The following is a 109975-nucleotide window of genomic DNA, read 5'->3' on the forward strand; positions in this document are numbered from 1 at the left end:
GTTGTTGAGGCGTATATAGTCGCCGCCCCTTCAAACTGTCAACGACCTTTTTCCGACTTTTGCGAATTTTTTGCGACAAAAACCCAGACCCCTTAAAAACCCTGCGTAAGGCCCACCAAGAAACTGCAAACACACACCCTCGACCCAAAGACAAGCCGCAATCTGGACGGGAAGCTGCCCATAAGGTCACAGCAATTCGGACGAAATCGGTCTCGTTCAGCCGGCGCGAAGCACTCGATCGGGGCAAAGCTTCCAGCTTCTGATGCGGCAAATGCTGCGAAGCCGGCTCCACAACGGTGGACAACGCCCGCCTCGACCGCCCAGCCTCAATCCCGCCCCAATGCAGGCGAAAGTCTCGTTGTGTCCCAGGGCGCGAAGCGCGGCCGGGCCGGCGCTTGAACGCTCTCTATATATAGGAGAGCGATTGCGGCTCCGGCACGGTATCCGCCGCTTCGTTGACTTGGGCGGCCATGACAGGCAAATGTCTTGGCATTCAAAAGCAGATGGGCGCCAAGCGTCGGGGACTTTAGCCGTACTGGATGCAGGATACGGACCAGACCATAGCCGAGCTCGGCAATGAGCCGCCGCTGATCGCGGACGGTCGCGCCGGCCCGCCGGACCGGCGCGAGGTGTCGGCCCGCTGGCTGTCGGGCACCTTCCTGACCGGCGTGACTTCGAGCGTGCTGATGGGCGTCGCCTTGTTCGCCGCACTCGACGGCCGCGAGAAGCTGGCCACCCCGCCCGAGATCGCCGAACTCGCCAGCACGGCCGCCGGCAACGATTCCGGCGAGCGCGCCAAGACCGCCCGGGTGGCGCCGCTGCGCCAGATTGCCAAGGCCAAGGACCGGCGGCGCATGGAAGTGTCGATGATGACCAAGGTCGGCGACCGCGACGTCGTCCGCACCATGCCCTTCGTCCAGATCAAGATGGCGCTCGCCGCCAACCGTCCGTCGACGCGCAACTATCCGCCTTTCGACCCCTTGAGCGTGTTTGCCGAGGAGGGCAGCGCCCAGCCGGCTTCCTCCGCCCCGACCGGACAGATCTACGGCGTCAAGGTCGAGAGCGAGATGAGCCTGAAGACGGTCGACTTCCCGATCGAGACGGCCGCCTTCGACGAGACCAGCGCCATGTCGGCCGCCGAGGTCGAGAAGGTGGTGCGCGATACCGGCGGCAACCTGACCGAAGGCGACATCCAGGTCGCCGCGCTGCACTACGTCGATCCGCAGCGCTTCGGCGACGCCTTCGCCGACCAGACGCTGGCCGGCTCCTACGGCATCAGGATCGTGCCCGAGAACCTGTCGGTCTCGGTGCGCGAGGAGATCGACATCAACACGCTGTCCTATGCCGAGGACATCATCCCCTTCGAGAGCGACCGCAAGATCGTCGACGCGCTCGCGACCGCCGGCTACGAGGGCGACGACGCCAAGGGCATGGCCAACGCCGTCTCGCGGCTGCTCAATGCGACCGCGCTCAAGGCCGGCACCGTGCTGCGCGTCGGGCTGGAGGTGCGCGGCGACGCCGGCAAGATCGTGCGCACCAGCGTCTACGACCGCACCCAGCATGTGCTGACCATCGCGCTCGACGACCGCGGCCAGTTCGTGCCCGGCAACGAGCCCGAACCCAATCCCGAGCTGGCGACTGCCTTCGAGAGCACGCCGACCGTGACCACCTCGCGCGGCGCCCTGCCCAGCATCTATGACGGGATCTACCGGGCCGCCTATTCCTACGGCATGTCGGAGGACATGACCAAGCAGTTGGTGCGGCTGCTCGCCTCCGACGTCGACTTCCAGTCGCGGCTCAATCCGTCGGACCGCATCGAGGTGTTCTTCTCGCAGCCCAACGGCGACGACCAGATGTCGGAGGATTCCGAGCTCCTGTATGTCTCGGCGACCTTCGGCGGCAACACGCGCAACTTCTACCGCTTCCGCATGGAAGACGGCACGGCCGACTATTTCGACCAGGACGGCCGCAGCTCGCGCCAGTTCCTGCTGCGCAACCCCGTCCCCAACGCCCGCTTCACCTCCGGCTTCGGCGCGCGCAAGCACCCGATCCTCGGCTATGTGAAGATGCACACCGGCGTCGACTGGGCCGCCCCGACCGGCACGCCGATCATCGCGCCGGGCAACGGCATCGTGGAGAAGGCGGGCTGGGCCGGCGGCTACGGCAAGCAGACCATCATCCGCCACGCCAACGGCTACGTGACGTCCTACAACCACCAGAGCCGGATCGCCCCCGAGGTCGTTGCCGGCGCGCGGGTGCGCCAGGGACAGGTCATCGGCAATGTCGGCACGACCGGCCTGTCGACCGGTTCGCACCTGCACTACGAGCTGATGGTCAACGGCACCAAGGTCGATCCGATGCGTGTGCGCCTGCCCACCGGCCGTGTTCTCGCCGACGGCGAACTCGAGGCGTTCACGAAGGAACGCGAGCGTATCGACGAGTTGCTCAAGGAAGGCAACGAGGACGCGCTCAAGGTCGCGAGCACCGACAAGGTCAGCGGCTAGCCTTCTCCTTCCTCGCCCATGACGGCTGGGTGAACCAGGCGACAAGGGCCGACAGCCAGCACATCGCCGCCGCGATCCAGGCGATCGCCGAAAAGGCCCGGTTGGTCGCCTCGACGCGCAGCGCCTCCACCGCAGGTTCGAGCGGCGCGGCCGTCAGCGCGCCGAATTCCACCCCGGCCGCGGTCGTACCCAGGACCTCGGCAAAGACGATGCCGGCCACCGCGCCGAGCGCGGCGACCGCCATCAGCCCGGCCGCGCGCGCCAGCGCATTGTTGATCCCGGAGGCGAGGCCGGTGTCCTCGTCGGGGGTCGCCCGCATCACCGCCGCCGAGATCGGCGACACCACGATGGCCATGCCGATGCCCTTGAGCAGCAGGATCGGGAACGTCACCTGCCAAAGCAGCATCAGCGGCATGGTGAGTGCGAGCCCGGCATAGGACAGGCCGACGATCGCGGCCCCCACCGTGAGCGGCAAGCGCGGACCGATCGCATCGGCGAGGTTGCCCGAGCGGCTGGAGAACGCGCCGATGAACAAAGACAGCGGCAGAAACAAGAGGCTTGCCTCCCATTCAGACGCGCCCCAGCCGGAAATCACCGTCATCGGCAGGAAGAACAGCACGGCGTTGAAGGCGAAGAACAGGATCAGCGTGTAGAGGTTGGCACCGGTGAAGGCGCGCGAGCGAAACAGCTCGAGCTTCACCATCGGCGCCCTCGCCCTCTTCTCCCAGACCACGAAGGCGACGAAGATCGCGGCGCCGATGGCGATCCAGGCCCAGGGCGAGACGGCACGCGCTTCCGCCGGCAGGCCGAGCGCGGTCAGCCCCCAGGCCATGAGGCCGAGGCCGACGGTGGCGAGCAGCGCGCCGCCGACATCGAGCCGCCGCCTGGACGACGGCCGGTCCTGCGGCACTTTCGAGAACAGCATGTAGAGCGCGACCAGGCCGATGGGCACGTTGATGGCGAAGATCAGCCGCCACATCCATTCGGCGCCGAACGACAGCACCATGCCGCCGACGAACGGCCCCATCGCCGTGGTCAGCGACGAAAACGCCGCCCACTGGCCGATCGCCTTGCCGCGCGTCTCGTTGGGATAGGACTTGGCGATGATGGCGAGGCTGCCCGGCACCATGAGTGCCGCGCCGACGCCTTGGGCGGCGCGCATGACGATCAGCATGTCGGCGTCGACCGCGAGCGAGCATGCCGCGGAGGTGACCATGAAGGTGAGGATGCCGAGCGCGAAGATGTTGCGCACGCCGAAAACGTCGCCGGCGGCCCCGCCGAGCAGGACGAGCGCCGACAAGAACAGCATGTAGCCGTTGCTGATCCACTGCGCGTCGACCAGCGAGGCGCCGAGATCCTCGCGGATGATCGGCATTGCGAGCGACACCACCGAGCCGTCGATGAAGCCCATGCTGGAGGCGAGGATCGCCGACACCAGCACATAGCGCCGCGCTTCGGGCGGGCAGAAGGCGGGGGCGGACGCGGCGGCGGCTGGCTGATTCATGGCAGGAACCCTATTTCGAGCTTTCCCATACGTGAAGTGACCCAGCGGCACGATTTGTCGGAGCCAGGGCGGCTCGCGGTCTCAGGGTGGCCCCACTCCGATCCTCAAGGGGGGAGAAGCGCCGCGACCGCCTCATTCCTTCCCACCCCCCTCTGTCCTGCCGGACATCTCCCCCACAAGGGGGGAGATTGGCAGCTTCGGCGTCCCGCCCTTTTCTGCCTCTCCTTAAGGTCGGGACCTTGATGAAGGCCCAATCTCCCCCCTTGCGGGGGAGATGGGCGGCAGCCCAGAGGGGGGCGCTGTCCCGCATGCCTATCCATTGCCACGCCCCGTTTCCGGTCTGGCCATTGTGGTGAAAAGTTCGGGAAGCGGGGCGCGCGGCCGAGCCGTCCGATAGTTTTGTACGTGGCGCGAACCTCGCGCCCCGCCCGGTGTCTGTCCCTCGGTCGACCGGTCACAGGTCCGTCCCACGGTCTTTTCGTGGCCTGAACCCGCGGCTTCTCCGCATCCTCCGGCACCCGCCATTTGCGGCGCGCGCCGGACGACGCCGGCCTGTCGACGGGCCCTCGGAGCCACGGCTACCGTAGCCGTGGCGGGAGGTCACCGCCGCCCTTCCTGACACCCGGTGCGCACCAGGTCCCGACAAGGGCGATGGCACAAGAATACCGGAGGTTTTGGAGGGGTGGAAAAACGGCAAGATTTCTCCACGCGGTCTGCTGACAGAGTTCCTGACAAACTGGCGGACGTCTGAAGCCGCTTCGGGAAGCAAACCTTCAGCGCCTCATTCCGTCCCACCCCCCTCTGTCCTGCCGGACATCTCCCCCACAAGGGGGGAGATTGGGCCGTCATCAACGCCCCTCCAAACCACCAGCGTTGCAGGAGAATTGCCCTGAGAGCCGGCAGAAACGGGCGTGACGGCGGAACTGCCAATCTCCCCCCTTGTGGGGGAGATGTCCGGCCCTTCGACAGGCTCAGGACAGAGGGGGGTGAGAAGGATCACGACGGTGGAGGGTAAATTTCGCTCGCCCGTGGACAATATCTCCACATACGAACAAACGTCACGGCATGGATCCCAGGGTCTTCGCGACGGCGCCAATGCGCCTGCTTCGCCCTGGGATGACGAAAGCGCTTATCGCTGCCACCCCCTGTGCGTTTCGCTGCCCTCTCCCCACAAACAGTATCCGGCCACGGAAACTTTTTCTTGCCGGGCTGAAATACCCGCGATAGTTTCCGCATACGGAAACTGTTTGAGACATCCCGCGATGACCCTGACGCTCTACATCCATCCCCTCGCCTCCTTCTGCCACAAGGTGCTGATCGCCTTCTACGAGAACGGCACCGACTTCCGCCCGGTGACGGTCGATCTCGGCGATCCCGGCCAGGCTGCGGCGCTGATGGAAAGGTGGCCGGTCGGCAAGATCCCTGTGCTGCACGACGCGGCGCGCGGTCGCGTGGTGCCGGAAACGAGCATCATCATCGAATATGTCCAGCGGCATTATCCGGGACCGGTGCCGCTCCTGCCCGTGGACGAAGACCAGCGCCTCGACGCCCGGCTGTGGGATCGCTTCTTCGATCTCCATGTCGGCGTGCCGATGCAGAAGATCGTCACCGACCGGCTGAGGCCCGAAGGCGGCAACGATGCGATCGGCGTCGCCGATGCCCGGCGCGCGCTCGACACGGCTTACGCGGTGATCGAAACGCAGCTCGAGGGGCGGACATGGGCAACCGGGGAGGCCTTCACCATCGCCGATTGCGCCGCGGCACCCGTCCTGTTCTTCGCCTCGATCGTGCATCCGTTCGGCAGCGACCAGAATAACCTCGCCGCCTATTTCGAACGCCTTCTGGCGCGGCCGTCGGTGCAGCGCGTGCTCGCCGAAGCCAGACCATATTTCGCGCTGTTTCCGTATCGCGAGGCGATGCCGCAACGCTTCCTGGCAGAGGAGGCGCTGGCATGATCGAAGCCGCCCCGCTCGACCGCATGTTCACCGCACTCGCCGATGCGGGCCGCCGCGGCATGGTCGAAAGGCTGAGCCTCGGTCCCGCCACGGTCAAGGAGCTGGCCGGCCCGATCAACATGGGGTTGCCGTCGGCGCTGAAGCACCTCAAGGTGCTGGAGGACGGCGGCATCGTCGTCTCCCGGAAGGTGGGGCGGACACGCACCTTTTCGATGCAGCCGGACGCCTTCCGCGAGATGGACGAATGGGTGCGGGCGCGCAAGGCCGCCATGAACATGGCCTTCGACCGGCTTGCCGAAGCGATGAAGGCGTTTCCCGAGGAGGACGGCACTTCATGAACCCGGTCCTGCACACCACCTTCGTGATCGAACGCGAACTACCGGCGAGCCCGCGGCATGCCTTCCGCTTCTGGTCGGACCAGGAACTCAAGCGGCGCTGGAACGACTGCCATCTCGACTGGCGCGTGCTGGAAGACGTGTTCGACTTCCGTACGGGCGGCATCGAGAGCAAGCGCTGGCGCATGCCGGACGGGGCCGAGCTGGCCTTCCGCGCCGACTATTTCGACATCCTGCCGGGGCAGCGCATCATCTACGGCTTCGAGATGAGCATGGGCGGCCAAAGGATCTCGGCCTCGCTCGCGACCCTCGAATTCGCCGCCCACGGCGCCGGGACGCAGATGAAATACACCGAGCAGCTGGCCTTCCTCGGCGGGGCCGACGCCATGGCCGCGCGCATCGCCGGCACTGGCGACGGCTTCGACCGGCTGGTGGAACTGGCCTTACGGGGCACCGCCAGCGTGAACTGACAGGGGCCGCGACGAGCGGCGTGGCGGCCACCCAGGAAAAGTGGGCAGCGGTTTTCCATCCGGAATTGCGCAAAAACAAAGAGATAGAGCGTTTCCGCGAACAGAAGAGAAGCGGAAATGCCAGCGGCGGGCATTCCGACGAATGCAGTCACGCCGCCCTGGCCAGCTTCTTTTCTTGGCCGCATTGGTGCGACGCCAGACGATCTCGCCTGGCTGCGAAATGCCCTATCCGCCGTTGACCAGATCGAGGATGAGCCGGTGGACATTGCCGCCGTCGCTCATTTCGGCGCGGTCGAAGTCGCTGCTCTTCCGGCGCTGGGCGAGCGACAATTCCGCGAGCTGCTTGGTGAGCTCGGCGCGGACCTTCTGGCACTTCGGATCGGCCGGCGCCGAAAACCCGATGCTGACGGCCTCGATGGCCTTGACCATCTCCTTGATGTGCTCGCCATGCACCTGCTCGTGCTTGTGGACGCCGGCGGCGAAGACGTCCCAGTTCTTGCCGACCGCGGCCGGCAGGCTGCCGGACGGTTTTGGCAGCCGGTAGGTGACGATGAGCTTGGGCCTCGCCGAGACCAGCGTGCAGGCGCCGTCGGCCTGCGGCTCGTATTTGCGCTGCCAGGTCAGCTTGAAGTCCGTGTAGGCGATGGTGCGGATGCCGTTGCCGGCCTTCGGGCCGTTCTCGCCGATCGAGGCATAGAGCTCGGGGCCGGTCTTGCCCGAAATGGCATAGGGCTCGATCTTCTCGACCGGCTTCCATTCGGCATGGGCGGGCCAGGCCGCCAAACACGCCGCAAACAGGATCGATCGGAAAACGGTCTTCACGCGGTGTCCCCTGCCGGAAAGCTCTTGCCCGTGCCTCATAGCGGCAAGCGGCAGCCGATGGCTAGACCCAGTCGGCGCTGCAGCACCGGCGTCAGATGGTCTTGCCGTTGGAGGCGAGGCGGAAGCTCTCGCGCCCGCCGTTCGGCACCACCACCAATTGCTTGACCTTGCCGGCCTTGAAGGCGGCGAGGAAGCGCGGGTAGTCGGCAAAGGCGACGCAGCCGTGCGATTCCTCGCGACCGCCGCGCAAAAGGTAGCTGTGGGTGAGGAAGCCGTCGCGGCCGTATTTGTTCCTGCCGTCGACGGGCAGCATGCGGATCGCCTCGACGCCGTGGAAACGGGCTTCGCGCATCCTGAGATTATAGGTGTGCGGCGGCGTCGGGCCGTTCATCTTGACGTTCACGTAGCGAGGGTCGTCGGCCATCTTGCCGATGCCCGAATGGGCCTCGAGCACGCTGCCGTCGGGCATGTAGACCTTGGCGGCACTGATGTCGTAGACGGCCACGCCATTGCCTGCCCGCGTCCCGCCGCCGAACAGGCTCCTGAGCGACTGGCCGAGGCTGCCGCCGTTCTTCTTCTGCGCCGGCTCGTCGGGCCGCGCAGAGGCGACGGCCTGCGGCCTGGCCGGTTCGGCCTCGCCGGAGTTGCCGGCCGCGGCCTTCGGCTCGGCCGCAGTTTCCGGCTGGACATTGGACTGGCCGGCGCGCGGGCTCGGCTGCGGCAGGGGGCCGTCGGACGGCGTTTCCTCATAGACCGGCACCGCAGCAGTCGCGTCGGCCTCGGCATCGGGATCCTGGGCGGCGGCGGCACCTTCGCCTTCCGGGCCGACCAGGAGGGTGGAGAGCGCGGTACCGGCATCGGCGCCCGCCGCGGGATCGGCATAGGCGAGCAGGGCCTGGCCTCGAACGCCTTCGGCCGGCGAGGCGAACCGGTCCGCCGCCGGGACTTCGGCGACATCCCCTGGATTGTCGGTTTGCGCGAACAGGGCGGCGAGCCTTTCGGAGGTCAAGGCCGCCCGGCTGACCACGGCGTCGAAGCGCGTGGCGTGGCCGGCCTCGGCATGGAGGGCGGATTTGCCGATGCTACCGGCGACGCTGGCCAGGACGGCGGGATGCGCCTTGGAGATGACCGTCCGCGCCGCCTTGTCGGTGCTGACATAGGCGACCGGCGCCCGCACCTTGGCCTGCTTCAGGCTGTGGTGATGCTGCCTGGGCATGAGCTGGCCCGGACCGAAGGCGGCGGCGCTGCCGACCGCCACCATGCCGGCCACCGACCAGACGGCGGCGCCCGCGAAGGCGGTGCCCAGGGAGGTGATCAGCAACGGACGCAACAGGCGGCGCAGTGACTGCGCAGGAACGATCTTACTCAAACGCGTAGCAAACCGGTGAGCCGGCATGGGCCTTCGGATCGACGGGCGACCGTGGCTGCGAGACTTCCGGATTGTCCCCAACTTTGACCAGTGACTGACAAAGGGTGGACAAATATGGTTAAATTTTGCTTGCCGGCGGCGGCGATCATGCAGGGGCGGACACGACGAGGTGGCAGGCGCACCGGCGCCGGTGCGGACGGTTCAGTTCCCCTGCTCCTCGACAGCCTTTCTCAACCCATCGCGCAGGACCTGGATCCTGTGGTTCAGTTCGAGCAGCTCCGAGGGAGTGAAACCCGAATGACGCAACAGCGCTTCCGTCAGACAGCCCGTGCTGGCATGCAGGCTGCTGCCCTTGTCGCTCAGGTACACCTCCACCTGGCGCTCGTCCGAGACGCTGCGCCGGCGCTCGACAAAATCCGCGGCTTCCAAGCGCTTGACAGCCGGCGTGATGGTACTCGGTTCCAGCCCCAGCCTGTCGGCGATGGCCGTGATCGTGAGGCCATTCCTCTCCCATAGGGCGCTGAGCACGAGATACTGCGTATAGGTGACGCCGAACTCGTCCAGCATCGGCTTGTAGACACGATTGACGGCAATCGAGGCCGAATAGATCGAGAAGCAAAGCTGGCTGTCCAGCGGCTGGGTGCGTGGGTGGGTCATAGCGGTCTCCATGCTCGATTCCACCCGTTACCACAAAAATAGATATCGCGATAAGAAATCACTTTACAAGGGCGTGATCATGGCATAGCGATTAATTATCGCGATAATGATTATCGTGATATAAAAGGAGAAAGCGAAATGTCCAAGATCCTTATTGCCGCTGCGGCAGTCGCCCTTGCCACATCCGCACTCGCCCCGGCCCAGGCAGCGCCGACGGGTGCCAAGAACGTCGTACTCGTTCATGGCGCCTTCGCCGACGGCTCCAGCTGGAAGGGTGTCTATGACATCCTCAAGAAGGACGGGTACAACGTGACCGTCGTCCAGAACCAGACAGCCACGCTTGCTGATGACGTGGCCGTCACCAGGCGAGCCATCGCCGCGCAGAACGGCGAGGTCGTTCTCGTCGGCCATTCCTATGGCGGGGTCGTCATCAGCGAGGCCGGCACGGACAAGAAGGTGACGTCGCTCGTTTATGTCGCTGCCTTCGCCCCGGACAAGGGCGAGTCCGTCTCGACACTGATCGCCAATCCGCCGGCCGGGGCTGCGGTGCCGCCGATCCTGCCTCCGGTCGACGGGTTCCTGTTCCTCGACAAGGCCAAGTTCGCGGCGGCCTTCGCGGCCGACGTCGATGCCGGAGCCGTCGCCTTCATGGCGGATTCGCAGATGCCGTGGGGCGTCGAGGCGCTTGCCGGCGCAGTCAGCGACCCCGCCTGGAGGAGCAAGCCGAGCTACTACCTCGTTGCCACCGAAGACCACATGATCCCGCCGCCGGCGCAGCGCCAGATGGCCAAGCGCATGGGTGCGACCGTTTCTGAAGTCGCCGGCAGCCATGCGGTCTATGTATCGAACCCGCAGGTCGTCGCAGACGTCATCGAGCAGGCTGCGACCGCCAAATAGGCGATCGACCCCATGGAGGCACCGGGGCGAATTCCTCGCCCCGGTGCCGTTCACTGCGGGGCACCCGTGCGGCGGCGCATTGACGAACCGGGAAGCTGCCTACTCGATGAACTCGACCGGCACGCCGGCCTTGACGATCCTGGCGAGCTCGCGCGCGTCCCAGTTGGTCAGGCGCACGCAGCCGTGGCTGGCGGTCTTGCCGATCTTGGAGGGTTCGGGCGTGCCGTGGATGCCGTAGGTCGGCTTGTCGAGCGCGATCCACACCGAGCCGACCGGACCGTTCGGCCCCGGCGGGATGGTCAGGACCTTGTCGTTCTCGCCCTGCTTGAAATTGATCTTGGGGTTGTAGGTGTAGTTGGGATCGAGCGCGACGCGCGACACCGCATGGATGCCGGTGGGCGAAGGCGTGTCGGTCGAGCCGATGGTGGCCGGATAGGCGGCGACCAGCTTGCCGGCCTCGTCATAGGCGCGGACCTGCTTCAGGCCCTTGTCGGCGACGATGCGCGCCACCGGCTTGTTCACCAGCTTGCCGAAATTGGCGACCTTGATGATGGTGCCCGGCCGGTTGAAGTTGGCCTCGGGGTTGAGCGCCTTGAGATAGGCCTCGTCCATGTGGAAACGCTCGGCCAGCATCTCGGGCACGGAGGTGAAGCTCATCCGCTCGAGCCTGGCCTTCTCGCCGTAGTCCTCGGGGATCGAGGCGACATAGGGGCCGGCGGCATCCTCCGGCGTGATGGTGTAAGAGCCGAAGGCGTCGCCGCCGCTCTCGGCCAGCGCCTGCCTGATGCCTTCGGCGTCGGTGGATTTCAGGCTCGTGCCGGTCAGCTCGTTGTAGGCGGCCAGCGCCTTGTCGACGTTGGAGCCGAAGCGGCCGTCGATGACGCCGGGCGAGGCGCCGGCGCGGTCGAGCAGGATCTGCAGGGCGGCGATGTCGTCGCGGCCGCGCACGGCGATGGAGGGCTCGATCGCCTTTTCGGTGATGGTGGGCGGCTCGCGCACGGCAAGCTGGTCGTCCGTGCCGGGCAGCGGCTCGCGCTCGACGACGCGCGGCCCGGGCGCCTCGGGGAAAGCGTTGGGATCGTTGCCATAGTCGTCGGCGTAGGGGTCGGAGGGCTGTGCCGGATAGTCGTCGGAATAGGCGCCGTCGACCGGCCCATCGAGCAGGACGTCGCCGTCACGGTAGTCACCGCGCAGTTCCTGCCGGCGCGTCTCGCGGCGCAGCGCCTCGCGGCTCATGCGCGAGCCGGGCGGCTGCACGGCGACGACCTTGCCGGTGTAGGGATCGACGATGACTCGGTTGCCGCGGCCGTCGTAGAAAACCTCGTAGTCGGTGGCCTGCGCCAGCATGACGGCGCCGGCAGGCGACGCGGCTTCGCCGCGACCGTCCTCAGGCACGACGGAGCCCGCCGCATGCCCGGCCGATACGCCGGCCAGAAGGGCCGACAGCACGATGATCCTGCGCAACATGGTCGCCGTTCTCTCCGGTAACTGGCTTTCCAATGCCTGTGCGGGCGAAGCGTTCCGCCGCCCGCTACTCCTTATTCACCAAACTGGTTAACCCTTCCAACATGAACCGGGCATGAAAATGACCGGTACCGCGGCATCGGCGGCGGGTTCTAGAGCGGGATGCCGAGGTCCTTGCGCACCGCCCTGGTGAGCTTGGCGGCGATGAGGCGGTGGCTCTCGCGCAGGTAGTCCCTGAGCGCATCGGCATCCATGCTCTCGCCGCTGCGGCGCTGGATCCACTTCATGCCGCGCGAGGCGAGATAGGGCGCGGGGCGCAAACCCGGCTGCTCCTTGAGCACGTCATAGGCCATGTCGGAAACCTTGAAGGTGACGGCGAGGCCGTCGCCGTCGCTCCAGCCGCCGATGGCGAAGACCTTGCCGCCGACCTTCCAGACATGCGCGCCGCCCCACTGCACGACATGCGTGGTGTGCGGCAGCGAGGCGCAGAAGCCGTTGTATTCGTCGAGAGTCATTGTCAAATGCTTCCCTGCACATCCTTCAAGTTCTCCGGCGAGAAGGCTGGCTTTACTTTCATGCTCATGATGTCAGATTCGCGCATGCTTCATCCTAGCAGCGCTCAAGGAAACCGCCGATGGAAAATGATGGAAACATCTGGTCCGCATCGTTCCGAATCATGAAAAAAGATGCCGCTTACGTCTTGGCTTATTGCGCAGCAATTCTGATTTTCCTTGCAATACAAGAAACAATGGAGATGACGTCCGGAAACACTATCGCGCTCGTATTCGCATCAATGATATTGGCGATCCCAGCACATTTGTCGGTCCTTTCGCGCCTCAGCACGGCAGAAGCCATGCGGGAACTGCACAGCAAGGATCCAAGATACTTCATTAGCTTTGCGTTTCGAACAATTGCCTTGGGAATAACTTCCTGCGCGCCAGTGCTCGCTCTGATCATTTTCCTGATTGGAGGCGCCTTGGGAAGGACCAGCGTCATTGCCATCGCCGTTTTGTCGCTGTTCTTGTTTGCAGCCTTGGTATTCGCAAAGTGGGGAACCATGTTGCCCGCCATCGTGATGCAGAGCGACAAATCGTTTGCAGCCGCCGGGCGCCGCGGGAGCGTCAGCTTTTTCTATACGTTCCCTCGGCTACTTCTGTCGTTCGGCTTGATGAGCATTGTACACTTTGCAGCCGTTGCTGCCTCGGTCATCTGGCTTGGGGCCGGCGAGTACTTTTTCCCGGCAGCAGGTGGCTTTGATTTCGCTTTCCTGGTCAGCGCGATGATCAGCACTGCCATTAACGGATATCAGATCATCATGTCCGCGGTCATTCTCTCACGCGCCTATCTGCGGGCAGAAAACGCCGCGAACATCAATGATTTGGTTCCGGTCGAGCCGATTTGAACTGGCCCTTGCTGTTTCCAGAAGAGCCAGTTCGCCACCTCAAGCAGCAGCGTCGGTTTCCGTCACCACGCCCGCCTTGGAGCGGAAGTTGAGCCGGTCGGAGCCCGCCGTGATCTTGACGGTCGAGCCGTCGAGGATCTCGCCGCCGAGGATGCGCTCGGCCAGCGGGTCCTGCAGTTCCTTCTGCATGACGCGCTTGAGCGGACGGGCGCCGTAGGCCGGGTCGTAGCCCTTGTGCGCCAGCCACTCGATCGCGTCGGGCGCAAGCTCGAGCGTGATCTTGCGGTCGGCGAGCAGCTTTTCGAGCCGCTTGAGCTGGATTGCCACGATCTTGTCCATGTCCTGCTCGCGCAGGCGGTGGAACAGCACGATCTCGTCGATGCGGTTCAGGAACTCCGGCCGGAACGCCGCCTTGACCGCGCCCATGACCTCGTCGCGGACCTCGTCGACATCCTGCCCCTCGCCGAGACCGACGAGGTATTCGGCGCCGAGGTTAGACGTCATGATGATCAGCGTGTTGCGGAAGTCGACGGTGCGGCCCTGACCATCGGTCAGGCGGCCGTCGTCGAGTACCTGCAGCAGCACGTTGAACACGTCCGGATGCGCCTTCTCGACCTCGTCGAACAGCACGACCTGGTAGGGCCGGCGCCGGACCGCCTCGGTCAGCGTGCCGCCCTCCTCATAGCCGACATAGCCGGGAGGCGCGCCGATCAGCCGGGCCACGGAGTGCTTCTCCATGAATTCGGACATGTCGATGCGGACCAGCGCATGCTCGTCGTCGAAGAGATAATCGGCGAGCGCCTTGGTGAGCTCGGTCTTGCCGACGCCCGTCGGGCCGAGGAACATGAACGAGCCGATCGGCCGGTTCGGGTCCTGGAGGCCCGCGCGGGCACGCCGGACGGCCTTGGAAACCGCCTGCACGGCCTCACCCTGGCCGACGACGCGGACACCCAGCTCGTCTTCCATGCGCAAAAGCTTCTCGCGCTGGCCTTCGAGCATCTTGTCGACCGGGATGCCGGTCCAGCGCTCGACGACATGGGCGACGTGATCGGGCGTGACCGTTTCCTCGACCATGGAGCCGCGGCTCTCCTGGGCCTCGGCTTCCACGAGCTTCTTCTCGAGCTCGGGGATGCGGCCGTAGGCGAGCTCGCCCGCCTTCTGGAACTCGCCCTTGCGCTGGGCGATGGCGAGCTCATTGCGCGCCTCGTCGAGCTGACCCTTGAGGTCGGCGGCGAGGCCGAGCTTTTCCTTCTCCGCCATCCACTGGGCAGTCAGCGTGGCAGATTCTTCCTCGAGCCCGGCCAGCTCCTTCTCGAGCCTTTCGAGACGATCGCGCGACGCGTCGTCCTTCTCGAGCTTCAGCGCCTCGCGCTCGATCTTGAGCTGCATGATGCGGCGGTCGATCTCGTCCAGCGCCTCGGGCTTGGAATCGATCTGCATGCGCAGCCGCGAGCCGGCCTCATCGACCAGATCGATGGCCTTGTCGGGCAGGAAGCGATCGGTGATGTAGCGGTTCGACAGCGTCGCGGCCGCGACCAGCGCCGAGTCGGAGATGCGCACCTTGTGGTGCTGCTCGTACTTCTCCTTGAGGCCGCGCAGGATCGAGATGGTGTCCTCGACCGTCGGCTCCTCGACGAAGACCGGCTGGAAGCGGCGGGCAAGGGCCGCGTCCTTCTCGACGTGCTTGCGATACTCGTCGAGCGTGGTGGCGCCGACGCAATGCAGCTCGCCGCGGGCGAGCGCCGGCTTCAAAAGGTTGGACGCATCCATCGCCCCGTCGGCCTTGCCGGCGCCGACGAGCGTGTGCATCTCGTCGATGAACAGGATGATGCCGCCGGCGGCCGCGGTGACCTCGGAGAGAACGGCCTTCAGCCGCTCCTCGAACTCGCCGCGATACTTGGCGCCAGCGATCAGCGCGCCCATGTCGAGCGCCATCAGCTGCTTGTCCTTGAGGCTTTCCGGCACGTCGCCGTTGACGATGCGCAGCGCCAGGCCTTCGGCGATCGCCGTCTTGCCGACGCCGGGCTCGCCGATCAGCACAGGGTTGTTCTTGGTGCGCCGCGACAGCACCTGGATGGTGCGGCGGATCTCGTCGTCGCGGCCGATCACCGGATCGAGCTTGCCCGAGCGGGCGTCCGCAGTCAGATCACGCGCGTATTTCTTCAAGGCATCGTAGCCCTGCTCGGCACTGGCCGAATCTGCTGTGCGACCCTTGCGGATCTCGTTGATGGCCTGATTGAGCGCCTGGGCGGTCACGCCTGCCTTGGCCAAAATCTCGGCGGTCTTGGCCGACTTCTCGACGGCGAGCGCGGTGAGCAGGCGTTCGACGGTGACGAAGCTGTCGCCGGCCTTCTTGGCCATGTCCTCGGCAGTCGAGAACACCTTGGCGAGGGGCTGCGCGAGATAGAGCTGGCCGTTGGCGCCCTCGACCTTGGGCATGGCCTTGAGCGTCGCCTCGACGCCGAGGCGGACATCACCGGCCTTGCCGCCGGCGCGTTCGATCAGCGAGGCGGCCATGCCTTCCTCGTCGTCGATCAGCACCTTCAGGATGTGCTCGGGCGTGAACTGCTGGTGATTGTTGGAAAGGGCGTAGGTCTGCGCGGACTGGATGAAACCGCGCACGCGTTCGGAATACTTCTCGATATTCATATCTGTCTCCACTCCGTCGCCGGCCCGCTTTGCGGCACCGGTCTGGTTCAAGGTGACGGGTCCGCCCAATCGGGCCGGACCCTGCTGGGCGTGATATGGGGAGTAGGACGATATCCCTCAAGGAGCTTTGATCGAAGTCAAAAAACAAAAACGGCGAGATTTTCATCCCGCCGTTTCGCAATCCTCAGCAATGCTTCGAGACAGTGCTTCGCCGGCCTGGCGATGCCTGCATCAACCCTCGACGGTGACCGGCGCCTCGCTGCCAGCCTCGGCCTGCGGCTCGGCGGCAGTCTCGCCACGGCGCGGGCGACGGGTGCGGCGCGGAGCGGGAGCAGCCTCGCCCTCTGCCGCGGCGGCAGGCGCGGCCTCGGCCACGGGTGCGGCCTCGGCGACGGCGGCCTCCGGTGCTTCCGCCGCGGCGGCCTCGGCCGGTGCGGCAGCGACCTGCGGCTGGTCGTTATGGCGGCGCTCGCCGCGGCGGCCCTCATGGCGGTTGCGGCCGCGTTCACGGCGTCCCTCGCGCGGCTGCTGGCCTTCGGCGGCTTCGGGGTTCAGCGCCACTTCTGCAGGCGTGCCTTCGATCTCGGGCTGCGGGCCGGTGCCGTTGGCGACCGGCTGCGGCTGCTGCTGCACGGGCTGAGGTTCGGCGGCGTTGCCGACCATTTCCTCGTCGCGCTCGTCATCCAGGTCGGCGTCGAAGTCGTCGCGGGCCTGCTGCTGGTGCTGGATCGGCATCTGCGCCAGGGCGGCGGCAATGATTCGATTGTAGTGCTCGGCGTGCTGCAGATAGTTCTCGGCCATCACGCGGTCGCCGGAGCTTTGCGCGTCACGGGCGAGGGTTGCGTATTTTTCGGCGATCTGCTGCGCGGAGCCACGGATCTTGACGTCTGGACCGTTGCTCTCGTAGTTGCGCGTGAGGGGATTGGGTCCCTTGCGGTTGTTATTGTTGTTATTGTTATTGTTGTTGTTGTTGCGCCCGCGCATGCGCCTGTTCTGCTGTTGTGGCCTCATCAGATTCTCTTCGTGTTGAAATCTTGCTCCGAACCGCTGCCCTTCCGGAAACAGCCGGTTCGTGTTCTTCCGCTGGTGTTCGCCCGCAAAGCCTGCGCTGGCGCCACATGCCGTCCTTTGTCGGTTACATGTCTGCCGAACGATCCCCGCACGAAGCTAGAGCGTCGTCTACGCAAGAAGGCAGCAAGTTTCCTTGGGAAACCGAACGTAAAGAGTACTGCCTGCTTCGTCTCATCCGGTCGCCCGGAACCTAGCGGCATTCACATTCCTTGCCAAGCGGTTTTTTGCAGTGCCGCAAGGCCTTTCACCGTCTGAACACGAGCACCCGGTCGTTGCCGCCCAAGTCCTTGTGCTGGGCGATCAGATCATAGCCGGCCTGCTCGAACAGTTCGGTCACGTCGCGTCGCTGGTCGTGTCCTATCTCAAGGCCGACGCAACCGCCCTCTTCGAGGTGGCGGGCGGAGCCCGACGCAATGGCTCTGTATGGTTCGAGACCGTCCGGGCCGCCATCCAGCGCCCGGCGCGGATCGAAGTTGCGAACCTCGTGCTGCAAATCCTCGATCTCTGATGAGGGAATATAGGGAGGATTTGAGACGATTAAATGGTAGCGGCCGGTAATTCCGGCGAACCAGTCGGATTTTTTTGCCGTGAACCGCTCGGCGACGCCGAGACTGGCGGCGTTGGCAGCAGCGGTGGCGAGCGCGTCTTCGGAGACGTCGACGCCGGTCGCGACCGCATGCGGCTCCTGCGCCAGAAGCGCCAGCGCGATCGCGCCGGTGCCCGTGCCGAGGTCGAGGATGCGGCAGACGCCCTCGCGCGCCGCGGTGTCTCCGACGAAGGGCAGCAAGGCGTCGACCAGGGTTTCGGTGTCGGGGCGCGGCTCGAGCGTCTCCGGCGAGAGACCGAGCCGCATGCCGTAGAATTCGCGGAAGCCGAGGATGCGGTGCACGGGCTCGCCGGCAATGCGGCGGTCGAGGGCGGCCTCGACCGCGTGGGCGGTTTCGGCCGGGACCGGCGCGTCGGGACGCAGCACCGCGTCGGTGCGGGTGGTGGCGGTAAGATGCTCGACGATCAGGCGGGCATCGAGGCCGGCATCGGAAATTCCGGCGGCGGCGAGGCGGCGGCGGGCGGCGAGGTGGAGTGCTGCAAGTTTCATTTAACGGCCACTCCGAGGAGAGTTCGGCCTAGCGCCCTACGTTGCCCCCGGCAGGACAGAGGGGGGCGCGAAGGAACCCGGCTCGTCAAACCTAGTCCTGTCCCATGTCCGCCAGCAGCTTCGACTGGTGGTCGGCGATCAGCGCGTCGACGACCTCGTCGAGTTCGCCCATCATCACCCGGTCGAGCTTGTAGAGCGTCAGGTTGATGCGGTGGTCGGTGAGGCGCCCCTGCGGGAAATTGTAGGTGCGGATGCGCTCGGAGCGGTCGCCGGAGCCGACCTGCGACTTGCGCGAGGAGGAGCGCTCCTCGTCGGCGCGGCTGCGCTCCATGTCGAAGAGGCGGGCGCGCAGGATCTGCATGGCGCGTGCGCGGTTCTGGTGCTGCGACTTCTCCGCCTGCACCACCATGATGCCGGTGGGCAGGTGGGTGATGCGCACGGCGGAATCGGTGGTGTTGACGTGCTGGCCGCCCGAACCCGAGGCGCGCATGGTGTCGATGCGGATGTCCTCGGCGCGGATCTCGATGTCGACCTCCTCGGCCTCCGGCAGCACGGCGACGGTTGCGGCCGAGGTGTGGATGCGGCCGCTGGCCTCGGTGGCCGGCACGCGCTGGACCCGGTGCACGCCCGACTCGAACTTGAGATGCGCGAACACGCCCTTGCCCGAGACGCCGGCGATGATTTCCTTGAAGCCGCCGGCATCGCCGTCGCTGGCGGAAACCACCTCGAAGCGCCAGCCGCGCGAGGCGGCGTAGCGCTCGTACATGCGAAACAGGTCGCCGGCGAACAGCGCCGCCTCGTCGCCACCGGTGCCGGCGCGGATTTCGAGGATGGCGTTCTTCTCGTCGGCGGCATCCTTGGGCAACAGCAGGACCTGGATCTCGTGCTGCAGGCCCTCGATGCGCTCCTCGACCTCGGGCTTGTCCATTTCGGCAAGCGCCCGCATCTCGGCGTCGGTGCCCTTGTCGCCGAGCATGGCGTCGAGGTCGGCCAGCTCCTGCTCGGCGCCGCGCAGGGCGCGGATCTTGCCGACGAGATCCTGGATGTCGGAATATTCGGACGCCATCTTGACGTAGGCGTCGGGGTCGGGGCCGGCAGCCATCTGCGCTTCGAGCATGTCGAATCGCTTGACGACTTGGTCCATTCGGTCGCGGGGCAGGGAAATCATAGGGGTATGGAACGGTCGTCCGCAAAGGCCTGGAGCAGCGCGCGCATGGGCAGGCTGGCCGCAGGGCCGGAAAGGTTGTCGTCGAGGAACGACTTGAGCTCCCCAAGGGGGAGTTCGGTGAGCATCGCCTTGACCGGGCCGATGGAGGCCGGAGACATGGAGATGGAGCGGTAGCCCAGGCCGATCAGCGCCATGGCCGAGATCGGCTTGCCGGCGAGTTCGCCGCACAGCGTGACGGGCGTGTGGTTGCGCACGCCGGCGTCCGCGATCTGCTTGAGCACGCGCAGGAACGGCACCGACAGCGGGTCGAAGCGGTCGGCGAGTTGGGTGTTGCCGCGGTCGGCGGCCATGACGAACTGGAACAGGTCGTTGGAGCCGACCGAGACGAAGTCGACCGCCTGCATCAGCTCGTCGAGCTGCCACAAGAGCGACGGCACCTCGATCATGGCGCCGAGCTTGAGGCTGGTCGGCAGGTGGTGAGCGAAGCGCGACAGATGCCGCACCTCTCGGTCGATGATCTCGCGCGCCTGGGCGATCTCGGCGAGCTCGGTGACCATCGGCAGCATGACCTTGAGCTCGCGCCCGCCGGCGGCCTTGAGCAGCGCCCGGATCTGGGTGCGCAGCAGCCCGGGACGGTCGAGGGTGAGGCGGATGGCGCGCCAGCCGAGCGCGGGGTTCTCCTCCTCCTGCACCGAACCCTTGAAGTAGGGCAGCACCTTGTCGCCGCCGATGTCGATGGTGCGGAAGGTGACGGGACGGCCCTTGGCCGTGTCGAGCACGTCGCGGTAGAGCTTCTCCTGCGCCTCTGCGCGCGGGAAGGTGGAGGCCACCATGAACTGCAGCTCGGTGCGGAACAGGCCGATGCCGGCGGCGCCCGCCTCGGCGAGCTGCGGCAGGTCGACCGCGAGGCCGGCGTTCATCAAAAGATCGACCTTGATTCCGTCCTTGCTCTCGGACGGCTTCTTGCGCAGCTCGCGGTAGAGCTCCTGCCGGCGGGCGCGGAAGCGCACCTTCTCGGCGTACGCCGCCTCGAGGTCGGGCTGCGGCCTCAGGTGGATCGTGCCCTCGTCGCCGTCGACGATGATCGGGTCGCCGTTCTCCGACATGGAGACCGCGCCCTTCATCTGGCCGGCGACGGGAATGCCCATGGCGCGCGCCACGATGACGACGTGGCTGGTCGGTGCGCCGTCCTCCAGCACCAGGCCGCGCAGCCGGTCGCGCGGATAGTCGAGCAGCTCGGCAGCGCCCATCGAGCGGGCGACGATGATGGCATCCTTGGGCAGCGAGGCTGCGATGGTCTCGGGGCCGCGGCCCATCAGCTGGCGCAGCAGCCGGTTGGCGAGATCGTCGAAGTCGCTCATCCGCTCGCGCAGGTAGGGATCGGTCATGTGCAGCATGCGGGCGCGCATGTCGCTCTGCACCTTCTCGACCGCGGCCTCGGCGGTCAGGCCGTTGCGGATCGCCTCTTTGAGGCGGCGCACCCAGCCGCGGTCGTTGGCGAACATCCGGTAGGCTTCGAGAACCTCGCGGTGCTCGCCCTCGAAGGCGACGTCGCGGCGCGACAGCATGTCGTCGATGGAGAGCCTGAGCGAGCCAAGCGAATCCTCAAGCCGGCGCATCTCCTCGTCGCTGTCCTCGTTGAACAGGTTGGTGACGACAATGCGCGGCTCGTGCAGCACGACATGGCCGAGACCGACGCCCTCGTTGAAGGAATTGCCGGTGAACGACGCAGGCCGGGTGAGATCGAGCTCGAGGCCGGGGCGGCTCAACCGGGCGATGTCGCCCGAGGCGATCATCTCGGCGATGACCATGGCGGTCGTTTCGAGCGCCTCGACCTCGTCGTCGCGGTAGTGGCGCATGGTCTTGTTCTGGACGACGAGCACGCCGAGCGTGCGCCCTGCCCTCAACACCGGCACGCCGAGGAAGGAGTGGTAGATCTCCTCGCCCGTCTCCGGCAGGTAGGCGAAGGCCGGGTGCTCCTGCGCGTTGGACAGGTTGAGCGCGCGCGCGCTCGCCGCGATCGTGCCGACAAGGCCCTGGCCGAGGCGCAGCTGGGCGAGGTGGACCGCGTTGGGGTTCAGGCCGACGGTGGCGTAGAGTTCGAGGACGGAGTCGGCGCGAAGCACGTAGAGCGAGCAGACCTCGGCCACCATGTTGGCGGCGATGTCGCGCACGATCCTGTCGAGCCGCTCCTGCGGTTCGAGGGGCTCCGCCATCAATTCGCGGAGCCGTTTCAGAAGTACGCGAGGCCCTGCGGCCATGTCACGCATCATTCACCGTCTCCAATGCTTTGGAACCGGCGCGGCACATGCTGCACGCCGGCAACGCGGTGACGCTCGATTCCTTATACTACTGCTTATCGAGACCGTAGACGGAATGCAAAGTCCGAACAGCAAGTTCGGTATACGGACCGTCGATCAATATCGAAATCTTGATCTCCGACGTGGTGATGGCGCGGATATTGATGCCCTTGGAGGCCAGCGCCTGGAAGGCGGTGGCGGCAACGCCTGCATGGCTGCGCATGCCGACGCCGATGACCGACACCTTGGACATGCCCTCGTCGTGCTGGACGGCGTCGAAGCCGATGTCGGGGCGGATCTTCTCAAGCACGGCCAGCGCCTTGTTCACGTCGCCCGAGGGCACGGTGAAGGTCATGTCGGTGAACTTGCCGTCCTCGGAGATGTTCTGGACGATCATGTCGACATTGATGTTGGCCTCGGCGAGCGGCCCGAAGATGCCGCCTGCCACGCCCGGCCTGTCGGCGACGCGGCGCAGCGAGACCTGGGCCTCGTCCTTGGCGTAGGCGATACCGGTAACGACCTGCTGTTCCACGATTTCATCCTCGTCACAAATGAGAGTACCAGGCGGGTTGAGGAAATCGCCCATGCCGGGCGCATCCGGATCCTCGAAGGAAGAACGCACGAAGGTGCGCACCTTGTGCACCATGGCGAGTTCGACCGAACGCACCTGCAGAACCTTGGCGCCGAGCGACGCCATTTCAAGCATTTCCTCGAAGGAGATCTTGGACAGGCGCCGGGCCTTGGGCTCGATGCGCGGGTCGGTGGTGTAGACGCCGTCGACATCTGTGTAGATGTCGCAGCGGTCGGCCTTCACGGCCGCCGCGATCGCGACAGCCGACGTGTCGGAGCCGCCGCGGCCAAGCGTGGCGATGCGGTTGTCGGGCGCGATGCCCTGGAAGCCGGCAACGACCGCCACCTGGCCTTCCTGGAAGCGCTTGATCAGGAACGAGCCGTCGATGTCGAGGATGCGCGCGGCGCCATGCGCCCCGTCGGTCTTGATCGGGATCTGCCAACCCTGCCACGAGCGGGCATTGACGCCGATCGACTGCAGCGCGATCGCCAGAAGGCCCGAGGTCACCTGCTCGCCGGACGCCACGATGGCATCGTATTCGCGCGCGTCGAAGAACGGGCTGTTCGCGCCGGTGGCCTTGGGCATGCCCTGGACCCAGCCGACAAGTTCGTTGGTCTTGCCCGACATGGCCGAGACGACGACCGCGACCTCATGGCCGGCATCGACCTCGCGTTTGACGTGCCGCGCCACGTTGTGGATGCGGTCAAGGTCGGCGACGGACGTCCCGCCGAACTTCATCACGATGCGCGCCATGGAAGCGAAATGCCCTTGCCTGTGCGCCGGCCTCGCGAAAGACCGGAAAATGGTTGAAAACACCGCCGGTTGGCGCGGTGCCGAATGCGCGGCCTCCATATCCAAAACGGGCGCCTTCCGCAAGGACGCCCGGCCAGACAAATCACCGCGCCCGGTTTGCCGGCGCGCGACGGACGGCTGCCGAAAAGCCGGTAGCCGAGGCCGGCGGCTGCCAGGCGGCGCAGGCGATAGCCCCGCCGGCATCGACTGGTCGCACGCATCGATCGCGGTCACGGCCTGGCGAACGGAAACCTAGAATACATGCGTATTCGCACCCCCGACGGCCGATCTGCCGGCGGCTCCGCTGCTGCCGGCCGGCCCACCGGTGCCGAAAACGTGCCTTGACAATCCCGGCCCCAGACCCGACTTGCTTCTGCTCGAAGGAGACCACATTGATGCCAGATCCCCGCCCATCGACCATCGATGCCGGAGAAGTCGAGCGGTTCTCGGCGCTCTCGGCCGAATGGTGGAACCCGAACGGCAAGTTCCGCCCGCTGCACAAGTTCAATCCCGTCCGGCTCGGCTATATCCGCGACCAGGTGGCCCAGCGCTTCGGCCGCGACACCCATGCGGCGCGGCCCTTCGAGGGGCTGCGCTTCCTCGACATCGGCTGCGGCGGCGGGCTTCTGTGCGAGCCGATGTCGCGCCTGGGTGCCGAAGTGGTGGGCGCCGATGCCTCGGCGACCAACATCGAGGTGGCGAAGCTGCATGCGGCGGAGTCGGGCGTGAGCGTCGACTATCGCGCCACCACCGCCGAGGACCTGGCCGACGCGGGCGAAAAATTCGACGTCATCCTCAACATGGAAGTGGTCGAGCACGTCGCCGACGTCGAGCTGTTCGTGAAGAAGTGCGGCGAGATGGTGAAGCCGGGCGGCATCATGTTCGTGGCCACCATCAACCGCACCTTCAAGGCGCTGGGTCTGGCCATCGTCGGCGCCGAATATGTGCTGCGCTGGCTGCCGCGCGGCACCCACCAGTACGGCAAGCTGGTGCGTCCCGAGGAGCTCGACAAGGCGCTGACCGGCGCCGGCCTCGCCACCATCGACCGCACCGGCGTGATCTACAATCCGCTGGCCGACCGCTGGCAGAAATCGCGCGACATGGACGTCAACTACATGGTGCTGGCCGAAAAGGCGGCCTGACGCCGACCGGTCCACGGGCGGGCCGCGCGAGCTTGCGCCGTCCGCCGCGATCCCTCACCTTCGTGGGCCGACCATGACGGGATCGAGAGCCATGACACCTGAAGATGTCAGACGGATCGCCCTGGAACTGCCCGGAGCGACCGAGAAATCGCATTTCGGCAAGCCTGACTTCCGCGTCCGCGACCGCGTCTTCGCCAGCCTGCCCGAGGACGGCAACGCCGTGATCAAGCTGACGCGCGACCAACAGGAGATGATGTGCGCGGCCGAAGCAGCGGTGTTCCAGGCGCTGGAAGGCGGCTGGGGCAAGCAGGGCTGGACCCGCCTGCTGCTCGCGGCCGCCGACGAGAAGACGCTGCGCAGCGCGTTGACGACCGCCTGGCGCAATGTGGCACCGGCGACGTTGTGCAAGGCGTTTGATCTGGCGGTGGGCGATGGGTGAGGTAGTGTGGCCTCAACGCCGCCATCCGTCCGGATACGCACGAGCCAGATGATACTCGTTCTGCTCGTCGGTATAGCCGAGCAGCCTGCCTTGCAGCCATTCAAGCTGAGAACACCAAGCGCCGCGATGCAGCAGTTCAAGCAATAGCGAATAAGCTTCCACGCGCCACTCTTCGCCAGGAACAGCGTAGAAGTAGTAGTCGACATCAAGGGGAACGCCCTCGGACGTGCCTCGGAATGTCCTGACGTGCTCCGACAGCACACCGCTTTTCACGTGAGGTTCAAAGTCCTGGCCTGCCAAGGCATCGGGTTTCTCGAACCCCTCGACACGCTGATGGGAGAACGCGGCAAAAGGTTTCGTGCCGGCCAGCATCATGTCAAGTTCGCGGTTCGTGTGAAGGCTGTAGGGATAGGTCGGCTGGCCGGGCTTCTGGGCTTCCAATGCTTCCTCCAGCAAAATGGAAGCCTTGGCTCCCGATCAGTTCCTGTCGTCGGGAAACACCGGCAGGGGCATGAAGTCGATGCCGTCTTCGGCAAGGCCCTTGGCTTCATCGAGGGTGGCAGCACCGTAGATGCCGCGCGCTTCGGCCTCGCCGAAATGGATCTTGCGGGCTTCCTCGGCGAACTTGTCGCCGACGTCCTCGGCGTTGGCCCGCACCTTCTCGGACAGTTCCTTCAGCGCGGCCATGACCTTGCGCTGCTCGTCGCCCATGGCGAGCGCGATTTTTTCCTGCTTGCGCGAGGTCGACACGGCCGGCGCCATCAGCGCCTTCTCGACCTTGCGCGAACCGCATTCGGGGCATTCGACGAAGCCGCGCTTGCGCTGGGTGTCGAAGTCGTCGTTGCTGCGGAACCAGCCTTCGAAGTCGTGCGCGTTGTCGCAATGAAGGGAGAAGCGGATCAAGATGCGGCTCCCCTGAGAGCCCCCTCGCCCGGCTTGCGCAGCGAAACCTCGAAGGTGCGTGCGTTCTTGAGATTGGGGATCTTCTTGCGCGCATCGGCGGAATGGCGGGTGTCGATCTCGGCAACGATGACGCCGGGCTCGTCATTGGCGGCCTCGGCGAGGACGCGGCCCCACGGATCGATGATCAGCGAGTGGCCGAAGGTCTCGCGGCCGTCCTCGTGCCTGCCGCCCTGGGCGGAGGCGACGACGAAGGCGCCGTTCTCGATCGCCCGCGCACGCAGCAGCACATGCCAGTGGGCGAGGCCGGTCTGGCGGGTGAAGGCTGCGGGAACGGTCAGCACCTCGGCGCCGGCCAACGCCTCGGCGCGGAACAGCTGCGGGAACCGCAGGTCGTAGCAGATGGCGAAGCCGAGCCTGCCGAGGGCCGTGTCGGCGACGACAGCGTCGGTGCCCGGCTCGTAGGCCGAGGATTCGCGCCAGCTCTCGCCATTGTCGAGGTCGACGTCGAACATGTGGATCTTGTCGTAGGTGGCGAGCGCCGCCCCGTCGGGCCCGAACAGGAAGGCGCGGTTGGCGAGCTTGCCGTCGGCACGCACGATCGCGGTGGAGCCGACATGGAGATGGATGCCGAGTTCGGCGGCCAGCTTGCGGCCCGAAGCGACGACGAGGTCCTTGTCCTCGGTCGTGAAGGCTGTCGCGCGGGCATCCTTGTCGCCGACGATGGCACCGGTCATCTCCGGCGTCTGGACATAGGTCGCCCCAAGTCCGGCGGCCTCGCGCACCAGCGCCTCGAAATCACGGACGTTGCGCTCAGGCTCCTTGCCCGAGCGCATCTGCACCGCCGCCGCCTTGAAAATCGCCATCGTTCGTCCTCACCCCAGCGAACCGGTTGCCAGAAGGCCGTCGAGGCGGCCCTGCGCGTCGAGATCGTGCAGGTCGTCGCAACCGCCGACATGCACGCTGCCCACGAAGATCTGCGGGAAGGTCGAGCGCCCCTTGGCGCGCGTCACCATTTCCTGCCGAAGCTCGGGCGAGAAGCTAGCGTCATGCTCGGTGAATGCAACGCCCTTGCGTTCGAGAAGGCGCTTTGCAGCGGCGCAGTAACCGCACATCATGCGGGTATAGATAGTGACGTCGACCATGATGAAAACCTGTTGTCCTTGGCCGACTATATAGTGTCCGTATCGTCGGGCCGGAAGTCCCCAGGCAGGACGCGCGCGAAGGTAAGTACATCAACGGCACCTGCCCCGCCCTTCCTCAGCGCCCGCGCGACGGCCGAGACCGTGGCGCCTGTTGTATAGACGTCGTCGACGACGAGCACGCGCCGGCCGCGGATGGCATCTCCGTCCCGCGGCGGCACCGCGAAGGCGGCGCGGACGTTCTCGGCGCGTTCGCGCTGGCCGAGGCCGACCTGCTGGCGCGTGCGCTTGACGCGTCGCACCGCACCCGGGGCAAACGCCAGGCCGGAGAGCGATGCCACGTTGCGGGCGAGTTCCCCCGACTGGTTGAACTGCCGCCACAGGAAGCGGCGCCAGTGCAGCGGCACCGGCACGACCACCTCCGCCTCGGCGACGAGTTCGGCGCCGGCGCGCAGCATCCAGCGTGCCATCCACGGCGCGAGATCGGTGCGGTCGTGGAACTTGAGGCCCTGGACCATGCGCCGGGCGACGCCGGAATAGACGACGGCGGCGCGGGCGCGGGCGAAGGGCGGCGGGCTGGCGATCGCCTCCGCCGAAAGGAAGCCCGGCCCGAAATCGTGGCTGAAGGGCGTGCCCATCACCTCGCACCACGGCTTCTCGATGAAACGCAGGCCGGACCAGCAGGCGCCGCACAGCGCGCCGGGCTGCGCCAGCTGGCGCCGGCAGCCGGCACAGGCCGGCGGAAACAGTATCCGTGCCGGCCAGGCGGCGACGGCATGAGCGAGGCTCTTGATCTCCGGCATCGGATCGGCCACGAGGGTTGCCACCGCATTCTGCCTTCCGACGATCGGAATCGATTTTCGCAAGGCAGAATGCGAAGATTCAAAAGTGCCGGAGCGTCCTTTGCGCGGCGCTCCAGGTCGGGCGACGATAGCAGAAACCCGGCGAAAGGAAATTTGGACGTGCAACCGATCTTCGACGCCAGTCTCGTCATCGCGCATCGCCGCCGCGCGCTGATGCGGAACGTGCCGGGCGCGGATTTCCTGATGGCGCGGGCGGCCGACGACCTGGCCGAACGGCTGGCGACGGTCGAGCGCAGCTTCGCGCGGGGGGCGGCGATCTTCTGCCACAGCCCGGCGGCGGCGGCCGTGCTGGCTGCCAGCGGCAAGGTGGCCGAGACGGTCCGCGTCGAGGCGGACGCGGCGTTCCTCGGCGGCGGGCCGGGCATCGTCTCCGATGCCGACACGATCGCGCTGGAGCCGGCGAGCGTCGACCTCGCCGTGTCGCTGCTTGCGCTGCAGGAGGCCAACGATATCCCCGGCCAGCTGATCCAAATCAGGCGGGCGCTCAGGCCCGACGGGCTGTTCCTCGGCGTGATCGCCGGCGCAGGCACGCTCGCCGAGCTGCGCGAGAGCCTGCTTGCGGCGGAAACCGAAATCAGCGGCGGCGCCAGCCCGCGCGTCATCCCTTTCACCGACGTGCGCGACGCCGGCGCGCTGTTGCAGCGGGCGGGCTTCGCCCTGCCGGTGGCGGACGTCGAGACGGTGACGGTGCGCTACGACACCATGTTCGGGCTTCTGGCCGATCTGCGAGCCATGGGCGCGACCTCGGCGCTCGCCGACCGCTCGCGCAAGCCGGCGACGCGGCGGCTGTTCCAGCGCGCGGCGGAGATCTACGCGGAACGCTTCTCCGACCCGGACGGGCGGGTGCGGGCGAGCTTCTCGTTCGTGTGGCTGTCGGGCTGGGCGCCGGACCCCTCGCAGCAGAAGCCGCTCAAGCCGGGTTCGGCGCAGGTGTCGCTGGCCAAGGTGCTGGGCGAGGATGGCAAGAAGTAATTCACGGCGCGAATGCGAGCCAGGCTAGGGATTCAGCCCCTTCTGGATTTCGCCGTTGTTGTCGCCCCAGAGCGCCTGAAGCTGACTGGCCAGCTGCGAAAAGCCGCCGACGATCGCCGCGGCGATCAGCGTCGCGATCAAGCCGTATTCAATGGCCGTGGCCCCGGAGTCGTCCTTCAGGAATCGCCAGATCATCGGTCGCGTCCACCCGTCATTTTGCTATCTGACCGTAGCGGCCACAGATTAAGAAAGGTTAACGGCTTAGCATTAACGGGCGATGAAGCCTGCGGCCGCCACGCCCGAACGCTCAGCACGCGCCGCTGCGCAAGCCGTTGTCGCGGATAATGCAGACCGATTGCGGCGACCCCTGCAGCACGCTGCGGCGCACGGTGTAGCCGATGTTGCGGCGGATGGAGCCGGTGGCGGTGTAGTCGAGCCCGTCGAAGCGCAGCTGGCCGATCTGCGGGCGGATGCGCTGTTCGAGCATCGGCGTGACGATCAGGGCGAGCGCCACCGCAACAAGGCCGAACAGCAGGGTGACCCGCAGGATGCCCGCGCGCGCCCGGCTTGCCGAGGACTGGCGTTCGGGCCGGATGAGGTCCCACTCCTTGTCGGCCTGCACAGGCAGCATCCCCCCGCGAGTTCGTGTCGGCGCACGCCGAGGCAGCCGGCGGCAGTTCAACATTTCACGATTGGATAAACTTTGCCTTAACGCTGGCCCGGCGCATCGGCCCAAAATCGGTCCCGATCCTTGGAAGGCACGATGCGCAGGTTCAACCGGTCAGAGCAGATCGATGAGGAAGGGGATCAGCGGCTCGTCGGCGGGCGGCATGGGGTACTCCCGCATCTGCTTCGGGCGCACCCACTTCAGCGCCTGCCCTTCCTTAGGCTCGGGCGTGCCCCAGAAGCGGCGGCAGACATAGAGCGGCATCAGCAGATGGAAGCTCTCGTAGGTGTGGCTGGCGAAGGTGAGCGGGGCGAGGCAGGCGATCTTGGTCTCGACGCCGATCTCCTCGCGCAGCTCACGCACGATCGTCTCTTCCGGCGTCTCCCCCGGCTCGACCTTGCCGCCGGGAAACTCCCACAGCCCGGCGAGCTGCTTGCCCTCGGGCCGCTGGGCGAGCAACACGCGGCCGTCGGCATCCACCAGCGCGCAGGCCGCCACCAGCAGCAGTCGTTTTCCCTGGTCGGTCAATTCAGGCCTCCGGCGGACGGCGATAGTGGTAGCGGTAGACTTCCTTGAAGCCCATCTTGCGATAGAGACGCAGCGCATCCTCGTTGCCTGCCTCGACCTGCAGCCAGGCCTGGCGCGCACCGCGAAGACGTGCCCATTTGAGCGACGACAGGATCAGCCGGCGGCCAAAGCCCTTGCCGCGCTCGGCTTCGGTCGTGGCGATCTCGAACAGGCCGGCGAGGTCGTTGTCGTGGACGCAGATGGCGGTGGTCACCGGCTGCTCGTCCTGCTCGAGGATGAACAGGCCCGCTTCGGGCTGGATGGCGCCGATGATTTCCGACAGGCCCGGACGCAGCGACGGGTCCAGCCCGTGCACGGCCATCGAGGCGCTGACGAAGCGGCCGATGTCCTTGAGCGGGATCTGGTCCATGGCGTGCTCCACGACGCCGTCGTCGAGCGACAGGCGCATGACCAGCGATTCCGAGAACACGTTCCAGCGCTCGCGGTCGAGATGGGCGGCGATCGCCGGGCCGGACAGCGGCGACATGCGGAAGGTGAGCGGCCGGCCATAGGCCTCGAAGCGCCGGCTGGCGCGGGCGATGCGATCGGGGATGTTGCGCACGTCGGCCGGGTCGAGCGGATTGACCGAATTCAGCCGCTTGGCCGGGTGGCCGGCAGTCAACCGGACGAGCCAGGTGCCGTCATAGTGGACGGCCGCCGCCGGCCAGGCGCGAAAGCCCGCCGCCTCGTAGCGTCGGACGGTCGCCAGCTTGTGCGACGGATAGTTCTGGTTCACGTGACCGTCAGCTCCGGTAGTCGCCGTTGATGGCAACATATTCCTTGGTCAGGTCGCAGGTCCACACCGTGGCCTTGCCGCGGCCAACGCCGATGTCGGCTCGGATGGCGATGCTGTCGCGCTTCATGTAGGCCGACGTCGCGGCTTCCGAATAGTTCGGGTCGCGCTCGCCATTGTGGGCGAGACGATTGTCGCCGAACCAGATCGACAGGAGGTCGCGGTCGGCCGGCTCGCCGGCCTTACCGACGGCCATGACCACGCGGCCCCAGTTGGCATCCTCGCCGGCGACCGCGGTCTTGACCAGCGGCGAATTGGCGATCGACAGCGCGATGCGCTTGGCCGAACGCGCCGACTTGGCGCCGGTGACGGTGACCTCGATCTGCTTGCGCGCGCCCTCGCCGTCGCGCACCACCTGGACGGCGAGCGTCTTCAGCAGCTTGTTGAGCGCCCGGCGGAAGGCGCCGAGGCGCGCATCCTTGGGATCGGTGATCTTGGGCGCGCCGCGCTTGGCGGCGGCACCGGTGGCGAACAGCATCAGCGTGTCGGAGGTCGAGGTGTCGCTGTCGACGGTCACCGCATTGAAGGTCTTGGCGGTGCCGCGCGACAGCATGTCCTGCAGCACCTCGGAAGCGATCGGCGCGTCGGTGGCGACGAAGGACAGCATCGTCGCCATGTCGGGCGCGATCATGCCGGCGCCCTTGGCGATGCCGTTGATGGTGACGTCAGTGTCGCCGAGCTTGACGGTCGCGGTGACCACCTTGGGATAGGTGTCGGTGGTCATGATCGCCTTGGCGGCCTCGGTCCACTGGTCGGGCCTGGCGTCCTTGACCATGCCGGACAGCAGGTGGCTGAACTTGCCGGCGTCGAGCGGTTCGCCGATCACGCCGGTGGACGCGAGGAACACTTCTCCCGGCGTGCAGCCGGCGGCCTTGGAAGCGGCCTCGCCGGTCATCGAGGTGGTCTCGCGGCCCTTCTTGCCGGTGAAGGCGTTGGCGTTACCCGAATTGACCACCAGGATGCGCGCCTTGCCGCCCGAAAGGTTCTGGCGGCAGAAATCGACCGGGGCCGAGGGGCACTTGGAGCGGGTGAAGACGCCCGCGGCGGCGGTTCCCGCGTCGAACACCATGGCCAGAACGTCGGTGCGGCCCTTGTACTTGATGCCCGCCTCGGCGGTGGCGATGCGCACGCCTTCGATGGCCGGCATCTTGGGATATTTCTTCGGCGCGAGCGGGGAAACGGCGGTCGACATCAGGGAACCTCTGCGGGCTCGGGAAAACGGTTAAGGTCGGCACCGTTTGCCCGATAGCGCGAGGCTTCGCAAGGCGTTTCGCCTCACGAAGACGTGGGCCACGTCCTCAAATCACCGCCGGATTGAGGAAGCGGCGGAACAGGCGCTGGACGCCCGGGATCAGGCCCCAGATCATCGCGCCGACCATGATCGGGACGATCACCAGGGTGCGCTGCCAGGTGGACCAGCCCTCGGTCAGCGGCATGACGACGTAGAGGAGCCCGGTGATCAGCGGATAGACGGCGAGCATGACCATGAGGGCGAAGCGCGGACGGGAGAAGCGGGTTGCGGAAGCTGTCATTTCAATCTCCATCGGAACGAAACGTTTCGTTATATAAAACGGTCCGTTTCGTTTCGTCAAGGGGTGATGTAAGGTCGGGCGAAGAACGGAGAAAAAGATGAGCGTGGAAACGGAAGCTGCACGGAAATCGGTGGGCGCCAGGCGCAGCCTGGAGAGCTCGGAGGCGATCCTCGAGGCCGCCGAGGCCGTGCTGGTCGAGAACGGCCATGCCGGGTTCTCGATCGAGGCGGTGGCGCGCCGTGCCCGCGCAGGCAAGCCGACGATCTATCGCTGGTGGCCGAGCAAGGCGGCCCTTCTGCTCGAGGTCTACCAGCGCCAGAAGCGCGACGTCGACTATCCCGACACCGGAAACATCGAGGAAGACCTGTTCCGCTTCGTGAAAAGCCTATTCGTCCACTGGCGCCAGACGCCGTCGGGCGGCATCTTCCGGTCGCTGCTCGCCGAGGCGCAGGCGGACCCGGCGGCCGCCGAAGCGCTGGCCGGCTACGCCGCCGGACGGCGGGCGCGCACCGGCAAGCTGGTCGCGCGGGCGAAGGCGCGCGGCGAAGTGGCCGACCACGTCGATCCAGAACAGGTCGCCGACATGGTCGCCTCCTATGCCTGGGTGCACCTGCTCACCGGCCGGCTGGACGAGGACGACGCGACGCTGCGCCGGGCGGTGCGCATGCTCGTCGACGGCATCAAGGCCTGAGGCTGGTTCGCCACGAGCGCCCGAAGAAGCTGCGCTTAGCTCCGCTGAAGCGCGACGTGCACGCCGAGGCCGACCAGCACCGCGCCGCCGGCACGCTGCATGAGCCGCTGCATGCGACCTGAGCGCTGGAGGCGGCCGATCACCAGCCCTGCGAGCACCACGCTGACGATGTCCGCAACGGTGAACATCGTATTGACCAGCATTCCGAAGACGAGGAACTGCAGCCAGACAGGGAATGCTGCGGACGCATCGATGAACTGCGGCAGGAACGCCAGGAAGAAGATGGCCGTCTTGGGGTTCAGCACTTCGACGGCCACGCTTTCGACGAAGGCGCGACGACCGGATTTCTGGCCGATGCCCAAGGCATCGAACTCGCCCTGTTTCCGCCCGCGGAACATCGAAATGCCCAGCCAGACCAGATAGGCGGCGCCGGCGAGCTTGACGGCCACGTAGAGCCACGGAACGGCGTGGAACAGGAACGACAGGCCGGCGGCGGCCGCGACGACGTGGACATAGCCGCCGATGTGGATGCCCAGCGCCGCCATGAAGCCGGAGCGCCGTCCGCGCGCCATCGTCCGGGCGGCGGCATAGAGCATGGCGGGTCCGGGGATGAAGGCGAAGATCGCCGCAGTCGCGAGGAAGGCAACGATCAGGTCGGTCGACGGCATGCGCTGCTCCTTGAAACGGGGCTATCCGGCCTGTCACTCGAGGCGGGCGTCACTCACTCTGCCAACGGCAGCGGCCAAGGTCATTCGGCCACCGGCGCAGGGCGAACACGCCAGGCGACGGCCCGTTTGTGCACGTCACAATGAAAAAGGGCGACGCCATCGGCGCCGCCCTTCTGATGAGTTCCGATCGAACCGGGCCTACTTGGAGGCTTCGATCGCCTCGATCGCCTTCTTGAGCTCCGGATCGGCGATGTCGACCTTGGCCGCGCCGCGGATGCCCTTGACCAGCTCGATGTACTTCTCGCGGATCAGGAGAGACCTGACCTCTTCCTTCACCTGATCGAAGGCCGGCGGCTGCTGGGCGCGCTTGTCCTCGACCCTGATGACGTGCCAGCCGAACTGGGTCTGCACCGGCTCCTTGGTGTACTTGCCGACTTCGAGCGCGAGCGCCGCCTTCTCGAATTCCGGAACCATCTGGCCCGGGCCGAAATAGCCGAGGTCGCCGCCGCTGGTCTTGCCGCTCGGATCGGTGGTGTTCTCGTTGGCGAGCTTCTGGAAGTCTTCGCCGCCGTCCAGCTTCTTGATGATGGCCTCGGCCTCTTCCTTGGTCTTGACCAGGATGTGGCGGGCGTGGACCTCGTTGACCGGCGGCTGCGCGGCGATTTCCTTGTCGTAGCGGGCGCGGATGTCGGCGTCGGTCAGCTTGCCGGCGACTTCCTTCTCGACCATCTCGCCATGCAGGGCGCGCTGGGTGAGGAAGGCCATGCGGCGCTGGAACTCGGCGTCCTTGTCGAGGCCCTTCTCCGCGGCCTGGGCGGCGAGCAGCCTGATCTCGATGATCGACGACAGCGCGGCGGCGCGGCGCTGTTCCGGCGGCAGGCGGCCGAACTGGGCGCCGAGATCGGATTCGGCCAACGTGATGTCGGCCTCGGTGATGTCCTGGCCGTTGACGGTCGCAACGACCTTGGCCGGATCTACCGGAGCGGCCGCCGCGGCGGCCGGTGCAGCGGGAGCGGTTTCCTGCGCCGCGAGGGGAAAGGCAGTTAACGCAATAAGGCTCGCCGCCAGCCCGAGACGGGCAAGCGAGGCGCTACGAATCGAAAATGACATAAATACTCTCCGGTAGAGGGGAACGACCGCACTTCCAATCAACGCGAATGTGGCGGAATTTGGCGCCTGTTGCTCGCTCTCGGCAGCGTTGACATAAGTTGTGCCCCCTCTTATCTGTCCAACGTCCTCGCGTCCAGAACCGTTTTCCGGGCGCTTTTCGCGTTGCACCTGCCCCCGCCTTACCCCTCGGCAGGTTCGGCCGGCGGACAGTCGGCTTCATTCGGATTGAAAGGGCCACTTGATGGTCAGTCTCGGCGGCATCGCCCGTAAGATTTTCGGTTCCTCCAACGACCGCCGCGTCAAATCGACCCGGCCCCGGGTGGAAGCGATCAATGCTCTGGAAAAAGAACTGCAGGGGCTGTCGGACGAACAGCTGCGCGCGAGGACCGCGGAGTTCCGCCAGGAACTCGCCGACGGCAAGAGCCTCGACGACCTGTTGATCCCGGCCTTCGCCACGGTCCGCGAAGGCGCCAAGCGCGCGCTCGGCCTGCGTCCCTTCGACGTCCAGCTGATCGGCGGCATGGTGCTGCACGGGCGCGGCATCGCCGAGATGCGCACCGGCGAGGGCAAGACGCTGGTGGCCACCCTGCCCGTCTACCTCAACGCGCTGAGCGGCAAGGGCGTGCATGTCGTCACCGTCAACGACTATCTCGCCAGCCGCGACGCCGAATGGATGGGCCGTCTCTACAAGTTCCTCGGCCTGACCGTCGGCATCATCGTGCACGGCCTGTCCGACGAAGAGCGCCGCGCGGCCTATGCCTGCGACATCACCTACGCCACCAACAACGAGCTCGGCTTCGACTACCTTCGCGACAACATGAAGTATGAGCGCGCCCAGATGGTGCAGCGCGGCCACAACTTCGCCATCGTCGACGAGGTCGATTCGATTCTGGTCGACGAGGCGCGCACGCCGCTGATCATTTCCGGTCCGCTCGAGGACCGCTCGGAAATGTACAACACGGTCGACGCCTTCCTTCTCCATCTCGTCCCCTCCGACTACGAGGTCGACGAGAAGCAGAAGACCGCCATCTTCACCGAAGAGGGCACCGAGAAGATGGAGAACATGCTGCGCGAGGCGGGCCTGCTGAAGGGCGAGTCGCTCTACGACGTCGAGAACGTCGCCATGGTCCACCACGTCAACAACGCGCTCAAGGCCCATCGCCTGTTCCAGAAGGACAAGGACTACATCGTCAAGGACGGCGAGATCGTCATCATCGACGAGTTCACCGGCCGCATGATGCCGGGCCGCCGCTTCTCCGAGGGCCTGCACCAGGCGCTCGAAGCCAAGGAGCACGTGGCGATCCAGCCGGAAAACCAGACGCTGGCCTCGGTCACCTTCCAGAACTACTTCCGCATGTACGACAAGCTCGCCGGCATGACCGGCACGGCGCTGACGGAAGCCGAGGAATTCGGCAACATCTACAATCTCGACGTCACCGAGGTTCCGACCAACCTGCCGGTCAAGCGCCTCGACGAGGACGACGAGGTCTACCGGACAGTCGAGGAGAAGTACAAGGCGATCGTCCGCGAGATCAGGGAAGCCAACGCCAAGGGCCAGCCGACACTGGTCGGCACCACCTCGATCGAGAAGTCCGAGCAGCTCGCCGAGCGGCTGCGCAGGGACGGCTTCAAGAATTTCGAAGTGCTGAACGCCCGCCACCACGAGCGCGAGGCTGCGATCGTCGCCCAGGCCGGCAAGCCGGGCGCCATCACCATCGCCACCAACATGGCCGGCCGCGGCACCGACATCCAGCTCGGCGGCAACGCCGACATGCGCATCGCCGAGGAACTGGCCGACACGCCGGCCGGACCCGAGCGCGACGCGAAGGAAAAGGCGATCCGCGAGGACGTCGCCCGCCTCAAGGAAAAGGCGCTGGCCGCCGGCGGCCTCTACGTGCTGGCCACCGAACGCCATGAAAGCCGCCGCATCGACAACCAGCTGCGCGGCCGCTCGGGACGCCAGGGCGATCCGGGCCGCTCGAAGTTCTTCCTGTCGCTGCAGGACGACCTGATGCGCATCTTCGGCTCCGAGCGCATGGACGGCATGCTGCAGAAGCTCGGCCTCAAGGAAGACGAGGCCATCATCCACCCCTGGATCAACAAGGCGCTGGAGAAGGCGCAGAAGAAGGTCGAGGCGCGCAACTTCGACATCCGCAAGAACCTGCTCAAATACGACGACGTGCAGAACGACCAGCGCAAGGTGGTGTTCGAGCAGCGCATCGAGCTGATGGACGCCCAGAGCCTGTCCGAGGTAGTCGCCGAGATGCGCCAGGACGTGATCGAAGACCTGGTCGGCAAGCACATCCCCGAGACCGCCTATGCCGAGCAGTGGGACGTCAGCGGCCTCAAGGAAGACGTCATCCAGTACCTCAACCTCGACCTGCCCATCGCCGACTGGGCCAAGGAAGAGGGCATCGCCGAGGAAGACATCCGCGAGCGCATCACCGCGGCGACCGACCAGGCAGCAGCGGACCGCGCCGAGCGCTTCGGTCCGGACGTCATGACCTATGTCGAGCGCTCGGTCGTGCTCCAGACCCTCGACCACCTGTGGCGCGAGCACCTGGTCAATCTCGACCACCTGCGCTCGGTGGTCGGCTTCCGCGGCTACGCCCAGCGCGATCCGCTCAACGAATACAAGGGCGAGGCCTTCGAGCTGTTCCAGGCCATGCTGACCAATCTCCGCCAGGCGGTGACGGCGCAGCTGATGCGCGTCGAGCTCGTCCGCCAGGCGGCGGACGCACCGCCGCCGCAGGCGCCGGAGATGCACGGCCACCACATCGACGGCACCACCGGCGAGGACGATTTCGGCGAAGGTTCGGTTGCCGTGCTGCAGGACGCCCGCGTGGTCGCCGAGGAAGACCGCGACCCCAACGATCCCTCGACCTGGGGCCGCATCGGCCGCAACGAGCCCTGCCCCTGCGGCTCTGGCAAGAAGTACAAGCACTGCCACGGCGCCTTCGCCTGACCGGCAGGGCACAAATGTGAAAAGGCCCGGCCACGTGCCGGGCCTTTTCACATTCAGGGCGCCTCGCGCTCGGCCAGTGCGATGAGATTGCGCAGTGCGGCGACGCCGAGCGAATTGATGTGTCGTCGCCCGAGCGCGATGTTCATGCGCATGGCGATCTCGTGCGGATCGGCGCCGCGCAGGTCGGCGAGCCGCTCGATGCCGATCTCCTCGAGATAGCGGATCATCGTCGGGCCGATCGAATGCGCCCTGAGCATCGACTTGCGCTCTTCTTCCGGGATCACCGGCTCCTCCCCGCGATACACATGCCGTCCAACCGTTTCTTAATCGCTCTCCAGTAGAGCCTGAGCGGGAATATTGCGGAAGATGGAGTTTGCGTTGCGCTTTTCCGCAGCGACGACAGCCGAGCGCCTGTTGCCGGGGCCGATCGCCACGCGCGTCATGCCGGCGCTGCGCCGGATCGACGCCGCGCTGTTCAGCGCCGACGAGCGCGGCGAGGCCGGGCGCATGTCGCTGTTCGCCTTCGCCGTCCGCATCGTCAGCGCCGCGATCGCCTTCGTCAGCCAGGTGCTGCTGGCACGCTGGATGGGCAGCTTCGAATACGGCATCTTCGTGCTGGTCTGGGTCGCCATGGTGATCGCCGGCAGCCTGTCGTGCCTCGGCTTCCACACGTCAGTCATCCGCTTCATCCCCGAATATCGCGAGAAGGGCATGTTCGCCGAGCTGCGCGGCATACTCCGCGCCAGCCGCCGGCTCGTGCTCTTCGCCTCGACCGCGATCGCAGCCCTCGGCGCCGCCGGCGTCTGGCTCGTCTCGGCCAGGATCGAGGCCTACTACGTCGCGCCGTTCTTCCTCGGCATGTTCTGCCTGCCGATGATCGCGCTGTCCGACCTGCTGCAGGGGCAGGCGCGGGCCAACAGCTGGGCGTATTCGGCGCTGCTGCCGGCCTACATCATCCGGCCGGTGCTGATCCTCGCCTTCATGGCGGCAGCCCTCGCCTCAGGCCTGCCGGCGACGGCCGAAACGGCGGTGCTGGCGTCAATCGCCGCCACCTATGCCACCACCCTCGGTCAGCTTGTCCAAATTCCGGCGCGCGCCGAGCGGCGCGTTCCCCCCGGCCCGCGCACCGTCCGCCTCGGCTACTGGCTGAAGATCTCGCTGCCGATCTTCCTGGTCGAGAGCTTCTTCTTCCTGCTCACCAACGCCGACGTGCTGATGGTCGGCTTCTACATGGATCCCGACCGGGTGGCGGTCTATTTCGCCGCGGTGAAGACGCTGGCGCTGGTGCACTTCGTCTACTTCGCCGTCAAGGCGGGCGTGGCCCAGCGCTATGCCCGCTTCGCGCATGGCGAGCCCGACAAGCTGGCCGCCTTCGCCCACGAGACGGTGTCCTGGACCTTCTGGCCGTCGCTTCTGATGGGCATCGTGGTGCTGCTTTTGGGCGAACCGCTGCTGATGCTGTTCGGGCCCGGCTTCGACACCGGCTATCCGCTGCTCTTCCTGCTGGTGGCGGCGGTCGTCGCGCGCTCGGCGGTCGGCCCCTGCGAGAGCCTGCTCACCATGAGCGGCAACCAGAACATCTGCGCCCTCGTCTACGCCATGACGCTGGCGCTGAACATCGCCATCAACGTGGCGCTGATCCCGAGCCTCGGCTTGTGGGGCGCGGCCATCGCCACCTCGGCGGCGATGATCTTCGAGGCCAGCGCGCTGGCCCTCACCGTGTGGCGCAGGCTCGGCATCGTCATGCTGGTGTTCGTGCCCATGCGCGGCAGGGAGGCTGGGTGATGGCGGCGGTCCCCCTTCTCGAGGAGGTGAGCGGCGGGCCTGCCGGCTCGATGATCGCGGGCCTCGCCGACGCGCCGGGACACCCCGCCGACCAGGCGCAGCTCGAACTGGTCTCTTCCGAGCGGCCGCAGCGGCGGCTGGCGATCTACCCCGCCTCGGCCGGCTTCGACCTAGTCGAGGAGCTCGACCATCTGTGCGCCCGCACCATCGAGCCCAACGTCTTCTTCAACCCGCGTTTCCTCGCGCCCGCCATGCCCCGCCTGGAGGACCGCGAGGTGCGGCTTGCCGTCATCCGCGACGGCACCGAATACCGCAACAGGCTGCGCCTGCTGGTGCCCTATTCCATCGAGGGGCCGGCAGTACCCCTCGGCGTGCCGGTGATGCGGACCTGGTCGAGCCCGTTCGGCCCGCTCGGCATGCCGCTCGTCGACCGCGACGACCCCGCGGGCGTGATCGAGGACTTCTTCGCCATGCTGGCGCGGCCCCGTCTCAAGCTGCCGCGCGTCTTCGTCTTGCCCGACATGCGCCTCGACGGCGCGGTCGCCCGCCTGCTGGGCGCGGTGGCCGAGGCACGCGGCCTGCCGATCGAGACGACCGGCCGCTTCGACCGCCCCTTCCTCGAAAGCGAGCTGGACGGCGAGGACTATCTCAAGGCGGCGCTGGGCGGCCGCCACCACGGCGAGTTCAAGCGCCTCGGCCGGCGGCTCGCCGAGCAGGGCACGGTCGAACACAAGGTGGCCCGCAGCCAGGACGAGGTGCGCCACGCCATCGAACAGTTCCTGACGCTCGAGGCCTCGGGCTGGAAGGGCCGCAAGCGCACCGCCATGGTGATCGACCGCTACCGCGCGGCCTTCGCCCGCGAGGCGGTGCACCGCATGGCCGAACACGACCTGTGCCGCATCCATTCGCTGACCCTCGACGGCCGCACCGTAGCCAGCCTGGTGGTCTTCGTCGAAGCCGGCGTCGCCTACACCTGGAAGACCGCCTATGACGAGAGCCTGTCTCGGTTCTCGCCCGGCGCGCTGCTGATGATGGACGTCACCGCGCGCCACCTCGAGGACCCCAACATCATGACGACGGATTCCTGCGCGGTGCCGGACCATCCGATGGTCGGGCGCATGTGGAGCGAACGCAAGCCGTTCGGGACCATCGTGGTCGGGCTGACCCCCGACGCCGACCGCGCCACGCGCCAGGCCGCCTCGCAACTGCATCTCTACCGAGAGACGCGGAAATTGGCGGTCAGGCTGCGCGACCGGATGCGTAGCCTGCTCGGAAAGCGCTAGGTAGGCCGCGCCTCGCGGCGCGCGCGCTCGCGGAAAATGCGGCGGATGACCTTTCCGGTGGTGGTCAGCGGCATGGAATCGACGAATTCGACCTCGCGCGGGTATTCGTGCGCCGAAAGCCGCTCGCGCACCCAGAGCTTGATCTCCTCGGCGAGCGCGGCATCGGCCGTAACCCCCTCCTTGAGCACCACATAGGCCTTGACGATCTCGGTGCGCAGCGGATCGGGCTTGCCGACGGCAGCCGCCAGGGCCACCGCCGGATGGCCGGTGAGGCAGTCCTCGATCTCGCCGGGGCCGATGCGGAAGCCGGCAGAGGTGATGACGTCGTCGTCGCGGCCGAAGAAGGTGACGTAGCCGTCCTTGTCCTCGATGCCCTGGTCGCCGGTGGTCATCCACTCGCCGATGAACTTCTTCTCTGTCGCCTCGGGGTTCTGCCAGTATTCGAGGAACATCACCGGGTTGGGCCGGGCAATTGCGATCTGGCCGGGCTCGCCAACGGGCACGCGGCGGCCCTCGCCGTCGATGATGGCGACGCGATGGCCGGGCACGGCCTTGCCGATGGCCCCTCCCCGGCTGACGCCGATCCCGGCCGAGGAGGCGAGCACGGCGTTGCATTCGGTCTGGCCGTAGAACTCGTTCACCGTCAGCCCGAGCTGGGCGGCCGCCCAGTCGTAGGTTTCGCGGCCGAGCGATTCGCCGGCCGAGCCGATGCTGCGCAACGACAGCCGGAAGCGCTTGCGGATGTCGGGGACGACCTTGAGCATGCGCAGTGCCGTGGGCGGGATGAAGGCATTGCGCACGCCCATCTTCTCGACGAGCACCAGCGCCGCCTCCGGATCGAACTTGTCGAAGCGGCCGGCCACCACCGGCAGGCCGAAATAGAGCCCGGGCAAGAGCAGGTTGAGCAGGCCGCCGGCCCAGGCCCAGTCCGCCGGCGTCCACATCAGGTCGCCCGGCTCTGGCATGAATTCCTGCGCCATCTGGATGCCCGGCAGGTGGCCGAGCAGCACGCGGTGGCCGTGCAGCGCGCCCTTGGGCGGTCCGGTGGTGCCCGAGGTGAAGATCATCATCGCCGGATCGTCGGGGCCGGTCGGCTCGGCTGAAAACACCGGCGAATGGCCGGCGACGAGGCGCTGGAAGTCGTCGCCGCCGCCGCTGCCGACCACCACGATCGTCTCGAGTTCCGGCAGCCGGCCGCTGATCTGGCCGACCTTGGCGAAGCCGGCCGCATTGGTGACGATCGCGCGTACGCCCGCGGTCTGCAGCCTATATTCGAGCGCCTCGACGCCGAACAGCAGCGCCAAGGGCACGGCGACGGCGCCGAGCTTGTAGATGGCGACATGGGCGATGGCCGTCTCGAAGCTCTGCGGCAGGAGCAGGGCGACACGGTCGCCGCGGCGCACGCCGCGGGCCCTGAGCGCGTTGGCGAAGGCGTTGGAGCGCCGGGCGAGCTCGCCGAAGGACAGCGTCTCGGCCTGGCCCTCGGCGCGGTATTCGAAAAGCGCCGTGCGGCCGGGATCGATTGCGGCCCAACGGTCGGACACGGCGGTGCCGATGTTGAATTTATGCGGGATGTTCCAGCGGAAGTCGCGATAGAGGGCGTCGTAGCTGTCGCGCCGTTCGAGCATGGACGGTCGTCTCCGCTCCTCCGCGAGTGGAAATGGTGCCGGGGCCTATGAGGCCAGGCACCGTGAACAGGCTTTGTCGGGTAGCCCCGCTCCCGGGCGACGTCAAGGGACCTGTCTCAGCCAGGCGTGCCGTTCAGGCTTGGCGTCGCGCTCGGCTCGATCCTCCACGAGGGAAAATACAGCTGCAACAGGAACAGCAGCACCAGCACCGGCAACCACATTTCGTTGATCTCTTCGAGCGCCCGGGAATATTTCATGGCCGTTTCGGAAAGGGCGCTCCCGGCCTGCCGGAACCAGCGGGGAATGGCGTCGAGAACCTTGAGGGTCGGCAAGTAGGCCAGGAGCACGACCGCGCCGTAGGCGGCGGGTGGCCTGCGAACCAACAGATCCTTGATGTGGTCCTTCGACCTCGTCAGCGAAACCGCCAGGACGGTGCCGATGAGGACCACGACGCCGGCGCTGGCCAGTTTCTCGACAAGCGAAACTTCCGGCCTGAGATATTGGCGAAGATTGAACAGGCCGAATGTGGTGAAGGCGTGATGCCAGTCCAGCTCGCGCGCGCCCAGGAGCAGTGCGGCTACCGCGATCGGCCCGGCCAGCCCACCGCGACGAAGCCAGAAGCCCGCCGCAACCGCCGCGACCACGAAGTGCAGAACCGCACTCGCGACCTCCACCGGACCATTCTCCTTCAACAACGCCTTGACAGTGTCCGCGGACATCGATGCCCCGGAGAGCACGCTCACGCCGATCCCCGCCAACAAAACCCAGAAAAGCAAGAAACGGAAATTCAGGAACTTGAACACATCGGATTCTATATTAGACAATTGCACTTCTCTTTGGATAGCTCACGGCAACCCTATTCTAGAGAGCTTTTCCGATCGAGCAAGTCAACTGTGTGCGCGTGATCGACCCAGGCCGCTGCCGACGCTTCCGGCACCGGTGCGGTGGAAGCAACAACCCTTTCGAAAGGGAGATGGTGCCCCTAGCCGGGATCGAACCAGCACTCCTTGCGGAACTCGATTTTGAGTCGAGCGCGTCTACCAATTCCGCCATAGGGGCCTGCCGCGAGCGGGCAGAACGGAGGCGGACTATACGGTCCGCGGCCCGTCCGTCAACCGTCTCGGCGCGCGATTGTGCGACTGATCGTGCACGCTTGGCGTGTTTCACATTCGTGAATGGCGCCGGCATTGTGCGGCGCGGCATTTCTGCCTACACAAGGCGCGCAATCCAAGAGGACCCGATGCTTCGCCAACTCTACGACTGGACCCTGTCGCTCGCGGCACGGAAATCCGCCGAATGGTGGCTGGCCATCATCGCCTTCATCGAGAGCTCGATCTTCCTCGTGCCGGCGGACGTGCTCTATCTGCCGATGGCGCTGTCGCGGCCCGACCGCGCCTATCGCTACGCGCTGGTCGCGACGGTCGCCTCGGTGCTCGGCGGCATCGCCGGCTGGTATCTCGGGCACTACGCCTTCGAGGCGGTCGCCCGGCCGGTTCTCGAGTTCTACGGCAAGTTCGACGAGTTCGAGGCGCTCAAGGTGGCCTCCGGCACCGGCATCATCCTGTTGATGCTGGTCACCTCGGGCCTGGCGCACCTGCCGCCGATCAAGGTGGTGACCATCCTCGCCGGCGTCGTCGGCTTCCCGCTCGGCTGGTTCATCGTCTCAGCGATCGTCGCCCGCGGCGCACGCTTCCTGTTCCTCGCCTGGCTGCTCAGGACCTACGGCGATCCGATCCGCCATTTCATCGAAAAGCGCCTCGGCCTGCTCGCCGGGATCGCTGCCGCCGCCCTGATTTTGCTCTATCTTCTCGTCAAGTATCTCGCCTGACCGGCTCAACCCATTCGGACCTCGCCCCATGACCTCGCTTGCCTCCGACACCAGCCGCCGCAGCCTGACCGCGACGGCGCTCTTCCTCGCCGTCGCCATGGCCGTCGTCGTCGGCACCGCGCTCGGCTTCCAGCACATCGGCGGCTACATGCCCTGCAAGCTCTGCCTCGAGCAGCGCACCCCCTATTATGTCGGCGTGCCGCTGATGGCGCTGGCGACACTCGCCTCGGTGATGCAGTGGCCGGCCTGGACGACGCGTGCCCTGCTGGTCGCCGGCGGGCTGCTGATGACCTACGGGCTCTACCTGGCGGTCTTCCATGCCGGCGTCGAATGGGCCTGGTGGCAGGGTCCGACCGACTGCGCGGCGGTCGCCGGCCCGGTCGACACCGGCGGCAAGGGATTGCTCGACGTCCTCAACGAGGTCGTGCCGCCCTCCTGCAACAAGGCGGCGCTCAGGGTGCTGGGCCTGTCGTTTGCCGGCTGGAACGTGATCGCCAGCGCGATCCTGGCCGTCGTCGCCTTCCGCGGCGCGTTCAGGAAGGGGTGATGGTCGCAGGCGGGCAGCGATCCTTCGCACCCCCCTCTGTCCTGCCGGACATCTCCCCCACACGGGGGGAGATCAGCCTTCATCAAGGCTCCAGTTCGACATCCCAGTAGAGATAGTCCATCCAGCTTTCGTGCAGGTGGTTGGGCGGGAACAGCCGGCCGTTGTTGTGCAGGTCGTGCACCGTCGGCTGGAACGGCTTCTGCAGCGGCCACATCTTGGCCTGCGCCGGCATCATGCCGCCCTTCCTGAGATTGCAGGGCGAGCAGGCGGCGACAACGTTTTCCCAGGTCGTGGCCCCGCCGCGGTGGCGCGGGATGACATGGTCGAAGGTCAGATCCTCGGGCGTGCCGCAATACTGGCACTGGAAACGGTCGCGCAGGAACACGTTGAAGCGGGTGAAGGCCGGATAGCGCGACGGCTTGACGTAGTTCTTGAGGCTGACGACGCTCGGCAGCTTCATCGAGAAGGTGGGCGACGAGACGGCGTGCTCGTATTCGGCGACGATGTTGACGCGGTCGAGGAACACCGCCTTGATCGCGTCCTGCCAGGACCACAACGACAAGGGGTAGTAGCTGAGCGGGCGATAATCCGCGTTCAGCACTAGTGCTGGAAGCCCATCCGGAGACACGGCAACCGTCACTTCGCTTACCTCCTTTGGTCTTCGAACCTAACGGCACGAATACTGTAAGCCCGAGGTGACAGGAATGTGAAGCGCCTGGCTGGCCGGAAAATCGCTCAAAAAGTCGCGATTGCGTCGATTCAAGCGGGATTTCCCGCAGGCGGCGCGCCATCGCGACCGCGGGTGTTCCGATAATACGCCCAGAACAGCCGCGAAGCGACCCCTCGCCAGGGCGCCCATGATTCGGCAAGCCGAATCAGTGCCTTCTCGCCGGGGCGCGGATCGATGCCGAGCGCATGCCCCACCGCACTCTGCAGCGCCACGTCGCGGGCGGGGAAAATGTCGGGGTGGCCGGCGGCGAAGAGCAGGTAGACCTCGGCCGTCCACGGCCCGATGCCCGGAATCCCCACCATCGCGGCCATGGCCTCGCGCGCGTCGAGCCGGCAGAGGCCGTGCAGATCGAGGCCGTCGGCGGCGGCCCGCGCAACGGCAAGCAGCGTGCGCTGCTTGGGGCGCGACAGGCCGGCCGTGCGGAACACCTCTTCCCCGGCCGCCAGAAGCGCTTCCGGCGTCAGCGGATCGACGAGGACGGAGAAGCGGCCGAAGATCGCCCTGGCGCTCGCCGTCGACACCTGCTGCGAGACGATGATGGAGGCAAGGCTGGCAAAGCCCGGTTCCGACAGCCGGAGCGGCACTTCGCCTGCCATTTCGCGGACGGCGCCGAGGCGCGGATCGATGGCGCAGAGTTGGTCGAGGCCGCGGTTGATGTCGTCGATGTTGGAGATGCGGCGCATGGCATGTCTTGTGAGGATCGGGCCGGCAACGTAGCAATCGGCAAAGCAGACATTCAATCCGAAACCGCAACGCTCATGACGGCTCCTGTCTTCCGCTTCGCGCCCAGCCCCAATGGCGAGCTGCATCTCGGCCATGCACTGTCGGCGCTGACCAACCGGCGCATGGCCGACCGGGCTAGCGGCAGGCTGCTGCTGCGCATCGAGGACATCGACCTGACCCGCTGCACGCCCGAATTCGAGGCCGGCATCTATCGCGACCTCGCCTGGCTCGGGCTCGCCTGGGAGGAGCCGGTGCGGCGCCAGTCGGAGCATTTCGGCGACTACGAAGCGGCGCTGCAGCGGCTGCGGCGCGAGGAACTGGTCTATCCCGCCTTCATGAGCCGCGGCGAGATCCGCGCCGCGATCGTCGAACACGAGGCGGGCGGGGCGAAGTGGCCGCGCGATCCCGACGGGGCGCCGCTCTATCCCGGCACAGACAAGAGGCTTGCGGAGAGCGAGCGCAAGCGCCGCATCGCGGCCGGCGCCCCCTTCGCCTGGCGCCTCGACGCCGAGGCGGCCGCCGCGCGCCTGGAAAGCCCTTTGCACTGGCGCGAATGGACGGACGAGGCGATGACCGCCTCGGACGAGATCGCCGCCGAGCCCGGGCAATGGGGCGACGTCGTCATCGCCCGGCGCGAGATCCCCACCAGCTACCACCTCGCGGTGGTGGTGGACGACGCGCTGCAAGGGGTGAGCCATGTGGTGCGCGGCCGCGACCTCTATTTCGCGACGTCGATCCAGCGCCTGCTGCAGCAAATCCTTGGCCTGCCCGTGCCGAGCTACTTCCATCACCGGCTGGTACTGGGGCCGGACGGCCGCAAGCTGTCCAAGAGCCTGCGCGACACCGGCCTCGCCGCCTTGCGCGCGGCGGGCGAAACACCGGATACGGTGAGGTCGCGGCTGGGACTATAGCATCCGGGCGATGCCGGCCTTGAGAAGGGCCAGCAGGCTGATGAAGACGAATGCGCCGCCAAGGCCCCAGGCGACCGCGAATTTCAGGTCGCGCAGGATGATCCCCATGTTGTTGGCGAGCAGCACGGCACCGAAGAAGCCGGCGGTGAACAGCACCGTGTTTCCGATGGGGCCGAAGCCGTCATCCTTCATGATGGCGTCGAGCGCGGCGCCAAAGAAAAAGGCCATGACGGCGACGAAGGCCACCGCCATCATGAGCCAGCCCGGGTCGAGATTCCACAGCATGCTCGGTCCTTTCAAAGGCCGCCAGCGCAACTATCCCAGGCCGCCTCCCGGGCAAGCATCCCCCCGACCGCCTCGTCGATCAGGTCCGCTGACTCTATGGATCAACCGTTTCGTTTTGCTTGCCCGAATATTCGGCATTAGAGCGATCCCGTTAAGTTCCCCCGAGACCCCGCCCGAGATGCACCAGACCGGACACACGATGACCCCTGCCAAGCGGCTGATCCCAGCCACCTTCGTACTCCTGTGGGCGACCGGCTTCATCGGTGCGCGCTACGCCATGCCATGGGCCGATCCGTTCACCTTCCTGGCTGTCCGGTTCGCGATCGCGGCGGTGATCCTCGGCGGCATCATGCTGGCCATCGGCTCGAAGCATCTGATGCTGCGGGGCGCCATGCATGCGATGGCGATCGGCATGCTGCTGCACGGCGTCTATCTCGGAGGCGTGTTCTGGGCGATCCACCAGGGATTGCCGGCCGGACTTTCAGCACTCATCGCCGGGCTGCAGCCGCTGGTGACGGCGGTACTGGCGGGCGCCCTGCTCGGCGAGGAAATCCGCCCGCGCCACTGGCTGGGGCTGGCGGTAGGCTTCGTCGGCGTGGTGATCGTGCTGTCGCCCAAGCTCGGCACGATCGGCGGCGGCGTGACCTGGCAGACGCTGACGGCGTCGCTGATCGCCATGGCCGGCATCAGCGCCGGCACCATCTGGCAGAAGCGCGTCGGCACAGCCGGCGACCTCGTCGCCGGCACCTTCTGGCAATATGTCGGCGCCGGCGTCCTCATGACCCTCGCCTCCTTCGCCTTCGAGACGCAGCAGATGACCGTCAATGGCGAGCTGATCTTCGCGCTCGCCTGGCTGGTCTTCGTGCTGTCGATCGGCGCGATCTTCCTGCTGATGGTGATGATCCGCGACGGAGCCATGTCGAAGGTCGCCTCGCTGTTCTATCTCGTGCCGGCGGTGACGGCGGTGATCGCCTGGCTGCTGTTCGGCGAGCAGCTGTCGCTGCTGCAGCTTCTGGGCATGGCGATCGCCACGCTGGGCGTCGGCCTGGCGACGGCTCAGCCCGGCACGCGGGCGCGCGCCTCGAGATAGCGGCTGATGGCGGCGTTGAGCTCGCCGCCGAGGATGAAGATCGCCGAGATGATGTAGAGGAAGACGACCGCGATCAAGATCGAGGCGAGGCCGGCATAGGTCGTCACATAGGAAGCGAAGGTGTCGAGGTAGGCGGCAAACACCGTCGAGCCGATCAGCCAGGCGACCAGCGTGAAGGTGATGCCCGGCACGAGGCTGAGAAAGCCGCGGCGGCCGTCGGGCAGCCATTTGTGGACCGCGAACAGGCCGAGCACGATGACCGCCGAGGCGATGGTGAAGCGCCAGATGGTGATGGTGCCCATATAGGGCCTGATCCACTCGAACTTGGCTTCGAGGATGCGCGCGATGATCGGCGCGAACACCAGGAGCACGCTGATGGCGACGAAGCCGATCGTGGCGATGAGCACGAAGATCAGGCTCTGGGTGCGGCGGAACCAGATGGTGCGGGTCTCGCGGACGCGGTAGGCACGGTTGAGCGAGGTGCGCAGCGCCTCGATGCCGTTGGAGGCGAAGAAGGCCGCGAGCAGGACGCCATAGGTGAGCAGGTCCGTGCGCGGCACGGTGAGCACGTTGACGACCTCGCGGGCGATGGGGGCCGCGATCTGTTCGGGCCAGGTGTCGAACACCAGGTGCACGGCGGTTTCGGCGAACCTGTCGGCGCCCAAGAACGAGGCAAGCGTGGTGGCGAAGATGAGGAACGGAAACAGCGCCATCAGCGCCGAGATGGCGAGATGGCTCGCCATGGCCCAGCCGTCGTCGTCATGGAAGTGGCCGGCTGCGTCGTAGAGCACGCGCCGGATGGCCACGATCCTGCGCAACAGATCCAGTTTGCCGCTCCGTCCGATTGTTTCCAGGCCGCGAATATGGGAAGGGTTTGCCCCGGTTTGCAAGTCTTGGCGGCAGCGACGTGAACACGATCAAGGAGTTACGCACGATTATCGTGACCGGAACGTCGTCCGGGATCGGCGCTCATTGCGCCCGTGCACTGAAGGCGGAAGGCTGGCGCGTGTTCGCCACGGCGCGCAAGCCGGAGGATATCGCGGTACTCGAGGCGGACGGACTGGAAGCGCTCTATCTCGACTACGCCGAGCCGCAGTCGATCGAGGCGCTGGTGGAAACCGTGCTCGAGCGCACCGGCGGCAGGCTCGACGCCCTGTTCAACAACGGTGCCCATGCCCAGGCCGGCGCGGTCGAGGACCTGCCGATGGCGGCGCTACGCGACCAGTTCGAAGCGAACTTCTTCGGCTGGCACGACCTGACCCGGCGCATCGTGCCGGTGATGCGGCGCCAGGGCCACGGCCGCATCGTCCACTGCTCGTCGATCCTCGGCCTGACGCCGGTGCGGTTCCGCGGCGCCTATGCCGCCTCCAAGCATGCGCTTGAAGGCCTGATGCTGTGCATGCGCCAGGAGCTTCAGGGCTCGGGCGTGCATGTCTCCATGATCGAGCCCGGCCCGATCGCCTCCAGGATCGCCAGCAACGGGTTGCCCTGGTTCCTGCGCTACATCGACCACGAGAATTCCGTGCATCGCGAAGCCTATCAGGCGCAGCTGGCGCGGCTGCGCGGCGGCGGCAGCAAGTCGTCCATGAAGCTGGGGCCCGAGGCGGTGCATGCGGTATTGCGACACGCCCTGCTGTCGCCTCGCCCGCGGCCGCACTATGTTGTGACGACGCCGGCGCGAATCGGCGTCATGCTGAAGCGCATCTTGCCCGCCTCGCTCCTCTACAAGATTCTGGCCCGGCAGGCCTGAGCCGGCCGCGGTGACGTCCAAGGGAAACTGGAACCTCGCATGGGAACCACATTCAACATCATCGCCATCGTGTTCATGGCAGCCGTCGCGATCGTACTGGTGCGCGGCCTGTTCAACATGATGCGCGGCGGCTCGGCCAACACGTCGAACAAGCTGATGCAGGCGCGCGTGCTCCTGCAGGCGATCGCGCTGGTCTTCATCCTGCTCGCGCTGTACTTCTCGCGCGGCGGCTGAAGGCGCGACATGGTCAAGCTCAACAAGATCTACACCCGCACCGGCGACGACGGCACCACCGGGCTGGGCACGGGCGAACGCCGGCTGAAATCCGACCTGCGCGTCGAGGCCTATGGCGCCGTCGACGAGGCCAATGCCTGCATCGGCATGGCGCGCGTGCACACCGGCCCGGCACATCCCGAGATCGACGCCATGCTCGGCCGCATCCAGAACGACATGTTCGACCTGGGAGCGGATCTGGCGACGCCGGAGGGCGGCAAGGACCTGGGCTACGAGCCGCTGCGCATCATCGCCGCGCAGACCGCGCGCATCGAAGCCGACATCGACAGGCTGAACGCCGACCTTTCGCCGCTGAGGTCGTTCGTGCTCAACGGCGGCTCGCCTGCCGCCGCGGCCCTGCACCTCGCCCGCACCGTGGCGCGGCGGGCCGAGCGCGTCATGGTGGCGCTGGCGCAGGACCCGGCCGAGCATGTGAACCGCGAAGGTATCCGCTACATCAACCGTGTCTCGGACCTGCTGTTCGTGGCCGCCCGCGTCGTCAATGACAACGGAAAATCCGATGTGCTATGGGTGCCCGGAAAGAACCGCTGACCAGGGCAACGGATGCTCTGGCGCCGGGAGGGCGCATCCGTGAGCATGTTCATTCCGCTGTACGATTCCAACCATCTGCGCCACATCAGGCTGCAGTATGTGACGTTCGGCCTGATCGCCATCAACGTCATCGTCTATTTCGTCACCACCCTGGGCAGCGAGGATTTCGCGACCGCCGCCGTGCTCGGCCTCGGCTACATACCGTCGGTGGTGAATGACACGGCGGAGCTTTCGCCGGACCTCGTCGTCATCCCCGAGAAGCTGAGCTACGTCACCTACTCATTCCTGCACGGCGACATCTTCCATCTCGGCGGCAACATGCTGTTCCTGTGGGTGTTCGGCGACAATGTCGAGGATGCGCTGGGCCATTTCCGCTTCCTCGCCTTCTACCTGCTCTGCGCCGTCGCCGGCGCCTTCCTGCACGGGCTGATCCTGCCGGATTCGCAGACGCCGCTGATCGGCGCGTCGGGGGCGATCGCGGGCATCGTCGCGGCCTATCTCATTCTCTACCCGAGGGTGAAGGTCTGGGTGCTGGCCTTCGGCCGTATCCCGCTGCGCATCCCCGCCTGGATCCCGCTGATCCTGTGGGTCGCCTTCCAGTTCCTGATGATCGCCATCGGCGGCGACGACGAGGTGAGCTGGGCGGCCCATGTCGGCGGCATCGTCGCCGGCGCCGTGCTGGTGCTGTTCCTGCGCAGCCGCGACGTGCCGCTGTTCGCCCCGGCCGAGGATACGGTCCCGGCGACGCCGGAAAATCCCGAAGCGGGACAAGCCGCGGAGCCTGCCCCGGTCGAGCCGCCGCCGGCTTCGCCCGCGCCGCGCTGGGGCCGCAGGTAGCGGGTCGCGGCAGGGCGATTTTCAACCGATTTGACGTCCATACGGATATTGACAGCGCGCTTCGCCCGCAACTACGGTCCGCGCGCTTGCGGCAGCCACCCGCCACCGAAAGCGCATGGTCAGGTCTGTTTTTCCGCCCAATATGTCGGCAATCGACAATTGCAGCGGGCCAAGCGCTGCTATAGCGCGCACTAAATCGCTTTTCAGAGAGGTACCAATCCGATGAAAGTTCTCGTCCCGGTCAAGCGGGTTGTCGATGCGAACGTGAAGGTTCGGGTGAAGGCCGACGGTTCTGGCGTTGAGCTGGCGAATGTGAAGATGGCGATGAACCCGTTCGACGAGATCGCGGTCGAAGAGGCGATCCGCCTGAAGGAAGCCGGCAAGGTCGAGGAGATCGTCGTGGTCTCGATCGGGCCTGCCCAGGCCCAGGAAACGCTGCGCACCGCTCTCGCCATGGGCGCCGACCGCGCCATCCTGGTCAAGACCGACGATGCGGTCGAGCCGCTCGGCGTCGCCAAGGTGCTGAAGGGCGTGGTCGAGGCCGAGAAGCCCGGCCTGGTGCTGCTCGGCAAGCAGGCGATCGACGACGATTCCAACCAGACCGGCCAGATGCTGGCAGCACTGCTGGGCTGGGCCCAGGGCACGTTCGCCTCGAAGATCGAACTCGGAGGCGACAAGGCCAAGGTGACGCGCGAGGTCGACGGCGGCCTGCAGACGGTCGAGCTGAAGATGCCGGCGATCGTGACGGTGGACCTGCGCCTCAACCAGCCGCGCTACGCCTCGCTGCCCAACATCATGAAGGCCAAGAAGAAGCCGCTCGACGAGAAGTCGGCTGCCGATTTCGGCGCCGACATCACCCCGCGCCTCAAGGTCATCAAGACCGAGGAGCCGGGCGGCCGCAAGGCAGGCGTCAAGGTCAAGACGGTCGCGGAGCTGGTCGACAAGCTGCGTAACGAAGCCGGCGTGCTGTGAGAATTCCGATGAGGCCGGCCTGCAAACGGCTGGCTTCTGCGCTTCCGGTGCTCACGTACTGAAGTACGCTCCGCTCCGGTTCTCGAATCCAACCGTTTTCGGCACGGCCTGACCGGAATTCAGGTCGCGCGGGAACGAGAAGACAGGAAAGATAAAATGGCAATTCTCCTCATCGCCGAACACGACAACGCTTCGCTCTCCGACCAGACCGCCAAGGCGCTGGCGGCGGCGCTCAAGATCGGTTCCGACGTCGACGTGCTGGTGGCCGGCAAGGGCGCCAAGGCGGCCGCCGATGCCGCTTCGAAGCTCAAGGGCGTGCGCAAGGTGCTGCTCGCCGAAGCCGAAGAACTGGCCGAGCGCCTGGCCGAGCCGACCGCTGCCCTGGTCGTCGGCCTCGCCGGCGGCTATGACGCCATCGTCGCCGCCGCCACCTCAACCGGCAAGAACGTTTCGCCGCGTGTCGCGGCCCTGCTCGACGTCGGCCAGGTCTCGGAGATCATCGAGGTCGTCTCGGCCGACACCTTCAAGCGCCCGATCTATGCCGGCAACGCCATCCAGACTGTGCAGGCAACCGACGCCAAGAAGGTGATCACCGTGCGCACCGCCTCGTTCCAGGCGGCGCCCGAGGGCGGTTCGGCCGCGGTCGAGACCATCTCCGCCGCTGCCAACCCCGGCCTGTCCTCCTTCGTCGAGAACAAGCTGTCGGAAAGCGATCGTCCGGAGCTGACCTCGGCCAAGATCATCATCTCGGGCGGCCGCGCGCTCGGCTCGGCCGAGAAGTTCCAGGAAGTGATCCTGCCCGTGGCCGACAAGCTCGGTGCCGCCGTCGGCGCTTCCCGCGCCGCCGTCGACGCCGGCTACGCCCCCAACGACTGGCAGGTCGGCCAGACCGGCAAGGTGGTGGCGCCCGACCTCTACATCGCCTGCGGCATCTCGGGTGCGATCCAGCACCTCGCCGGCATGAAGGATTCGAAGGTCATCGTCGCCATCAACAAGGACGAGGAAGCCCCGATCTTCCAGGTCGCCGACTACGGCATCGTCGGCGATCTGTTCACCGTCCTGCCCGAACTCGAAAAGGCGCTTTGACGCCCTGCCGACTGCGGTATTAAAATGTGATGGCCGGGGTAGACGAACGCTATCCCGGCCATTTAGTTTGCATTGCACAAATCTAAAAAAGCCTTCGACGGGACGAGTGTGATGACGGGTAAGATCGAGACGGTCGGCATTGTCGGCGCGGGCCAGATGGGCAGCGGCATCGCGCATGTATCGGCACTCGCCGGCTACAACGTGCAGCTCTACGATATTTCGCCCGATCGCATCGAAAAGGGCATCGCCACCATCAACGGCAACATGGCTCGCCAGGTTCATTCGGGCAAGCTCGAAGAGCAGGCCCGCAAGGATGCCATGGCCCGCATCTCGTCCGCCCCGGCGATGGCCGACCTGGCCAGCGCCGACCTGGTGATCGAGGCGGCGACCGAAGACGAGACGATCAAGCGCAAGATCTACGCGCAGCTCTGCCCGCAGCTGAACCCCGAGGCGATTCTCGCCACCAACACCTCGTCGATCTCGATCACGCGGCTGGCCGCGCAGACCGACCGGCCGGAGCGCTTCATCGGCATCCACTTCATGAACCCGGTGCCGTTGATGAAGCTGGTCGAGCTGGTGCGCGGCATCGCCACCGAGGACAAGACCTTCGAGAGCGCCAAGGACTACGTCCGTCACCTCGACAAGACGGTGACCGTGTCGGAGGACTTCCCGGCCTTCATCGTCAACCGCATCCTCTTGCCGATGATCAACGAGGCGATCTACACGCTCTATGAAGGCGTCGGCACGGTGGAGGCGATCGACACGGCGATGCGGCTCGGTGCCAACCACCCGATGGGGCCGCTGCAGCTCGCCGACTTCATCGGCCTCGACACCTGCCTGTCGATCATGCAGGTGCTACACGACGGCCTGTCGGACTCCAAGTATCGCCCCTGCCCGCTGCTGGTGAAATATGTCGAGGCCGGCTGGCTCGGCCGCAAGACCGGCCGCGGCTTCTACGACTATCGCGGCGAGGTCCCGGTTCCGACGCGCTGACCGCAAGGGCGGCCTGCCGGCCGCCTACGCCTTTAGGCTGCCGGTCCGGCCGCCGCGGCGCGGAAGCTACTCCGGATCGATGCGCAGCATCCTTTGAGGTGAGAGCCGGCGATATTGCGTTTGCCGGCCCCGCCGCCATTCTTGTCCCGTTGAAACTCCGAGCGACCGAACCTCGGTCGCGGTCGAAGAGATCGCCCGCTGCGGCGAGGACGGCATGGCAAGAGCTTGGGCGCAAGGTTCCGGCGGGGGCCGGGTCGGACCGGTCGATTCGCTGCGGTGCTTTGCCATGACCGCGGTGGTGGCGCAGCACAGCGGCCTGATGCCATTCGGATGGACCGGGGTCTGGCTGTTCTACGTCATCTCCGGATTCGTCGTCACCCTGAGCGTGATCGGCCGTGAGGACGACACAGGACCAGGACAACGGCTTTTCCGCTTCTTCGGCCGCAGGGTCCGCAGGATCGTTCCCGTCTATTACCTCTACGTGCTGGCCGGCATAGGGTTCACGCTTCTCCTCGGTGGCCAGGTCGACGGGCTGGCAGCCGGATCGCTGCTCGGCTTCTTCAACAACGTGACGATGGCGCTTGGCCGCGGCGAACTGGTCGGCTGGCCGGTGGGCCATCTCTGGACCATTTCCGTGGAGATGCAGTTCTACCTGGTCTACGGGGTCATCCTCGTCTTCGCCCCGCGCAGGATCGTGGTCGCGCTGCTGTTTGCGGCACTGCCCCTGGCACCGGCGCTGCGTGGCTTGGCATCAGAGGGGCTGGCCGCGCTCGCCTGGCCCGACGAGGCCAAGGCCTACGCCATCTATTCGGGCCCGTTCCTGCACATGGACGCCTTTGCCTCGGGATCCCTGCTCGCGTTCGCCAGCCGCAGGCAGCTCCTGGCGCGGATCGCGACGCCGCTGGCAGTTCTTGGCCTGCTCGCCCTGGCCACCTATGCGGCGACCTATGTCTACGTGAACCACGCCATTGTCGGCGCGCGCGGCATCGACGTGCTGCGCAACGTGGTCTCGGGCATCGTCTGGGGCCAGCACAGGGAAATCTTCGCCTATTCGGCGATCATAGCCGCGTCGGCCGGCCTGGTGGCGCTGGCCGCGACCCGGCACCCGGCGCTCGACTGGCTGTTGCGGCATCCGGTGCTGCGGCGGATCGGAGAGATCTCCTACGGCGCCTATGTCTACCATGCGCTGGCAATCACCATCGCCTGGCAATTGCTGTTCCGGCATGTCGACGTGCCGGCAGACGGCCTGCCCGTGCCCTACCGGCTGCTGCTGTTCTGCAGCTCGTTTCTCCTGACCATCGCGATGGCCGAGATCTCGTTCCGCTGTTTCGAGGGCCGCTTCCTGGCGCCGCGGCCGAAGGGCGGCGCGCTCTCCGCCCGCCCCTCGTCGTCCCCCAACTAGGCGCGCCTCAGACCCGCTTGCCGTCGCTGCCGAAGAAATGCAACTTCTCGCGCTGGGCGAAGACCGGCAGCTGGTCGCCGGCGACGACATCGGTGCGGCCGGGCACGCGCACCACGACGCGGCTGCCGGCCGCCTGGCAGTAGAGGAAGCTCTCGGCGCCGACAGGCTCGACGCCCTCGACATTGGCCATCAGCCTGAGCCCGCCCTCGGAGGCCGGACCGTCGGCGCCGACCTCGCAATCCTCGGGCCGGAAGCCGAGCGTTGCCGCATTGGCGGGAACAGCGGGGACCGAGATCGCGCCGTCGAACTGACCGCTCCTGAGCGGCAGAAGGTTCATCGGCGGCGCGCCGATGAAGGAGGCGACGAAGGTCGAGGCCGGCTTCTCGTAGATGTCGAGCGGCGCGCCGAGCTGTTCGACCAGGCCGGCATTCATCACCACCAGCACGTCGGCCAGCGTCATCGCCTCGAGCTGGTCGTGGGTGACGTAGACCGAGGTGACGCCGAGGTTGCGCTGCAGGTTCTTGATCTCGACGCGCATCTGGCCGCGCAGCTTGGCGTCGAGGTTGCTGAGCGGCTCGTCGAACAGGAAGACCTTGGGGTTGCGCACGATGGCGCGGCCCATGGCGACGCGCTGGCGCTGACCGCCCGACAGCTCGCGCGGGCGCCGCTCGAGCAGATGCTCGAGCTCCAGCGTTTTGGCCGTCGAGCGCACGCGCTTGTCGATCTCGTCCTTCGGCGTGCCGCGGTTGCGCAGGCCGTAGGCCATGTTGTCGTAGACCTTCATATGCGGATAGAGCGCATAGTTCTGGAACACCATGGCGATGTCGCGCTCGGTCGGGCCGACAGTGTTGACCGTCTTGCCGTCGATGGCACAGGTGCCCGACGAGATGGTTTCCAGCCCCGCGATCATGCGCAAGAGCGTGGACTTGCCGCAGCCCGAGGGGCCGACCAGCACGCACAGCGCCTTGTCGGGAATGGCGATGGATACGCCCTTCACGGCTTCGACGCCGCCGGCATAGACCTTGCGGACGTCCTTGAGATCGACGGTTGCCATTATTTCTCCGTTTCGACGAGGCCGCGGACGAACCAGCGCTGCATGAACACGACCACCAGGATCGGCGGCACGATGGCGAGCATGGAAGTGACCATCACCAGATGCCATTCGGTATCGGCGTCTGCGAAGGAGATCATCTTCCTGAGCGCAATGACGATGGTGTTCATGTCGTTGCGGTTGGTGACCAGTAGCGGCCAGAGATATTGCGTCCAGCCATAGATGAAGAGGATGACGAAGAGCGCTGCGATGTTGGTGCGCGACAGGGGCAGCAGGATGTCCTTGAAGAAGCGCCAGGGGCCGGCGCCGTCGACGCGCGCGGCCTCGACCAGCTCGCCCGGAATGGTGAGGAAGAACTGGCGGAACAGGAGCGTCGCGGTGGCCGACGCGATCAGCGGCACGATCAGCCCGGTGTAGGTGTCGATCAGGCCGAGGTCGACCATCACCTTGTAGGTGGGCAGGATGCGCACCTCTACCGGCAGCATCAGGGTGATGAAGATCAGCCAGAAGAAGAACATCCGGCCCGGAAAGCGGAAGAAGACGATGGCATAGGCCGACAGGATCGAGATGACGATCTTGCCGATGGCGATGCCGAAGGCGACGATGGTGGTGTTGATGAGCAGCGTCGCCACGCTGACGCCGCCGATGCGGCCGACGCCGCCGAACAGCGCCTCGCGATAGTTGTTGAAGAACTCGCCGCCGGGCAGCAGCGGCAGCGGCGGGCGCAGGATCGTCTGCAGCGAATGGGTCGAGGCGACGAAGGTATAGTAGATCGGGAACGCCACGATCAGGATGCCGAGGATCAGGATGGCATGCGCCATGTAGACGCCGGCCTTCGACTGGCCGATCATCAGCTTGTCGTGGCCGCTTGCGGGCGGAAGTGCCTTCGGCTCAGCCATAGTGCACCTTCTTCTCGACATAGCGGAACTGGATGGCGGTGAGCGCGATGACGATGACCATCAGGATCACCGACTGGGCAGCCGAGTCGCCGAGGATGAGATTGACGAAACCGTCGTTGTAGACCTTGTAGACGAGCGTCTCGGTAGCCTTGCCCGGCCCGCCGCCGGTGACGGCGTGGATGATGCCGAAGGTGTCGAAGAAGGCGTAGACCGTATTGACCACCAGGAGGAAGAAGGTGGTCGGCGCAAGCAGCGGAAACACGATCGTCCAGAAACGCTTGTTCTCGCCGGCGCCGTCGATGGCGGCGGCCTCGATCAGCGACTTGGGGATGGCCTGCAGGCCGGCGACGAAGAACAGGAAATTGTAGCTGATCTGCTTCCACGATGCGGCAGCGACGACGAGGGTCATGGCCTGCGAGCCGTCGAGCAGCGGATCCCAGTTGATGCCGAGCCAGCGCAGGCCATAGGCGAGCGAGCCGATCGACGGATTGAACAGGAACAGCCAGAGCATGCCGGCAATGGCGGGCGCGACCGCATAGGGCCAGATCATCAGCGTGCGATAGAGCCCTCGGCTGCGCACCACCTTGTCGGCCATGACCGCGAGCAGCAGGGCCGTGCCCATGGCGACGACGGCGGTGGCGATCGAGAAGACGACCGTGACCTGGACCGAGTTGAGGTAGTTCGGGTCCGACAGCACCTTCTTGAAGTTGGCGAACCAGACGAATTTCGACGACAGGCCGAACGGGTCTTCCCTGAGCATCGACTGGTAGAGCGCCTGGCTGGCCGGCCAGTAGAAGAACACGGCCGTGATCGCCAGCTGCGGCGCGACCAGCAGATAGGGCAGGATGCGGTTGGGAAAGACGACGCGTGGGGTCAATGAGTGGCTCTCGTGGCGCGTTGGCCTAGAAGGTGGGACGGCTTGGTTTCGGAGGTATCTTTCGCTCCATCGTCGGCGCTGCCCTCACCCTTACCCTCTCCCCGTGATCCTTCGGCTAGCTCAGGACGGGGAGGGAGGGGCGTCCACGTTGCCGCTTGTCCCTTCTCCCCGTCGTTACGGGGAGAAGGTGCCGGCAGGCGGATGAGGGGCAGGCTACGATGGCATCAGACCGGGGCTCAGTTCCCCAGCGCTTCCTGGATCGCCTTGTTGCCGCGCGCAACGATGTTGTCGAGCGCCTGCTGTGCGGTCTGCTGGCCGGCGAGCATCTTTTCATACTCTTCGTTCTCGATGTCGCGGACCTGCGGCAGGTTGACGAGGCGGACGCCCTTCGAGTTTTCGGTCGGGGCCTTGCCCATCATCTGCTTGATCGGGATCTCGCGGGCCGGGTTCTTGTCGTAGAAGCCCGACTTCTTGGTCTCCTCGTAGGCGGCAAGTGTGACCGGCAGGTAGCCCGATACCTGGTGCAGGCGCGCCTGGATCGGGGTCTGCGACAGGAAGTTGAAGAAGGTGGCGACGCCCTTGTACTGGTCGTCGGAGAGACCGTTGAACACCCACAGCGAAGCGCCGCCGGGGATGGTGTTCTGCGGCGCGCCCTGGGCTTCCGGTTCGTAGGGAAGCTGGCCGGTGCCGTAGTTCATGCCCGACTTGACGATGTCGCCGAGGCCGCCCGAGGACTCGGTGAAGATGCCGCATTCACCGGCGAGGAAGATCTGCTTGGCCTCGGAGGTGCGGCCGCCATACTTGAAGGTGCCGTCCTTGGCGAGGTCGGCTAGTTCCTGGAAGTGCTTGACGAAGACCGGCGAGTTGATCTTGAGCTCGACGTCGGTGCCGGCGATGCCGTTCTCGTTGGTGCCGTAGGACAGGTTGTTCCAGGCGGCGAAATTCTCGGTGTGGATCCAGGTCAGCCAGGTCGAAGTGAAGCCGCAAGGGGCCGCGCCGCTGGTCTTGATCTTCTTGGCTGCCTCCCAGACTTCCGGCCAAGTCTTGGGCGGATTGTCGACGTCGAGGCCCGCCTTCTGGAAGATGTCCTTGTTGTAATAGAGGATCGGCGAGGACGAGTTGTAGGGGAACGAGAGCATCGTGCCGTCAGGCTTCGAGTAGTAGGAGACGATGCCGGGCAGGTACTGGCTCTTGTCGAAGGCCTGGCCGCCCATCGACAGGATCTCGGCCACCGGCTTGATCGCGCCTTCGGCGGCCATCATCGTGCCCGTGCCCGCGTCGAAGACCTGCATGATCGCCGGCGGCTGCTTGGCGCGGAACGCGGCGATGCCGGCATTCAGCGTCTCGGGATAGGTGCCCTTGAAAACCGGAACGATCTTGTAGTCGCTCTGGCTCGCGTTGAATTCCTTGGAAAGTGTCTCGACCACCTCGTTGTTCGCGCCGGTCATGGCGTGCCACCACGTGATCTCCGTGACGGCGAAGGCGGAGGTGCTGGACAACATCGTGATTGTCGCGGCAATTCCGGCCGCGAAGCCTAGGGTCTTCATGTCTCGCTCCCGTTCTGGTTGGCGAAAGGTTTAGTTCCGCGGGGAGCAGTATTGACGGTTTGTGACAGCCCTACAACAGTTTTGTAGCGATCGTATGAAGGTCGCGGCCGGCGCGTATCGCTTTCGCTTACGGCGCAGCTTGGAAAATCAGTTTCGCTTTTCCGAAAAGCGAAAATGGTATGCCGAAAAACCGACATTCCGTGGAGCTTGAAAATGCCGGCTAACGAAAGGGCCGACGGCCCGAGGCATGCGGCGATCGGCCCTTTCGCCAAGCCGGCCGGCGAAAGGGCACCGATGGTCATGCAACCCGTGGCTGCATATCCACAAATCGACGCAAGCGCCGCCCTTACAGCGCCAATGCCGCCTCGATCAGCTTCTTGGCGTCCGGGCTTGCCCATTCCGCCGGCCCGTTCATGTTGGCCAGCAGGCAGCCCTCGCCGTCGATCAGCAGCGTGACCGGCAGCCCGAGCGCAAGGCCGCGCGTCTTGAGATCGTTGAAGACGGTCAGCGTGTTGTCGCGGTAGTAGCCGAGCGAGGCGATGCCGATCTCCTGCAGGAACTTCTTCGGCTTGGTGTCGTCTCCGGTGTCGACGTTGATCGCCACGACCTCGAAATTCTCCCCGCCCATCTCGCGCTCGAGCGCGTCCAGCGCCGGCATCTCGGCGCGGCAGGGCGCGCACCAGGTCGCCCACAGATTGACCAGCAGGACGCGCCCCTTCTGGTCGCCGATGGTCATCGGCTTGCCGTCAGGGCCGTTGAAGGCGAGGCCCTTGAGCGACTGCGGCGGGTCGGCCGGCATCATCGCCGCGACCTGCCCGGTGGCGGCGGCACCGATCTTCTTGGCGGCGTCGGCCTTGGCAGCGCAGACCTTGTCCTGGCTGCTGGCATCGGCGGCGACGGTGGCCGCCGTACCGGCGGTCAGCTCGGTGTCGTTGTTGCCACGAAGGGTGGTGGTGACATATACCGCGACCGCGCCGGCGATCACGCCCGCAACGGCGGCTAACAGGATATGGCGTGGCGCGGGAAACATATTTCTGCGGTCCATCTATTCAGTTTCTCTCCGGAGCCCGGGTATCACGATGAGCGACAACAAGGCCAGCAACCAGATGTGGGGCGGACGATTTGCCTCGGGCCCGGCCGCGATCATGGAGGCGATCAACGCCTCCATCGGCTTCGACAGGAAGCTCTACGCCCAGGACATCCGAGGCTCGATCGCCCATTCAGAGATGCTGGCGGAAACGGGCATTATTTCGGCCGCGGATCAACAGAAAATCGCTCACGGCCTGAACACGATCTTGCGAGATATCGAGGACGGCAAGTTCGAATTCTCGGCCCGTCTCGAAGACATCCACATGAATGTCGAGGCGCGCCTCGCCGAGCTGATCGGCCCGGCGGCCGGCCGCCTGCACACGGCGCGGTCGCGCAACGACCAGGTGGCTGTCGACTTCCGCCTCTGGGTCAAGGACGAGTTCCATCGCGTCGCCGAGGCGCTGAAGGGTCTGATCGCGGCCTTCCTCGAACGTGCCGAGCAGCACGCCGCGACCGTCATGCCCGGCTTCACACATCTCCAGACGGCGCAGCCGGTGACCTTCGGCCATCATTGCATGGCCTATGTCGAGATGTTCGCCCGCGACCTCGCCCGCGTGCGCGATGCCATCGAACGCATGGACGAGAGCCCGCTGGGCGCCGCAGCGCTCGCCGGCACCGGCTTCCCCATCGACCGCTTCCAGACGGCCAAGGCGCTCGGCTTCCGCGAGCCGACCCGCAACTCGCTCGACAGCGTATCGGACCGCGACTACGCGCTCGAATTCCTGTCGGTGGCGGCGATCTGCGCCACGCACCTGTCGCGGCTGGCCGAGGAGATCGTCATCTGGTCGACGCCGCAGTTCGGCTTCGTGCGCCTGTCGGACAGTTTCTCCACCGGCTCGTCGATCATGCCGCAGAAGAAGAACCCCGACGCGGCCGAGTTGGTGCGCGCCAAGACCGGCCGCGTCAACGGCCATCTCGTCGGCCTGCTGACGGTGATGAAGGGCCTGCCGCTGACCTATTCCAAGGACATGCAGGAAGACAAGGAAGCGGTGTTCGACGCCGCCGAGACGCTGGACCTGATGCTGGCGGCGATGACCGGCATGGTCGGCGACATGACGATCAACGAGCAGGCGATGAAGAAGGCGGCCGGCTCGGGCTATTCGACCGCGACGGATCTCGCCGACTGGCTGGTGCGTTCGCTCGGCATGCCCTTCCGCGAGGCGCACCACGTCACCGGCCGCGCAGTGGCGCTGGCCGAAAGCAAGAAGGTGGGCCTGGAGAAGCTCACCCTCGACGAGCTCAAGTCGATCCACGACGGCATCACCGACGGCATCTTCTCGGTGCTGTCGGTGCAGAACTCGGTGAAGAGCCGCACCTCCTTCGGCGGCACCGCACCCGCCGAGGTCAGGAAGCAGGTGCGCTACTGGAAGAAGCGCCTTACGAAAGCGTGATCGAGCCGGGGTGCAAAGCCCAAGAATCTCCGCTACAAGCAGCGGGGAAATTTTCGCGGACGGATGGATCATGACCGCTGGCAGGATTTTGGTGACGCTCGGGCTGATTGCCGCCGTCGGCGTGGTTTCGGCCTGCGGCCGCAGGGGCGACCTCGACACGCCTTATGACGCCGCCGTGCAGGCGCGCAAGGACGCCCAGAAGGCCGGCCAGCCGGTGCCGGCCGAGCCGCAGAAACCGGTGGCGGACAAGCCCTTCATCCTCGATCCGCTGATCTGACCATTTCACCATATGCCCGCTCACCCGGCCTCCGCTTCGCTCGGCCACCCTCTCCCCGAGGGGAGAGGAGATGCTCGGCGCCGCGGCTTGCCTCTTCTCCCCAGCAGGGAGAAGGTGGCCCGCAGGGCCGGATGAGAGTGCCGATAGCCCAAACGGAACTGCCGTGAACCACTTCGACTACCGCGACGGCGTCCTGCATGCCGAAGACGTGGCGCTGACCGACATCGCCGCGGCCGTCGGCACGCCGTTCTACTGCTATTCGACGGCAACGCTGACCAGGCACTTCAAGGTCTTCACCGCGGCCTTCGCCGATCTCGACGCACTGGTCTGCTACGCGCTCAAGGCCAACTCCAACCAGGCCGTGCTGAAGACGCTGGCCAAGCTCGGCGCCGGCGCCGACGTGGTGTCCGAGGGCGAGATGCGGCGCGCGCTGGCCGCCGGCATCCCGGCGAACAAGATCCTGTTCTCCGGCGTCGGCAAGACGGCGCGCGAGATGGATTTCGCGCTTCAAGCCGGCATCCTCTGCTTCAACGTCGAGTCCGAGCCGGAGCTGGAGCTGCTATCGCATCGCGCAGTGGCCAACGGCACGAAGGCGCCGGTTTCGCTGCGCATCAACCCGGACGTCGACGCCAAGACGCACAAGAAGATTTCCACCGGCAAGGCCGAGAACAAGTTCGGCATCCCGATGCAGCGCGCCCGCGAGGTCTATGCCCGGGCAGCAAGCCTGCCCGGCATCGAAGTGACCGGCATCGACATGCATATCGGCAGCCAGATCACCGAGTTGCAGCCCTTCGACGATGCCTTCGCGCTGTTGGCCGAACTGGTCGAGACCCTGAAGGCCGACGGCCACGCCATCGACCATGTCGATCTCGGCGGCGGCCTCGGCATTCCCTACAAGACCGACAACAACCCGCCGCCGCTGCCCGACGCCTATGCCAGGATCGTGCACAAGCACGTCGCCAAGCTCGGCCTCAAGGTGATGTTCGAGCCGGGCCGCCTGATCGTCGGCAATGCCGGCATCCTCGTCTCCGAAGTGATCTTCGTGAAGGAGGGCGACGCCAAGAACTTCCTCATCGTCGACGCGGCGATGAACGACCTGATCAGGCCGACGCTCTACGACGCCTACCACGACATCCGCCCGGTGGTTCAGGCCAAGGCCGACGCCCCGCGCATGACCGTCGACATCGTCGGCCCCGTCTGCGAGACCGGCGACTATCTCGGCCTCGACCGCGACCTGCCGAGGCTCAAGGCCGGCGACCTGATCGCGGTGGGTACCGCCGGCGCCTATGGCGCGGTCCAGGCGGGCACCTACAATACGCGGCCCTTGGTGCCCGAAGTCCTGGTCGACGGCGACCGCTTCCACGTCGTGCGCAAGCGCCAGACCTACGACGAGCTGATCGGGCTCGATTCGCTGCCGGACTGGCTGTGAGGAGCAGACTGAGCAGCCACAAGGCTGGTGCAGTTGGTCGGTCGTGCGTCCTTCGACAAGCTCAGGATGAGGACCGTTGATGCCGACAGTGCTCATGTTGAAGGACGCGCCTATGTTGAAGAAAGTCGATCTGGAAAATTCGACAAGACGGCCATAGCGCCGGCGGTCCTGTTGAGAAGTCCAACGAGACAGCGTCGGCGCCACCGATCCTCATCCCGAGCTTGTCGAAGGACGCACGACAGACCAACAGCATTCAATCAGCCGTGAGATTGGCGAACATCATCTTGGCGGCGGCTCCCTTCACGATTGTGTTGGTCGCCTCGCGTTCGCCGCGATTGATGGTATTCTGAACGAAGGCATGGCGGCGGCATCCCGCGCTGCCCAACGGAAGGGCCGATGACCGAACAGGCCAGATCAGCGCTGCATCGCGACATAGCCGCCAGCCTGGGCAGGACGCGCCTGGCCATCGGCACGGCGATGCTGGTCGAGCGGGGCTGGCCGCTGGTCCTGCCGCTGCTCGTCATCGCCAGCCTATTCCTCAGCCTGTCGTGGCTGGGTGTCTTCAGGCTCCTGCCCGACATGGCGCGGCTGGTGCTTGGCGCCGCATTCGCGATCGCCGCCCTGGCGTCGCTCTATCCGCTTCGCTTCTTCCGACTGCCGTCCTGGGCCGAAGTCGACAGCCGCGTCGAGCGGGCCAACAAGCTCGAACATACGCCGGTGCAGGTCCAGACCGACCGCCCCTCGGGCCGGCCCGACAATTTCGCCGACGCGCTCTGGCGCGAACACCAGAAGCGCATGGCCGAAAAGCTCGGCAGGCTGGGCGGCGACCTGCCGCGAACCCTGGTGCCGGAGCGCGACCCCTGGGCCTTGCGTGCGGCGGCGGCGCTGCTGTTCGTGATTGCCTTCGCTTTTTCCTTCGGGCCGTGGGGCGGCCGCGTCGGCGACGTGCTGCAGACGCATGCGGCGCGCGACGCGGTCCCCCCGCGCATCGACGCCTGGGTGACGCCGCCGCCCTATACCGGCAAGGCCCCGGTCTTCCTGACAACCGGCGCGGGCCACGAAGCTGCCGTGCTCACGGTGCCGCAAGGCAGCGAACTGTCGCTGCGCGTCACCGGCGGCACCGGCGAGGAGACGCTCGCCTTCACCGCCCCGGACGGCACGGCGCGCGACATCGCGCCGGCGGCACCGAAGACCGACGCAGCGAAGCCGGCCACCACCGGGCCGGTCGCCGCGGTGCGGCAGTTCTCCGACAAGCTCGACGCCGAAGGCCGGCTGACGCTCAAGTCCGGCGAGGACGAACTCGGCAGTTGGGCTTTCGCGGTGACGCCCGACAGCCCGCCGGCCATCCGGTTCGTCGGCGAGCCCAGGCGCGCCGTCAACGGCACCTTCGAGCTCAGCTACCAGATCGAGGACGACTACGGCGCAGCTTCCGCCCGGACCGACTTCGCTCTCGCCGAACCGCAGGCGCCCGACGCACGGCCACTCTACGGGCGGCCGGAAATGCCCCTGGCGCTGCCGCGCCGCGGCGCCGGCAACAAGCCCACCAAGGCGACACGCGACCTGACCGAGCATGTCTGGGCGGGTACCGAGGTGAAGCTGACGCTCCTCGCCGTCGACGACGCCGGCCAGGAGGCCAGGAGCGAGACCAAGACGCTGGTGCTTCCCGAGCGGCCCTTCACCAATCCGCTGGCGCGGGCGGTCATCGAGCAGCGCCGGCTGCTCGGCCTCGATGCCAACGCCAAGGCCCGCGTGCTCGCCCTCATGGATGCCATCACGCTCCGGCCCGAGGACACGATCGACAACCTGTCGCACTACCTGGCGCTGATGAGCGCCCGCACCCGCCTGAAGATGGCGACGACGGACGACCAGCTGCGCGAGGTGGTCTCCTATCTCTGGGAGGTGGCGCTCGGCATCGAGGAGGGCGACCTTTCCACCGCCGAGAAGCGGCTGCGTCAGGCGCAGCAGGCGCTGCAGGACGCGCTGGAGCGCGGCGCCAGCGACGAGGAGATCGACAAGCTGATGGCCGAGTTGCGCGCCGCTATGGACGAGTTCCTGCGCGAGTTCGCCGAGCGTGCCCAGCAGAACCAGAACGCGCAGTTGCCCGCCCCCGGACAGGAGCTGCGCCAGAGCGACCTGCAGCGCATGCTCGACCAGATCGAGAACCTGGCGAAGTCGGGCAATCGCGACCAGGCCAGGGAGCTCTTGTCGCAGCTTCAGGACATGATGAACAACCTGCAGGCGGGACGGCGCCAACGCGGCCAGCAGGGCCAGCAGAACTCCGAGCTGCGCCAGCAGATGGACAAGCTCGGCGAGATCATGCGGCGCCAGCAGGAGACGATGAACGAGACCTTCCGCATGGACCAGATGCAGCGCGGCCAGCAGCCGGGCCAGGACCAGGACGAAGAGTTCGGCGACAACGGCCAGCCCGGCCAGGACCAGCAGCAGGGCCAGGGCCAGCAGGGACGTCCGATGACCCCGCAGGAATTCGCCGACGCGCTCAAGCAGCTGCAGGAGAGCCAGGGCCAGCTGGAGAAGGACCTGGAGGCGCTGATGAAGGGGCTCGAAGGCCTCGGCATCAAGCCGGGCGAAGGCTTCGGCGAGGCGGGCAAGTCCATGAACCAGGCCGAGGGCGCGCTACGCGACGGCGAAGGCGACCGCGCCGTCGGCCACCAGGGCCGGGCGCTGGAGGCGCTGCGCAAGGGCGCCCAGGACATGATGCAGCAGATGCAGGCGATGCAGGGCGACGAGGGCGGCAGCGAGGAAGGTGGCCGCCAGCGCAACGCCGACCGCGATCCGCTCGGCCGGCCGCGTGCCACGACGGGCCCGGACTTCGGCGATTCCGTCAAGGTGCCCGACGAGATCGACGTGCAGCGCGCCCGCCAGATCCTCGATGCGATCCGCAAGCGCCTCGGCAACGCGCTGAGCCCGGAACTCGAGCGCCAGTATCTCGAACGCCTGCTCGAGCTCAAGTAGCTGCAACCGACGCCCGGCGCCGTCGCGCCCGGCGACCGGGGCGGTATCCCGGCCCAGGCGCATCAATCGGGCCCATGCAACATCGGAAAGCCGCGGACGGCCTCTCGCCGCCCCCGGTCAGCCGGCCATGCCGGCCTCGCGGGCGAGCTCGAAGTCCTTCTGGCTGTAGCGTTGGAAGGCGGGCCGCGCCGCCAGCCGCTCGAAGTAGGCCTGGAACACCGGCTTCTCCGGCAGGACCTTCAGCACCCGGATGCCGTAGTTGATGCCGCCGCCGATCTGCGTGTCCGCCGCGGTGAAGCGGTCGCCGGCGATGTAGGGCCGCGACGACAGCGTACGTTCGAGATTGGCGACCATCTCGGAGAACGAACCGTAGGAATAGCCGCCGCCCATGAACTCGTGGCCGTGGGCCTTGGCGGCCAGCACCGGGTCGAACACCGCATCGGCATAGACGAGCCAGGTGAGATAGGGCCCGCGCATCGCATCGCCGACCAGAGGCGCGAGGCCGGCCTTGGGGAAGGCATCGCAGAGATAGGTGCAGATCGCCGCCCTCTCGGTGACGACGACGCCGTCATGGACGATCGCCGGCACCTTCTTGTTGGGCTGGATCGCCCGGTAATCCTCCGGCGCCCCGCCGGGCGCACGGATGTTGACCTTCTCGATCTCGTAGGGGACGCCGAGCTCCTCGAGGAGCCAGAGTATGCCCGAGGAGCGGGACCAGGGCGCGTGGTAGAATGTGATCATCTTCTCCTCCTCTTCACTGGCTAGGACACTAGCACGGTCCTGCTGACAGCCTTTTGTCAGGAACAATGTCAGGAGGAATCGGTTGGTCCAGCAATCAGCCGCGCTGATGGAAAGCATCGCGAATGGCGTCCGCCATGGCGTCCACGGCTTCGCTCACGGCACGCGGATTCCGGTGCAGCACGACGCGGGTCGTATCGATCTGGCCGAAGCCGTCGGCCTCCGTCAGTTCGCGGCAGTCGGGCGGGATGTTGCTGCGCGAAATCGGCGCGACCGCAAGGCCCGCGGTCACGGCGAGCACGAGCCCGTTGGTGGTGTCGCTGGTATAGGCGAAGCGGTAGTCGATGCTCCGGCTCTCCAGCGAATCCAGCACATATTCGCGGCACCAGCCGTCGCGGCCGTAGACGGCGATCGGCAGCGGCCGCTCCTGGTGGATATGATGGTGGTTGGAGGAGGCCCACACCGTCGGATCCTGCATCAGGACCTCGGCGCCGGAAGGCGCCTGCCACTCGAAAACCACCGCCAGATCAAGCTCTCCAGCGGCAAGGGCGGCCATTTGAGCGGCCGAATAGCCGAACCTGACGGTGACCTCCACCTGGGCATGGCGCTTGGCGAAGGCGCCCAGCGCCCGCGACAGGATCGGCTGGCCGTACTCTTCGGGAAGGCCGATGCGCACCGGCCCGCCCAGTTGCGGAACCCGCATCGTCGAGGCCGTCTCGTCGAGCAGGTCGACGATGCGGCGGGCGTTGCCGACGAGGTCGCCGCCCAGCCGGGTGAGTGCGACGCCGCGGGCGCCGCGCACGAACAGCTCGCCGCCGATCACCTCTTCCAGGCGCTTGATCTGCATGCTGATCGCCGACTGAGTGCGCCCCACCGCCTCCGCCGCGCGGGTGAAATTGCCGCTCTCGGCCACGGCGAGGAAGGTACGCAGCAACTCGCTGTCGAGACGGACGGACATGGCCTACCCCGCCAGGCATCAGGATTTCTGATGACTGCCATCATTTCAATTCGTTTGCATAGAGTCAAACGGCAACCGATAGTCCGCTCACCCATTGGAAGGTGGCCGTCAGATGCGGCTACGGACTGGTGTTACCGTCCTCACTTTCACCCGCCGCGGTTTTCTCGGCGGGTTTTTTCTTGGCGGGCAGCGGTCCGGAGGTGGACCGGGGCTCGGCCCGAGACGCTTCAGCAGGCATTCGCAACAGCTTCAGGCAACCACTTTCATGAACAGAACGCTTCTCGGCATCCTCTGCCTGTGCCTGGGTGTGCTGGTATTCTCGATCCAGGACGCGCTGATCAAGGCCGTTGCCGGCACCTACCCGGTGGGCGAGGCGCTGCTGATCCGGGCGGTCGTGGCCCTGCCGCTGCTGCTGTTCATGGTCCACCGCGACGTCGGCCTTAACGCCCTCGCCTCGCCCAACTGGCGCTTCCTCGCCTCGCGATCGACGATCCTGTTCGTGTCCTACTGTGCCTACTATCTGGCGATACCGGCGCTGCCGATCGCCGATGCGGCGGCGCTGTTCTTCATGGCGCCGCTGATCATCATGGCGATGGCCGGCCCCTATCTCGGCGAGCGGGTGCCGTGGCAGAGCATGACCGCGGGCGCCATCGGGCTCGTCGGCGTCGTCGTCATGGTCGATCCTGGCGCCGGCATCTTCGAATGGGCGGCGCTGCTGTCGCTCGCCTCGGCCTTCCTCTACGGCTTCTCCCAGCTGATGGCGCGCAAGATCGGCGCGGATGAAAGCGCCACGACCATGGCCTTCTACCAGAACGCCGCCTATCTGGTGGGAGCCCTGGTCGTCACCGCAGTCTTCGCTGCTGCCGGCCTGCCGCAGACGGGGCATCCGAGCCTCGACTTCCTGATGCGGCCCTGGGTGTGGCCGACCCTGTTCGATTTCCTGATGATGGCGGCCTGCGGCGTCATCGCCGCCATCGGCATGGTGCTGCTGGGGCAGGCCTATCGGCTGGCGCCAGCCAACAGGGCGGCGACCTTCGAATATACCGGGCTCCTGTGGGCGCCGCTGTGGGGTTTCCTGTTCTTCGCCGAGGTGCCGGACGGCGGCACGCTGGTCGGCGCGCTGCTCATCGTCGGCGCGGGCATGTTCGCGCTGAACGTCGGTACGCGGGCGCCTCAGGCGGCGCCGGCCAGCACCGCCGTCGACTGACCGGACCTGACCAGCGCAAGCGAAACGCGGTCGCGGATGTCGGCGAGCGTGAATGGCTTCTGCACGACGTCCAGGATGATGGCGTCGAGTTCCTCGGCGCGCTCGCGCTGGTCGGCATAGCCGGTCATCAACAGGATCGGCAGGCCGGGAAAGGCGCGCGCCGCGGCCTGCGCCATCTCGATGCCGTCCATCTCCGGCATGCGGATGTCGGAGACGATCAGGTCGAAGCGGCCGCCCGCGGCGCGGATGCAATCCAGCCCCTGCGCGCCGTCGCAGGCGACATCGACCATGTGGCCGGCGCGTTCGAGCGCGCGGGCGGCGAGGGTGCGGACGGACTCATCGTCCTCGACGATCAGAAGCTTTGCCATGCCGCGATATTTGCCGCGACAGGTTGACGATTCCTGAAGGCCACGCGATTTCGCGCCTGCCCCGGCGTCAGGCGTCGCCCTTGACCACGCCGACGAAGGGCAGTTCGCGGAAGGCGTGCGCGACATCCATGCCGTAGCCGACGACGAAGTAGTCGGGGCAGTCGAAGCCGACATAGTCGGCGTTGAGATCGGTCTGCCGGCGCATGCGCTTGTCGAGCAGCACAGCGATGGAGCAGCTCTTGGCGCCGCGCGACAGCATCAACTCGCGGGTGAACTTCAGCGTCTTGCCCGATTCGAGGATGTCGTCGATGAGCAGCACGTCCCTGCCCTTCACCTCGTTGTCGATGTCGCGCAGCACACGCACCTCGCCGCTGGTGGTGCCGGAGCCGTAGCTGGAGATGAAGATGAACTCGACCTCGGGCGACAGGCCGACGTCGTGCATGGCGCGGATCAGGTCGGCGGCGAAGATGAACGACCCCTTGAGCACCGAGATCACCAAGAGGTCGGTGTAGTCGTGCGCCGCGATGTCCTTGGCGAGTTCCAGATTGCGCCGTGCAATCGCCGAAGCGGAGAACAGCACCTCGATTTCCTTGTCGCGCACAACCGGCATGACGTCATCCTATTCCGAGAAAGCGACCGTAACGGTCCGTATCCCGTTCATAGGCACGTCGAGGCGGCTCGAAAAGTCCCATCTTGCCCCAGGCGCAACGCGGGCGGCCCCTGTCCCCAGCCTGTAGTGCAGCATCCTGCCGTCATTGGTGGCGATCGAGACGTCGATCGGCGGCAGTTCGGCAGGACCCGCTCCATCGTTGACGGCAGCGCCGTCGACGAGCAGCACGGGTCTCTGGCCGGACAGGTCGACGCGCGAACTGACCTCGGCGATCCGGAACGATGCGCCCTGGCCGGAGAACGTCAGCGCCGACGCGCGCAGGACGGCATGGCCGCCGGCCACCCAGAAGGCCGTGGCCGCCAAGACAATGCCGGCGAGCCAGAAGGCCACGCCGCCGCGGCTGCGGGCTGCGCGCTCCCGCCCCCCGGCAAGACGCAGCATGTCCATGCCTTCCGCTGCGGCGGACTGGTCGGGAAAGGCCGCCTGCCCCGCACCTGATTCGCCGTCGGCCGGACCGGCCGGCAGCACGTCGAAATCCGCATCGACGATGTCGGCCAAATCGCGCTGCGGCACCTGGGCGCATGTGTCGCGGCTGCCCGCGGCCATGATTTCGCCGGAAACCGGGCGTGCTTTCCGCGCGTCAGCCATCGGACCCCTTAGACATTCTGCCGGAAGTGGGTAAACGGAATTGGTTAATGCTTCGCCACCGGGGTGCTTCGCGCCTCGACACGGTCCGGAAATTAACCGTTCGTTAACCATGCGGACCCATGGTCGTTTCGTAGAAACGGGCGGCGAGGGTCCCGAACCACTTACGGGATCAATCAAGGTCAGCAGCACGTGATCCGCTTCGAGAATGTCGGCCTCAGATACGGAATGGGTCCGGAGATCCTGCGCGATGTCTCCTTCCACATTCCCGAGCGCTCGTTCCAGTTCCTGAGCGGGCCTTCCGGTGCCGGCAAGACCACGCTGCTGCGGCTGCTGTTCCTGTCGCTCAAGCCGACGCGCGGACTGATCCGCATCTTCGACAAGGACCGCTCCCGCATCACCCGGGCCGAACTGCCGCTGCTGCGCCGGCGCATCGGGGTGGTGTTCCAGGACTTCCGCCTGCTCGACCACATGACCACCTACGAGAACGTGGCCCTGCCGCTGCGTGTCCGCGGCCGCGAGGAGGCGAGCTACCGCACCGACGTGACCGAACTGCTGAAATGGGTCGGGCTGGGCGAGCGCATGCACGTGCTGCCGCCGGTGCTGTCGGGCGGCGAGAAGCAGCGCGCCGCGATCGCCCGGGCGCTGATCGAACAACCCGAGGTCCTGCTTGCCGACGAGCCCACCGGCAACGTCGACCCGCCGCTGGCGCGGCGGCTGCTCAGGCTGTTCATCGAGCTCAACCGGCTCGGCACCGCCGTCGTCATCGCCACCCACGACCTCGGCCTGATGGACCAGGTCGACGCCCGTCGCATGATTCTCACCGGCGGGAGGCTCGACATCTATGATTGACGGTTCCGCCCAGCGTCATGCGGACGAGGCCGAATTCGAGGACGAGTTCGACGACGCCGAGCAGCAGCGCGCCCAATCGCCCGTCCAGCGCCGGACCGCACCCATCGTGCCGTCGCAGAACGTCGCCGGCCGGGCGCTGGTGCTGGTCATCGCCATCATGACCTTCCTGTCGTGCCTGACCTTCGGCGCGGTCACGCTCGTCCGCGACACGGCTTCGGTCTGGGAGAGCCAGATCTCGCGCGAGGCGACGATCCAGGTCAAGCCGGCCGAGGGTCTGGACATGGAGGCGGCGCTGGAGACCGCATCGCGCATCGCCGGCGAGTTTCCCGGCGTGCGCGCCACCAGGATCGTCGATCGCGACGCCACCGCCCGCCTGCTCGAGCCTTGGCTCGGCAAGGGACTGAACATCGATGAATTGCCGGTGCCGCGCCTGGTGATCATCACCATCGACGAAAACGGCCCACCCGATTTCCAGGCCATGCGCGAGGCGATCGCCCCCAAGGTCCCGACCGCCTCGCTGGACGATCACCGCACCTGGGTCGACCGGCTGGTGGCGATGGCGCGCACGACGGTGACCATCGGCACCGGCGTGCTCGTGCTGATGCTGGCGGCGACCGTGCTGTCGGTGGTCTTCGCCACGCGCGGCGCCATGGCCGGCAACGGCCACATCATCGAGGTGCTGCATTTCGTCGGAGCGGAAGCGCGCTTCATCGCCAGCGAGTTCCGCCGCCACTTCCTGCTCACCGGCATGAAGGGCGCGGCCGCCGGCGGCCTGGCCGCGGTGCTTGTGTTCATCGTCTTCTCGTGGTGGTCGTCGCGCAATCTCGCCACCCCCCAGGCCGACCAGGCGACCGCCCTGTTCGGCAACTTCGCCATCGGCGCCAATGGCTATCTCGGCGTCGCCGTGGTGGTTGCAGTGATCGGCGCCCTGACCGCGGCCACCTCGCATTTCACGGTCGTTGCCTATCTCGACGAGATCGACATGCGCCAGCCGGACGGGATGTAGTACATGAGCATCTCCTCACGAAGTGTGTCGTATCGTCATGGAATGTGCGAAACTGGGCTCTGCAAATGCCGCAAAGCCTGCATAATCATGGTGCCGTGATGGGACAGGACGCACTCGCCGCATCGGGGACGGTTTCAGCACCAAGGTTCCGCTCGGCCGTGCGCGGTCCGCGCCGGAGGACCATCGTCCTGCGCCGCCTGCTCTTCGTTCTCGTCATTGCAGCGCTCGTATTCGCCGGCGGCTTCGGCATATTCGCAACCCACGTCAGCAGCCTGAACACGCCCGGCAACCCGTCGAAGGCCGATGCCATCATCGTGCTCACCGGCGGCCAGTCGCGGCTCGACGCGGCCATGGACCTGCTCAAGGCCGACAAGGGCGAGCGCCTCCTGATCAGCGGCGTGCACCCCTCCGCGACCCGCCGCCAACTGCAGCTCGCCACCGGCAGCGACACTGAGCTGTTCAACCGCGTCGACATCGACCGCGCCGCGCTCGACACGATCGGCAATGCCGTGGAAAGCGCCAAATGGGTGCAGAACCACGCCTACCAGCGCATCATCCTGGTCACAAACAACTACCACATGCCGCGCAGCCTGCTCGAACTGGGGCGACTTTTGCCGCGCGCCACCCTCGACCCCTATCCGGTGGTCAACTCCAGGCTCGACAAAGGCAACTGGCTGGCCAAGCCGGAGGCGCTGCGCGTGCTGTTCATCGAATACAACAAATACCTGCTGGCGCTGGCGCGCGGGATCGTGCCGGTCAAGCCGAGCGCCGAAAACATGGTGGTCGTGCAGGCCGAGGCCACGGAATAGCAGCCAGGGGCCAGCCTTCGCCGCGACAGCATTTTCCTTTTCGGGCTGCTTGGTGTAACGAACGCGGATTCCCGTCCTCAGGCACCCCACGCAAAAGATGCTCCAAATCCGCTCGCTGGCGTTCAACCTCGTCTTCTATGTCAGCCTGGTCGTCCAGATGATCCTGTGGACGCCCTACTACTTCCTGTCGCCGCGCCACCGGGCATGGTTCGTGCCGAAATTCTGGGCGCGTTCGAGCCTGTGGCTGCAGGAGAAGATCGCCGGCACGAAAAGCGAGATCACCGGCATGGAGAACCTGCCCGAGGGCTCGTTCATCCTGGCGCCCAAGCACCAGTCGTTCTGGGATGCGATCGCCTTCTTTCCCTATCTGCGCGACCCGCTCTACATCCTCAAGCGCGAGCTGATGTGGATCCCGTTCTTCGGCTGGTACATCAAGAAGATGAACATGATCCCGGTCAACCGCGGCAAGCGCTCGGCGGCGCTGAAGGCGGTGGTGGTCGCGACGCGCAAGGAAATGCAGAACGACCGCCAGCTGATCATCTACCCCGAGGGCACGCGCCGCGCGCCCGGCGACGAGCCGGCCTACAAATGGGGCATCGCCGAGCTCTACTCGGCGCTCAACCTGCCGGTGGTGCCGGTGGCGCATGTCGCCGGCCTCTATTGGCCGCGCCGCAAGTTCCTGCGCCATCCCGGCACGATCAAGGCACGCTTCCTCGAGCCGATCCCGGCCGGGCTGGACAAGGAAGAATTCATGCGGCGGCTGATCGCCGAAACGGAAGCCGCCTGCGACGAGTTCCTCATCGACGCGGCCAGGTCGGCCAACCCGCCGCCGATGCCGGACACGGCCGTCAAGCGCCTCAAGGAACTCGGCGTCAGCTGACCGGGGCCGCGCCGCGGCCGACGGCCATGCGGCGTTCGTGCTCGAGCAGCCAGCGCTTGCGCCATAGCCCGCCGCCATAGCCGGTCAGGTCGCCGGCCGCGCCGACCACCCGGTGGCAGGGGATGACGACGGCTATGGGATTGGCGCCGTTGGCGCGGCCGACGGCGCGCACCGCGGCGGGATTGCCGATATCGGCGGCGAGGCCGGAATAGGTCGCCGTCGTGCCGACAGTGATGCGCCGCAGCCCACCCCAGACCTGCTGCTCGAAGGACGTGCCCAGCGGCGCGAGCCGGGTGGCGAAATCGGCCGACCGTCCGGCGAAATAGGCCGAGAGTTCGGCCTCGACCTGGCCGATCGGCGCCGAACGGCCGAAGGCAATGGCCGAGCCGGTGGCGGCCTGCAGTTTCCTCACCTCCGTCGCCAGTGCCTTGCGCTCGAGAAATTCGAGGATGTGCAGGGCATGGTGATCGGCGATCGCGATCATCGGGCCGATCGGCGTCTCGATCCAGTCGGCCTTGAGCATGGCCTTGCCGCGCAGCCTGGCCGGGGTCTCGCCGAGCAGCCGCGTCACTGCCGCGCGAAAACCGCTGCCGGACGAGAAACCGGCGTCGAGCTGCGCATCGACGACGCTGTCGCCTTCGGCTAGATGCGCCGCCGCCTTGCCGATGCGGCGCAGCCGCGCCATTTCGAGGAAGCTCATGCCGAAGCGGCGCCTGAAGGCACGGCGCACGGTCGAGGCATCCAGGCCCATGGCGACCACGTCGGCCTCCAGCCAGCGGCGTTCGGGCTCGCGGTCGAGCGCATCGAGCAGCGTGGCGACCAGCGGCTCGGGCGCACCGGTGCCCATCATCGGCCGGCAACGCCGGCAGGGCCGGAAGCCGGCATGCAGGCACTGGGCGGCGGTATCGAAGAAACGCACGTTCTCGCGCTTCGGCTTGCGGGCGGCGCAGGTGAACCGGCAGAAGATGCCGGTCGACGTCACCCCGACATAGGCGAGGCCGTCATAGCCCGGATCGCGGGCGATCAGGGCATCGTAGAGCGAGTCGTCGGAAGGTCTTTCGAAAAGCATGGGCAATGAATAGCGCTTGTCCGCAAGTCTTGCCGCCGAAAATCGGGCATGCATTTTTCGCTGCTGACACTCATGGATGGACGCGGCGCGCCACCTCTTCCAGCCAGTGGTCGCGGATGCCGAGCGCCTTGAGATGCGCAACGGCGCTGAGCACGTAGTCCTCGTTGCGGCCCGACACGCCCACCGCGCCCGAGACGATCTCGGCGGCATGGGCGGCATCGAGATTGCCGGCGTATTGATGGTGATTGCGGTCGGCGATGTAACAGAGCGCCGGGACCTTGTTGCCCTGGTCGAGCCGGATCGCCAGCTCGCGTTCCAGATAGACGCTGGTTACCAGCTCGCGCTCCCTGAGATAGGCGATGACCTCGTCGCGCAGGTCGCCGGGGACACGGAACGCCATGCCGACGCAAGAGCCGCCGCGGTCGAGGCCGAGCACCAGGCCTGGGCGCTGCTCGGTGCCGCGATGCACCCAGGAGCGGATGCACAGCGAGCGGCGAAAGCCCATCAGGCGCGCGCGCCGCGTCTCGACATGGGCAAATCCCGGCCGCCACATCAGCGAGCCATAGCCAAACACCCAAAAATCGCCCATATCGCCAACCCTGTTGGTGGTCCGCACACGCGTTAACGAGAGCCCGAGCATGACGTCAAGCCGAGAGCCGAAAACGAACTACACCCGCCGCTTCCTCGGGCTCGGCCTGTTCATCATCGTCCTGTTCGGGGGCTACAGTGCCGGCTGGTTCTGGTTTGCCGGCAGATCCGAGGAAGCCGTGCGCGCGGCGATCGCCGATTTCAACGGTAACGGCATTGCCGCCGATTGCGTCAATCCGGGCATCAAGGGCTTCCCGTTCCGCATCGGCCTGACCTGCGAGCGGGTGGAATACGAGGACTCGCGGCAACGCATTTCGGCGAGCGCCGGCAACCTGCGCACCGTGGCCCAGATATACCAGCCGTCGCGCGCTCTGGTCGAACTCGACGGGCCGCTGCGCGTGACCGCGCCCGACCTGCCCCAGCTCCAGTTCGACTGGGAACTCATGCACGCGAGCGCGCGTCTGGCCAACCCTGTGCCGCAACGGCTGTCGGTGGAGGCGCGCAAGCTGACCGGGCAGGCCTCCTTCAGCGATGGCGTGCCGATGCCGCTGTTCGGCGCGGAAAACATCCAGGCGCACCTGCGCCCCAACGGCGCCGACCTCGACCTTGCCGCCACCTTTACCGGCCTGGTCGTCGACCCCGCCGCCCTGCAGGGCCGCAAGCTGCCGCCGCTGGACGGCAGCGCCGACACTTCGCTGGCCAACGGCGTGGAGATGGTCGCGAAGTCGGACCTGCGCCTGCGCGGAAGGGCCGGCACGATCCGTTCCATGACGCTCACCACCGGCGGCAGCGCCGGGGTTTCGGTCAGCGGACCGTGGTCGGTCGCCGGAGACGGGCTGATCGACGCCGACCTGACGGTCAAGGTCCTCGACCCCAAGAAGCTGTCGGCCGTCCTGTCGGAAGCCATTCCCGAGGAGCGTGAACGGATCGAGGCGGCGCTGTCGGGCCTTGCAGCGCTTGGCGACGCGCCGACCCTGCCGCTGAAGATCGCGAGCGGCAAGGCAACGCTCGGCTTCATTCCGCTGGGCACGGTGCCGGCGGTAGCGCGGTAGCGACGACCGGGCAGCACGATCGGCTCCGACGCCGGCCGCAATCGCGTCCGGACAGGCAGCCGCCGCGGACACCCTCGACTACCCTAAGTTGCCTATTGCATTCATGCAACCAATAGATGCAATCTGCACTTGCAAGATACAACCCTTGCGAGTGGAGGACATGGCAATGACCGCGACTGACTATCCCTTCGGCATGATCTGGTCATCCGACCCCCAGTACCCATGGTACGACGAAATCCTGCCGCCAGGCCTCAAAACCGAGGAGCAGATCAAGCAAAACTCTCAACGCCAGATTTGGGAGCAATATGAAAGCATGAATGCCCTTGCGAAGAGCCGCAAGGATTCGAGCAATCCTTTCCCGATCAAGGGCGTCGTTGCCAATGGCGACCTGACAGCCTTCGGTCACGATTGGCAGCTCGACAAATATCGGGAGATCGCCTCGATATTGCAGATGCCCTTCTATCCCGGCCTGGGCAACCACGACTACCAGAACAATGTCGACGACAGCTACAACAACAACGGCGCCACCCGTATGGTCGACTTCATGTACGGATGGCTAAAGTCCAACTCTGGTCTGGTACGGTACGATTTTACCGAGGTCTCTTACTACAAATTCCCGGAACTGCGGACGGACTATACGGGAAGCCTCGCATATTCCTTCAACATTGGCAGGGTGCATTTCGTCCAGCTTCAGAATTTTCCTTCCTACCAGGACGACTGGAATTCGTGGAACGCGGGAGCCGCACGCCGCGACTTCTACTTCATCAAGCCGTCGTTCTACTGGCTGAGGAACGACCTGGCGATCGCCCGCAACCGTGGCGACATCATCATCGTCAACCTCCACGACTACCATGACAATTTCATCGAGCCGGGCGTCACGACTTTCAACGGGATCATGGTGGAATACGGGGTCTCGGCGGTCTTTGCCGGCCACATCCATTCGACCTGCGAACGCATCGGCACCATCGGCAACTCCAGCATCCCGTTCTTCCGTTCCGGTTCGGCGTCGTACCAGGACTATCTGGTGGCCGACATCGATCCGAACCAGAGGACGATGCTGGTCCGGAAGATGGAGTGCCCGTTCGACGGGTATTACGGCTTCACCAACGACAGGTGGGAATGCGCGCTCAACGACACGGTACCGAATCCGCCGCTGCCGATCCCGCCACTGGAAGGCCACGTGACCGTCTTCAACGAGGGCGGCTTCGTCGCCAAGTTCCAACTGCGATACAGCGAAAACGGCGAGCCGAAATCATTCGAGACTGGCGAAATGCCGCTCGGCAACAAGAAGACCTATTACATCCCGCCCTACGCCAAGGACGTGTGGCTCGTGGGTTGGGAGCAGACCGGGCTTGTCTGGGAAGGCTGGCGCAAGGTGTTCGACCTGCGTTTCTCCGCACCGCCGAACCAATGCTTCAAGCTCTACGGCACCACGCTCAATCCGAAGTGGAACAACGACTGCACGTGAGCGGGTAGTGAGTAGTGAGTAGGGCCGATTTCAGCCGCGCGGGCCGAGGCAAGCCGTCAGTCCCTACTCACTACTTCACCATTCCCTAGTTTTTCACCGGATGCTCGACCGCCTGGCGACCGAAGTCGGGTGCGTCGATTTCCTGGCCGGCCTGGATGATCGAGCGGCGGATGGCGCGGGTGCGGGTGAAGAGATCGAACAGCTTCTCGCCGTCGCCCCAGCGGATCGCCCGCTGCAGCGAGGCGAGGTCCTCCGAGAAGCGCGCCAGCATCTCGAGGATCGCGTCCTTGTTGTGCAGGCAGACGTCGCGCCACATGGTGGGATCGGAGGCGGCGAGACGGGTGAAGTCGCGGAAGCCCGAGGCCGAGTACTTGATCACTTCAGACTTGGTCACCGCCTCGAGGTCGTCGGCGGTGCCGACGATGTTGTAGGCGATTATGTGGGGCAGATGCGAGACGATGGCGAGCGTCATGTCGTGATGCTCGGGGTCCATCGTGTCGATGTTGGAGCCGCAGCGGCGCCAGAACTCCGACAGCTTCTCGAGCGCCGCGGCATCGGTGCCCGGCAGCGGCGTGAAGATGCACCAGCGGTTCTCGAACAGGTCGGCGAAGCCGGCGTCGGGACCCGACTTCTCGGTGCCGGCCAGCGGATGGCCGGGGATGAAATGCACGCCCGCGGGTACGTGCGGCCGCATCTGGGCGATGACGGAGGCCTTGGTGGAGCCGACATCGGTGAGGATGGCGCCCGGCTTCAGCGCAGGCGCGATCTCCTCGGCCACCGCGCCCGACGAGCCGACCGGCACCGAGACGATGACGAGGTCGGCGTCCTTGACCGCCGCCCTGGCGTCGCTCGAATAGCTGTCGCCCAGGCCGAGTTGCTCGGCGCGGGCCAGCGTGGCGGCACTGCGGGTGGAGATGGCGATGTGGCGGGCAAGCCCTTCGCGGCGGATGACGCGCGCCAGCGACGAGCCGATCAGGCCGATGCCGACCAGGGCGATCTTTTCAAACAGGGGTTCGGACATTTTTCAGCTTTTCAGGAATTCGGTGAGGGCAGCGATGACACCGCGATTTGCCTCTTCGGTGCCGACGGTCATGCGCAGCGCATTGGGGAAGCCGTAGCCGGCGACCCTGCGCAGGATATAACCGCGCGCCGAAAGATACTCGTCGGCCGCCGCGGCCGAGTGCTTGCCGTCGTCGGGGAAGTGGACCAGCAGGAAGTTGCCGACCGATGGCGTGACGCGCAGGCCGAGCGTCTCGAACTCCTTGACCAGCCACTCCGCCCACTGGGCGTTGTGGGCGATGGTGCGTTCGACATGGCCGCGATCTTCCATCGCCGCCACGCCGGCCTCGATTGCCGCCGCGTTGACGTTGAAGGGCCCGCGCATCCGCTCGAGCACGTCGATGATGTGCGACGGCGCATAGATCCAGCCGATGCGCATGCCGCCCAGCCCGTGGATCTTCGAGAAGGTGCGGGTCATGACGACGTTCTCGTTGGCCGCGACCAGCTCGACGCCGGCCTCGTAGTCGTTGCGACGGACATATTCGGCATAGGCGGCGTCGAGCACCAGAAGCACGTTCTTCGGCAGCGCCGCATGCAGGCGACGCACCTCCTCGAACGGCAGGTAGGTGCCGGTCGGGTTGTTGGGGTTGGCGAGGAAGACGATCCTGGTCCTCGGCGTCACCGCCGCGATGATGTTGTCGACGCTGGCCTTTTCGGAATCTTCCTTGGCGACGACCGGGGTGGCCCCGGCGGCCTGGGTGTAGATCTTGTAGACCATGAAGCCATGTTCGGTGTAGACGGCCTCGTCGCCCGGCGAGAGGTAGCTCTGGGCGAGCAGGCCGATCACCTCGTCCGAACCGTTGGAGCACAGGATATTGGCCGGGTTCAGCCCGTGGGCCGACGCGATCGCCTGTCTCAGGCGCGACGCCGACCCGTCGGGATAATATTCCATCTTCCCGGCGAGCTTCCTCACCGCCTCGATCGCGTGCGGCGAGGCGCCCAGCGGATTTTCGTTCGACGAGAGCTTATGGACCTTGGCGACGCCTGCCGGAGCGGTGCTCTTGCCGGGGACATAGGCTGCGATGTCCATGATGCCGGCGCGGGGTTCGGGGCGAATCTGCTCAGGTGCCTTGGTCATGTCGAAAATCCTGGATTGGCGCCTCCGGGCGGAGGCCGCAGCGGAAATACCCCTCGGGGCCGGCAATGTCGAGGAAAACCGGCGAAAGCGGCAGCCCTGCCCGCACGAATGGGTCACGGTTGACGCAATCCGTCGCCGGGCGTAATAGCTAGTCCTCGATCCGTGGTGATTTGGCCGGTCGGCTTGCAGCCACGTTAAACAAGTCGCTAAAGGGCCGTTTGCGATCCGTAAACCGGCTTTGCGACAGCAATGCCGGTTTTTTGTTGCTTGGAGTTCGCACAGTGCCGATCAAGATCCCGGATCAGCTGCCCGCCCGCGAAGTGCTGGTGAAAGAGGGCGTGTCCATCATGGACGAGCAGAGCGCGCTCCGCCAGGACATCCGACCGCTGCAGATCGGCCTGCTCAACCTCATGCCGAACAAGGTCAGGACCGAGACCCAGTTCGCCCGCCTGATCGGCGCGAGCCCGCTGCAGGTGGAGCTGACCCTGGTGCGCATCGGCAACCACAAGGCCAAGAACACCTCCGAAGACCACCTGATCGCCTTCTACCAGACCTGGGAAGAGGTGAAGGACCGCAAGTTCGACGGCTTCATCGTCACCGGCGCGCCGGTGGAGCTTTTGCCCTTCGAGGACGTGACCTACTGGGACGAACTCGAGCAGATCATGGATTGGACGAAGACCAACGTCCATTCGCCGTTCTTCATCTGCTGGGGCGCGATGGCCGCCGCATGGCACTTCCACCGCGTTCCCAAGCACACGCTGGAGCGCAAGGCTTTCGGCGTGTTCCGCCACAACAACAATGCCCCGGCCTCGCCCTATCTCGCCGGCTTCTCGGACGACTTCGCCATTCCGGTGTCACGCTGGACGGAGGTCCGCGCCGCAGACATTCCCGAAGGCTCGGGCCTGGAGTTGTTGATGGAGTCGGAGGAGACCGGCCCCAGCCTGCTCGCCGAGCAGACCGGCAACCGCCTCTACATGTTCAACCACATCGAATACGAATCGACCTCGCTCAAAGAAGAGTACGACCGCGACGTCGCCGCCGGCGTGAAGATCGCGGTGCCGCACGAATACTACCCCGAGGACGATCCGCAGCGCCGGCCGCTCAACCGCTGGCGTTCGCACGCGCATCTGCTGTTCGGCAACTGGATCAACCGGGTCTACCAGACCACGCCATACGATCTGGACAACATCGGCAAGTAAATGCCGAGGAGAAGACCGCGCCCGGCATCCGGGCACGTCTTTTGAAGCATGGTGCTGAAAATCAGTGACCGGTCAGGTTCGACGCTACTCGTCGAACATGCCTTCGGCTATGTCCCGATGCCCATCGAGAACCCGGATAACGTCTACAGAGCCTTCCCGTATCTCGTAGAAGACGACATGCGTACGGATCGCAAAGCTGCGCAGCCCCTGGGCAATTTCATCCCGCTTGCGACCGGCTTCCGGATGTTCGACAAGCAACTGGAAGACCTCGTTGATCCGCTCGAGCAAGCGCTCCGCGGCGGCTATGTTGTCATGGGCGATGTAGGCCCAGATCTGCCCGAGGTCAGACCTGGCTTTAGGTGTGAGGCGAATCCTACGCGCCACGCTTGTCCGAGCCCCCGCGAAGCTCGCTCATGAAGGACTGGAAATCGAAAGGCTCGGGCGCTCCACTTTCGACGCCCTCTCGGACGGCTTCGCGCAATGCCTCCAGCTTGGCCTGGTGCCGATCCTCGCGCTCTTCGAGCAGACGCAACCCGTCACGCAACACCTCACTGGCGGACGCATAGCGACCGCTCTCGACAAGGTCACGCACCAGCCCCTCGAAGTGGGCACCGAGAGTGTAGCTCGATGGCATTAACGCCTCCGATTGCAACTATCATTTTATGATAGTTCGGCAACACGTCCAGGGCAAGCCGAGCCTACCGACCGCAAGTCCGCGATGCGTCGCGGACTTGCTCCGCTGCTCGGCGCATGGGCGCTTCAGGCGGTGGCGGCCGCCTGGGCCATCTCCTTTATGCGCACGCGCTGCAGCGCCGGCCCGCGCTTGTCCTTGGCGAGATGAACGGTCCTGTCGAACAGGTCGCGGCTGTTGCGCGCCGGCCCGAAATAGACCACGCCGGTCTTGGCCAGCTCGCCCTCGAACATTTCCCGCACCCGCTGGTGCGCGGCCGCATCGAGCGTGTCGAAGGCTTCGTCGATGATCACCCAGTCGGGCTTGTGCAGCCTGATCCGCGCGAACGCCACCAGCCTGAGTTCGTCGCTGTTGAGTTCCTCGTTCCACGGCGCGATGCGGTCGAGCGACGGCGCCAGGCGCTCCAGCCCGACCGCGCCGAGTGCGGTGGCAAAGTCCTCGTCGGCGAATTCGCGGCCGTCGGACGGGTAGGACAGCACGGTGCGCAGCGAGCCCGGCGGCAGGTAGGAGGCACGGGGAAGGAAGGTAAGCTGCCTGCCGGCGGGCAATTCGATCCGCCCCCGGCCCCACGGCCAGAGGCCGGCGAGCGCCCTGAACAGCAGCGTCTTGCCTGCGCCCGCCTCGCCCGTCACCAGCAGGCGCTCGCCTGCCTTGACCCTCAGATGCGGGTCGGAAAGCTTGGTGCGGCCGCTCGGCGACACGAGTTCGAGCCCGTCGAGCCCCAGGCTGCCGTCGAAGCTCTCGCCGAAGCCGATCCGCTCTTCCGTCTCGTGCAGCACGTCGGCGGCGACCAGCACGCTGCGGATCATGCCGACGCGCATCAACGTGGCGCGCCAGTCGGCGATGGCACCGACATTGTTGATGAACCAGCGCAGCGACGCATGCACCTGGTTGAAGGCGCCGACGGCCATCATCAGCCCGCCGAAGCTCAGGTCGCCGGCGAAATAGACCGGCGCGGCGACCAGGATGGGCGCGACGACGGTGAACCAGCCATAACCGTCGGTCACCCAGGCCAGGTTGATCTGGGTGAGGAAGATGCGCCGGAGCGCCATAAGCACGCCCTGCAGGTCCAGCTCGAGGCGGCGCTTCTCGTCGGCCTCCCCGCGCGCCAGCGATATGGCATCGATGTTCTGGTTGATGCGGACCATCGAGAACCTGAGCTCGGCCTCGCGCGAATAGCGCTCGCTGTTGAGCCCGATCAGCGGCCGCCCGACCAGCCAGCTCAGCCACGAGGCCGAGCCGGCATAGATGATCGCCGCCCAGACCATGTAGCCGGGAATGCTGAACGAGCTGCCGCCGACATGGAAAACGAAGCCCGAGGACAGGCTCCAGAGCACGCCGACGAAGGAGGCGAGCAGGATCGATGCCTGCAGCAGGCCGACGCCGAGGTCGGTGGTGAGGTCGGCGAGATGGCCTGCATCCTGCTGCATGCGCTGGTCGGGATTGACGCCGACCGCACCCGCATTGGCGAGGCGGAAGGCGCGCCCCGGGCGCAGCCATTCGGTGATCAGGTCGACCGTCAGCCCCTCGCGCAGCTTGAGGCGGATCATCTGGTTGAGCCATTGCTGCAGCACGTTGAGGACGAGCAGCGAACCGGCGATTGCCGCAAACACGATGAGCTGGTTGAGGAATGCCTCAAGATCACGCCGCTCGAGCGCGTCGTAAAAGGGCTTGCTCCAGCGGTTGAGCACGATCTGGCCGACCGAGGTGGCGACGATGACGGCGAGTATGCCGATGCAGAGCCAGGTCAGGGACCGGCGCACCGGCGAGCCCGCCAGCGCCTGGCGCGCCATCTTGAGATGGATGGGAAACCCGCCGTCGGGAACACTTGCAGGCAGAGGCTCGGGATGGGCCTTGTTGTCCGAATTGCCCGTCATGCGAATCCTCCCGCTGGTCATCCGAATCGCGACGTCGCCCGCCATTGTGCCACTCAATGGCGGCAGCGTATCGCGGGGATGGATCAACAAGCGTGTCATCGACACGCAGGCGGCCCGCCTAGGACTTCGGCACGAAGACCCGCACCGACTTGGGCCGGATGCGGAAATGCGCCGGCGTCCAGGTCACAAGTTCGCCGTCGGTATTGACCGGCCGCGGTTGCTTGGTGCGGATGGTCACCTCGGTGGTCTTGAAGGCGCGCACGTCGTCCCACTGGCCGTGCGTGCCCTTGCGCAGGCTGGGCAACAGCCGCAGGAGCCGCCACCAGTGATCGACTTCGAGGCTGTAGAGATCGAGCCAGCCATCGTCGGCGGTCGCCGTCTCCTCGACGGTCATGCCGCCGCCATAGTGGCGGCCGTTGCCGACGGAGACCTGCATAGTGCGGATCTTCTCGGTGGTGCCGTCGTGGTCGACATAGGCCGAAAACAGCCGCGATCGCATCAGGATCCGCGCCGCGACGATGCCGTAGCCCAGCGTGCCCCAGCGTTTCTTGGCGTGTTCGGTGAGTTCGGCCGCGAGTTCCGCGCTGAAGCCGATGCTGGCGACGTTGAAGAACAGGTGGCCGTTGACCTCGCCCAGGTCGACCGTGACCTCGCGGCCGGCGGCGATGATCTCGGCCGCCTTCACCGGGTCCGGCGGGATGCCCATCGTGCGGGCGAAGTCGTTGGCAGTGCCGAGCGGCAGCACGCCGAGCGTGAGGCCGGTATAGGCGAGGCCGGCGGCCGCATTGTTGAGCGTGCCGTCGCCACCGCCGACGATGGCCATGTCGAAATGGTCGGCGTTGCGCGAGATGAGCTCGGAGGCGTTCTCGTCCCTGCCGGTCACCATCTCCTCGATGGCGATGCCGGCCTTCTCCAGCACCTGCCTCGCCTCGGCGATCGAACCGCCGCCGCGGCGGGCGCGCGGGTTGACGATGAGCATGGCCCGCCGGACGGGAGCCTGCCCGGCTGTACGCTTTTCATGGATGACGTCGGTCAGGACCGTGTTTCCCGTTGCTATCGCCGGCATGGCGGACTGCGTTGCTTGAGCCGCCATTTAGGAAGCGAGCACGCCGATTTGAAGGCAATCGGGGCAATCACAAGGCCAGACAAGCAGATGTGACCGCCTGTCCGATCAACCGCCGGACACCGCGCGCCCGTCCCTAACGGTCGAGTTCCGGGTAATACGGATCGGAGTAGATGCGCCTGTCGCGCTCGCCGGCCATGCAGTAGCCGGCAGGGGCGGCCTCGACCTTGACCGGCGGCGGCGGCGCGGCCGTTCCGCTGACTTCGAGGATGAGCTTGAGCCTGATGGCAGTGGCGAACTCCGCGACCTTGCGGATAGGCAGGACGAACGATCCCGGGCCGCCGATGACGCATTCGGCATAGTAGCGGTCCAGGTCTTCGACCGTCCCCGACGGCCGGATCAGGATCGGCAGGCCGTTGATGACGATGCCCTGCGCCAATGCGGCATCGCGCGCCAGGGTAACCGGCGGGCCGGCATTGTTGGGCCCGTCGCCGGAGATGTCGATGACGCGGCGCCAGCTTTCCACCTCGTTGTTCCGGAACAGACCGGCACCATGCGAGATCGCGCCCGAGATGGAGGTTCCGCGATAGCCGCCGAAGGGCCGCGCCTCGAGCCTGGCGGCAAAGGCTGCGGCACTGGCCGGCCCGTCGACGATCTGCCACGGCACGGCAGATTCCCGCCGGACCGTGCCCGCCCATTCGAAATAGGTGACGGCGATCCGCCGATAGCGCCCCGCAAGCACCGCCTCGACGAAGTCGGGATGCCGCAGCGCCTCGACATAGCCGGCGCGCTGCAGGGCGAATTCCTCGGAATCCATCGAACGCGAGACGTCGACGGCGAGAACGAGCTCGACGTCGACCGCGACCGCATCCGCCCGCAACACGCCGTCCACCGGCGCGTCGCAAGCCAGGCACATGATCAACGCCAGTGCTTTCAGCATCGACGGCTGACCCAGGGGTTACGCCGGAAGAGTTTGCCGCAACCGTGGCGGAATGGAAGAGGCAGCCAGCCTCCCGCGAGACGATTCAGCCGCCGCGTTCATCCCCGCGCCGCAGCGCCGGAAAGCCGCGCGTGGCGCCGCTCGGCGACAGGACCGGCACGAAGACGCGGCGCGACGCCCGCTGCGCCACCGGCACGCCCTGGTAGACGCGCTTCTGCGCCTCGACGACGATGACGCCCGAGAAGATCGGCCAGAAGCTGCGGCCGGCGCGTTCGAACAGATGATGGAAGCGCATCATCCATTTCCGCCGCGACGGCGGGAAGTGCAGCGCATCCGACCACGAGGCCACCGTGAAGTTGGCCTCGCGCAGGAGTTCGTTGAGCTGGCCGGAGGAGAACGGCCGCCCGGTGCCGAACGGCGTATGCTCGAAGCGTGCCCAGACGCCGCGCCGGTTGGGCACGACGATGACGACGCGACCGGCGGGCGAGAGCACGCGCCAGATCTCTTTCAGCGTCTCGCGCGGGCTTTCGGCATGTTCGAGCGAATGCACCAGAAGCATCCGGTCGATCGAGGAATCGACCAGCGGCAGCTCCTCGTCGAAGACGAGCGCCGTGGACGTCGGCCCCTCCGATGGCCACACCACCGCGCCTTGCGTCGCCGGCATGAAGGCGAAGACGCGCTCGGCATCGGCACCGAACCGGTCGAGCCAGGGCAGCGCATAGCCGAGCCCGACCAGCCGCTCGTTGGGCACGCCGGCCCAGACCGATGACAGCGCCATGGTGATCGACTGTTCGGCCAGTCGGCCGAGCGGTGACGAATAGAACGAGCGAAGGTCGACGATGTCGGAGTTCATGACGCGACGGTAGCGGCGAGACGCGCGGACTTCAACGATGCGCAGCGCGGTCCCGGCAATTGGGGTGACAGGCCGGGGCGCGCGCCCTATCGTCTCGGGATGAACGGAGTTTCGCGATGACGGTCGAGATCGAGCTTTTCATGTGCCGCACTGACAATTTCGGCGCGCTGCTGCACCATCCACAGAGCGGCGAGACGGCGATCATCGACGCGCCCGAGGAAGGCCCGATCCTCGCGGCGATAGAACGACGCGGCTGGCGGCCGTCTATGATCCTGACGACGCACCATCACGGCGACCACGTCGAGGCGAACCTCGCGCTGAAGAAACGTTTCAACCTCCGCATCGTCGGGCCCGAAGCCGAGCGCGACCGGATTCCCGGCATCGACGACACGGTCGAGGAAGGCTCGGTCATACCCTTCGGCGACGAGACGGTCACGGTCATCGAGACGCCGGGACATACGGCAGGCCATGTCTGCTACCACCTGCCCAAATCGAAGGTGATCTTCACCGCCGACACGCTGTTTGCGCTGGGCTGCGGCCGCCTGTTCGAGCGCCCCGCGCCGGTGATGCACGGCTCGCTGAAGAAGCTCGCCGCCCTGCCCGCCGAAACGGTCGTCTATTGCGGCCACGAATACACGCTGTCGAACGCACGCTTCGCGCTGACGGTCGATCCCGACAACGCCGCGTTGAAGGCACGCGCCGATAAAATCGAGAAGCTGCGCGCCGAAGGCAAGGCGACGCTGCCGACGACGATCGGCGAGGAACTCGCCACCAATCCGTTCCTGCGCTGGGCCGATCCGGCGGTCAGGCGGCATCTCGGCATGGAGAAGGCCGCCGACGTCGACGTGTTCGCCGAAATCCGCCGCCGCAAGGACAATTTCTGAGATGTATGCCGCCGAGATCATCGCCACGCTCGGCATGCGCCGCCACCCGGAGGGCGGCTGGTATGCCGAGACCTTTCGCGACGCCCCGGCCGGCGGCCCGCATGGCGCACGCGGGCATTCGACGGCAATCTACTTCCTGCTCGAGCGCGGCGACGTCTCGGCCTGGCACCGGGTCAAGGATGCCGCCGAGATCTGGCTTTTCCATGCCGGCGACCCGATCGAACTCAGGCTGCACCAGGCGGGCGGCGGCATCTCCTCCCATAGCCTCGGCGTCGACCTCGCCGCCGGCGAAAGGCCGCAGATCATCGTGCCGGCCGGCTGGTGGCAGACCGCGCGCAGCCTTGGCGACTGGACGCTCGTCAGCTGCACCGTCGCGCCGGGCTTCGAGTTCTCGCAGTTCGAGCTCGCCGAACCCGGCTGGGAACCGATGTAGGCCGGTTCCTCAGGCTCCGGCCCCGTCGGTGGCCGCGCGGCCTTGGGCCCGCCTGCCGAAGATGAGCGATTTCGCCGCCAGCACCGCGCCGCCGGTGATCAGCACGCAGGCGGCGAGGATGCGCAAGCTGGGCTCCGCCACGCCGGCCACGATCAGCACCAGCGTCGACAGCAGCGGCGCCGCATAGCTCGCAGCACCCAGCACCTGGATGTTGCCGCGCTTGACGCCGATGTCCCAGGCGTAGAAGGCAGCCCCCACCGGCATCAGGCCGAGCCCGAGCACGGCCAGCCACTGGCCGGCATCGGCGGGCAGCACCGTCTCCTCGAGCGCGAGGTGGGAGATGAAGGAGAGCACGGACGTGGCCAGGCAGAACCAGGTGACGACCGTGGTCGGCACCGCCGGGAAGCGCCGCGACAATAGCGAATAGCCCGACCACAGGAACGCGCAGGCGAAAGCCATGGCGTAGCCGAAGCTGTAGCGCGGATCGAAGGCCAGCCCGCCGCCCTTGGTGACGATCAGGAAGGTACCCGCGAGCCCCATCAGAGCGCCGGCGATGTGATTCCAGTGCAGCCGCTCGCCCGGCATCAGCGCCGAGCCCAGCACGATGAACAGCGGCCAGAGATAGGCGATCAGGCTGGCCTCGACCGCCGGCGCGTTGCGCAGCGCGGTGAAGTAGAAGAAGTGGTAGCCGAACAGGCCGGCGATGCCGATGACCCAGACCTGCGGCGGAATTCTCGCCGCCCGGTGGGGCTTCGGCATGAACAGCCGCGCCACGAGCCCGACGACGGTGCCGATGGCGAAGGTCATGGCCGAGAGCAGGAACGGCGGCACCGAGCCGGACGCGTCGGTGAGCAGCGCCAGCAGCGCCCACATGGCGACCGCCGAAAAACCAATGAGTGTCGCCCGCGCCACTACCCCTCCCCGGGCGCAGCCGCCCTATTCGGTCGCTTCGAACCGCCGCGCCCTGACCGTGATCGTGCCGATCTCGGTGCCGACGGTGGCGTAGATCGGTGCGTATACTCCGGTTTCTCCGACCGGCGCAAACGTCACCATGATCCGGCTGCGGTCGCGCAGGAAGACCAGCGCCTTCTTGTCGGTCCGGTAGCCCGAGACCGGCTGGAAGCCCATGCGGCAGGTGACGGTCTGGCCCTTGAAGCCCTCGGTCGACATCTCCCCGGTCGAGACGGCCGTCAGGCGCAGGTCGACACGGAGCTCGCCGTCATACATCTTGACGGTCCGGCCGCAGACCTTGTCGAGGCTGGGCGCCCGGACGATGGTCGCCGCGATCGGGTCGGCGACGCCGCGCAGGTCGTCCGCACCGAGCGGTATCCAGGTCTTGCCGCGCTTCTTGGGGGCCGGAACGACCTCAGTGCTGGCGACCTTGTCGCCGGAGAAGCGGATGTCCACCAGCGAGGCCTTCTTGCCGGACACATAGTCGGCGCGGAACGACGTCGGCCGGATGCCCGCCTCGCCGATGCTGCCGCGCGACGAGATCGTGCCGCGCGTATCGTCGAAGATGGCGCCGAGCCCGGCGCTGGAGACCTTGCCGCTGATCGCGTAGGTGCCGCCGTCGTAGCTGCTGTCGAAATTGGCCCTGGCCAGGGGAATGCCGAGGAAGGACAGCGAATAATCGCCCCTGAAGGTCTGCTCCGCCGCCACCGAGGGCGAGAGCGCCAGGGCCAGTGCGAGCGGGGCAAGCGCGATGCGGCGCATTGGCGAATAACCTCAACTTCAGCGGAAGCAGGCTTCCGGCTGTTCGCGTCCCTCGTGAGCGGTTATAGAAGCAATTCCGGCCTTTGTATGAAGTTGGGGGCAAGTCGGAAGAACCACGCATGCGCTTGACGCGCCGGTGAAATGCAACTATGGAACGCCAACTTTTTCCATGAGGCCGCCTGACTGAGACCGCGCGCCATTAGGTGCGTCACAGCCGCTTGGTCCGCCAGAACTGAAGGTATGTAACATGTCCCGCGCTTGCGAACTCACCGGTAAGGCCGTCATGACCGGCAACAATGTGAGCCACGCCAACAACAAGACCCGTCGTCGCTTCCTGCCGAACCTGGTCAATGTCACGCTGATCTCGGAAGTTCTGAACCAGAACGTCCGCCTGCGCATTTCGGCCAACGCGCTTCGCTCGGTCGAGCACCGCGGCGGTCTCGACGCCTTCCTGGCCAAGGCCGACGTTGCCGAGCTGTCGCAGCGCGCCCGTCTGCTCAAGAAGCAGATCGCCAAGAAGACCGCCGAGCAGGCTGCCTGATAGCGAATCAAGGCGGGGGACGACCGCCTGGAGCCTCTGAGCGCCCGCAAGGACGAGAGAGGCTCCGACCAAATGCCCGGGCACTGCCCGCAAAGCTGGTTCCATCACCCAGGATAAAAAAATGAACTCCGGTTCAAAGTACCTGCCCTTCGTGGCGGCCATGGCGCTTGTCGTCGTCGCTTCCAACATCCTCGTCCAGTTCCCGATGCAGGGACAGGTCGGATCGCTCGCCCTTGCCGACGTCCTGACCTGGGGCGCCTTCACCTATCCCTTCTCGTTCCTGGTCACCGACCTCGCCAACCGCCGCTACGGCCCGAAGATGGCGCGGCGGATCGTCTTCGTCGGCTTCATGACCGCGGTGGTCTGCTCGATCGTCATCCCGCCGGTCCTGTTCAGCTATGGCCTCATTCCCTTCGACACCGCCGCCGCAAGGCTGGCGCGCATCGCCACGGCCTCGGGCGCGGCGTTCCTGACCGCGCAGCTGCTCGACGTCACCGTGTTCAACTGGCTGCGCCGGCAGAGCTGGTGGCGCGCGCCGATCTTCGGCACGCTGGTCGGCTCGGTGTTCGACACGGCGATCTTCTTCGGCGTCGCCTTCGCGGCGGCCTTCGCCTTCATCGGCCCGGAGGACGCCTTCGCGCTCGAACCGGCGCCGCTGTTCGGCGTCATGGCCGCCGAGGCGCCGCGCTGGGTGTCCTGGGCGCTGGGCGACCTGATCGTGAAGCTCTTGATCGCTTTCTTCGCGCTCATCCCCTACAGGCTGATCGCGGCACGCTGGAGCCAGCCAGCCCTCGCTGCCGGCTGATTCCCCCTATCGGTCGATCCGCGTCGACAGGATGATCGACGACAGGGTGCGCTCGACGCCTTCGAGCGCGCCGATCCTGTCGATCACCGCGTCGAGATCCTGCACCGAGGGCGCCTCGACGACGACGATCATGTCGAAATTGCCGCTCACCGAATGCAGCGTGCGCACCTCGGGGATCCGCTTCAGCACCGCCTCCACCGCCGCAGAGACCTTGGGAAGTGCCGTGACCAGGATGTGGGCGCGGACGAGGTTCTTCTCGTAGTCGGGCGACAGCCTGACGCTGTAGCCGGCGATCACCCCGCGCTTTTCCAGCCGCTCCAGCCGGCTTTGCACCGTCGTCCGCGACACGCCGAGCTTGCGGGCGAGGTCGGCGGTCGAGGCGCGCGCGTTCTCGCGCAGGAGGTTCAGCAGGGTGCGGTCGGAGTCGCTTGTCATTTCGCCGATACTCTTCGTCGTTTCGACCAAAACATATCGACTTTTCGTCGTTCTCGATACTGCCTTTCGACGAGACGCGACCGTAGAATCGCGCGCGAAATCGCACTCCAAGGGGACATGACCATGAAACAAATCGTTGTCGTAGGCGCAGGCAAGATCGGCTCGACCATCGCCGACATGCTGGCGGAGACCGGCGACTACAAGGTGACCGTGGTCGACCGCTCGCAGGCCGCGCTCGACGCGCTGGAGGTGAGCGGCAACGTCGAGACCAGACAGGTCGAGATCGCCGAGGCCGGCGCGCTGGACGCCGTGCTGGCCGGCAAATTCGCCGTGATGTCGGCCGCACCCTTCCACCTGACCACCAGGATCGCCGAAGCCGCCGCCAAGGCCGGCGTGCACTATCTCGACCTGACCGAGGACGTCGCCTCCACCCGCATCGTCAAGGAACTGGCCGCCAAGGCCAACAGCGCCTTCATCCCGCAGTGCGGCCTGGCCCCGGGCTTCATCTCCATCGTCGCCAACGACCTCGCCAAGCGCTTCGATTCGCTGGAGAGCGTGCGCATGCGCGTCGGCGCCCTGCCGCAGTACCCGTCGAACGCGCTCAACTACAACCTGACCTGGAGCACCGACGGCGTCATCAACGAATATTGCGAGCCATGCGAGGCAATCGTCGAGGGCGAGCTGATCGAGGTTCCGCCGCTCGAGGAGCGCGAGGAGTTTTCGCTCGACGGCATCACCTACGAGGCGTTCAACACCTCGGGCGGCCTCGGCACGCTGTGCGAAACCTATGAAGGCAAGGTGCGCACGCTCAACTACCGCACCATCCGCTACCCCGGCCATGCCTCGATCATGAAGGCGCTGCTCAACGATCTCGGCCTGCGCCACCGCCGCGAGGTGCTGAAGGACATCCTCGAAAACGCCCTGCCGGCGACGCTGCAGGACGTTGTCGTGATCTTCGTCACCGTCAGCGGCCGCAAGGGCGGACGCCTGCTGCAGGAGAGCTACGCCAACAAGATCTATAGCCGCCAGCTGGGCAAGCTTGTCCGCAGCGCCATCCAGATCACCACGGCCTCCGGCATCTGCGCCGTGCTCGACATGCTGGCCAACGGCGCGCTGCCGCAGAAGGGCTTCATCCGCCAGGAAGACATCGCGCTCGACGCCTTCCTCGCCAACCGCTTCGGCCGCAACTACGCGCAGGCCGCGGCAAGCCATCTGGCGGCCTGATCGCCGGACGCCTTGCGGGGAGGATACCCCGGAGGTCAACAAGTTACGAGCAGCGAGGGGTTAGGGGACCCCTCGCTTTTTTTTGCGTCGTGCGTGGGTTCGGCGTGAACTCGGCGCCGCTTTGCTATCGCAGTGAAGGCACCCCCACCCCTAACCCCGCCCCTAGAGGGGGAGGGAAAGCCTGAGCTCAATCCTCGTGGAGCCTGAATTCCAGGTAGAGATTGCGCTGCAGGATCGAGTGGTTGTCGTCCGAGATCAGCGACACCATCTGCGCGCCGTCCTCCCGCCGCCAGACGTCCAGCCCTTCCATGTTGTCGATCTGGTAGCCCATGTCGGCGGTTAGCAGTACCGGCCCGTCGGCGACCTGGCCGCGGCCGATGCTGTCGCCGGCGATGCGCCGCAGCCGCATCTTCACGCCCGAGGCGATGGAGAAGCTGCGTTCGAGCAGGAGCAGGTCGCCACCAGGCAGGAAGGCGCCGTCGGTGATGTCGAATTCGCCGTCGCGGCGGACCGTGAAGACGCCCTTGTTCGGCCCTTCGATGATCGCCGCGAAGATGTTGCCGGCCTTGTCGAGGCTCTTTTCGGAGACCACCACCAGCCCACCCTTGTCGGCAGAGTAGGCGACCGTCTCGAAGCCGCGGTTCTGGCGCAGTTCGTTGCGCGGCACGACGAAGTCGAGCTGGCGGAAATCCGACTTCATGGCGTCGGGCTCGATGCGGAACTGGGCGACGCGGTGGGTGCGTTCGAAGCCGACGGTGGCGATGCCGTCCCTGGCATCGAGACCCTCAGCATCCGCCAGCCACTTCTTCTCGATGACGTTGCCGGAGGCGTCGACCATCTGGACCATGCGGAAACTCTCGATCCCGACCGGCCGCATGTCCGCATCCCTGACGACGCTGCCGAAGAACCAGAAGCCGGTGTCGGCAACGCCGATGAAATCGCCGCCCGGCTTGAGGAAGCGGAACGACGAGAGCGCGCCGAGATTGCGCGACAACGAGGTGAGCTCGAGCCCGCCGACGAATTCGAGCGGGCCGAACATGGTCTCGTCGCGACCGACCTGGAACCTGTCGATCGGACGCACGGAGACCTCGATCTGCTCGATCGACGGAATTTCGGCGACCGACGAACCAGTCAGCGACGCCGACATGGCCAGCGCCGCGACCGCAGCGAAGGCCAGGTGCCTCAATCGGGCCAGTAGAGACGTCATCCAGCGCGCCGGAAGCCGCCGCGGCGCGTGTCGCGCGCGCTTTCCTCGTCGAACAGCGAGGCGAGCTGCTCGGTCATGGCACCGGCCAGTTCCTCGGCGTCGACGATGGTGACGGCGCGGCGATAGTAGCGCGTCACGTCGTGGCCGATGCCGATGGCCAACAGCTCGACCGGCGAGCGCGTCTCGATCAGGTCGATGACGGCGCGCAGGTGGCGCTCCAGGTAGTTGCCGGGGTTCACCGACAGCGTCGAATCGTCGACCGGCGCGCCGTCCGAGATCATCATCAGGATCTTGCGCTGCTCCGGCCGCGCGATCAGGCGCTGGTGCGCCCACAGCAGCGCTTCGCCGTCGATGTTCTCCTTGAGCAGGCCCTCGCGCATCATCAGGCCGAGGTTGCGGCGGGCGCGGCGCCATGGCGCATCGGCGCTCTTGTAGATGATGTGCCTGAGGTCGTTGAGGCGGCCGGGATTCGCCGGCTTGCCGTCCTTCAGCCACTTCTCGCGCGCCTGCCCGCCCTTCCACGCACGCGTGGTGAAGCCGAGGATCTCGACGGAGACGCCGCAGCGCTCCAGCGTGCGCGCCAGGATGTCGGCGCAGGTGGCGGCGACCGTGATCGGCCGGCCGCGCATCGAGCCGGAATTGTCGAGCACCAGGGTGACCACGGTGTCGCGGAACTTGGTGTCGCGCTCCTGCTTGAACGACAGCGGCTGCATCGGGTCGATGACGACGCGCACGAGGCGCGCCGGATCGAGATAGCCTTCTTCCAGGTCGAAATCCCAGGAGCGGTTCTGCTGCGCCATCAGGCGGCGCTGCAGGCGGTTGGCGAGCCGGCCGACCACGCCCTGCAGGTTGGCGAGCTGCTTGTCGAGGAAGGCGCGCAGGCGGTCGAGTTCGTCTTCCTCGCACAGCTCCTCGGCACCCACCGTCTCGTCGAAGGACGTGGTGAAGACCTTGTAGTCGATTTCCCTGGGCAGGTTGGCGAAGGGATTGTCCTGGCGGCGGGCCTCGCCCGGCGTCTCGGAATCGGTATCGTCGTCGTCGGACATGTCGTCGGAGGTGGCGTCGGCCGCCTCCATCTCGCCCGAAGGCTCCTCCTCGGCCGAGGATTCGGCATCGTCGGATTCCGACTGGTCGGCGCCCGAATCGTCCTCGCCGCCCTCCTCGCTCTGGTCGTCGCCCTGCTGCTCCTCGTCGTCCTGATCCTCGTTGTCCTCGGTCTCCTGGTCGTCGCCCAGTTCCTCGGCCATTTCGAGCGATGCCAGCATCTCGCGCACGACGCGCGCAAAAGCCTGCTGGTCGCCGAGATTCTGGGCGAGATGGCCAAGGTCCGCGCCGGCCTTGTCCTCCACCCATTTGCGCCAGAGCCCGACCATGCGCTCGCCGCTCTTGGGCGCCGGGCGGCCCGTCAGCTTCTCGCGCACCATCAGGGCCAGCGCCTCTTCGAGCGGCGCTTCGGATTGTTCGGTGACGTCGGCGAGATTGGCCTTGGCGTATTTGTCCTCGAGCATCGAGGAGATGTTCTCGGCGACGCCGGCCATGGCGCGGCTGCCGATCGCCTCGACGCGGGCCTGCTCGACGGCGTCGTAGATGGCGCGGGCCTGTTTGCCCTCGGGCGCGAGCCGGGCATGGACACGGTTGTCGTGGCAGGCGCGCTTCAGTGCCATGGAATCGCCGAGACCGCGCGTCACCGCGATGTCGTTGGCGGTGGCCTTCTTCGGCAGCTCGGGCAGCCGGGCGCGGTTGCCGGCGAGCGCCGGCCGCTCCTTGGCGAAGGCGACCTCGAACTCGTTGTCGCCGGAAATGGCGCGCATGCAGACGGTCATGGCGCGCTTGAAGCCGTCCGCTTCCGAGCCCGTCTTGGATTTGTTGCGCGTGTTGTCGCCCGGCCCCGCCATTTGAGCCCGTTCTACCCCAACACGACGTTGGCGGATGATTCCGGCAGGTCCTCGCCGAAGGCGCGCTGGTAGAACTCGGCCACGACCGAGCGCTCGAGCTCGTCGCACTTGTTGAGGAAGGTCAGCCGGAAGGCCATGCCGACATCGCCGAAGATCTCGGCGTTCTCGGCCCAGGTGATGACCGTGCGCGGGCTCATGACCGTCGACAGGTCGCCATTGACGAAGGCCGAGCGCGTCATGTCGGCGACGCGGACCATCTTGTTGACGATCTCCTTGCCCTTCGCATCGCGATAGTGCTTGGCCTTGGCGACGACGATGTTCACTTCGTTGTCGTGCGGCAGGTAGTTGAGCGTGGTCACGATCGACCAGCGGTCCATCTGCGCCTGGTTGATCTGCTGCGTGCCGTGATAGAGGCCGGTCGTATCGCCGAGGCCGACCGTGTTGGCGGTGGCGAACAGGCGGAAGGCCGGGTGCGGGCGGATGACGCGGCTCTGGTCGAGCAGCGTGAGCCGGCCCGAGGATTCGAGCACGCGCTGGATGACGAACATCACGTCGGGGCGGCCCGCATCGTATTCGTCGAAGCAAAGCGCAACGTTGTGCTGGTAGGCCCAGGGCAGGATGCCGTCGCGGAACTCGGTGACCTGCATACCTTCCTTGACGACGATGGCATCCTTGCCGACCAGATCGATACGGCTGACGTGGCTGTCGAGATTGACGCGCACGCAGGGCCAGTTGAGGCGGGCTGCGACCTGCTCGATATGGGTCGACTTGCCGGTGCCGTGGTAGCCCGACACCATGACGCGGCGGTTATAGGCGAAGCCGGCGAGGATCGCCATCGTGGTCGCCCTGTCGAACAGGTAGTCGGGATCGACATCCGGGACATGCTCGCTGGCAACCGAATAGGCCGGCACGACCATCTTCGAATCGAACCCGAAGGTGTCTTTCACCGACACCGTCGTGTCCGGCAGGTTGGTGATGTCGCGATCGACCTTGTTCATAGCGTCTCCACGCGCGTGACGTCAGGCCACGCCGGCAATCGAAATTTCTTCGCGGGCGGTCTTAATGCCTTTTCCAGCCGGAGGATAGTTGGAAAAAAGCCGCGCCCGCGGCTGGCTCAACACAATCCCGCCTGCTTGAGCACGCGGTAGGCCTGGAGCACATCCCTGAAGCGCTCCTCGGAGCCGCGGTCGCCGCCATTGGCGTCGGGGTGGTGACGCTTCACCAGTTCCTTGTAGCGCGCCTTGATGTCGGCGCCGGAGGCCTTCGAATCGAGCCCCAGCGTCTCCAGCGCCTTGGCTTCGAGCGGCTTTGCCTTGCGCTGGCGCGGCGTGCCCTGGCCGCCGAACATGTTGAAGGGATCGCGCATGCGTGCGTAGTAGCCGGCACGGCCCGAGCGCTGCTGGGCGAAATCGGGCGCCGAGCGCGTCGAACTGTTGGCGCCCATGGTCCACGTCGGGCGATGGCCGGTCAGCGCCTCCTTCTGGAAGCGCGCGATCTCGCTGTCGGCGAGGCCGGAGAAATAGTTGAAGCCCTTGTTGTACTCGCGCACGTGGTGGAAGCAGAATTTGAAATACTGCCCCTCGGCCATGCGGCCGACCGGGGCACGATGCGTGCCCGGCTCGTTGCAGCCGTCCCACTGGCAGAGCGGCGCGCGCGCCTTGGCCTCCGCTTCCGGATCGGGCCGGACGCGGATCTTGTCGAAATATTTCGGGTTCGGCTTCATCTGATGACATTTACCGCCTGAACGAGCGGCGAAACAAGAATTGACATTTCCAGGATGATCGCCCTAACCCCTGATTTGCGGCCCAATTGAGCCAGAAGGCTGTGATTGGTGGCGACGAAGACACATGTGGTGAAAGGTGAGCCCGATGTCCATACAGGCGTCCATCGAAGACAAGCTCAACAAGGCATTTTTGCCCGAGCGCCTTGCCGTCATCAACGAAAGCCACCTGCACGCTGGCCATCACCATGTCGACGGCGGCCATGAAGCGGTTTTCGACGGCTCCGGCGAGACGCATTTCCGCATCCGCATCGTTGCGCCAGCCTTTGCCGGCATGAGCCGCATCGACCGCCACCGCGCCGTCAACGAGGCACTGGCGGCCGAGCTGAAGGCTGGCCTGCACGCACTCGCCATCGAGCCCGCGGCACCCGGCGAAGCGACGCGCTGGTAGCCAGCAACTCCGCACCGGACGGCAACCAACCGTCATCCAGCTGTCACATATATCCATTAGTCTGGATATATGGATGCAAACGAGACGATCGAAGCGCTGGCAGCACTTGCCCAGCCAACGCGGCTGGAGGCCTTCCGCAGGCTGGCCGCCGCCGGGCCCGACGGCATAGCCGCCGGCGAACTGGCGCGCCGCCTCGGCGTTCCGCAGAACACCATGTCGGCGCACCTCGCCGTGCTCGTCCGCGCCGGCCTGGCCGGTAGCGACCGCAACGGCCGCTCGATCGTCTACCGCGCCGACCTGCCTGCGCTGCGCGGCGTCCTCACCTTCCTGCTGGAAGATTGCTGCGGCGGCAGGCCCGAAGACTGCACGCCGCTGCTTGCCGACCTTTCCCCCTGCTGCGTTCCATCGGAGTGACCCCGTGACCCACCGGCCCTTCAACGTGCTTTTCCTCTGCACCGGCAACAGCGCCCGCTCGATCCTGGCCGAGGGCATCCTGCGCAAGGACGGCGCGCCCCATTTCAACGCCTTCTCCGCCGGCAGCCAGCCCAAGGGCGCGGTCAACCCGTTTGCGCTGAAGGTGCTCGAAAGCTACGGCTATCCGGCCGACGGCTTCAGGTCGAAGACCTGGGACGAATTCGCCGTCGAAGGCGCGCCGCAGATGGATTTCATCTTCACCGTCTGCGACGACGCGGCCGGCGAAGCCTGCCCGATCTGGCCCGGACATCCCGCCAATGCCCACTGGGGCATCGAGGATCCGAGCCATGTCGAGGGCACCGACATCGACAAGGAAGCCGCCTTCGTCACCGCCTTCAAATACATGCGCAACCGCATCCGGGCGTTCACCTCCCTGCCGATCGCCAGCCTCGACCGCATGGCGCTGACCTCCCACCTCGAGGAGATCGGCCGGATGGAAGGCGCTTCGGGCAAGGCCGGCGCGCGTGCGAAATGACCAGTGAGCCGATGCCCCGCCGCCTGTTTGCCGAAGCGCTCGGGACTGCCTTCCTGCTTGCTGCCGTCGTCGGCTCGGGGATCATGGCGGAGCGATTGTCGGACGGCAATGTCGCGCTCGCCCTGCTGTGCAACGCGCTCGCCACCGGGGCGATGCTGGTCGTGCTGATCACCATATTCGGACCGGTTTCGGGTGCACATTTCAACCCGGCGGTCAGCCTGTCCATGGCACTCGAACGTCGCCTCGCATGGCCGGACTTGGTGCCTTACGTCGCCGCACAAGTGGCCGGGGCAATCCTCGGCGTGGCCGTCGCGCACGTGATGTTCGACCTGCCCGTCCTGCAGCTGTCGGCGACGGCCCGCAGCGGCCCCGGCCAGTGGCTGGGCGAGGCGGTGGCGACCTTCGGCCTGGTGCTGACCATTTTCGGCTGCATCGCCCGGGCGCCGAAATTGACGCCGGCGGCGGTCGGCCTCTACATCCTGGCCGCCTACTGGTTCACCTCGTCGACATCCTTCGCCAACCCGGCGGTGACGGTCGCACGCGCGCTCACCAACAGCTTTGCCGGAATCGCGCCCTCGGACGCACCGGCCTTCATCGCCGCGCAGCTGGCGGGGGCCGCGCTCGGTCTCGCAGCCGCCAGATTGCTCTGGCGCGATGCTTGATCCCACGCGTCGACGAAGGAGTGTCGGCTCCCCTGAGCTACCAGATGCTCTTCACATGCGGATAGAGCGCGATCTTGCTGTCGGCCGTTACCAACGGCGCCGCCAGTTCACGGGCCAGCGCGACAATCATGCGATCCGCCGGATCGGCATGGAACTCACCAGGCAGGGTAACGCTGCGAACAGCGAGCAGGTTGTCGACCGGAACAAAGCGAAAGCCCTCGATCCCGCCGGCGAGGCCCAGCCAGCGCTCGACATCCATCGCCAAACTCAGCCTCCCCTTCGAGACCAGCATCACGATCTCCCAGGCGGAGATAGACGACGCCACGACGCCATCCCCGATCAGTGCAACGTCGATGGCATTCCTCGCAGCCGACGACAGTCTCGAGGCGTCGCCACCGATCCACCAGACGAGCGCATGGGTGTCCAGGACGATCATCTCGACGCGTCCCAGTCCTCCGCGCCGACAGGCTCGAACGGATCGTCATAACGAAGCACCGACCCCTTCAGCACATCCAAGGGGTTGCGGTCCTTTTCGTCGATGCGCCGAATCTCCAGCTTCGGCTTGCCATGATCGGTGACGATCAGCGGCTCGCCGGTCGCCTCGATTTCCCGGAAATATTCGAGCGCTTTTGCCTTGAACTCGGATTTGGAAACGCGAGCGGTCATCGCACCATCTCCTGCTTGGCAAACAAGATAGCTCAATTATGACCATGGTCAATGACCATGGTCACGACTTAGGCGATCCCGGCTGCGGCTCCACCGTCGCCGGCCTGATGCGGATGCGCGCCAGCCGGTTCTTGTCGCGCTTCATGACGATGAAGCGCTTGCCATGGAAGGTGAAGGCCTGCTTCTCCTCCGGGATCGACTGGGTCTCGTGGATGACGAGGCCGGCGATCGTCGTCGCCTCGTCGTCGGGCAGGTGCCAGTCGAGGGCGCGGTTGAGGTCGCGGATCGGCACGGACCCGTCGACGACCACCGAGCCGTCGGACTCCTGCTTGACGCCCTGGACGTCGATGTCGTGCTCGTCGGCAATCTCGCCGACGATCTCCTCGATGATGTCCTCGAGCGTCACCAGCCCTTCGACCTCGCCATATTCGTCGACGACGATGGCGAAGTGCTGCTTGCGCCGCAGGAAGGCGTTGAGCTGCTCCTGCAAGGTGGTGGTGTCGGGAACGAACCAGGGCTTTGAGGCAATCTTGAGCACGTCCACCCTGGCGTAGTCGCCCTCGACCTCGTTGAGGGCGCGCAGCAGGTCCTTGGCGTGGATGACGCCGACGATGTTGTCGATGGTGCTGCGCCACAGCGGCATGCGCGTATAGGGGCTCTGCAGCATCTCGCGCACCAGCGCTTCCGGCGCGATGTCGGCGTTGAACAGCCGCATGTTGGTGCGGTGGACCATCACGTCCGAGACTTCGAGCTCGCGCAGGTCGAGCAGGCCGCCGACCTGGTCGCGGTCCTGCTTGACCACGTGCCCCTCGCGGTGGAACTCGTCCACCGCTCCGCGCAGTTCGTCATGCGCCGAACGCTGCGGCGTCAGCGCGACGATCTCGTAGCCGAGGGCCGCCAGCAGCCCGCGACGGAACGCCAGAAAGGCCAGGATCAGCCCGGCCAGAACCGCCGCGACGATCCAGCCGGCGCCTGTCATTGCCGATGAGCCTCGCCCGCAAACTGCCCCTCATCCGCCTGCCGGCACCTTCTCCCCGCTTGCGGGGAGAAGGACGAAGCTCCGGCGTTGACGCCCCCCTCTCCCCGCCTGCGGGGAGAGGGTAAGGGTGAGGGGCGAATTATGGCTAAGGCAGCCGTACTCATCCCGGGTGATTCTCCTTGAGGAAGGACAGCACTTCGGAGGCCGGCACGTCCTTGGCGATGAAGGACTGGCCGATGCCGTGCGTCAGGATGAAGGTGAGCGCGCCGCGCGTGACCTTCTTGTCCTGGGTGATGTAGCCGAACAAAGCATCGGCATCCGGCAGGCTGCCGGGGATGTCTGACATGCGCCACGGCAGGCCGACGTCGCGCAGATGCGCCTCGACGCGCGCCGCCGCGTCAGGGCTCGCGAGGTTGAGGCGGGCCGAGAAGCGGTGCGCCAGCGCCATGCCGATGGCGACGCCCTCGCCATGGACCAGCCGGGCGCCGTCATAGGCGGTTGCCGCCTCCAGCGCATGGCCGAAGGTGTGGCCGAGATTGAGCAGGGCGCGGTCGCCGGTCTCGAATTCGTCGCGCGCGACGACGTCGGCCTTGGCGCGGCAGGACTGGGCGATGGCCTCGGTGCGGGCCGGGCCGCCGGAGAATACCTCCTGCCAGTTCTTTTCCAGCCAGGCGAAGAAGTCGGGCCGGTCGATGAGCCCGTATTTGGCGACCTCGGCATAGCCGGCGCGGAACTCGCGCGCGGGCAGCGTGTCGAGGGCGTCGGTATCGGCCAGCACCAGCTTCGGCTGGTGGAACACGCCGATCAGGTTCTTGCCGCGGGGGCTGTTGATGCCGGTCTTGCCGCCGACGGAGGAATCGACCTGCGCGAGCAGCGAGGTCGGCATCTGCACGAAGTTCATGCCGCGGCGGACGATGCCGGCGGCAAAGCCCGTCAGGTCGCCGATGACGCCGCCGCCGAGCGCGATGACGGCGTCGCCGCGTTCGAGCCGTGCGGCCAGGATCGCGTCGACCACCGCCTGCAGGTGCTCGAAGCTCTTTGTCTTTTCGCCGGCCGGAAGCTTGATGACGGCAGGCGGGTTGCCCGTCGCCGAAAGGCTCTCGACCAGCGGCTCGAGATGCGCAGCAGCCACGTTCTCGTCGGTGACGATTGCCGAGCGCGCCTTGGGCAGGCGCTGATGGACCAGTTCGCCGCCGCGCGCGATCAGCCCCGGGCCGATGAGGATGTCATAGGCGCGATCGCCGAGCCCGACTTCGACTGTGACCGTCATTCGTGATCCTCCGAAGCATCAGAGACGTGGATCCGGACGGATACGCCGAGATGGTTGCACAGCGTCTCGATCACCTCGCTGGCGATCGCTTCCTTGCGGTCGTCGCGCGTCGGCACGGTGAGGTCGGCGAGCGCGTAGACCGGATAGCGCTCGTCCATAAGCTTGGCGAGCACGGCGCGCGGGTCGGCATTCTGCAGCAACGGCCGGTTCTGCTTCTTGGAGACGCGCTCCATCAGAAGGTCGAGTTCCGCCTTCAGCCAGACCGAGACGCCATGGGCGGCAATCGCCGCCCGGGTCTGGGCGTTCATGAACGCGCCGCCGCCGGTCGACAGCACCTGCGGTCCGCTTTCCAGCACCCGGCCGATGACCCGCTGCTCCAGCGCCCGGAACTCGGCCTCGCCGTAGCGCTCGAAGAGTTCGGGAATGGTCATGCGCGACACCGCCTCGATCTCGTGGTCGCTGTCGATGAAACCGAGGCCGAGCGCCTGGGCGACCTTGCGGCCGATGGCGGTCTTGCCCGCGCCCATCAGCCCGACGAAGACGATGGAACGGGTGCCGAGCCGTTCGAGCAGCGCCGTGCTGGAGCCGTCGGGCGATGGGTTGTGCGCGTCGGGTGTCATGGCTTCCCTTTCGTCGGCGTATCGACATGAAAAGCCCCGTTGCGTCAAGCGCATGCGCCGTTCCAACCTTGAAATGGCGCGAACGCCGTCCCATAAGGGCACACGACTCACTGATACCGCGACTTAGGGCAGACGGGCGAACACATCGATGCCGACGCTTTTCCGGTTCCTTGTCACACTCGCGGTTCTGGCGGGCATCGCCTACGGCGCCATGGTCGCGCTGGTGATGTTCGTCGAGCCGAAGAAGGCCGAGATCTCGGTCCGTATCCCGCCCGAGAAGCTCACCCCGAAGAAATGAACAGCGGCGCGCGCATCGAGGCCTTCCTCGAAATGATGGCTGCCGAGCGCGGCGCCGCCGACAACACGCTGGCAAGCTACCGCCGTGACCTCGAGGACGCCTCCGACCATCTCGGCGGCCGCCTCGCCGACGCCGACGCCGCCGGCATCCGCGACTATCTCGACAACCTGGCCGGCCGCGGCTTCGCCACGACGTCGCAGGCGCGCAGGCTGTCGGCCCTGCGCCAGTTCTTCCGCTTCCTCTATGCCGAAGGCCTGCGCGGCGACGATCCCACCGGCATCGTCGACAGCCCGAAGAAGGACCGCGCCCTGCCCAAGACGATGAGCGAGGGCGACACCGGCCGCCTGCTCGACCGCGCGGCAAGCGAGGCAGCAAGCCCGGAAGCAGCCGGAACCGACGGGCTGGCCGCCGCGCGCCTGCATGCGCTCGTCGAGGTGCTCTATGCCACCGGCCTGCGCGTCTCCGAGCTGGTCAGCCTGCCGCTGACGGTGGCGCTGCGCGACGAACGCTTCTTCGTCGTGCGCGGCAAGGGCGACAAGGAACGCATGGTTCCGCTTTCGGCCAAGGCGCGTGACGCGATGCGGCGCTGGCTGGAGGAGCGCAACGCCAACCCCAGGCTCGCCGAAAGCTCGTTCCTGTTTCCCGCCGCGTCCGAGAGCGGGCACCTGCCCCGCCAGGTCTTCGCCCGCGACCTCAAGGGACTGGCCGCCCGCGCCGGCATTCCGGCAGCCAAGATATCGCCGCACGTGCTGCGCCACGCGTTCGCAAGTCATCTGCTGCAGAACGGGGCCGACCTGCGCGCCGTACAGCAATTGCTCGGCCATTCCGACATCTCGACCACCCAGATCTACACGCATGTTCTGGAAGAACGGCTGTTGAAACTGGTCAACGAGCATCACCCGCTTGCCGATTAGGGCCCATATCGCTATGTGAGTGCCTCGTTCCGCTGGCGCGGCGCCATAAATTCCGGCGCCCCGGCGCCCCTATTTAAGCGTGGTAGTCTGCTCGCCAATGTACAATTACCTCGATTTCGAAAAGCCGGTTGCCGACCTCGAAGGCAAAATCCTCGAGCTCAAGAAGCTCGCCGAGAACGGCGAGGCTGTCGACGTCGGTGAGGAGATCAAGCGGCTGGAGAAGCGTTCGCGCGATGCGCTGCGCGATGCCTACAAGGCGCTGACGCCATGGCAGAGGGTGCAGGTGGCACGCCATCCCGACCGCCCGCACTGCCTCGACTACGTCAGGGCCCTGTTCACTGACTTCACCATGCTCGCCGGCGACCGCGCCTTCGGCGAGGACGCGGCCATGATCGGCGGCTTCGCCCGCTTCCGCGGCGAGCCGGTGCTGGTGCTCGGCCAGGAAAAGGGTTCCGACACCAAGAGCCGCCTCAAGCACAATTTCGGCTCGGTGCGCCCCGAGGGCTACCGCAAGGCCGTGCGCCTGATGGAAATGGCCGACCGCTTCAAGATTCCAGTCGTCATGCTGGTCGACACCGCCGGCGCCTATCCCGGCGTCGGCGCCGAGGAGCGCGGCCAGGCCGAGGCCATCGCCCGTTCGACCTCCGCCTGCCTGGCCCTCAAGGTGCCCTCGATCGCCGTCGTCATCGGCGAAGGCGGCTCCGGCGGCGCGATCGCGATCGCCACGGCCAACCGCGTGTTCATGCTCGAACACGCCATCTACTCGGTGATTTCGCCGGAAGGTGCTGCCTCGATCCTCTGGCGCGACACGACGCGTTCCAAGGACGCGGCGACAAACATGAAGATCACCGCGCAGGACCTGCTCGACCTCAAGATCATCGACCAGATCATCAACGAACCCCTCGGCGGCGCGCACCGCAACGCGGAAGCCGTGATCTCAGCCACCGGCGACCTGATCGCCAAGACGCTCAAGGACTTCGCCGGCTCCAACATCGACTTCCGCGAGCAGCGCCGCGAGAAATATCTGTCGATCGGCCGCAGCCTCTGATTGCGTTAGCTGTGGCCAAAGCTGGCCACAGCACCTTTTCGCCACAAAATCGCCGCCTCGCCAAGTTCAATGGAATTGCCGTGGATTTTGCGCGCGGGGACGGGCCGAAACTTGCGGTAAGGAATTATCAAGGTTAACGACCCTAAGGTCGAAGCAAACCAGGACGGGCCGGAGCCGATGGCGTGCAACCGCCACGGCCGCAATTGAGACGATTCTAGTTCCGATGATTGCCAGCATCACACGCGCCGGATTGCTTGTCGCCGCACTCGCGGTCGGCGGATGTTCGGAATCCGCCATCAACGACTTCGCTCCCAAGAACAAGGGGCTGTCGGAGAAGGTCCTCTCCGAAATGAAGACGAAGAGCATGACGCGCACCTCGCCGATCATGGCCCGCATCTTCAAGGAGGAGGGCAAGCTCGAGATCTGGAAGCAGAAGACCAACGGGCGCTACGACATCATCGCCAGCTACGACATCTGCAAATGGTCGGGCAAGCTCGGCCCGAAATTCACCGAAGGCGACCGGCAGGCGCCCGAAGGCTTCTATTCGGTGCGTCCGGCGCAGATGAATCCGAATTCGAGCTATTATCTGTCGTTCAATATCGGCTACCCGAACGCCTATGACCGCGCCAACGGGCGCACTGGCACGAACCTGATGGTGCACGGCGCCTGCTCCTCGGCCGGCTGCTATTCGATGACCAACGAGCAGATCGACGACATCTATGCCTTCGGTCTCGAAGCCTTCAAGGGCGGACAGACGGAGTTCCAGATCCAGGCCTACCCCTTCCGCATGACCGCCGCCAACATGGCGCGCTACCGCAGCGACCCGAACTATGCGTTCTGGCAGATGCTGAAGGAGGGCTACGACCACTTCGAGATCACCAAGGTTCCGCCCAAGGTCGACGTCTGCGAGAAGCGCTATGTCTTCAACCGCACCCCGGAAGCCGGCGCGGCCTTCAACCCTACCGGCGCGTGCCCGGCCTCGACGCAGCCGCCGGGACTGATGTCCGCCTACCAGGCCTACCAGACCAAGTACGAGGCCGCCTTGGCCAGCGCCACGCGCGGCAACTCCGAAGCCGTCAAGCCGTCGATCGTCGGCGTCCAGGAGGCCAACCTCGTTTCCGACTGGAGCAAGCGGCGGGCCCGCGGCGAACGCGTGACCATCGAACCGCCGTCCATGGCGCATGACGGGACCGTCACCCAGACGGCCCGGATGGGCCGGATCGACTCGCCCGAGGGCCGCAGAATGGCGGCGCTGGATGCCGAGGCGGCCGCAACGAAGAAGGCGGCCGAAGAAAAGGCGGCAGCGGTAGCAGCGGCGAAAGCCGCCAAGATCGCCGCCGAGCAGCAGAAGGCTGCGGCCGCGGCTGCACCGGCGCCCGTCGCCGAGGCGCCTGCCCAGGCCGCCCAGGCGGCTCCTGCCGAGGACGGCAGCGCCGCCTCCAAGCTGAAGAAGAGGCTGCTCGGCCTGTTCGGCAGCTGAGCGACGTGAGCGAGACCACGGACATCTACGACCTCAGGGGGCTCAACTGCCCCCTCCCGGTGCTGAAGGCCAAGCGGCGCCTGGCCGACATGGCGACGGGCAGCCGGCTCTGGCTCGAAACCACCGATCCGCTTGCCGTCATCGACATCCCCGCCTTCTGCCAGGACGCCGGCCACACGCTGGTCGAGACGATGGCGGTCGCGGGCGGCCACCGCTTCCTTGTGGAACGGGGCGGCTGAGCAGCGCGCCAGCGTGGCGTGTCCTTCGAGGCTCGCCTGCCAATGACTTTTTTCGATCTACGTGCGCCGACGAGGTCTCGCACCACAGGATGGGGGGCGGTAGGCCTCTCCACCGATTTCAATCCCCCCTCACCGCCTCGCTTCGCTCGGCACCTCTCCCCCACTTTGTGGGGGCGAGGAATCGCCACTCACGAGGGTCGCGGCCATTGCGGGCCCCATAGTTCGGTGCTTCCTCTTTTCTTCGGATCGCGGAAACGCTCCATCTCCTTGTTTTGACGGAATTCCGGACGGACAACCGCTTCGCGCTCTTCCGGGAAGCGCTCCAGGAGATGCGATCTCGCAGGACATGGGTTCCTCTCCCCCACGCAGTGGGGGAGAGGTGCGGAGCCCTGAGCTTGTCGAAGGGGCGAGGCGGTGAGGGGGAGAGAGCTGCGGAGGGGCCGTGCAAGGCCCTTCAGGAATTGCCCGACGACAGCTCCCTCTGCCGTCCTACCGGCCGGCAATCGCCAGCGGATTGTTTTCCATGGCCTCGCGGTCGGGCGTGTCGATCGCCGGCTTGTTGACGAAGGCCGAAAACAGGCGTTCGACATAGTCGCGCGGCAGGTCGATACCGATCAGCACCAGGCGCGTGCCGCGGACGCCGTCCGGCCAGGACGGCAGGCGTGCCGGCGGATGCAGCAGCTTCTGCACCCCGTGGATGACCAGCGGCCGCGACGCATCCTCGGCGAGTTCGACGATGCCCTTGATGCGCAAGAGCTTGTCGCCCTGGGTCGACAACAAAAGGTCGAGGAACATCTCGACCGTCGAGAACGGCAGCGCCCCGGCATGCACCAGCGTGAAGGAGCCG

At 66.3% G+C, this 109975-nt stretch carries 116 protein-coding genes, 1 tRNA gene and 1 riboswitch (1 of these 118 cut by a window edge); of the genes, 51 read left to right on the forward strand and 66 right to left on the reverse strand.

Translation table 11 applies throughout. The features are described from left to right. Nucleotides 1-539 precede the first annotated feature (539 nt). Nucleotides 540-2504: a M23 family metallopeptidase gene (locus AmiPiv_RS20880; protein WP_340040477.1), complete on the forward strand. Its 1965-nt coding sequence runs from the start codon at nucleotides 540-542 to the stop codon at nucleotides 2502-2504. Here the strand turns inward: AmiPiv_RS20880 and AmiPiv_RS20885 are convergent. Beyond that, nucleotides 2494-4008 (reverse strand): MFS transporter, encoded by a 1515-nt coding sequence (locus tag AmiPiv_RS20885; protein ID WP_340040479.1) that lies wholly within the window; start codon nucleotides 4006-4008, stop codon nucleotides 2494-2496. The genes AmiPiv_RS20880 and AmiPiv_RS20885 overlap by 11 nt on opposite strands. 1262 nt (nucleotides 4009-5270) lie before the next feature. On the opposite strand from AmiPiv_RS20885, the gene AmiPiv_RS20890 reads away from it, so the two are divergent. Genes AmiPiv_RS20890 through AmiPiv_RS20900 form a run of 3 tightly spaced genes read left to right on the forward strand, consistent with a single transcriptional unit; the run spans nucleotide 5271 to nucleotide 6768 of the window. Further along, nucleotides 5271-5963: a glutathione S-transferase family protein gene (locus tag AmiPiv_RS20890; protein WP_340040480.1), complete on the forward strand. Its 693-nt coding sequence runs from the start codon at nucleotides 5271-5273 to the stop codon at nucleotides 5961-5963. Then, complete coding sequence (locus AmiPiv_RS20895) at nucleotides 5960-6301, forward strand: ArsR/SmtB family transcription factor (RefSeq protein ID WP_340040481.1); 342 nt, start codon at nucleotides 5960-5962, stop codon at nucleotides 6299-6301. The genes AmiPiv_RS20890 and AmiPiv_RS20895 overlap by 4 nt, the downstream gene beginning before the upstream one ends. Beyond that, the gene (locus AmiPiv_RS20900) at nucleotides 6298-6768 is read left to right on the forward strand and encodes an SRPBCC family protein (protein ID WP_340040483.1); all 471 of its coding nucleotides are present in this window, start codon (nucleotides 6298-6300) and stop codon (nucleotides 6766-6768) included. The genes AmiPiv_RS20895 and AmiPiv_RS20900 overlap by 4 nt, the downstream gene beginning before the upstream one ends. A gap of 225 nt (nucleotides 6769-6993) precedes the next feature. Here the strand turns inward: AmiPiv_RS20900 and AmiPiv_RS20905 are convergent, their stop codons facing one another. From AmiPiv_RS20905 to AmiPiv_RS20915, 3 genes are all read right to left on the reverse strand, one after another. Then, nucleotides 6994-7629, reverse strand: coding sequence for a DUF922 domain-containing Zn-dependent protease (locus AmiPiv_RS20905; protein ID WP_445206986.1), 636 nt, complete (start codon nucleotides 7627-7629; stop codon nucleotides 6994-6996). A 52-nt stretch (nucleotides 7630-7681) separates the two neighbouring features. After that, nucleotides 7682-8959: a tlde1 domain-containing protein gene (locus AmiPiv_RS20910; protein ID WP_340040486.1), complete on the reverse strand. Its 1278-nt coding sequence runs from the start codon at nucleotides 8957-8959 to the stop codon at nucleotides 7682-7684. A 201-nt stretch (nucleotides 8960-9160) separates the two neighbouring features. Beyond that, on the reverse strand, nucleotides 9161-9616 hold the full coding sequence (locus AmiPiv_RS20915) for a MarR family winged helix-turn-helix transcriptional regulator (RefSeq protein WP_340040488.1): 456 nt from the start codon (nucleotides 9614-9616) through the stop codon (nucleotides 9161-9163). Between the two features lie 138 nt (nucleotides 9617-9754). On the opposite strand from AmiPiv_RS20915, the gene AmiPiv_RS20920 reads away from it, so the two are divergent. After that, nucleotides 9755-10513: an alpha/beta fold hydrolase gene (locus AmiPiv_RS20920; RefSeq protein WP_340040490.1), complete on the forward strand. Its 759-nt coding sequence runs from the start codon at nucleotides 9755-9757 to the stop codon at nucleotides 10511-10513. 99 nt (nucleotides 10514-10612) lie between these two features. Here AmiPiv_RS20920 and AmiPiv_RS20925 read toward each other — a convergent pair whose 3' ends face one another. After that, nucleotides 10613-11980: a L,D-transpeptidase family protein gene (locus tag AmiPiv_RS20925; RefSeq protein WP_340040492.1), complete on the reverse strand. Its 1368-nt coding sequence runs from the start codon at nucleotides 11978-11980 to the stop codon at nucleotides 10613-10615. 149 nt (nucleotides 11981-12129) lie between these two features. Then, the gene (locus AmiPiv_RS20930; protein ID WP_340040494.1) at nucleotides 12130-12492 is read right to left on the reverse strand and encodes an MmcQ/YjbR family DNA-binding protein; all 363 of its coding nucleotides are present in this window, start codon (nucleotides 12490-12492) and stop codon (nucleotides 12130-12132) included. A 119-nt stretch (nucleotides 12493-12611) separates the two neighbouring features. Between AmiPiv_RS20930 and AmiPiv_RS20935 the strand changes: the two genes are divergently transcribed. Then, nucleotides 12612-13379, forward strand: a complete 768-nt coding sequence (locus tag AmiPiv_RS20935; protein ID WP_340040496.1) for a magnesium transporter — start codon at nucleotides 12612-12614, stop codon at nucleotides 13377-13379. A 39-nt stretch (nucleotides 13380-13418) separates the two neighbouring features. Here AmiPiv_RS20935 and clpB read toward each other — a convergent pair whose 3' ends face one another. The 6 genes from clpB to AmiPiv_RS20965 form a co-directional block, all read right to left on the reverse strand. After that, nucleotides 13419-16028, reverse strand: a complete 2610-nt coding sequence (gene clpB / locus AmiPiv_RS20940; RefSeq protein WP_340040498.1) for an ATP-dependent chaperone ClpB — start codon at nucleotides 16026-16028, stop codon at nucleotides 13419-13421. Between the two features lie 231 nt (nucleotides 16029-16259). Further along, complete coding sequence (locus tag AmiPiv_RS20945) at nucleotides 16260-17039, reverse strand: DUF4167 domain-containing protein (protein WP_340040500.1); 780 nt, start codon at nucleotides 17037-17039, stop codon at nucleotides 16260-16262. Nucleotides 17040-17343: 304 nt separating this feature from the next. Next, nucleotides 17344-18195: a peptide chain release factor N(5)-glutamine methyltransferase gene (gene prmC / locus AmiPiv_RS20950; protein WP_340040502.1), complete on the reverse strand. Its 852-nt coding sequence runs from the start codon at nucleotides 18193-18195 to the stop codon at nucleotides 17344-17346. Nucleotides 18196-18286: 91 nt separating this feature from the next. Further along, nucleotides 18287-19363, reverse strand: coding sequence for a peptide chain release factor 1 (gene prfA / locus AmiPiv_RS20955; protein WP_340040504.1), 1077 nt, complete (start codon nucleotides 19361-19363; stop codon nucleotides 18287-18289). Next, nucleotides 19360-21633, reverse strand: coding sequence for a phosphoenolpyruvate--protein phosphotransferase (gene ptsP / locus AmiPiv_RS20960; RefSeq protein WP_340040760.1), 2274 nt, complete (start codon nucleotides 21631-21633; stop codon nucleotides 19360-19362). Before ptsP ends, prfA begins: the two co-directional genes overlap by 4 nt. A 79-nt stretch (nucleotides 21634-21712) precedes the next feature. Further along, complete coding sequence (locus AmiPiv_RS20965) at nucleotides 21713-22987, reverse strand: aspartate kinase (RefSeq protein WP_340040505.1); 1275 nt, start codon at nucleotides 22985-22987, stop codon at nucleotides 21713-21715. Between the two features lie 434 nt (nucleotides 22988-23421). Here AmiPiv_RS20965 and ubiG point away from each other — a divergent pair, with 434 nt between their 5' ends. Together ubiG and AmiPiv_RS20975 are read left to right on the forward strand one after the other, a co-directional pair. Next, nucleotides 23422-24168 (forward strand): bifunctional 2-polyprenyl-6-hydroxyphenol methylase/3-demethylubiquinol 3-O-methyltransferase UbiG, encoded by a 747-nt coding sequence (gene ubiG / locus AmiPiv_RS20970; RefSeq protein ID WP_340040507.1) that lies wholly within the window; start codon nucleotides 23422-23424, stop codon nucleotides 24166-24168. Nucleotides 24169-24259: 91 nt separating this feature from the next. Further along, on the forward strand, nucleotides 24260-24607 hold the full coding sequence (locus AmiPiv_RS20975) for an MmcQ/YjbR family DNA-binding protein (RefSeq protein WP_340040509.1): 348 nt from the start codon (nucleotides 24260-24262) through the stop codon (nucleotides 24605-24607). A gap of 12 nt (nucleotides 24608-24619) precedes the next feature. Here the strand turns inward: AmiPiv_RS20975 and AmiPiv_RS20980 are convergent, their stop codons facing one another. Genes AmiPiv_RS20980 through AmiPiv_RS21000 form a run of 5 tightly spaced genes read right to left on the reverse strand, consistent with a single transcriptional unit; the run spans nucleotide 24620 to nucleotide 27464 of the window. Next, entirely contained in the window at nucleotides 24620-25048 is a 429-nt protein-coding gene (locus AmiPiv_RS20980) for a hypothetical protein (protein ID WP_340040511.1), read from the reverse strand. A 36-nt stretch (nucleotides 25049-25084) separates the two neighbouring features. Then, entirely contained in the window at nucleotides 25085-25510 is a 426-nt protein-coding gene (locus tag AmiPiv_RS20985) for a DUF1178 family protein (RefSeq protein WP_340040512.1), read from the reverse strand. Continuing rightward, complete coding sequence (locus AmiPiv_RS20990; protein WP_340040513.1) at nucleotides 25507-26373, reverse strand: carbon-nitrogen hydrolase family protein; 867 nt, start codon at nucleotides 26371-26373, stop codon at nucleotides 25507-25509. The genes AmiPiv_RS20985 and AmiPiv_RS20990 overlap by 4 nt, the downstream gene beginning before the upstream one ends. Before the next feature lie 9 nt (nucleotides 26374-26382). After that, a complete protein-coding gene (gene grxC / locus AmiPiv_RS20995; RefSeq protein ID WP_340040514.1) occupies nucleotides 26383-26652 on the reverse strand; it encodes a glutaredoxin 3 in 270 nt (89 codons plus the stop codon). A 26-nt stretch (nucleotides 26653-26678) separates the two neighbouring features. Then, nucleotides 26679-27464: a ComF family protein gene (locus AmiPiv_RS21000; RefSeq protein ID WP_340040762.1), complete on the reverse strand. Its 786-nt coding sequence runs from the start codon at nucleotides 27462-27464 to the stop codon at nucleotides 26679-26681. Nucleotides 27465-27611: 147 nt separating this feature from the next. Between AmiPiv_RS21000 and AmiPiv_RS21005 the strand changes: the two genes are divergently transcribed. After that, complete coding sequence (locus tag AmiPiv_RS21005) at nucleotides 27612-28484, forward strand: methyltransferase domain-containing protein (RefSeq protein ID WP_340040515.1); 873 nt, start codon at nucleotides 27612-27614, stop codon at nucleotides 28482-28484. 24 nt (nucleotides 28485-28508) lie between these two features. Here AmiPiv_RS21005 and AmiPiv_RS21010 read toward each other — a convergent pair whose 3' ends face one another. The 6 genes from AmiPiv_RS21010 to AmiPiv_RS21035 form a co-directional block, all read right to left on the reverse strand. Continuing rightward, nucleotides 28509-28679: a Flp family type IVb pilin gene (locus AmiPiv_RS21010; protein WP_340040516.1), complete on the reverse strand. Its 171-nt coding sequence runs from the start codon at nucleotides 28677-28679 to the stop codon at nucleotides 28509-28511. Between the two features lie 112 nt (nucleotides 28680-28791). Continuing rightward, on the reverse strand, nucleotides 28792-29115 hold the full coding sequence (locus AmiPiv_RS21015) for a hypothetical protein (protein ID WP_340040517.1): 324 nt from the start codon (nucleotides 29113-29115) through the stop codon (nucleotides 28792-28794). Nucleotides 29116-29265: 150 nt separating this feature from the next. Further along, nucleotides 29266-29679 carry a (deoxy)nucleoside triphosphate pyrophosphohydrolase gene (locus tag AmiPiv_RS21020; RefSeq protein WP_340040518.1) on the reverse strand — a complete coding sequence of 138 codons (414 nt, stop codon included), beginning with the start codon at nucleotides 29677-29679 and terminating at the stop codon, nucleotides 29266-29268. A 1-nt stretch (nucleotide 29680) separates the two neighbouring features. Next, on the reverse strand, nucleotides 29681-30493 hold the full coding sequence (locus AmiPiv_RS21025; protein WP_445206987.1) for a GNAT family N-acetyltransferase: 813 nt from the start codon (nucleotides 30491-30493) through the stop codon (nucleotides 29681-29683). Further along, on the reverse strand, nucleotides 30462-31703 hold the full coding sequence (gene argJ / locus AmiPiv_RS21030; protein WP_340040522.1) for a bifunctional glutamate N-acetyltransferase/amino-acid acetyltransferase ArgJ: 1242 nt from the start codon (nucleotides 31701-31703) through the stop codon (nucleotides 30462-30464). The genes AmiPiv_RS21025 and argJ overlap by 32 nt, the downstream gene beginning before the upstream one ends. Nucleotides 31704-31809: 106 nt before the next feature. After that, nucleotides 31810-32043, reverse strand: coding sequence for a hypothetical protein (locus tag AmiPiv_RS21035; RefSeq protein WP_340040524.1), 234 nt, complete (start codon nucleotides 32041-32043; stop codon nucleotides 31810-31812). 97 nt (nucleotides 32044-32140) lie between these two features. On the opposite strand from AmiPiv_RS21035, the gene AmiPiv_RS21040 reads away from it, so the two are divergent. Next, complete coding sequence (locus AmiPiv_RS21040) at nucleotides 32141-32734, forward strand: TetR/AcrR family transcriptional regulator (RefSeq protein WP_340040526.1); 594 nt, start codon at nucleotides 32141-32143, stop codon at nucleotides 32732-32734. A gap of 35 nt (nucleotides 32735-32769) precedes the next feature. Here AmiPiv_RS21040 and AmiPiv_RS21045 read toward each other — a convergent pair whose 3' ends face one another. Together AmiPiv_RS21045 and AmiPiv_RS21050 are read right to left on the reverse strand one after the other, a co-directional pair. Further along, nucleotides 32770-33402 (reverse strand): LysE family translocator, encoded by a 633-nt coding sequence (locus AmiPiv_RS21045; protein ID WP_340040528.1) that lies wholly within the window; start codon nucleotides 33400-33402, stop codon nucleotides 32770-32772. Between the two features lie 198 nt (nucleotides 33403-33600). Continuing rightward, entirely contained in the window at nucleotides 33601-34512 is a 912-nt protein-coding gene (locus AmiPiv_RS21050; RefSeq protein ID WP_340040530.1) for a peptidylprolyl isomerase, read from the reverse strand. Between the two features lie 241 nt (nucleotides 34513-34753). Here AmiPiv_RS21050 and secA point away from each other — a divergent pair, with 241 nt between their 5' ends. Then, on the forward strand, nucleotides 34754-37477 hold the full coding sequence (secA, locus tag AmiPiv_RS21055) for a preprotein translocase subunit SecA (protein ID WP_340040764.1): 2724 nt from the start codon (nucleotides 34754-34756) through the stop codon (nucleotides 37475-37477). 53 nt (nucleotides 37478-37530) lie between these two features. On the opposite strand, the gene AmiPiv_RS21060 is transcribed toward secA, so the two are convergent. Continuing rightward, the gene (locus AmiPiv_RS21060) at nucleotides 37531-37761 is read right to left on the reverse strand and encodes a hypothetical protein (protein ID WP_340040532.1); all 231 of its coding nucleotides are present in this window, start codon (nucleotides 37759-37761) and stop codon (nucleotides 37531-37533) included. Nucleotides 37762-37855: 94 nt separating this feature from the next. On the opposite strand from AmiPiv_RS21060, the gene AmiPiv_RS21065 reads away from it, so the two are divergent. After that, nucleotides 37856-39262 carry a lipopolysaccharide biosynthesis protein gene (locus tag AmiPiv_RS21065; protein ID WP_340040534.1) on the forward strand — a complete coding sequence of 469 codons (1407 nt, stop codon included), beginning with the start codon at nucleotides 37856-37858 and terminating at the stop codon, nucleotides 39260-39262. Continuing rightward, on the forward strand, nucleotides 39262-40545 hold the full coding sequence (locus AmiPiv_RS21070) for a GNAT family N-acetyltransferase (RefSeq protein ID WP_340040536.1): 1284 nt from the start codon (nucleotides 39262-39264) through the stop codon (nucleotides 40543-40545). Before AmiPiv_RS21065 ends, AmiPiv_RS21070 begins: the two co-directional genes overlap by 1 nt. On the opposite strand, the gene AmiPiv_RS21075 is transcribed toward AmiPiv_RS21070, so the two are convergent. The 3 genes from AmiPiv_RS21075 to AmiPiv_RS21085 form a co-directional block, all read right to left on the reverse strand. Further along, nucleotides 40542-42173 carry an AMP-binding protein gene (locus AmiPiv_RS21075; RefSeq protein WP_340040538.1) on the reverse strand — a complete coding sequence of 544 codons (1632 nt, stop codon included), beginning with the start codon at nucleotides 42171-42173 and terminating at the stop codon, nucleotides 40542-40544. The two genes, AmiPiv_RS21070 and AmiPiv_RS21075, sit on opposite strands and share 4 nt — an antisense overlap. 116 nt (nucleotides 42174-42289) lie before the next feature. Continuing rightward, a complete protein-coding gene (locus AmiPiv_RS21080; protein ID WP_340040540.1) occupies nucleotides 42290-42976 on the reverse strand; it encodes a hypothetical protein in 687 nt (228 codons plus the stop codon). Nucleotides 42977-43147: 171 nt separating this feature from the next. Next, a tRNA-Leu gene (locus tag AmiPiv_RS21085) sits at nucleotides 43148-43232 on the reverse strand. Between the two features lie 181 nt (nucleotides 43233-43413). On the opposite strand from AmiPiv_RS21085, the gene AmiPiv_RS21090 reads away from it, so the two are divergent. Both AmiPiv_RS21090 and AmiPiv_RS21095 read left to right on the forward strand, forming a co-directional pair. After that, complete coding sequence (locus tag AmiPiv_RS21090) at nucleotides 43414-44001, forward strand: YqaA family protein (protein WP_340040542.1); 588 nt, start codon at nucleotides 43414-43416, stop codon at nucleotides 43999-44001. A gap of 28 nt (nucleotides 44002-44029) precedes the next feature. After that, on the forward strand, nucleotides 44030-44548 hold the full coding sequence (locus AmiPiv_RS21095) for a disulfide bond formation protein B (RefSeq protein WP_340040544.1): 519 nt from the start codon (nucleotides 44030-44032) through the stop codon (nucleotides 44546-44548). Between the two features lie 82 nt (nucleotides 44549-44630). Here the strand turns inward: AmiPiv_RS21095 and AmiPiv_RS21100 are convergent, their stop codons facing one another. Together AmiPiv_RS21100 and AmiPiv_RS21105 are read right to left on the reverse strand one after the other, a co-directional pair. After that, on the reverse strand, nucleotides 44631-45188 hold the full coding sequence (locus AmiPiv_RS21100) for an HNH endonuclease (protein ID WP_340040546.1): 558 nt from the start codon (nucleotides 45186-45188) through the stop codon (nucleotides 44631-44633). Between the two features lie 119 nt (nucleotides 45189-45307). Beyond that, complete coding sequence (locus tag AmiPiv_RS21105; RefSeq protein ID WP_340040548.1) at nucleotides 45308-45961, reverse strand: DNA-3-methyladenine glycosylase family protein; 654 nt, start codon at nucleotides 45959-45961, stop codon at nucleotides 45308-45310. A gap of 75 nt (nucleotides 45962-46036) precedes the next feature. Here AmiPiv_RS21105 and gluQRS point away from each other — a divergent pair, with 75 nt between their 5' ends. Then, the gene (gluQRS, locus tag AmiPiv_RS21110; protein ID WP_340040550.1) at nucleotides 46037-46912 is read left to right on the forward strand and encodes a tRNA glutamyl-Q(34) synthetase GluQRS; all 876 of its coding nucleotides are present in this window, start codon (nucleotides 46037-46039) and stop codon (nucleotides 46910-46912) included. Here the strand turns inward: gluQRS and AmiPiv_RS21115 are convergent. Next, entirely contained in the window at nucleotides 46907-47197 is a 291-nt protein-coding gene (locus tag AmiPiv_RS21115; RefSeq protein WP_340040552.1) for a hypothetical protein, read from the reverse strand. The genes gluQRS and AmiPiv_RS21115 overlap by 6 nt on opposite strands. A 199-nt stretch (nucleotides 47198-47396) precedes the next feature. On the opposite strand from AmiPiv_RS21115, the gene AmiPiv_RS21120 reads away from it, so the two are divergent. Next, the gene (locus tag AmiPiv_RS21120) at nucleotides 47397-48287 is read left to right on the forward strand and encodes a DMT family transporter (protein ID WP_340040554.1); all 891 of its coding nucleotides are present in this window, start codon (nucleotides 47397-47399) and stop codon (nucleotides 48285-48287) included. Here the strand turns inward: AmiPiv_RS21120 and AmiPiv_RS21125 are convergent. Continuing rightward, nucleotides 48254-49108: a YihY/virulence factor BrkB family protein gene (locus AmiPiv_RS21125; protein WP_340040766.1), complete on the reverse strand. Its 855-nt coding sequence runs from the start codon at nucleotides 49106-49108 to the stop codon at nucleotides 48254-48256. The genes AmiPiv_RS21120 and AmiPiv_RS21125 overlap by 34 nt on opposite strands. A 95-nt stretch (nucleotides 49109-49203) precedes the next feature. On the opposite strand from AmiPiv_RS21125, the gene AmiPiv_RS21130 reads away from it, so the two are divergent. From AmiPiv_RS21130 to AmiPiv_RS21165, 8 genes are all read left to right on the forward strand, one after another. Further along, nucleotides 49204-50037, forward strand: a complete 834-nt coding sequence (locus AmiPiv_RS21130; protein WP_340040768.1) for an SDR family oxidoreductase — start codon at nucleotides 49204-49206, stop codon at nucleotides 50035-50037. Between the two features lie 39 nt (nucleotides 50038-50076). Then, complete coding sequence (locus tag AmiPiv_RS21135) at nucleotides 50077-50271, forward strand: twin transmembrane helix small protein (protein WP_340040556.1); 195 nt, start codon at nucleotides 50077-50079, stop codon at nucleotides 50269-50271. 9 nt (nucleotides 50272-50280) lie between these two features. Further along, nucleotides 50281-50862, forward strand: a complete 582-nt coding sequence (locus AmiPiv_RS21140; RefSeq protein ID WP_340040558.1) for a cob(I)yrinic acid a,c-diamide adenosyltransferase — start codon at nucleotides 50281-50283, stop codon at nucleotides 50860-50862. A 45-nt stretch (nucleotides 50863-50907) separates the two neighbouring features. Beyond that, entirely contained in the window at nucleotides 50908-51699 is a 792-nt protein-coding gene (locus tag AmiPiv_RS21145; protein ID WP_340040770.1) for a rhomboid family intramembrane serine protease, read from the forward strand. Between the two features lie 222 nt (nucleotides 51700-51921). Beyond that, the gene (locus tag AmiPiv_RS21150; protein ID WP_340040560.1) at nucleotides 51922-52671 is read left to right on the forward strand and encodes an electron transfer flavoprotein subunit beta/FixA family protein; all 750 of its coding nucleotides are present in this window, start codon (nucleotides 51922-51924) and stop codon (nucleotides 52669-52671) included. 156 nt (nucleotides 52672-52827) lie between these two features. Further along, the gene (locus AmiPiv_RS21155; protein WP_340040562.1) at nucleotides 52828-53757 is read left to right on the forward strand and encodes an electron transfer flavoprotein subunit alpha/FixB family protein; all 930 of its coding nucleotides are present in this window, start codon (nucleotides 52828-52830) and stop codon (nucleotides 53755-53757) included. 111 nt (nucleotides 53758-53868) lie between these two features. Beyond that, nucleotides 53869-54750 (forward strand): 3-hydroxybutyryl-CoA dehydrogenase, encoded by an 882-nt coding sequence (locus AmiPiv_RS21160; RefSeq protein WP_340040564.1) that lies wholly within the window; start codon nucleotides 53869-53871, stop codon nucleotides 54748-54750. A 214-nt stretch (nucleotides 54751-54964) separates the two neighbouring features. Then, on the forward strand, nucleotides 54965-56152 hold the full coding sequence (locus AmiPiv_RS21165; protein WP_340040566.1) for an acyltransferase family protein: 1188 nt from the start codon (nucleotides 54965-54967) through the stop codon (nucleotides 56150-56152). Nucleotides 56153-56159: 7 nt separating this feature from the next. Here the strand turns inward: AmiPiv_RS21165 and ugpC are convergent, their stop codons facing one another. From ugpC to tlpA, 5 genes are all read right to left on the reverse strand, one after another. Then, nucleotides 56160-57206, reverse strand: coding sequence for a sn-glycerol-3-phosphate ABC transporter ATP-binding protein UgpC (gene ugpC / locus AmiPiv_RS21170; protein ID WP_340040568.1), 1047 nt, complete (start codon nucleotides 57204-57206; stop codon nucleotides 56160-56162). Continuing rightward, on the reverse strand, nucleotides 57206-58054 hold the full coding sequence (ugpE, locus tag AmiPiv_RS21175) for a sn-glycerol-3-phosphate ABC transporter permease UgpE (RefSeq protein ID WP_340040772.1): 849 nt from the start codon (nucleotides 58052-58054) through the stop codon (nucleotides 57206-57208). Before ugpE ends, ugpC begins: the two co-directional genes overlap by 1 nt. Before the next feature lie 40 nt (nucleotides 58055-58094). After that, on the reverse strand, nucleotides 58095-58979 hold the full coding sequence (ugpA, locus tag AmiPiv_RS21180) for a sn-glycerol-3-phosphate ABC transporter permease UgpA (protein WP_340040570.1): 885 nt from the start codon (nucleotides 58977-58979) through the stop codon (nucleotides 58095-58097). 236 nt (nucleotides 58980-59215) lie between these two features. After that, nucleotides 59216-60526, reverse strand: a complete 1311-nt coding sequence (gene ugpB, locus AmiPiv_RS21185) for a sn-glycerol-3-phosphate ABC transporter substrate-binding protein UgpB (protein WP_340040571.1) — start codon at nucleotides 60524-60526, stop codon at nucleotides 59216-59218. 346 nt (nucleotides 60527-60872) lie between these two features. Further along, a complete protein-coding gene (gene tlpA / locus AmiPiv_RS21190; RefSeq protein WP_340040572.1) occupies nucleotides 60873-61571 on the reverse strand; it encodes a thiol:disulfide interchange protein TlpA in 699 nt (232 codons plus the stop codon). A gap of 34 nt (nucleotides 61572-61605) precedes the next feature. Here tlpA and argH point away from each other — a divergent pair, with 34 nt between their 5' ends. From argH to AmiPiv_RS21210, 4 genes are all read left to right on the forward strand, one after another. Further along, nucleotides 61606-63006, forward strand: coding sequence for an argininosuccinate lyase (gene argH / locus AmiPiv_RS21195; RefSeq protein WP_340040573.1), 1401 nt, complete (start codon nucleotides 61606-61608; stop codon nucleotides 63004-63006). 70 nt (nucleotides 63007-63076) lie between these two features. After that, a complete protein-coding gene (locus AmiPiv_RS21200; protein WP_340040575.1) occupies nucleotides 63077-63283 on the forward strand; it encodes a lipoprotein in 207 nt (68 codons plus the stop codon). A 163-nt stretch (nucleotides 63284-63446) separates the two neighbouring features. Continuing rightward, complete coding sequence (gene lysA / locus AmiPiv_RS21205) at nucleotides 63447-64712, forward strand: diaminopimelate decarboxylase (protein ID WP_340040577.1); 1266 nt, start codon at nucleotides 63447-63449, stop codon at nucleotides 64710-64712. Nucleotides 64713-65108: 396 nt separating this feature from the next. Further along, nucleotides 65109-67685 (forward strand): TIGR02302 family protein, encoded by a 2577-nt coding sequence (locus AmiPiv_RS21210; RefSeq protein ID WP_340040578.1) that lies wholly within the window; start codon nucleotides 65109-65111, stop codon nucleotides 67683-67685. 117 nt (nucleotides 67686-67802) lie between these two features. Here the strand turns inward: AmiPiv_RS21210 and AmiPiv_RS21215 are convergent, their stop codons facing one another. Next, the gene (locus AmiPiv_RS21215; RefSeq protein ID WP_340040580.1) at nucleotides 67803-68426 is read right to left on the reverse strand and encodes a glutathione S-transferase family protein; all 624 of its coding nucleotides are present in this window, start codon (nucleotides 68424-68426) and stop codon (nucleotides 67803-67805) included. A gap of 94 nt (nucleotides 68427-68520) precedes the next feature. Continuing rightward, complete coding sequence (locus tag AmiPiv_RS21220; RefSeq protein ID WP_340040582.1) at nucleotides 68521-69381, reverse strand: LysR substrate-binding domain-containing protein; 861 nt, start codon at nucleotides 69379-69381, stop codon at nucleotides 68521-68523. A 265-nt stretch (nucleotides 69382-69646) separates the two neighbouring features. Here AmiPiv_RS21220 and AmiPiv_RS21225 point away from each other — a divergent pair, with 265 nt between their 5' ends. Further along, nucleotides 69647-70588: a DMT family transporter gene (locus AmiPiv_RS21225; protein ID WP_340040584.1), complete on the forward strand. Its 942-nt coding sequence runs from the start codon at nucleotides 69647-69649 to the stop codon at nucleotides 70586-70588. On the opposite strand, the gene AmiPiv_RS21230 is transcribed toward AmiPiv_RS21225, so the two are convergent. The 3 genes from AmiPiv_RS21230 to AmiPiv_RS21240 form a co-directional block, all read right to left on the reverse strand. Next, nucleotides 70555-70956 (reverse strand): response regulator, encoded by a 402-nt coding sequence (locus AmiPiv_RS21230; RefSeq protein ID WP_340040586.1) that lies wholly within the window; start codon nucleotides 70954-70956, stop codon nucleotides 70555-70557. The genes AmiPiv_RS21225 and AmiPiv_RS21230 overlap by 34 nt on opposite strands. Nucleotides 70957-71023: 67 nt before the next feature. Beyond that, complete coding sequence (gene hpt / locus AmiPiv_RS21235) at nucleotides 71024-71566, reverse strand: hypoxanthine phosphoribosyltransferase (RefSeq protein ID WP_340040588.1); 543 nt, start codon at nucleotides 71564-71566, stop codon at nucleotides 71024-71026. A gap of 9 nt (nucleotides 71567-71575) precedes the next feature. Continuing rightward, nucleotides 71576-72172 carry a hypothetical protein gene (locus AmiPiv_RS21240; protein WP_340040590.1) on the reverse strand — a complete coding sequence of 199 codons (597 nt, stop codon included), beginning with the start codon at nucleotides 72170-72172 and terminating at the stop codon, nucleotides 71576-71578. Between the two features lie 231 nt (nucleotides 72173-72403). Here AmiPiv_RS21240 and ftsE point away from each other — a divergent pair, with 231 nt between their 5' ends. From ftsE to AmiPiv_RS21260, 4 genes are all read left to right on the forward strand, one after another. Next, a complete protein-coding gene (ftsE, locus tag AmiPiv_RS21245; RefSeq protein ID WP_340040592.1) occupies nucleotides 72404-73063 on the forward strand; it encodes a cell division ATP-binding protein FtsE in 660 nt (219 codons plus the stop codon). Next, a complete protein-coding gene (locus AmiPiv_RS21250) occupies nucleotides 73056-74069 on the forward strand; it encodes a cell division protein FtsX (RefSeq protein WP_340040594.1) in 1014 nt (337 codons plus the stop codon). Before ftsE ends, AmiPiv_RS21250 begins: the two co-directional genes overlap by 8 nt. Nucleotides 74070-74167: 98 nt before the next feature. Continuing rightward, nucleotides 74168-74878, forward strand: coding sequence for a YdcF family protein (locus tag AmiPiv_RS21255; RefSeq protein WP_340040596.1), 711 nt, complete (start codon nucleotides 74168-74170; stop codon nucleotides 74876-74878). A 97-nt stretch (nucleotides 74879-74975) separates the two neighbouring features. Then, entirely contained in the window at nucleotides 74976-75758 is a 783-nt protein-coding gene (locus AmiPiv_RS21260; RefSeq protein WP_340040598.1) for a lysophospholipid acyltransferase family protein, read from the forward strand. On the opposite strand, the gene AmiPiv_RS21265 is transcribed toward AmiPiv_RS21260, so the two are convergent. Together AmiPiv_RS21265 and AmiPiv_RS21270 are read right to left on the reverse strand one after the other, a co-directional pair. Next, a complete protein-coding gene (locus AmiPiv_RS21265; RefSeq protein WP_340040773.1) occupies nucleotides 75751-76827 on the reverse strand; it encodes a bifunctional transcriptional activator/DNA repair enzyme AdaA in 1077 nt (358 codons plus the stop codon). The genes AmiPiv_RS21260 and AmiPiv_RS21265 overlap by 8 nt on opposite strands. A gap of 70 nt (nucleotides 76828-76897) precedes the next feature. Then, nucleotides 76898-77416, reverse strand: a complete 519-nt coding sequence (locus tag AmiPiv_RS21270) for a gamma-glutamylcyclotransferase (protein ID WP_340040600.1) — start codon at nucleotides 77414-77416, stop codon at nucleotides 76898-76900. A 49-nt stretch (nucleotides 77417-77465) separates the two neighbouring features. Here AmiPiv_RS21270 and AmiPiv_RS21275 point away from each other — a divergent pair, with 49 nt between their 5' ends. Further along, nucleotides 77466-78467, forward strand: a complete 1002-nt coding sequence (locus tag AmiPiv_RS21275; RefSeq protein WP_340040602.1) for a DUF2125 domain-containing protein — start codon at nucleotides 77466-77468, stop codon at nucleotides 78465-78467. Between the two features lie 166 nt (nucleotides 78468-78633). Next, complete coding sequence (locus AmiPiv_RS21280; RefSeq protein ID WP_340040603.1) at nucleotides 78634-79935, forward strand: metallophosphoesterase; 1302 nt, start codon at nucleotides 78634-78636, stop codon at nucleotides 79933-79935. Between the two features lie 85 nt (nucleotides 79936-80020). Here AmiPiv_RS21280 and AmiPiv_RS21285 read toward each other — a convergent pair whose 3' ends face one another. After that, complete coding sequence (locus AmiPiv_RS21285) at nucleotides 80021-80956, reverse strand: prephenate/arogenate dehydrogenase family protein (protein ID WP_340040604.1); 936 nt, start codon at nucleotides 80954-80956, stop codon at nucleotides 80021-80023. 3 nt (nucleotides 80957-80959) lie between these two features. After that, nucleotides 80960-82072 carry a histidinol-phosphate transaminase gene (gene hisC / locus AmiPiv_RS21290; protein WP_340040606.1) on the reverse strand — a complete coding sequence of 371 codons (1113 nt, stop codon included), beginning with the start codon at nucleotides 82070-82072 and terminating at the stop codon, nucleotides 80960-80962. Nucleotides 82073-82224: 152 nt separating this feature from the next. Beyond that, nucleotides 82225-82302, forward strand: a riboswitch (SAM riboswitch). Nucleotides 82303-82353: 51 nt separating this feature from the next. Here hisC and metA point away from each other — a divergent pair. Then, nucleotides 82354-83271 carry a homoserine O-acetyltransferase MetA gene (gene metA, locus AmiPiv_RS21295; RefSeq protein WP_340040608.1) on the forward strand — a complete coding sequence of 306 codons (918 nt, stop codon included), beginning with the start codon at nucleotides 82354-82356 and terminating at the stop codon, nucleotides 83269-83271. 84 nt (nucleotides 83272-83355) lie between these two features. Here metA and AmiPiv_RS21300 read toward each other — a convergent pair whose 3' ends face one another. From AmiPiv_RS21300 to AmiPiv_RS21325, 6 genes are all read right to left on the reverse strand, one after another. Next, entirely contained in the window at nucleotides 83356-83655 is a 300-nt protein-coding gene (locus AmiPiv_RS21300; protein WP_340040610.1) for a type II toxin-antitoxin system RelE/ParE family toxin, read from the reverse strand. Beyond that, nucleotides 83645-83905 (reverse strand): type II toxin-antitoxin system ParD family antitoxin, encoded by a 261-nt coding sequence (locus AmiPiv_RS21305; protein WP_340040612.1) that lies wholly within the window; start codon nucleotides 83903-83905, stop codon nucleotides 83645-83647. The genes AmiPiv_RS21300 and AmiPiv_RS21305 overlap by 11 nt, the downstream gene beginning before the upstream one ends. A 125-nt stretch (nucleotides 83906-84030) precedes the next feature. Beyond that, complete coding sequence (locus tag AmiPiv_RS21310; protein ID WP_340040613.1) at nucleotides 84031-85839, reverse strand: ABC transporter ATP-binding protein/permease; 1809 nt, start codon at nucleotides 85837-85839, stop codon at nucleotides 84031-84033. A gap of 118 nt (nucleotides 85840-85957) precedes the next feature. Beyond that, nucleotides 85958-86905, reverse strand: coding sequence for a lipid kinase (locus tag AmiPiv_RS21315; RefSeq protein WP_340040614.1), 948 nt, complete (start codon nucleotides 86903-86905; stop codon nucleotides 85958-85960). Nucleotides 86906-87038: 133 nt separating this feature from the next. Then, complete coding sequence (locus tag AmiPiv_RS21320) at nucleotides 87039-87842, reverse strand: DUF1194 domain-containing protein (protein ID WP_340040616.1); 804 nt, start codon at nucleotides 87840-87842, stop codon at nucleotides 87039-87041. Nucleotides 87843-87927: 85 nt separating this feature from the next. Next, a complete protein-coding gene (locus AmiPiv_RS21325) occupies nucleotides 87928-88695 on the reverse strand; it encodes a class I SAM-dependent methyltransferase (RefSeq protein WP_340040618.1) in 768 nt (255 codons plus the stop codon). Between the two features lie 116 nt (nucleotides 88696-88811). Between AmiPiv_RS21325 and gloB the strand changes: the two genes are divergently transcribed. Beyond that, nucleotides 88812-89579, forward strand: a complete 768-nt coding sequence (gene gloB / locus AmiPiv_RS21330) for a hydroxyacylglutathione hydrolase (protein ID WP_340040620.1) — start codon at nucleotides 88812-88814, stop codon at nucleotides 89577-89579. 1 nt (nucleotide 89580) lies between these two features. After that, complete coding sequence (locus tag AmiPiv_RS21335) at nucleotides 89581-90012, forward strand: cupin domain-containing protein (RefSeq protein WP_340040622.1); 432 nt, start codon at nucleotides 89581-89583, stop codon at nucleotides 90010-90012. 9 nt (nucleotides 90013-90021) lie between these two features. Here the strand turns inward: AmiPiv_RS21335 and yddG are convergent, their stop codons facing one another. Then, on the reverse strand, nucleotides 90022-90924 hold the full coding sequence (yddG, locus tag AmiPiv_RS21340; protein ID WP_340040624.1) for an aromatic amino acid exporter YddG: 903 nt from the start codon (nucleotides 90922-90924) through the stop codon (nucleotides 90022-90024). 24 nt (nucleotides 90925-90948) lie between these two features. Continuing rightward, nucleotides 90949-91725, reverse strand: a complete 777-nt coding sequence (locus tag AmiPiv_RS21345; RefSeq protein WP_340040626.1) for a DUF3108 domain-containing protein — start codon at nucleotides 91723-91725, stop codon at nucleotides 90949-90951. Between the two features lie 247 nt (nucleotides 91726-91972). Here AmiPiv_RS21345 and rpmB point away from each other — a divergent pair, with 247 nt between their 5' ends. Next, nucleotides 91973-92266 (forward strand): 50S ribosomal protein L28, encoded by a 294-nt coding sequence (gene rpmB / locus AmiPiv_RS21350; protein ID WP_340040628.1) that lies wholly within the window; start codon nucleotides 91973-91975, stop codon nucleotides 92264-92266. A gap of 121 nt (nucleotides 92267-92387) precedes the next feature. Beyond that, nucleotides 92388-93071, forward strand: a complete 684-nt coding sequence (locus tag AmiPiv_RS21355; protein ID WP_340040629.1) for a queuosine precursor transporter — start codon at nucleotides 92388-92390, stop codon at nucleotides 93069-93071. A gap of 6 nt (nucleotides 93072-93077) precedes the next feature. Here AmiPiv_RS21355 and AmiPiv_RS21360 read toward each other — a convergent pair whose 3' ends face one another. Further along, nucleotides 93078-93506, reverse strand: a complete 429-nt coding sequence (locus tag AmiPiv_RS21360; RefSeq protein ID WP_340040630.1) for an Lrp/AsnC family transcriptional regulator — start codon at nucleotides 93504-93506, stop codon at nucleotides 93078-93080. A gap of 123 nt (nucleotides 93507-93629) precedes the next feature. On the opposite strand from AmiPiv_RS21360, the gene AmiPiv_RS21365 reads away from it, so the two are divergent. After that, nucleotides 93630-94730 carry a saccharopine dehydrogenase family protein gene (locus AmiPiv_RS21365; protein ID WP_340040631.1) on the forward strand — a complete coding sequence of 367 codons (1101 nt, stop codon included), beginning with the start codon at nucleotides 93630-93632 and terminating at the stop codon, nucleotides 94728-94730. 187 nt (nucleotides 94731-94917) lie between these two features. Here the strand turns inward: AmiPiv_RS21365 and AmiPiv_RS21370 are convergent, their stop codons facing one another. From AmiPiv_RS21370 to AmiPiv_RS21385, 4 genes are all read right to left on the reverse strand, one after another. After that, nucleotides 94918-95937: an esterase-like activity of phytase family protein gene (locus tag AmiPiv_RS21370; RefSeq protein WP_340040632.1), complete on the reverse strand. Its 1020-nt coding sequence runs from the start codon at nucleotides 95935-95937 to the stop codon at nucleotides 94918-94920. Continuing rightward, complete coding sequence (gene cobT / locus AmiPiv_RS21375) at nucleotides 95934-97832, reverse strand: cobaltochelatase subunit CobT (protein ID WP_340040633.1); 1899 nt, start codon at nucleotides 97830-97832, stop codon at nucleotides 95934-95936. The genes AmiPiv_RS21370 and cobT overlap by 4 nt, the downstream gene beginning before the upstream one ends. Nucleotides 97833-97843: 11 nt before the next feature. Further along, nucleotides 97844-98830, reverse strand: a complete 987-nt coding sequence (cobS, locus tag AmiPiv_RS21380; RefSeq protein ID WP_340040634.1) for a cobaltochelatase subunit CobS — start codon at nucleotides 98828-98830, stop codon at nucleotides 97844-97846. Between the two features lie 116 nt (nucleotides 98831-98946). Continuing rightward, nucleotides 98947-99555: a J domain-containing protein gene (locus AmiPiv_RS21385; RefSeq protein ID WP_340040635.1), complete on the reverse strand. Its 609-nt coding sequence runs from the start codon at nucleotides 99553-99555 to the stop codon at nucleotides 98947-98949. Nucleotides 99556-99700: 145 nt separating this feature from the next. Between AmiPiv_RS21385 and AmiPiv_RS21390 the strand changes: the two genes are divergently transcribed. From AmiPiv_RS21390 to AmiPiv_RS21405, 4 genes are all read left to right on the forward strand, one after another. Then, the gene (locus AmiPiv_RS21390; protein ID WP_340040636.1) at nucleotides 99701-100003 is read left to right on the forward strand and encodes a BolA family protein; all 303 of its coding nucleotides are present in this window, start codon (nucleotides 99701-99703) and stop codon (nucleotides 100001-100003) included. Nucleotides 100004-100072: 69 nt separating this feature from the next. Then, on the forward strand, nucleotides 100073-100417 hold the full coding sequence (locus tag AmiPiv_RS21395) for an ArsR/SmtB family transcription factor (RefSeq protein ID WP_340040637.1): 345 nt from the start codon (nucleotides 100073-100075) through the stop codon (nucleotides 100415-100417). A gap of 4 nt (nucleotides 100418-100421) precedes the next feature. After that, nucleotides 100422-100952, forward strand: coding sequence for an arsenate reductase ArsC (locus AmiPiv_RS21400; protein ID WP_340040638.1), 531 nt, complete (start codon nucleotides 100422-100424; stop codon nucleotides 100950-100952). Next, on the forward strand, nucleotides 100949-101614 hold the full coding sequence (locus AmiPiv_RS21405) for an MIP/aquaporin family protein (RefSeq protein ID WP_340040639.1): 666 nt from the start codon (nucleotides 100949-100951) through the stop codon (nucleotides 101612-101614). Before AmiPiv_RS21400 ends, AmiPiv_RS21405 begins: the two co-directional genes overlap by 4 nt. A 37-nt stretch (nucleotides 101615-101651) precedes the next feature. Here AmiPiv_RS21405 and AmiPiv_RS21410 read toward each other — a convergent pair whose 3' ends face one another. From AmiPiv_RS21410 to AmiPiv_RS21430, 5 genes are all read right to left on the reverse strand, one after another. Further along, entirely contained in the window at nucleotides 101652-102050 is a 399-nt protein-coding gene (locus AmiPiv_RS21410; RefSeq protein ID WP_340040640.1) for a type II toxin-antitoxin system VapC family toxin, read from the reverse strand. Beyond that, the gene (locus AmiPiv_RS21415; RefSeq protein ID WP_340040641.1) at nucleotides 102047-102280 is read right to left on the reverse strand and encodes a type II toxin-antitoxin system Phd/YefM family antitoxin; all 234 of its coding nucleotides are present in this window, start codon (nucleotides 102278-102280) and stop codon (nucleotides 102047-102049) included. Before AmiPiv_RS21415 ends, AmiPiv_RS21410 begins: the two co-directional genes overlap by 4 nt. 61 nt (nucleotides 102281-102341) lie before the next feature. Then, on the reverse strand, nucleotides 102342-103259 hold the full coding sequence (locus tag AmiPiv_RS21420; RefSeq protein WP_340040642.1) for an HlyC/CorC family transporter: 918 nt from the start codon (nucleotides 103257-103259) through the stop codon (nucleotides 102342-102344). Between the two features lie 160 nt (nucleotides 103260-103419). Next, nucleotides 103420-104529, reverse strand: a complete 1110-nt coding sequence (gene aroB, locus AmiPiv_RS21425) for a 3-dehydroquinate synthase (protein WP_340040643.1) — start codon at nucleotides 104527-104529, stop codon at nucleotides 103420-103422. Beyond that, a complete protein-coding gene (locus AmiPiv_RS21430; protein WP_340040644.1) occupies nucleotides 104526-105149 on the reverse strand; it encodes a shikimate kinase in 624 nt (207 codons plus the stop codon). The genes aroB and AmiPiv_RS21430 overlap by 4 nt, the downstream gene beginning before the upstream one ends. 148 nt (nucleotides 105150-105297) lie before the next feature. Here AmiPiv_RS21430 and AmiPiv_RS21435 point away from each other — a divergent pair, with 148 nt between their 5' ends. The 5 genes from AmiPiv_RS21435 (at nucleotide 105298) to AmiPiv_RS21455 (ending at nucleotide 109128) form a co-directional block, all read left to right on the forward strand. After that, complete coding sequence (locus AmiPiv_RS21435; protein WP_340040646.1) at nucleotides 105298-105447, forward strand: histidine kinase; 150 nt, start codon at nucleotides 105298-105300, stop codon at nucleotides 105445-105447. Beyond that, nucleotides 105444-106361 (forward strand): site-specific tyrosine recombinase XerD, encoded by a 918-nt coding sequence (locus AmiPiv_RS21440; protein ID WP_340040648.1) that lies wholly within the window; start codon nucleotides 105444-105446, stop codon nucleotides 106359-106361. Before AmiPiv_RS21435 ends, AmiPiv_RS21440 begins: the two co-directional genes overlap by 4 nt. A gap of 97 nt (nucleotides 106362-106458) precedes the next feature. Then, complete coding sequence (locus AmiPiv_RS21445; RefSeq protein WP_340040650.1) at nucleotides 106459-107409, forward strand: acetyl-CoA carboxylase carboxyltransferase subunit alpha; 951 nt, start codon at nucleotides 106459-106461, stop codon at nucleotides 107407-107409. A gap of 223 nt (nucleotides 107410-107632) precedes the next feature. Further along, on the forward strand, nucleotides 107633-108889 hold the full coding sequence (locus AmiPiv_RS21450; RefSeq protein WP_340040652.1) for a murein L,D-transpeptidase family protein: 1257 nt from the start codon (nucleotides 107633-107635) through the stop codon (nucleotides 108887-108889). A gap of 5 nt (nucleotides 108890-108894) precedes the next feature. Then, nucleotides 108895-109128 (forward strand): sulfurtransferase TusA family protein, encoded by a 234-nt coding sequence (locus tag AmiPiv_RS21455; protein WP_340040654.1) that lies wholly within the window; start codon nucleotides 108895-108897, stop codon nucleotides 109126-109128. Between the two features lie 489 nt (nucleotides 109129-109617). Here AmiPiv_RS21455 and AmiPiv_RS21460 read toward each other — a convergent pair whose 3' ends face one another. Next, nucleotides 109618-109975, reverse strand: the 3' portion of a protein-coding gene (locus AmiPiv_RS21460; protein ID WP_340040656.1) for a CobW family GTP-binding protein. 761 nt of this gene lie beyond the right edge of the window; the window shows 358 of its 1119 coding nt (coding positions 762-1119); the start codon falls outside the window, past its right edge; it ends in the stop codon at nucleotides 109618-109620.

Origin of the sequence: Aminobacter sp. Piv2-1, from assembly GCF_037625995.1 — a bacterium.
Taxonomy (GTDB): Bacteria; Pseudomonadota; Alphaproteobacteria; order Rhizobiales; family Rhizobiaceae; genus Aminobacter.

Bases quoted from the DNA above. Each gene is read 5' to 3' on its own strand.
- AmiPiv_RS20880 (WP_340040477.1), top strand. From the start codon at position 540: ATGCAGGATACGGACCAGACCATAGCCGAGCTCGGCAATGAGCCGCCG.
- AmiPiv_RS20885 (WP_340040479.1), bottom strand. From the start codon at position 4,008: ATGAATCAGCCAGCCGCCGCCGCGTCCGCCCCCGCCTTCTGCCCGCCC.
- AmiPiv_RS20890 (WP_340040480.1), top strand. From the start codon at position 5,271: ATGACCCTGACGCTCTACATCCATCCCCTCGCCTCCTTCTGCCACAAG.
- AmiPiv_RS20895 (WP_340040481.1), top strand. From the start codon at position 5,960: ATGATCGAAGCCGCCCCGCTCGACCGCATGTTCACCGCACTCGCCGAT.
- AmiPiv_RS20900 (WP_340040483.1), top strand. From the start codon at position 6,298: ATGAACCCGGTCCTGCACACCACCTTCGTGATCGAACGCGAACTACCG.
- AmiPiv_RS20905 (WP_445206986.1), bottom strand. From the start codon at position 7,629: ATGAGGCACGGGCAAGAGCTTTCCGGCAGGGGACACCGCGTGAAGACC.
- AmiPiv_RS20915 (WP_340040488.1), bottom strand. From the start codon at position 9,616: ATGACCCACCCACGCACCCAGCCGCTGGACAGCCAGCTTTGCTTCTCG.
- AmiPiv_RS20920 (WP_340040490.1), top strand. From the start codon at position 9,755: ATGTCCAAGATCCTTATTGCCGCTGCGGCAGTCGCCCTTGCCACATCC.
- AmiPiv_RS20925 (WP_340040492.1), bottom strand. From the start codon at position 11,980: ATGTTGCGCAGGATCATCGTGCTGTCGGCCCTTCTGGCCGGCGTATCG.
- AmiPiv_RS20930 (WP_340040494.1), bottom strand. From the start codon at position 12,492: ATGACTCTCGACGAATACAACGGCTTCTGCGCCTCGCTGCCGCACACC.
- AmiPiv_RS20935 (WP_340040496.1), top strand. From the start codon at position 12,612: ATGGAAAATGATGGAAACATCTGGTCCGCATCGTTCCGAATCATGAAA.
- clpB (WP_340040498.1), bottom strand. From the start codon at position 16,028: ATGAATATCGAGAAGTATTCCGAACGCGTGCGCGGTTTCATCCAGTCC.
- AmiPiv_RS20945 (WP_340040500.1), bottom strand. From the start codon at position 17,039: ATGAGGCCACAACAGCAGAACAGGCGCATGCGCGGGCGCAACAACAAC.
- prmC (WP_340040502.1), bottom strand. From the start codon at position 18,195: ATGAAACTTGCAGCACTCCACCTCGCCGCCCGCCGCCGCCTCGCCGCC.
- prfA (WP_340040504.1), bottom strand. From the start codon at position 19,363: ATGATTTCCCTGCCCCGCGACCGAATGGACCAAGTCGTCAAGCGATTC.
- ptsP (WP_340040760.1), bottom strand. From the start codon at position 21,633: ATGCGTGACATGGCCGCAGGGCCTCGCGTACTTCTGAAACGGCTCCGC.
- AmiPiv_RS20965 (WP_340040505.1), bottom strand. From the start codon at position 22,987: ATGGCGCGCATCGTGATGAAGTTCGGCGGGACGTCCGTCGCCGACCTT.
- ubiG (WP_340040507.1), top strand. From the start codon at position 23,422: ATGCCAGATCCCCGCCCATCGACCATCGATGCCGGAGAAGTCGAGCGG.
- AmiPiv_RS20975 (WP_340040509.1), top strand. From the start codon at position 24,260: ATGACACCTGAAGATGTCAGACGGATCGCCCTGGAACTGCCCGGAGCG.
- AmiPiv_RS20990 (WP_340040513.1), bottom strand. From the start codon at position 26,373: ATGGCGATTTTCAAGGCGGCGGCGGTGCAGATGCGCTCGGGCAAGGAG.
- grxC (WP_340040514.1), bottom strand. From the start codon at position 26,652: ATGGTCGACGTCACTATCTATACCCGCATGATGTGCGGTTACTGCGCC.
- AmiPiv_RS21010 (WP_340040516.1), bottom strand. From the start codon at position 28,679: ATGATCTGGCGATTCCTGAAGGACGACTCCGGGGCCACGGCCATTGAA.
- AmiPiv_RS21015 (WP_340040517.1), bottom strand. From the start codon at position 29,115: ATGCTGCCTGTGCAGGCCGACAAGGAGTGGGACCTCATCCGGCCCGAA.
- AmiPiv_RS21025 (WP_445206987.1), bottom strand. From the start codon at position 30,493: ATGTTGCCATCAACGGCGACTACCGGAGCTGACGGTCACGTGAACCAG.
- argJ (WP_340040522.1), bottom strand. From the start codon at position 31,703: ATGTCGACCGCCGTTTCCCCGCTCGCGCCGAAGAAATATCCCAAGATG.
- AmiPiv_RS21035 (WP_340040524.1), bottom strand. From the start codon at position 32,043: ATGACAGCTTCCGCAACCCGCTTCTCCCGTCCGCGCTTCGCCCTCATG.
- AmiPiv_RS21040 (WP_340040526.1), top strand. From the start codon at position 32,141: ATGAGCGTGGAAACGGAAGCTGCACGGAAATCGGTGGGCGCCAGGCGC.
- AmiPiv_RS21045 (WP_340040528.1), bottom strand. From the start codon at position 33,402: ATGCCGTCGACCGACCTGATCGTTGCCTTCCTCGCGACTGCGGCGATC.
- AmiPiv_RS21050 (WP_340040530.1), bottom strand. From the start codon at position 34,512: ATGTCATTTTCGATTCGTAGCGCCTCGCTTGCCCGTCTCGGGCTGGCG.
- secA (WP_340040764.1), top strand. From the start codon at position 34,754: ATGGTCAGTCTCGGCGGCATCGCCCGTAAGATTTTCGGTTCCTCCAAC.
- AmiPiv_RS21070 (WP_340040536.1), top strand. From the start codon at position 39,262: ATGGCGGCGGTCCCCCTTCTCGAGGAGGTGAGCGGCGGGCCTGCCGGC.
- AmiPiv_RS21075 (WP_340040538.1), bottom strand. From the start codon at position 42,173: ATGCTCGAACGGCGCGACAGCTACGACGCCCTCTATCGCGACTTCCGC.
- AmiPiv_RS21090 (WP_340040542.1), top strand. From the start codon at position 43,414: ATGCTTCGCCAACTCTACGACTGGACCCTGTCGCTCGCGGCACGGAAA.
- AmiPiv_RS21095 (WP_340040544.1), top strand. From the start codon at position 44,030: ATGACCTCGCTTGCCTCCGACACCAGCCGCCGCAGCCTGACCGCGACG.
- AmiPiv_RS21105 (WP_340040548.1), bottom strand. From the start codon at position 45,961: ATGCGCCGCATCTCCAACATCGACGACATCAACCGCGGCCTCGACCAA.
- gluQRS (WP_340040550.1), top strand. From the start codon at position 46,037: ATGACGGCTCCTGTCTTCCGCTTCGCGCCCAGCCCCAATGGCGAGCTG.
- AmiPiv_RS21115 (WP_340040552.1), bottom strand. From the start codon at position 47,197: ATGCTGTGGAATCTCGACCCGGGCTGGCTCATGATGGCGGTGGCCTTC.
- AmiPiv_RS21120 (WP_340040554.1), top strand. From the start codon at position 47,397: ATGACCCCTGCCAAGCGGCTGATCCCAGCCACCTTCGTACTCCTGTGG.
- AmiPiv_RS21135 (WP_340040556.1), top strand. From the start codon at position 50,077: ATGGGAACCACATTCAACATCATCGCCATCGTGTTCATGGCAGCCGTC.
- AmiPiv_RS21140 (WP_340040558.1), top strand. From the start codon at position 50,281: ATGGTCAAGCTCAACAAGATCTACACCCGCACCGGCGACGACGGCACC.
- AmiPiv_RS21145 (WP_340040770.1), top strand. From the start codon at position 50,908: ATGTTCATTCCGCTGTACGATTCCAACCATCTGCGCCACATCAGGCTG.
- AmiPiv_RS21150 (WP_340040560.1), top strand. From the start codon at position 51,922: ATGAAAGTTCTCGTCCCGGTCAAGCGGGTTGTCGATGCGAACGTGAAG.
- AmiPiv_RS21155 (WP_340040562.1), top strand. From the start codon at position 52,828: ATGGCAATTCTCCTCATCGCCGAACACGACAACGCTTCGCTCTCCGAC.
- AmiPiv_RS21160 (WP_340040564.1), top strand. From the start codon at position 53,869: ATGACGGGTAAGATCGAGACGGTCGGCATTGTCGGCGCGGGCCAGATG.
- AmiPiv_RS21165 (WP_340040566.1), top strand. From the start codon at position 54,965: ATGGCAAGAGCTTGGGCGCAAGGTTCCGGCGGGGGCCGGGTCGGACCG.
- ugpC (WP_340040568.1), bottom strand. From the start codon at position 57,206: ATGGCAACCGTCGATCTCAAGGACGTCCGCAAGGTCTATGCCGGCGGC.
- ugpE (WP_340040772.1), bottom strand. From the start codon at position 58,054: ATGATCGGCCAGTCGAAGGCCGGCGTCTACATGGCGCATGCCATCCTG.
- ugpB (WP_340040571.1), bottom strand. From the start codon at position 60,526: ATGAAGACCCTAGGCTTCGCGGCCGGAATTGCCGCGACAATCACGATG.
- tlpA (WP_340040572.1), bottom strand. From the start codon at position 61,571: ATGGACCGCAGAAATATGTTTCCCGCGCCACGCCATATCCTGTTAGCC.
- argH (WP_340040573.1), top strand. From the start codon at position 61,606: ATGAGCGACAACAAGGCCAGCAACCAGATGTGGGGCGGACGATTTGCC.
- AmiPiv_RS21200 (WP_340040575.1), top strand. From the start codon at position 63,077: ATGACCGCTGGCAGGATTTTGGTGACGCTCGGGCTGATTGCCGCCGTC.
- AmiPiv_RS21210 (WP_340040578.1), top strand. From the start codon at position 65,109: ATGACCGAACAGGCCAGATCAGCGCTGCATCGCGACATAGCCGCCAGC.
- AmiPiv_RS21215 (WP_340040580.1), bottom strand. From the start codon at position 68,426: ATGATCACATTCTACCACGCGCCCTGGTCCCGCTCCTCGGGCATACTC.
- AmiPiv_RS21220 (WP_340040582.1), bottom strand. From the start codon at position 69,381: ATGTCCGTCCGTCTCGACAGCGAGTTGCTGCGTACCTTCCTCGCCGTG.
- AmiPiv_RS21225 (WP_340040584.1), top strand. From the start codon at position 69,647: ATGAACAGAACGCTTCTCGGCATCCTCTGCCTGTGCCTGGGTGTGCTG.
- AmiPiv_RS21230 (WP_340040586.1), bottom strand. From the start codon at position 70,956: ATGGCAAAGCTTCTGATCGTCGAGGACGATGAGTCCGTCCGCACCCTC.
- hpt (WP_340040588.1), bottom strand. From the start codon at position 71,566: ATGCCGGTTGTGCGCGACAAGGAAATCGAGGTGCTGTTCTCCGCTTCG.
- AmiPiv_RS21240 (WP_340040590.1), bottom strand. From the start codon at position 72,172: ATGGCCGCGGGCAGCCGCGACACATGCGCCCAGGTGCCGCAGCGCGAT.
- AmiPiv_RS21250 (WP_340040594.1), top strand. From the start codon at position 73,056: ATGATTGACGGTTCCGCCCAGCGTCATGCGGACGAGGCCGAATTCGAG.
- AmiPiv_RS21255 (WP_340040596.1), top strand. From the start codon at position 74,168: ATGGGACAGGACGCACTCGCCGCATCGGGGACGGTTTCAGCACCAAGG.
- AmiPiv_RS21260 (WP_340040598.1), top strand. From the start codon at position 74,976: ATGCTCCAAATCCGCTCGCTGGCGTTCAACCTCGTCTTCTATGTCAGC.
- AmiPiv_RS21265 (WP_340040773.1), bottom strand. From the start codon at position 76,827: ATGCTTTTCGAAAGACCTTCCGACGACTCGCTCTACGATGCCCTGATC.
- AmiPiv_RS21270 (WP_340040600.1), bottom strand. From the start codon at position 77,416: ATGGGCGATTTTTGGGTGTTTGGCTATGGCTCGCTGATGTGGCGGCCG.
- AmiPiv_RS21275 (WP_340040602.1), top strand. From the start codon at position 77,466: ATGACGTCAAGCCGAGAGCCGAAAACGAACTACACCCGCCGCTTCCTC.
- AmiPiv_RS21280 (WP_340040603.1), top strand. From the start codon at position 78,634: ATGACCGCGACTGACTATCCCTTCGGCATGATCTGGTCATCCGACCCC.
- AmiPiv_RS21285 (WP_340040604.1), bottom strand. From the start codon at position 80,956: ATGTCCGAACCCCTGTTTGAAAAGATCGCCCTGGTCGGCATCGGCCTG.
- hisC (WP_340040606.1), bottom strand. From the start codon at position 82,072: ATGACCAAGGCACCTGAGCAGATTCGCCCCGAACCCCGCGCCGGCATC.
- AmiPiv_RS21305 (WP_340040612.1), bottom strand. From the start codon at position 83,905: ATGCCATCGAGCTACACTCTCGGTGCCCACTTCGAGGGGCTGGTGCGT.
- AmiPiv_RS21310 (WP_340040613.1), bottom strand. From the start codon at position 85,839: ATGACGGGCAATTCGGACAACAAGGCCCATCCCGAGCCTCTGCCTGCA.
- AmiPiv_RS21315 (WP_340040614.1), bottom strand. From the start codon at position 86,905: ATGCCGGCGATAGCAACGGGAAACACGGTCCTGACCGACGTCATCCAT.
- AmiPiv_RS21320 (WP_340040616.1), bottom strand. From the start codon at position 87,842: ATGCTGAAAGCACTGGCGTTGATCATGTGCCTGGCTTGCGACGCGCCG.
- AmiPiv_RS21325 (WP_340040618.1), bottom strand. From the start codon at position 88,695: ATGAACTCCGACATCGTCGACCTTCGCTCGTTCTATTCGTCACCGCTC.
- gloB (WP_340040620.1), top strand. From the start codon at position 88,812: ATGACGGTCGAGATCGAGCTTTTCATGTGCCGCACTGACAATTTCGGC.
- AmiPiv_RS21335 (WP_340040622.1), top strand. From the start codon at position 89,581: ATGTATGCCGCCGAGATCATCGCCACGCTCGGCATGCGCCGCCACCCG.
- AmiPiv_RS21345 (WP_340040626.1), bottom strand. From the start codon at position 91,725: ATGCGCCGCATCGCGCTTGCCCCGCTCGCACTGGCCCTGGCGCTCTCG.
- rpmB (WP_340040628.1), top strand. From the start codon at position 91,973: ATGTCCCGCGCTTGCGAACTCACCGGTAAGGCCGTCATGACCGGCAAC.
- AmiPiv_RS21355 (WP_340040629.1), top strand. From the start codon at position 92,388: ATGAACTCCGGTTCAAAGTACCTGCCCTTCGTGGCGGCCATGGCGCTT.
- AmiPiv_RS21360 (WP_340040630.1), bottom strand. From the start codon at position 93,506: ATGACAAGCGACTCCGACCGCACCCTGCTGAACCTCCTGCGCGAGAAC.
- AmiPiv_RS21365 (WP_340040631.1), top strand. From the start codon at position 93,630: ATGAAACAAATCGTTGTCGTAGGCGCAGGCAAGATCGGCTCGACCATC.
- AmiPiv_RS21370 (WP_340040632.1), bottom strand. From the start codon at position 95,937: ATGACGTCTCTACTGGCCCGATTGAGGCACCTGGCCTTCGCTGCGGTC.
- cobT (WP_340040633.1), bottom strand. From the start codon at position 97,832: ATGGCGGGGCCGGGCGACAACACGCGCAACAAATCCAAGACGGGCTCG.
- cobS (WP_340040634.1), bottom strand. From the start codon at position 98,830: ATGAACAAGGTCGATCGCGACATCACCAACCTGCCGGACACGACGGTG.
- AmiPiv_RS21385 (WP_340040635.1), bottom strand. From the start codon at position 99,555: ATGAAGCCGAACCCGAAATATTTCGACAAGATCCGCGTCCGGCCCGAT.
- AmiPiv_RS21390 (WP_340040636.1), top strand. From the start codon at position 99,701: ATGTCCATACAGGCGTCCATCGAAGACAAGCTCAACAAGGCATTTTTG.
- AmiPiv_RS21395 (WP_340040637.1), top strand. From the start codon at position 100,073: ATGGATGCAAACGAGACGATCGAAGCGCTGGCAGCACTTGCCCAGCCA.
- AmiPiv_RS21405 (WP_340040639.1), top strand. From the start codon at position 100,949: ATGACCAGTGAGCCGATGCCCCGCCGCCTGTTTGCCGAAGCGCTCGGG.
- AmiPiv_RS21410 (WP_340040640.1), bottom strand. From the start codon at position 102,050: ATGATCGTCCTGGACACCCATGCGCTCGTCTGGTGGATCGGTGGCGAC.
- AmiPiv_RS21415 (WP_340040641.1), bottom strand. From the start codon at position 102,280: ATGACCGCTCGCGTTTCCAAATCCGAGTTCAAGGCAAAAGCGCTCGAA.
- AmiPiv_RS21420 (WP_340040642.1), bottom strand. From the start codon at position 103,259: ATGACAGGCGCCGGCTGGATCGTCGCGGCGGTTCTGGCCGGGCTGATC.
- aroB (WP_340040643.1), bottom strand. From the start codon at position 104,529: ATGACGGTCACAGTCGAAGTCGGGCTCGGCGATCGCGCCTATGACATC.
- AmiPiv_RS21430 (WP_340040644.1), bottom strand. From the start codon at position 105,149: ATGACACCCGACGCGCACAACCCATCGCCCGACGGCTCCAGCACGGCG.
- AmiPiv_RS21435 (WP_340040646.1), top strand. From the start codon at position 105,298: ATGCCGACGCTTTTCCGGTTCCTTGTCACACTCGCGGTTCTGGCGGGC.
- AmiPiv_RS21440 (WP_340040648.1), top strand. From the start codon at position 105,444: ATGAACAGCGGCGCGCGCATCGAGGCCTTCCTCGAAATGATGGCTGCC.
- AmiPiv_RS21445 (WP_340040650.1), top strand. From the start codon at position 106,459: ATGTACAATTACCTCGATTTCGAAAAGCCGGTTGCCGACCTCGAAGGC.
- AmiPiv_RS21450 (WP_340040652.1), top strand. From the start codon at position 107,633: ATGATTGCCAGCATCACACGCGCCGGATTGCTTGTCGCCGCACTCGCG.